Annotated in this window: 105 protein-coding genes (2 of these 105 running past the window's edge); 51 read left to right on the forward strand and 54 right to left on the reverse strand. The window is 45.2% G+C overall.

The window, feature by feature from the left end:
* From dcuC to OH458_RS11150, 4 genes are all read right to left on the reverse strand, one after another.
* Positions 1-92, reverse strand: partial view of an anaerobic C4-dicarboxylate transporter DcuC gene (gene dcuC / locus OH458_RS11135; RefSeq protein ID WP_039624568.1) — the 5' portion only. Its footprint begins 1,276 nt before the window's first position; only the first 92 of its 1,368 coding nucleotides appear in the window; the start codon lies at positions 90-92; its stop codon lies off the left edge, out of view.
* A 222-nt stretch (positions 93-314) separates the two neighbouring features.
* The gene (locus OH458_RS11140) at positions 315-1,109 is read right to left on the reverse strand and encodes an EAL domain-containing protein (RefSeq protein ID WP_269978390.1); all 795 of its coding nucleotides are present in this window, start codon (positions 1,107-1,109) and stop codon (positions 315-317) included.
* Positions 1,110-1,276: 167 nt separating this feature from the next.
* Positions 1,277-2,065 carry a lipase family protein gene (locus OH458_RS11145; protein WP_269978391.1) on the reverse strand — a complete coding sequence of 263 codons (789 nt, stop codon included), beginning with the start codon at positions 2,063-2,065 and terminating at the stop codon, positions 1,277-1,279.
* Positions 2,066-2,131: 66 nt separating this feature from the next.
* Entirely contained in the window at positions 2,132-2,767 is a 636-nt protein-coding gene (locus tag OH458_RS11150) for a hypothetical protein (RefSeq protein WP_038136811.1), read from the reverse strand.
* A gap of 103 nt (positions 2,768-2,870) precedes the next feature.
* On the opposite strand from OH458_RS11150, the gene OH458_RS11155 reads away from it, so the two are divergent.
* The 3 genes from OH458_RS11155 (at position 2,871) to OH458_RS11165 (ending at position 4,387) form a co-directional block, all read left to right on the forward strand.
* Positions 2,871-3,119 carry a DUF2164 domain-containing protein gene (locus OH458_RS11155; RefSeq protein ID WP_269978392.1) on the forward strand — a complete coding sequence of 83 codons (249 nt, stop codon included), beginning with the start codon at positions 2,871-2,873 and terminating at the stop codon, positions 3,117-3,119.
* A 162-nt stretch (positions 3,120-3,281) separates the two neighbouring features.
* Positions 3,282-3,821 (forward strand): cytochrome b, encoded by a 540-nt coding sequence (locus OH458_RS11160; RefSeq protein WP_269978393.1) that lies wholly within the window; start codon positions 3,282-3,284, stop codon positions 3,819-3,821.
* Positions 3,818-4,387 (forward strand): YceI family protein, encoded by a 570-nt coding sequence (locus OH458_RS11165; RefSeq protein WP_005473202.1) that lies wholly within the window; start codon positions 3,818-3,820, stop codon positions 4,385-4,387. The genes OH458_RS11160 and OH458_RS11165 overlap by 4 nt, the downstream gene beginning before the upstream one ends.
* A gap of 120 nt (positions 4,388-4,507) precedes the next feature.
* Here OH458_RS11165 and focA read toward each other — a convergent pair whose 3' ends face one another.
* Positions 4,508-5,959, reverse strand: coding sequence for a formate transporter FocA (gene focA / locus OH458_RS11170; protein WP_038136822.1), 1,452 nt, complete (start codon positions 5,957-5,959; stop codon positions 4,508-4,510).
* A gap of 241 nt (positions 5,960-6,200) precedes the next feature.
* Between focA and OH458_RS11175 the strand changes: the two genes are divergently transcribed.
* The gene (locus OH458_RS11175) at positions 6,201-7,106 is read left to right on the forward strand and encodes a LysR substrate-binding domain-containing protein (protein WP_005473250.1); all 906 of its coding nucleotides are present in this window, start codon (positions 6,201-6,203) and stop codon (positions 7,104-7,106) included.
* A gap of 172 nt (positions 7,107-7,278) precedes the next feature.
* Entirely contained in the window at positions 7,279-7,764 is a 486-nt protein-coding gene (locus OH458_RS11180) for a DUF1097 domain-containing protein (RefSeq protein WP_005473221.1), read from the forward strand.
* 99 nt (positions 7,765-7,863) lie between these two features.
* Here OH458_RS11180 and OH458_RS11185 read toward each other — a convergent pair whose 3' ends face one another.
* The gene (locus OH458_RS11185) at positions 7,864-9,492 is read right to left on the reverse strand and encodes an ATP-dependent endonuclease (protein ID WP_269978394.1); all 1,629 of its coding nucleotides are present in this window, start codon (positions 9,490-9,492) and stop codon (positions 7,864-7,866) included.
* A gap of 231 nt (positions 9,493-9,723) precedes the next feature.
* Between OH458_RS11185 and OH458_RS11190 the strand changes: the two genes are divergently transcribed.
* The 4 genes from OH458_RS11190 (at position 9,724) to OH458_RS11205 (ending at position 14,248) form a co-directional block, all read left to right on the forward strand.
* Positions 9,724-11,475: a bifunctional metallophosphatase/5'-nucleotidase gene (locus OH458_RS11190; protein ID WP_269978395.1), complete on the forward strand. Its 1,752-nt coding sequence runs from the start codon at positions 9,724-9,726 to the stop codon at positions 11,473-11,475.
* 445 nt (positions 11,476-11,920) lie between these two features.
* The gene (locus OH458_RS11195; protein WP_269978396.1) at positions 11,921-12,877 is read left to right on the forward strand and encodes a TerC/Alx family metal homeostasis membrane protein; all 957 of its coding nucleotides are present in this window, start codon (positions 11,921-11,923) and stop codon (positions 12,875-12,877) included.
* Between the two features lie 290 nt (positions 12,878-13,167).
* Complete coding sequence (locus OH458_RS11200) at positions 13,168-13,356, forward strand: hypothetical protein (RefSeq protein WP_005473141.1); 189 nt, start codon at positions 13,168-13,170, stop codon at positions 13,354-13,356.
* Between the two features lie 193 nt (positions 13,357-13,549).
* Positions 13,550-14,248, forward strand: a complete 699-nt coding sequence (locus OH458_RS11205) for a DUF1223 domain-containing protein (protein WP_269978397.1) — start codon at positions 13,550-13,552, stop codon at positions 14,246-14,248.
* Between the two features lie 37 nt (positions 14,249-14,285).
* Here OH458_RS11205 and OH458_RS11210 read toward each other — a convergent pair whose 3' ends face one another.
* Positions 14,286-14,711, reverse strand: a complete 426-nt coding sequence (locus OH458_RS11210; protein ID WP_039474015.1) for a DUF3010 family protein — start codon at positions 14,709-14,711, stop codon at positions 14,286-14,288.
* 154 nt (positions 14,712-14,865) lie between these two features.
* Between OH458_RS11210 and OH458_RS11215 the strand changes: the two genes are divergently transcribed.
* Positions 14,866-15,648 (forward strand): class II glutamine amidotransferase, encoded by a 783-nt coding sequence (locus OH458_RS11215; protein ID WP_269978398.1) that lies wholly within the window; start codon positions 14,866-14,868, stop codon positions 15,646-15,648.
* Between the two features lie 27 nt (positions 15,649-15,675).
* Here OH458_RS11215 and OH458_RS11220 read toward each other — a convergent pair whose 3' ends face one another.
* Positions 15,676-17,769 carry a hypothetical protein gene (locus OH458_RS11220; RefSeq protein WP_269978399.1) on the reverse strand — a complete coding sequence of 698 codons (2,094 nt, stop codon included), beginning with the start codon at positions 17,767-17,769 and terminating at the stop codon, positions 15,676-15,678.
* 309 nt (positions 17,770-18,078) lie between these two features.
* Here OH458_RS11220 and OH458_RS11225 point away from each other — a divergent pair, with 309 nt between their 5' ends.
* Positions 18,079-19,044: a questin oxidase family protein gene (locus tag OH458_RS11225; protein ID WP_269978400.1), complete on the forward strand. Its 966-nt coding sequence runs from the start codon at positions 18,079-18,081 to the stop codon at positions 19,042-19,044.
* A 131-nt stretch (positions 19,045-19,175) separates the two neighbouring features.
* Here OH458_RS11225 and OH458_RS11230 read toward each other — a convergent pair whose 3' ends face one another.
* Entirely contained in the window at positions 19,176-19,733 is a 558-nt protein-coding gene (locus tag OH458_RS11230; RefSeq protein WP_038136847.1) for a PhnA domain-containing protein, read from the reverse strand.
* Positions 19,734-19,996: 263 nt separating this feature from the next.
* On the opposite strand from OH458_RS11230, the gene OH458_RS11235 reads away from it, so the two are divergent.
* Positions 19,997-21,076, forward strand: coding sequence for a site-2 protease family protein (locus tag OH458_RS11235; protein ID WP_269978401.1), 1,080 nt, complete (start codon positions 19,997-19,999; stop codon positions 21,074-21,076).
* 27 nt (positions 21,077-21,103) lie between these two features.
* On the opposite strand, the gene OH458_RS11240 is transcribed toward OH458_RS11235, so the two are convergent.
* The gene (locus OH458_RS11240) at positions 21,104-21,895 is read right to left on the reverse strand and encodes a M48 family metallopeptidase (protein WP_269978402.1); all 792 of its coding nucleotides are present in this window, start codon (positions 21,893-21,895) and stop codon (positions 21,104-21,106) included.
* Between the two features lie 82 nt (positions 21,896-21,977).
* On the opposite strand from OH458_RS11240, the gene OH458_RS11245 reads away from it, so the two are divergent.
* From OH458_RS11245 to OH458_RS11260, 4 genes are all read left to right on the forward strand, one after another.
* Positions 21,978-22,442, forward strand: a complete 465-nt coding sequence (locus tag OH458_RS11245; protein WP_038190482.1) for a hotdog fold thioesterase — start codon at positions 21,978-21,980, stop codon at positions 22,440-22,442.
* Positions 22,432-22,665: a DUF3389 domain-containing protein gene (locus OH458_RS11250; RefSeq protein WP_038136860.1), complete on the forward strand. Its 234-nt coding sequence runs from the start codon at positions 22,432-22,434 to the stop codon at positions 22,663-22,665. Before OH458_RS11245 ends, OH458_RS11250 begins: the two co-directional genes overlap by 11 nt.
* 76 nt (positions 22,666-22,741) lie before the next feature.
* On the forward strand, positions 22,742-24,463 hold the full coding sequence (locus tag OH458_RS11255) for an SgrR family transcriptional regulator (protein WP_269978403.1): 1,722 nt from the start codon (positions 22,742-22,744) through the stop codon (positions 24,461-24,463).
* The gene (locus OH458_RS11260; protein WP_269978404.1) at positions 24,450-24,701 is read left to right on the forward strand and encodes a hypothetical protein; all 252 of its coding nucleotides are present in this window, start codon (positions 24,450-24,452) and stop codon (positions 24,699-24,701) included. Before OH458_RS11255 ends, OH458_RS11260 begins: the two co-directional genes overlap by 14 nt.
* A gap of 420 nt (positions 24,702-25,121) precedes the next feature.
* Here OH458_RS11260 and OH458_RS11265 read toward each other — a convergent pair whose 3' ends face one another.
* Positions 25,122-27,305, reverse strand: coding sequence for a TonB-dependent hemoglobin/transferrin/lactoferrin family receptor (locus OH458_RS11265; RefSeq protein ID WP_269978405.1), 2,184 nt, complete (start codon positions 27,303-27,305; stop codon positions 25,122-25,124).
* A gap of 260 nt (positions 27,306-27,565) precedes the next feature.
* On the opposite strand from OH458_RS11265, the gene OH458_RS11270 reads away from it, so the two are divergent.
* Positions 27,566-28,462 (forward strand): LysR family transcriptional regulator, encoded by an 897-nt coding sequence (locus OH458_RS11270; RefSeq protein WP_038136871.1) that lies wholly within the window; start codon positions 27,566-27,568, stop codon positions 28,460-28,462.
* 32 nt (positions 28,463-28,494) lie between these two features.
* Here the strand turns inward: OH458_RS11270 and OH458_RS11275 are convergent, their stop codons facing one another.
* Entirely contained in the window at positions 28,495-31,176 is a 2,682-nt protein-coding gene (locus tag OH458_RS11275; protein ID WP_269978406.1) for a bifunctional acetate--CoA ligase family protein/GNAT family N-acetyltransferase, read from the reverse strand.
* 217 nt (positions 31,177-31,393) lie between these two features.
* Here OH458_RS11275 and OH458_RS11280 point away from each other — a divergent pair, with 217 nt between their 5' ends.
* Positions 31,394-31,951 (forward strand): SPOR domain-containing protein, encoded by a 558-nt coding sequence (locus OH458_RS11280; RefSeq protein ID WP_005473290.1) that lies wholly within the window; start codon positions 31,394-31,396, stop codon positions 31,949-31,951.
* 161 nt (positions 31,952-32,112) lie between these two features.
* Positions 32,113-33,105, forward strand: a complete 993-nt coding sequence (locus tag OH458_RS11285; RefSeq protein WP_269978407.1) for a D-alanine--D-alanine ligase — start codon at positions 32,113-32,115, stop codon at positions 33,103-33,105.
* On the opposite strand, the gene OH458_RS11290 is transcribed toward OH458_RS11285, so the two are convergent.
* Complete coding sequence (locus tag OH458_RS11290) at positions 33,102-34,061, reverse strand: tyrosine-type recombinase/integrase (protein WP_269978408.1); 960 nt, start codon at positions 34,059-34,061, stop codon at positions 33,102-33,104. The two genes, OH458_RS11285 and OH458_RS11290, sit on opposite strands and share 4 nt — an antisense overlap.
* A 98-nt stretch (positions 34,062-34,159) precedes the next feature.
* Here OH458_RS11290 and OH458_RS11295 point away from each other — a divergent pair, with 98 nt between their 5' ends.
* Together OH458_RS11295 and yciH are read left to right on the forward strand one after the other, a co-directional pair.
* Positions 34,160-34,540 (forward strand): DUF3319 domain-containing protein, encoded by a 381-nt coding sequence (locus tag OH458_RS11295; RefSeq protein ID WP_038136881.1) that lies wholly within the window; start codon positions 34,160-34,162, stop codon positions 34,538-34,540.
* 6 nt (positions 34,541-34,546) lie between these two features.
* Positions 34,547-34,858 (forward strand): stress response translation initiation inhibitor YciH, encoded by a 312-nt coding sequence (gene yciH / locus OH458_RS11300; protein WP_269978409.1) that lies wholly within the window; start codon positions 34,547-34,549, stop codon positions 34,856-34,858.
* A 137-nt stretch (positions 34,859-34,995) separates the two neighbouring features.
* On the opposite strand, the gene OH458_RS11305 is transcribed toward yciH, so the two are convergent.
* Positions 34,996-35,076 (reverse strand): DUF3693 domain-containing protein, encoded by an 81-nt coding sequence (locus tag OH458_RS11305; RefSeq protein WP_269978496.1) that lies wholly within the window; start codon positions 35,074-35,076, stop codon positions 34,996-34,998.
* Positions 35,077-35,205: 129 nt separating this feature from the next.
* Here OH458_RS11305 and OH458_RS11310 point away from each other — a divergent pair, with 129 nt between their 5' ends.
* Positions 35,206-35,889: a hypothetical protein gene (locus OH458_RS11310; protein WP_269978410.1), complete on the forward strand. Its 684-nt coding sequence runs from the start codon at positions 35,206-35,208 to the stop codon at positions 35,887-35,889.
* A 1,058-nt stretch (positions 35,890-36,947) separates the two neighbouring features.
* On the opposite strand, the gene OH458_RS11315 is transcribed toward OH458_RS11310, so the two are convergent.
* From OH458_RS11315 to OH458_RS11355, 9 genes are all read right to left on the reverse strand, one after another.
* The gene (locus tag OH458_RS11315; protein ID WP_005473247.1) at positions 36,948-37,100 is read right to left on the reverse strand and encodes a YoaH family protein; all 153 of its coding nucleotides are present in this window, start codon (positions 37,098-37,100) and stop codon (positions 36,948-36,950) included.
* Positions 37,101-37,163: 63 nt separating this feature from the next.
* Complete coding sequence (locus OH458_RS11320; protein WP_269978411.1) at positions 37,164-38,375, reverse strand: conjugal transfer protein TraF; 1,212 nt, start codon at positions 38,373-38,375, stop codon at positions 37,164-37,166.
* Positions 38,376-38,435: 60 nt separating this feature from the next.
* The gene (locus OH458_RS11325; protein WP_269978412.1) at positions 38,436-39,311 is read right to left on the reverse strand and encodes a DUF2861 family protein; all 876 of its coding nucleotides are present in this window, start codon (positions 39,309-39,311) and stop codon (positions 38,436-38,438) included.
* On the reverse strand, positions 39,311-39,970 hold the full coding sequence (gene vxrB, locus OH458_RS11330) for a response regulator transcription factor VxrB (protein ID WP_269978413.1): 660 nt from the start codon (positions 39,968-39,970) through the stop codon (positions 39,311-39,313). The genes OH458_RS11325 and vxrB overlap by 1 nt, the downstream gene beginning before the upstream one ends.
* Positions 39,945-41,396: a sensor histidine kinase VxrA gene (gene vxrA, locus OH458_RS11335; protein ID WP_443088516.1), complete on the reverse strand. Its 1,452-nt coding sequence runs from the start codon at positions 41,394-41,396 to the stop codon at positions 39,945-39,947. The genes vxrB and vxrA overlap by 26 nt, the downstream gene beginning before the upstream one ends.
* A 151-nt stretch (positions 41,397-41,547) precedes the next feature.
* Positions 41,548-42,942 (reverse strand): Re/Si-specific NAD(P)(+) transhydrogenase subunit beta, encoded by a 1,395-nt coding sequence (gene pntB, locus OH458_RS11340; protein ID WP_269978415.1) that lies wholly within the window; start codon positions 42,940-42,942, stop codon positions 41,548-41,550.
* Positions 42,943-42,955: 13 nt separating this feature from the next.
* On the reverse strand, positions 42,956-44,506 hold the full coding sequence (pntA, locus tag OH458_RS11345; protein WP_269978416.1) for a Re/Si-specific NAD(P)(+) transhydrogenase subunit alpha: 1,551 nt from the start codon (positions 44,504-44,506) through the stop codon (positions 42,956-42,958).
* A 298-nt stretch (positions 44,507-44,804) separates the two neighbouring features.
* The gene (locus OH458_RS11350; RefSeq protein WP_269978417.1) at positions 44,805-45,083 is read right to left on the reverse strand and encodes an HlyU family transcriptional regulator; all 279 of its coding nucleotides are present in this window, start codon (positions 45,081-45,083) and stop codon (positions 44,805-44,807) included.
* Positions 45,084-45,098: 15 nt separating this feature from the next.
* Entirely contained in the window at positions 45,099-45,467 is a 369-nt protein-coding gene (locus OH458_RS11355; RefSeq protein WP_038136909.1) for a late competence development ComFB family protein, read from the reverse strand.
* A gap of 212 nt (positions 45,468-45,679) precedes the next feature.
* Here OH458_RS11355 and OH458_RS11360 point away from each other — a divergent pair, with 212 nt between their 5' ends.
* A complete protein-coding gene (locus OH458_RS11360) occupies positions 45,680-46,915 on the forward strand; it encodes a GGDEF domain-containing protein (RefSeq protein WP_269978418.1) in 1,236 nt (411 codons plus the stop codon).
* Between the two features lie 18 nt (positions 46,916-46,933).
* Here the strand turns inward: OH458_RS11360 and OH458_RS11365 are convergent, their stop codons facing one another.
* Together OH458_RS11365 and OH458_RS11370 are read right to left on the reverse strand one after the other, a co-directional pair.
* Positions 46,934-47,923, reverse strand: coding sequence for a Solitary outer membrane autotransporter beta-barrel domain (locus OH458_RS11365; protein WP_269978419.1), 990 nt, complete (start codon positions 47,921-47,923; stop codon positions 46,934-46,936).
* A 76-nt stretch (positions 47,924-47,999) separates the two neighbouring features.
* Complete coding sequence (locus tag OH458_RS11370) at positions 48,000-48,932, reverse strand: GGDEF domain-containing response regulator (protein WP_269978420.1); 933 nt, start codon at positions 48,930-48,932, stop codon at positions 48,000-48,002.
* Positions 48,933-49,098: 166 nt separating this feature from the next.
* Between OH458_RS11370 and OH458_RS11375 the strand changes: the two genes are divergently transcribed.
* On the forward strand, positions 49,099-49,536 hold the full coding sequence (locus OH458_RS11375; protein ID WP_269978421.1) for a DUF3069 domain-containing protein: 438 nt from the start codon (positions 49,099-49,101) through the stop codon (positions 49,534-49,536).
* A 30-nt stretch (positions 49,537-49,566) separates the two neighbouring features.
* On the opposite strand, the gene modC is transcribed toward OH458_RS11375, so the two are convergent.
* From modC to OH458_RS11395, 4 genes are read right to left on the reverse strand one after another with little or no spacing between them, the layout of a single operon-like run.
* On the reverse strand, positions 49,567-50,664 hold the full coding sequence (modC, locus tag OH458_RS11380) for a molybdenum ABC transporter ATP-binding protein ModC (protein ID WP_269978422.1): 1,098 nt from the start codon (positions 50,662-50,664) through the stop codon (positions 49,567-49,569).
* A gap of 1 nt (position 50,665) precedes the next feature.
* The gene (modB, locus tag OH458_RS11385) at positions 50,666-51,355 is read right to left on the reverse strand and encodes a molybdate ABC transporter permease subunit (RefSeq protein ID WP_269978423.1); all 690 of its coding nucleotides are present in this window, start codon (positions 51,353-51,355) and stop codon (positions 50,666-50,668) included.
* A gap of 9 nt (positions 51,356-51,364) precedes the next feature.
* Positions 51,365-52,111, reverse strand: coding sequence for a molybdate ABC transporter substrate-binding protein (modA, locus tag OH458_RS11390; RefSeq protein WP_269978424.1), 747 nt, complete (start codon positions 52,109-52,111; stop codon positions 51,365-51,367).
* Between the two features lie 4 nt (positions 52,112-52,115).
* On the reverse strand, positions 52,116-53,579 hold the full coding sequence (locus OH458_RS11395) for a cobyric acid synthase (RefSeq protein WP_269978425.1): 1,464 nt from the start codon (positions 53,577-53,579) through the stop codon (positions 52,116-52,118).
* A 163-nt stretch (positions 53,580-53,742) separates the two neighbouring features.
* Here OH458_RS11395 and OH458_RS11400 point away from each other — a divergent pair, with 163 nt between their 5' ends.
* On the forward strand, positions 53,743-54,108 hold the full coding sequence (locus OH458_RS11400) for a YgiW/YdeI family stress tolerance OB fold protein (protein ID WP_443088517.1): 366 nt from the start codon (positions 53,743-53,745) through the stop codon (positions 54,106-54,108).
* Between the two features lie 94 nt (positions 54,109-54,202).
* The gene (locus OH458_RS11405; RefSeq protein WP_005471192.1) at positions 54,203-54,721 is read left to right on the forward strand and encodes a hypothetical protein; all 519 of its coding nucleotides are present in this window, start codon (positions 54,203-54,205) and stop codon (positions 54,719-54,721) included.
* A gap of 43 nt (positions 54,722-54,764) precedes the next feature.
* On the opposite strand, the gene cra is transcribed toward OH458_RS11405, so the two are convergent.
* Positions 54,765-55,745: a catabolite repressor/activator gene (gene cra, locus OH458_RS11410; protein WP_269978427.1), complete on the reverse strand. Its 981-nt coding sequence runs from the start codon at positions 55,743-55,745 to the stop codon at positions 54,765-54,767.
* Positions 55,746-56,044: 299 nt separating this feature from the next.
* On the opposite strand from cra, the gene fruB reads away from it, so the two are divergent.
* From fruB to glgC, 5 genes are all read left to right on the forward strand, one after another.
* A complete protein-coding gene (fruB, locus tag OH458_RS11415) occupies positions 56,045-57,178 on the forward strand; it encodes a fused PTS fructose transporter subunit IIA/HPr protein (protein WP_269978428.1) in 1,134 nt (377 codons plus the stop codon).
* Positions 57,179-57,189: 11 nt separating this feature from the next.
* The gene (pfkB, locus tag OH458_RS11420; protein ID WP_269978429.1) at positions 57,190-58,164 is read left to right on the forward strand and encodes a 1-phosphofructokinase; all 975 of its coding nucleotides are present in this window, start codon (positions 57,190-57,192) and stop codon (positions 58,162-58,164) included.
* A 19-nt stretch (positions 58,165-58,183) separates the two neighbouring features.
* The gene (fruA, locus tag OH458_RS11425) at positions 58,184-59,917 is read left to right on the forward strand and encodes a PTS fructose transporter subunit IIBC (protein WP_269978430.1); all 1,734 of its coding nucleotides are present in this window, start codon (positions 58,184-58,186) and stop codon (positions 59,915-59,917) included.
* A 217-nt stretch (positions 59,918-60,134) separates the two neighbouring features.
* On the forward strand, positions 60,135-62,036 hold the full coding sequence (locus OH458_RS11430) for a sensor domain-containing diguanylate cyclase (RefSeq protein WP_269978431.1): 1,902 nt from the start codon (positions 60,135-60,137) through the stop codon (positions 62,034-62,036).
* Positions 62,037-62,176: 140 nt separating this feature from the next.
* Positions 62,177-63,403: a glucose-1-phosphate adenylyltransferase gene (glgC, locus tag OH458_RS11435; RefSeq protein ID WP_269978432.1), complete on the forward strand. Its 1,227-nt coding sequence runs from the start codon at positions 62,177-62,179 to the stop codon at positions 63,401-63,403.
* A 59-nt stretch (positions 63,404-63,462) separates the two neighbouring features.
* Here the strand turns inward: glgC and OH458_RS11440 are convergent, their stop codons facing one another.
* Together OH458_RS11440 and OH458_RS11445 are read right to left on the reverse strand one after the other, a co-directional pair.
* Positions 63,463-66,621, reverse strand: a complete 3,159-nt coding sequence (locus tag OH458_RS11440) for a chitinase C-terminal domain-containing protein (RefSeq protein WP_269978433.1) — start codon at positions 66,619-66,621, stop codon at positions 63,463-63,465.
* A 402-nt stretch (positions 66,622-67,023) separates the two neighbouring features.
* The gene (locus OH458_RS11445; protein WP_269978434.1) at positions 67,024-67,911 is read right to left on the reverse strand and encodes an AraC family transcriptional regulator; all 888 of its coding nucleotides are present in this window, start codon (positions 67,909-67,911) and stop codon (positions 67,024-67,026) included.
* A 152-nt stretch (positions 67,912-68,063) separates the two neighbouring features.
* Between OH458_RS11445 and OH458_RS11450 the strand changes: the two genes are divergently transcribed.
* Together OH458_RS11450 and OH458_RS11455 are read left to right on the forward strand one after the other, a co-directional pair.
* Positions 68,064-69,212 carry an iron-containing alcohol dehydrogenase gene (locus tag OH458_RS11450; protein WP_269978435.1) on the forward strand — a complete coding sequence of 383 codons (1,149 nt, stop codon included), beginning with the start codon at positions 68,064-68,066 and terminating at the stop codon, positions 69,210-69,212.
* A gap of 65 nt (positions 69,213-69,277) precedes the next feature.
* Positions 69,278-69,910, forward strand: a complete 633-nt coding sequence (locus OH458_RS11455) for a lysoplasmalogenase (RefSeq protein WP_269978436.1) — start codon at positions 69,278-69,280, stop codon at positions 69,908-69,910.
* Positions 69,911-69,913: 3 nt separating this feature from the next.
* On the opposite strand, the gene OH458_RS11460 is transcribed toward OH458_RS11455, so the two are convergent.
* Entirely contained in the window at positions 69,914-70,435 is a 522-nt protein-coding gene (locus OH458_RS11460) for a GNAT family N-acetyltransferase (protein WP_269978437.1), read from the reverse strand.
* Between the two features lie 9 nt (positions 70,436-70,444).
* A complete protein-coding gene (gene torS, locus OH458_RS11465; RefSeq protein ID WP_269978438.1) occupies positions 70,445-73,318 on the reverse strand; it encodes a TMAO reductase system sensor histidine kinase/response regulator TorS in 2,874 nt (957 codons plus the stop codon).
* A gap of 80 nt (positions 73,319-73,398) precedes the next feature.
* On the opposite strand from torS, the gene torT reads away from it, so the two are divergent.
* Both torT and OH458_RS11475 read left to right on the forward strand, forming a co-directional pair.
* Positions 73,399-74,409 carry a TMAO reductase system periplasmic protein TorT gene (torT, locus tag OH458_RS11470; RefSeq protein ID WP_269978439.1) on the forward strand — a complete coding sequence of 337 codons (1,011 nt, stop codon included), beginning with the start codon at positions 73,399-73,401 and terminating at the stop codon, positions 74,407-74,409.
* A 9-nt stretch (positions 74,410-74,418) separates the two neighbouring features.
* Positions 74,419-74,874 carry a methylglyoxal synthase gene (locus OH458_RS11475; RefSeq protein WP_005471369.1) on the forward strand — a complete coding sequence of 152 codons (456 nt, stop codon included), beginning with the start codon at positions 74,419-74,421 and terminating at the stop codon, positions 74,872-74,874.
* 37 nt (positions 74,875-74,911) lie between these two features.
* On the opposite strand, the gene OH458_RS11480 is transcribed toward OH458_RS11475, so the two are convergent.
* A complete protein-coding gene (locus OH458_RS11480; RefSeq protein WP_269978440.1) occupies positions 74,912-75,817 on the reverse strand; it encodes a DMT family transporter in 906 nt (301 codons plus the stop codon).
* 89 nt (positions 75,818-75,906) lie between these two features.
* Here OH458_RS11480 and OH458_RS11485 point away from each other — a divergent pair, with 89 nt between their 5' ends.
* On the forward strand, positions 75,907-77,343 hold the full coding sequence (locus OH458_RS11485) for an aminotransferase-like domain-containing protein (protein ID WP_269978441.1): 1,437 nt from the start codon (positions 75,907-75,909) through the stop codon (positions 77,341-77,343).
* A 463-nt stretch (positions 77,344-77,806) separates the two neighbouring features.
* On the opposite strand, the gene OH458_RS11490 is transcribed toward OH458_RS11485, so the two are convergent.
* From OH458_RS11490 to OH458_RS11500, 3 genes are all read right to left on the reverse strand, one after another.
* Positions 77,807-78,454 (reverse strand): HAD-IA family hydrolase, encoded by a 648-nt coding sequence (locus OH458_RS11490; RefSeq protein WP_269978442.1) that lies wholly within the window; start codon positions 78,452-78,454, stop codon positions 77,807-77,809.
* A gap of 144 nt (positions 78,455-78,598) precedes the next feature.
* A complete protein-coding gene (locus tag OH458_RS11495; protein ID WP_269978443.1) occupies positions 78,599-80,374 on the reverse strand; it encodes an HD domain-containing phosphohydrolase in 1,776 nt (591 codons plus the stop codon).
* Between the two features lie 71 nt (positions 80,375-80,445).
* A complete protein-coding gene (locus OH458_RS11500; RefSeq protein WP_269978444.1) occupies positions 80,446-80,958 on the reverse strand; it encodes a flavodoxin in 513 nt (170 codons plus the stop codon).
* A gap of 171 nt (positions 80,959-81,129) precedes the next feature.
* Between OH458_RS11500 and OH458_RS11505 the strand changes: the two genes are divergently transcribed.
* Positions 81,130-81,600: a CreA family protein gene (locus OH458_RS11505; RefSeq protein ID WP_005471353.1), complete on the forward strand. Its 471-nt coding sequence runs from the start codon at positions 81,130-81,132 to the stop codon at positions 81,598-81,600.
* 111 nt (positions 81,601-81,711) lie between these two features.
* Positions 81,712-83,016, forward strand: coding sequence for an inosine/guanosine kinase (locus tag OH458_RS11510; RefSeq protein WP_038217252.1), 1,305 nt, complete (start codon positions 81,712-81,714; stop codon positions 83,014-83,016).
* A gap of 39 nt (positions 83,017-83,055) precedes the next feature.
* On the opposite strand, the gene OH458_RS11515 is transcribed toward OH458_RS11510, so the two are convergent.
* A complete protein-coding gene (locus OH458_RS11515; RefSeq protein WP_269978445.1) occupies positions 83,056-83,664 on the reverse strand; it encodes a beta-phosphoglucomutase family hydrolase in 609 nt (202 codons plus the stop codon).
* Between the two features lie 143 nt (positions 83,665-83,807).
* Here OH458_RS11515 and OH458_RS11520 point away from each other — a divergent pair, with 143 nt between their 5' ends.
* Positions 83,808-85,568: a methyl-accepting chemotaxis protein gene (locus tag OH458_RS11520; protein ID WP_269978446.1), complete on the forward strand. Its 1,761-nt coding sequence runs from the start codon at positions 83,808-83,810 to the stop codon at positions 85,566-85,568.
* 55 nt (positions 85,569-85,623) lie between these two features.
* Here OH458_RS11520 and OH458_RS11525 read toward each other — a convergent pair whose 3' ends face one another.
* From OH458_RS11525 to OH458_RS11535, 3 genes are all read right to left on the reverse strand, one after another.
* Positions 85,624-88,776, reverse strand: a complete 3,153-nt coding sequence (locus OH458_RS11525) for an efflux RND transporter permease subunit (protein ID WP_269978447.1) — start codon at positions 88,774-88,776, stop codon at positions 85,624-85,626.
* A gap of 10 nt (positions 88,777-88,786) precedes the next feature.
* Entirely contained in the window at positions 88,787-89,899 is a 1,113-nt protein-coding gene (locus OH458_RS11530) for an efflux RND transporter periplasmic adaptor subunit (RefSeq protein WP_269978448.1), read from the reverse strand.
* Positions 89,900-89,998: 99 nt separating this feature from the next.
* Positions 89,999-90,559: a GNAT family N-acetyltransferase gene (locus OH458_RS11535; protein WP_269978449.1), complete on the reverse strand. Its 561-nt coding sequence runs from the start codon at positions 90,557-90,559 to the stop codon at positions 89,999-90,001.
* 511 nt (positions 90,560-91,070) lie between these two features.
* Between OH458_RS11535 and OH458_RS11540 the strand changes: the two genes are divergently transcribed.
* Positions 91,071-92,198, forward strand: a complete 1,128-nt coding sequence (locus tag OH458_RS11540; RefSeq protein WP_269978450.1) for a fatty acid desaturase — start codon at positions 91,071-91,073, stop codon at positions 92,196-92,198.
* A 45-nt stretch (positions 92,199-92,243) separates the two neighbouring features.
* Here OH458_RS11540 and OH458_RS11545 read toward each other — a convergent pair whose 3' ends face one another.
* The 5 genes from OH458_RS11545 to OH458_RS11565 all read right to left on the reverse strand — a co-directional run bounded on the left by OH458_RS11545 (position 92,244) and on the right by OH458_RS11565 (position 95,308).
* Positions 92,244-92,657, reverse strand: a complete 414-nt coding sequence (locus OH458_RS11545; protein ID WP_269978451.1) for a GFA family protein — start codon at positions 92,655-92,657, stop codon at positions 92,244-92,246.
* Between the two features lie 11 nt (positions 92,658-92,668).
* On the reverse strand, positions 92,669-93,208 hold the full coding sequence (locus OH458_RS11550) for a GNAT family N-acetyltransferase (protein WP_269978452.1): 540 nt from the start codon (positions 93,206-93,208) through the stop codon (positions 92,669-92,671).
* Between the two features lie 17 nt (positions 93,209-93,225).
* The gene (locus tag OH458_RS11555) at positions 93,226-94,485 is read right to left on the reverse strand and encodes a DEAD/DEAH box helicase (RefSeq protein ID WP_269978453.1); all 1,260 of its coding nucleotides are present in this window, start codon (positions 94,483-94,485) and stop codon (positions 93,226-93,228) included.
* A gap of 35 nt (positions 94,486-94,520) precedes the next feature.
* The gene (locus OH458_RS11560) at positions 94,521-95,093 is read right to left on the reverse strand and encodes an acyl carrier protein phosphodiesterase (RefSeq protein WP_269978454.1); all 573 of its coding nucleotides are present in this window, start codon (positions 95,091-95,093) and stop codon (positions 94,521-94,523) included.
* Between the two features lie 92 nt (positions 95,094-95,185).
* On the reverse strand, positions 95,186-95,308 hold the full coding sequence (locus tag OH458_RS11565; RefSeq protein WP_005471320.1) for a hypothetical protein: 123 nt from the start codon (positions 95,306-95,308) through the stop codon (positions 95,186-95,188).
* 343 nt (positions 95,309-95,651) lie between these two features.
* Between OH458_RS11565 and OH458_RS11570 the strand changes: the two genes are divergently transcribed.
* The 3 genes from OH458_RS11570 (at position 95,652) to OH458_RS11580 (ending at position 99,114) form a co-directional block, all read left to right on the forward strand.
* On the forward strand, positions 95,652-96,854 hold the full coding sequence (locus OH458_RS11570) for an aromatic amino acid transport family protein (protein ID WP_269978455.1): 1,203 nt from the start codon (positions 95,652-95,654) through the stop codon (positions 96,852-96,854).
* Between the two features lie 253 nt (positions 96,855-97,107).
* Positions 97,108-98,238: a peptide-methionine (R)-S-oxide reductase MsrB gene (gene msrB / locus OH458_RS11575; RefSeq protein ID WP_443088510.1), complete on the forward strand. Its 1,131-nt coding sequence runs from the start codon at positions 97,108-97,110 to the stop codon at positions 98,236-98,238.
* A 138-nt stretch (positions 98,239-98,376) separates the two neighbouring features.
* Positions 98,377-99,114, forward strand: coding sequence for a MipA/OmpV family protein (locus tag OH458_RS11580; RefSeq protein ID WP_269978456.1), 738 nt, complete (start codon positions 98,377-98,379; stop codon positions 99,112-99,114).
* A gap of 39 nt (positions 99,115-99,153) precedes the next feature.
* Here the strand turns inward: OH458_RS11580 and dbpA are convergent, their stop codons facing one another.
* Together dbpA and folE are read right to left on the reverse strand one after the other, a co-directional pair.
* Entirely contained in the window at positions 99,154-100,530 is a 1,377-nt protein-coding gene (gene dbpA / locus OH458_RS11585) for an ATP-dependent RNA helicase DbpA (protein WP_038137010.1), read from the reverse strand.
* Positions 100,531-100,641: 111 nt separating this feature from the next.
* Entirely contained in the window at positions 100,642-101,295 is a 654-nt protein-coding gene (gene folE / locus OH458_RS11590; protein ID WP_038137013.1) for a GTP cyclohydrolase I FolE, read from the reverse strand.
* A gap of 163 nt (positions 101,296-101,458) precedes the next feature.
* Between folE and moeA the strand changes: the two genes are divergently transcribed.
* Genes moeA through OH458_RS11610 form a run of 4 tightly spaced genes read left to right on the forward strand, consistent with a single transcriptional unit; the run spans position 101,459 to position 104,639 of the window.
* Entirely contained in the window at positions 101,459-102,694 is a 1,236-nt protein-coding gene (gene moeA, locus OH458_RS11595; protein ID WP_269978457.1) for a molybdopterin molybdotransferase MoeA, read from the forward strand.
* 9 nt (positions 102,695-102,703) lie between these two features.
* On the forward strand, positions 102,704-103,453 hold the full coding sequence (gene moeB / locus OH458_RS11600) for a molybdopterin-synthase adenylyltransferase MoeB (protein WP_269978458.1): 750 nt from the start codon (positions 102,704-102,706) through the stop codon (positions 103,451-103,453).
* A gap of 36 nt (positions 103,454-103,489) precedes the next feature.
* Positions 103,490-103,792 (forward strand): hypothetical protein, encoded by a 303-nt coding sequence (locus tag OH458_RS11605; RefSeq protein WP_269978459.1) that lies wholly within the window; start codon positions 103,490-103,492, stop codon positions 103,790-103,792.
* A 19-nt stretch (positions 103,793-103,811) separates the two neighbouring features.
* On the forward strand, positions 103,812-104,639 hold the full coding sequence (locus OH458_RS11610) for a sulfurtransferase (RefSeq protein ID WP_269978460.1): 828 nt from the start codon (positions 103,812-103,814) through the stop codon (positions 104,637-104,639).
* Positions 104,640-104,676: 37 nt separating this feature from the next.
* Here the strand turns inward: OH458_RS11610 and OH458_RS11615 are convergent, their stop codons facing one another.
* Complete coding sequence (locus OH458_RS11615; RefSeq protein WP_269978461.1) at positions 104,677-105,969, reverse strand: glycoside hydrolase family 18 protein; 1,293 nt, start codon at positions 105,967-105,969, stop codon at positions 104,677-104,679.
* A 139-nt stretch (positions 105,970-106,108) separates the two neighbouring features.
* Positions 106,109-107,089, reverse strand: a complete 981-nt coding sequence (locus tag OH458_RS11620) for a sugar-binding transcriptional regulator (protein WP_038187140.1) — start codon at positions 107,087-107,089, stop codon at positions 106,109-106,111.
* A gap of 437 nt (positions 107,090-107,526) precedes the next feature.
* Between OH458_RS11620 and tal the strand changes: the two genes are divergently transcribed.
* The 4 genes from tal to OH458_RS11640 all read left to right on the forward strand — a co-directional run bounded on the left by tal (position 107,527) and on the right by OH458_RS11640 (position 112,253).
* A complete protein-coding gene (gene tal, locus OH458_RS11625) occupies positions 107,527-108,477 on the forward strand; it encodes a transaldolase (protein WP_269978462.1) in 951 nt (316 codons plus the stop codon).
* Between the two features lie 82 nt (positions 108,478-108,559).
* Positions 108,560-110,551: a transketolase gene (tkt, locus tag OH458_RS11630; RefSeq protein WP_269978463.1), complete on the forward strand. Its 1,992-nt coding sequence runs from the start codon at positions 108,560-108,562 to the stop codon at positions 110,549-110,551.
* A 160-nt stretch (positions 110,552-110,711) separates the two neighbouring features.
* Entirely contained in the window at positions 110,712-111,218 is a 507-nt protein-coding gene (locus OH458_RS11635; RefSeq protein ID WP_269978464.1) for a magnesium transporter, read from the forward strand.
* Positions 111,219-111,221: 3 nt separating this feature from the next.
* Positions 111,222-112,253 (forward strand): HlyD family secretion protein, encoded by a 1,032-nt coding sequence (locus OH458_RS11640; RefSeq protein WP_269978465.1) that lies wholly within the window; start codon positions 111,222-111,224, stop codon positions 112,251-112,253.
* A 33-nt stretch (positions 112,254-112,286) separates the two neighbouring features.
* Here OH458_RS11640 and OH458_RS11645 read toward each other — a convergent pair whose 3' ends face one another.
* The 3 genes from OH458_RS11645 to OH458_RS11655 form a co-directional block, all read right to left on the reverse strand.
* Positions 112,287-113,108, reverse strand: a complete 822-nt coding sequence (locus OH458_RS11645) for a LysR family transcriptional regulator (protein WP_269978466.1) — start codon at positions 113,106-113,108, stop codon at positions 112,287-112,289.
* A gap of 67 nt (positions 113,109-113,175) precedes the next feature.
* Positions 113,176-114,729 (reverse strand): methyl-accepting chemotaxis protein, encoded by a 1,554-nt coding sequence (locus OH458_RS11650; RefSeq protein WP_443088511.1) that lies wholly within the window; start codon positions 114,727-114,729, stop codon positions 113,176-113,178.
* A 178-nt stretch (positions 114,730-114,907) separates the two neighbouring features.
* Positions 114,908-115,343, reverse strand: the end of a protein-coding gene (locus tag OH458_RS11655; RefSeq protein WP_443088512.1) for a substrate-binding domain-containing protein. It continues 650 nt past the right edge of the window; the window shows 436 of its 1,086 coding nt (coding positions 651-1,086); its start codon lies beyond the right edge, outside the window; it ends in the stop codon at positions 114,908-114,910.

Raw genomic sequence — 115,343 nt, forward strand, 5'->3', positions numbered from 1 at the left:
GCAGTTAGAAGTACACCTGCAGGCTTGTAGCCTTTAACGATAAAGTAACCGACAGCCACTGTAACCGCTAAGCCAATGAGAAGCTCCAGCATAGTAATCACCCTAGTATTGTTGGATTTGTATAAAACTGTTTCAAACTGTGAACAGCAATGTACAAAAATTCGCTAATCAGTACGAGTGCAACTTCTAGTGCTCATGATCTAGAACAATAAATTAATAAAAGTAAAAATAGTGGACATAATAACTGTATTGTTATTGTTTGTTAGATGTTACTAAAACGCTGCTTTGCTGTCTGAAATCGATGGAAGAGAGCGTTAATTAGAAGGTACAACAATCTTGGCGGGTAACATGACTGGCATCGCTAGGTGAAAGCCTTGGTAAAGGTCAATGTTAAGTGCGCGCATCGCGTTTAATTGCTGCGCAGTTTCGATACCTTCAATCACGGTTTGGGCACCAATACGTTTCGCAAGGTGTAAGGCACTGAGTAGTGGGGCGTGATCACCAGAACAATACTGTAGGAGCAGTGATCGATCCATTTTTAATATGTGCGGTTTTACTTGAAGCACACGCGCTTCGGTAGACGCATTCACGCCAAAATCATCAATGGCGACATTGAACCCATTTTGGTTGAGCTTTTCCATCGCCGTTTCCAAATAGCGCAGATTTTCACAATCGAGTTCGATGAGCTCCATAACGATTTGAGAGTTTTTAAGCCCTAGGTGTTGAATTCGGCTCGCGAGCAAACCGTTTTTAAGATCTTCTGTCGCTAGCCTCTCTCCGGCAATAGGCAATACATTGAGAAATAGCTGCTTATGGCGGAAATCGGACTGAGCAAAGTTGCGAAGATGGATAACGCGGCTTAGGCGTTCAACATTGATCTTGTCTTCGTCGCAAAAGGTATCAGAGCAAAAGAAGTGGTCAGGTCGGATAGGGTTGCCGTTGGCATCTTTGATTCGGACTAAAGCTTCAACGCCGACTATGTACTCATTGATGTCAAAAATCGGCTGATAAACACTCGAGAGAGTGAGCCCGTTATAGTTTGCGATAAACTGGTGCTCGGCGGTCGTTTCTAAGCAGTGTTGGAATTGACTTTTGCTTGTGAGAATCATTAAACAGCAGACCTCGGTCCCTTATCGTATGACATAATGCGTGTCGCTCGACATAATATTGACAATGTCGTAAATTTGTCAATTCTTTCTTCAGTTTCTTGCCTTATCTACAGCGCTCCTCGCACTGGAAACAGTGTTCAAGACATTAAATAGTCAAACGACCACGGCTAGCGTTCATCGAAGAAATCTTTGTTGCGAATGTACTTTGACATTAGATGATAAGAAAACGGTCTTACTACCCAAGATGCAACAGAACGACCTAAACGAATCAGCGTCGGTGTGTTCTCATAAATCTTACCATTGTAGAGCCACAATTGTTTACCCACATGCAGGTATACGCCTGGTAGAGGTGGAAGGAATGTCACGATATCGAGATCACAACAAATTCGATACGTCTTGTGGCTCAATGAGTACTGCTTTTTCATCATGAAGCCGCCAAATGCTGGCTGACCAAAGGTGACCACACGCTTGACCGATTTCGCACGCTGTTTTTCGAGCGCATCAGCCAAAATACAGGCGATCGCCCCCCCGGAAGAATGCCCAGTAAAGGTAACGCGCTTTCCGTTTTCTAATAGAGGCTGCAAAATGTTGGACAGTGCTTGGTAAACATTTAGCGGATGGGGAGAGTGGCCATGTTTAGCGATACTCGGTTGGGTAATTTGTTGCAGGTAGCCAGAATGAACGGGATAGTTAAGCTTCAAACAGTGGGCCTTGCGTTGCCACAAATGCAGATTGAGTAACCAATCTTTCGGGTTGTGGGAGCCTTTAATGACGACGATCACTTCATCATGATCGTTTTTCCATAAAACGCGCATCATGGGTTGGCCGAATCGATTGTAGACAATACGCTGACCTTTTGGTGCAAAGCCGTAGCGCGTGTGTTTTAGCACCCGTGAATAGGCTAGGTTGCAGAGTACGGCGTATTTTTCGTATTGGTATCGCTTGAGTTTCTTCACATGGCGTTTGAGTGGTCAGCGCATAGCAAACAGTATGCGAGTATTACGTGACGCATTTGTGACAGACTAACTGAGTTGGATGACAGAAAACAGTTGGATGTACTTCCTAACGAGTTGTTGATCGTTTGAGCGTTTAAGCGGGTGTGTAAACTTTACGTAGTAGGGGCTGAGGGCAAATTGTTGTTCTAACGTTCGTGACAACTGTGATTCGCTCTCAAATAGACTGATACCTTGGGTCTTGTATTCGTCTATCTCATCGGGTAGTTGTCCTGTCCACCAATGGAGTAGCTCTCGGCTCGGTTTGCTTCGAGTTATCCAATGATCGGTCAACAGCAATAGAAGATCATTCGGCTGAACGGCATAGCCATACTCAGCTTGCCACTGCGCAATGGTTTTAAACTGTTTGTTTCTACATGAGTTTCCAGCACTGACCAAATGGGAGGTAAGAATCCAAACGGTGCCGACTTCCGAAGTGACCCGATAATGGTGTGGATAGTCAGTGGAGGCAGCGGTTTCGAGGGACTGGTAATCGTAACTGTGGCCGAACTCTTTTAATGTTCTAGACAGGCGGCGCGCAAAAGCTAAGCCCAAATGATGTTCACTCATTCCGCGATTATGAATGGTTGGATAGTGTTTTTCACACAGTTTCATGCAATCTGCTTGAAACTCATTAACGCTCTGAATCAACACATCCAATAACAAGGCAACACTCTCCCTAGGTCCCAGTTTTCGCGCTTACAGTAACATGGCGTTGATAAACTCAGTTACACTTATTGTCCAAAATATTGCATAGAGTTAGGGGTTTATGTCTAAGATTGAATTTACGTCACAACAAAAACAAGCGATGGCTAAAGACCTTCAGGACTATCTCGAACAAGAGCTTGATGTCGAAATTGGGCAGTTTGATGCCGATTTTTTGCTGGATTTTATCTCTGATAAGTTTGGTGCCACCTTTTACAACCAAGGTATAAAAGATGCACAGGCGATTATGGAGAGAAAGATGCTGGATATTGCTGATGAGCTTTATGAGATAGAACAGATAAGCCAATATTGAGGTGCCTTTTCTATCACGCAATTCGTTCCATCAAATTTTTCGAACGAGATCATCAAGGGTAAGAGATTTCCCCAGTGTAAATAATGGTAAATAATCTGTTACACACAAGGGGATATAACTATTCTCATGTGATAAAGAGATTCATTTAACTTGGAAACTGTAATGAAGTCAGAAGTCAAAAACTATAATGTGGTTGCTCGTGCTGTACACTGGTCATCCGCTCTGGTCGTGATTGGTATGTTTGCTGTTGGGCTGTGGATGGTTGATTTGTCCTACTACAGCGAATGGTATCGGACAGCACCACACTGGCATAAATCGATTGGCATTTTACTCGCCGCGTTGACTCTATTCCGTTTGGTTTGGAAGCATGTTACGCCGTCACCAAAGGTAGAAGGCAGTGCGATTGAAAAGGCGGGAGCGAAGATTGTTCACTTCGCAATGTACGCAACTCTACTATTGTTGTTTGTTTCCGGTTACTTAATCTCAACAGAGGATGGTCGCGGTATTGATGTGTTTACATGGTTTACTGTGCCTGGTGCGGGAGCGTTGTTTGAAAACCAAGCAGACACCGCAGGCCTTATCCACTTTTACGCAGCATGGGCTCTGATACTAATGGCTGCTGCCCACGCCCTTGCTGCATTGAAACACCACTTTATTAACAAAGACAACACGCTACGCAAAATGATAGGAGCTTCAAAATGAAAAAAACGTTATTTGCTACAGGACTGGCTATGGTGATGGCACTGCCGTTTGGTGCAAGCGCAGCGGACTACGTTATTGATACAAAGGGCGCACACGCGTCAGTAAACTTCAAAGTGAGTCACCTTGGTTATAGTTTCATCAAAGGTCGTTTTAATAAATTTGATGGCGAATTCTCTTATGACCCAGCGAATGTTGCGGCATCGAAGGTGACGGTAAACGTTGACACTCGCAGTTTGGATTCAAACCATGCAGAGCGTGACAAGCACATTCGCAGTTCAGATTTCATTGATGCATCGAAGTTTTCAACCGCTACGTTTAAGAGCACGAGCGTGGTAGACAAAGGCGACGGTAACTTAGAAGTAACAGGTGATCTGAGCCTGCACGGTGTAACTAAGCCAATTACCATCGATGCGGAGTTTATCGGTGCAGGTCAAGACCCATGGGGTGGTCAACGTGCAGGTTTCTACGGCACAACGCGTCTAGAGTTGGCTGATTTCAACATCGCAGTGATGGGTACTTCAAGCTACGTTGATATGGAACTGCATGTAGAAGGTATTCAGAAGTAATTCCACTTACCTCCAAAAAACAAAGAAAGCCCTCAACCTAAGTGGTTGAGGGCTTTTTTGGTCAAGCGACTTATTTCCCGACCAAATTTCCTAGCGTTTTTGACGTTGTTTTTCTATTCGTTATGCACTTTCGAGTTCGCGTTCTGTGTCGACCAACGTTACACGGTCACCGTAAACATTGCGTAGTGAAGAGAGTACGTTTTCACGGGTGACTACACCAACAAACTGACCATTCTCAATTACAGGGAGCACATGTGGTTTGCTTACTTTCATGCTCTTTGCGCGCTCTTCAAGAGATAGCGTGGTGAATTGTGTTGCGATGCCCATGCTGGTGGTTGGGTAAAGCTGCTCTTTATCGATACACAGGTATTCAGCGACATCGACCAGTTTGTCTTTCGCATCAATTGCCACCACATCACGCGACATCAGATCGACAACCTTTTGTCCTTGAGTAGGAATGTAGTCTTGGCACCACAAGTCAACCATCACATCATGCGCTGAGAAGAAACCAACCAAGCGTCCTTCGATATCAACAACCGGCGCGCTGATCAAATGGTTATCTAATAATGTGTCGATTGCAGCAGGTGTGGTCATTTCTGCGCCCAAAGTAATTGGCGCAGGGTTCATGATATCTTTTACAAGGATAGTTGTGTTCATAGTGGTTTCCTTAACTGACGTAATGTTAGTGGTTTTAGTAATTGAAGCGACTTGCGCTGCTTTTAGTTGTGGTCGGCGGTAGATACACCAGTTGGCAAGCCCAACCAGAACAGCACCACCAACGATGTTGCCAAGTGTCACGGGAATAAGGTTCGCTGTGACAAATTGATAGATATTTAAGTCCGCATATTGAGCGGGGGTTGCGCCGATTTGAGTCCAAAATGCCTCGGGCGCAAAATTTTGAATCACGATACCTAGCGGGACCATAAACATGTTTGCGACGCAGTGTTCAAAGCCACTGGAGACAAACATAGCGACGGGCATAATGGTCATTGCTGCCTTGGTCATCGCGTTTGCGCTACTGAAAGTGAGCCATATAGCCAAGCAGACCAGCAAGTTACACAGTACGCCTAATGCAAAGGCTTGGACGGTCGTGTGGTGCAGTTTATGCTGCGCGATATTAAGTGCATTCAATCCCCACTGACCGTGGTCCATCTGGTACAAACCTGCAGCCGATACAATGGTCAGCAGCAACATGGCACCAATAAAGTTACCAACGTAGACCTTGCCCCACACACTCAGCATCTTGGTAAAGCTGATCTGTTTATTCGCCCATGAAATGCTCGATAGCACAGAACTCGTAAACAGTTCACCGCCGCAAATCACGATGAGGATCAAACCCATACTAAATGCCAGTCCGCCTGCTAAGCGGCTTAGGCCCCAGCCCGTCTCGGTGCTACCCGTTGTCACGGTTATATAGAAAAGAAAGGCGAGTCCTATAAACGCTCCTGCCATGACAGCAAGGCTTAACGTCATGCCACTACTTTTCTTTGCTTTGCTTAACGCAAACTTCTCGGCTTCCGCCATCATCTCGATGGGTGAGAAGTATTGGTGGTTAGTTTGAGCTTGTGTCATTGCCGCTCCCCGGTAAAAAACATACATACCTCCTGATGTTCACAAGGCTTTATCGCCGTTGCCAATTCAGATTACGGTTGGAGTAGCTAGAGGTAAAATTGATAATTTTTAAAATCCTCATCAAAAATATTGATATGGATTGGAGAGGGCGTAAAATGAAACCCAATGCGTATTTGTTAGTGTTTTCAAATACGTGCTGAAGCTAGGTAAAACAGATGATAAGAACAGGGATAGGAGTCCTATGCGTTACTCATTAAAACAACTTGCTGTCTTTGATGCCGTTGCAGACACGGGGAGTGTGAGCTTAGCGGCTGACAAACTCTCGCTGACGCAATCGGCGACAAGCATGTCGTTATCGCAACTCGAGAAAATGTTGGGCAGACCGCTGTTCGAACGCCAAGGAAAACAGATGGCGCTGACTCACTGGGGAATGTGGTTACGTCCGAAGGCAAAGCGCCTTCTCCAAGATGCGCAGCAAATAGAAATGGGCTTTTATGAACAGCATTTGCTCAGTGGTCACCTCAAACTTGGTGCCAGCCAAACGCCCGCCGAACACTTAGTGCCAGATCTTATCAGTATTATTGATAACTCGTTTCCTGAGATGAGAATTTCCTTAAAGGTCAAAAGTACCGACAGCGTGATTCAAGGGGTTATCGACTACAAATATGACCTAGGCATTATAGAAGGGCGCTGTGATGACAACCGACTGCATCAAGAAGTGTGGTGTCGAGACCACTTAACTGTTGTGGCGGCGGCTCATCACCCCTTCGCGCTGCAAGAAAAGGTCAGTTTGGCACAGTTAGAGCAAGCCAAATGGGTACTTCGAGAGCACGGAAGTGGCACTCGCATGATTTTTGATAGCTCCATTCACCATTTGATTGAAGATTTGGATGTCTGGCGTGAATACGAACATGTACCTGTACTGCGCAGCATGGTCGAGCATGGTCAATATCTTACCTGCTTACCTTATCTAGACGTTGAAAGGCACATCGACAGCGGTCAACTGGTCGCGCTGAACGTGCCTGAACTCAATATGGAGCGTACGCTTTCGTTCGTCTGGCGTGCAGACATGGTTGAAAACCCGTTGGTTGAATGTATTAAGCGCGAAGGGTTAAGGATGATGAAGGGGAAACCCAGCGTTTTATAATAAATTTGGTATTACCGATATCTGTTGAAATATCGATTGCATCACGTAATTTATGATAAATATGATATTTGTTACCTAAATATTGTGATCTGGGTATTACTCATTACTATCAATTCTTCTTAATATGCGTACTTGTACTTTTGATGTGTCTGAGCACACGTAACGAGGCGTTATGAGCACACTAGTCGCGATTGCATTAACAACGGGTATTCTTTCTGGCTTATGGGGATGGCTTGCCATTTCACTTGGACTTCTTTCTTGGGCCGGATTTTTAGGGTGTACCAGTTATTTTGCTTCACCTACCAGTGGGTTTAAGGGGTTAATACAAAGTTTACTAACCAACATGACAGGTGTATTTTGGGCAATGGTTATTATCCATGCTTCACAATATGCGTCGTTGGAAATTTTGGGTTACGTCATCACTGCTGTTGTCGCATTTCTAATGTGCATGCAGGCGACGCAAAGCTTACTTACCTACATTCCTGGTACGTTCATTGGCTGTTGTGCAACCTTCGCCGCTTCAGGTGACTGGAAATTGGTTATCCCTTCGCTCATTTTGGGTGGCATTTTCGGTTATTTGATGAAAGCGAGTGGTTTATGGCTACATCAAAAGGCTCACCAAACGCAATCAAGTGCTGAGCTTGCGCCTAGAGCTTAATTGTGTGATCAAATTCTGCCTGATGGATTTGGTCAACCCCCGATTGATTTGTATCTGATTCGATACGCGGCATTGATGTTAATCATCAATGCCGCTTTTTTATGTGTTGCCATTGGCCATGGTGACCACACGTTTCAACGTCCAGCGAAGCAGTAGTGGAATGCACTCATTACCTAACTCTTCACAGTGGCTCACTATCGCCAGTGCTAAGTCAGGTTTTGCGTATTTTTTCAGTACCTTGGTGACCACTTTTTTGGCGGGAATAGGGTGATCCGCAGGAATATGTACCATCTGTTTGAAGAAGGTCTCAAATCCATTGTTGTAGAGAAAATGTTCAATATCTCTATCAGGCAGTTCTGTCAGACGATGACGCTCTTGATCATTACCTAGCAGAGCTCGAACCGCTGTGGAGTATTTTTTCCCTGCAGCATCACCATCGGTGACAACATGCCAGTCGATACCGAAAGCCTTGGCTACTTTAAGCAATGACTTCAATCCCGATTGGGCAAACTCGATAATCTGAACTCCTTCCGCGGCAAGGTTATAACCGCACTGATTGGCAAGCTCGTTAAACAGCCAAACTTCTGTTTCTCCTTCTACTAACAGCCAACAACGCGCGAATAAGGCGCCAGAGCGATGGAAACGGATATGAAAGCCAATTCGACGAAGCTCATCTCGACTTAACCCGTGATCCGGCAGTGACGTGGTGATCGTCTTGTCTGATTGGCGAACAAGTCGACGTATAGAGTTAAGCGGCACTTGACCAAGAAGATCGCCACTGTTTGTGGTGAGAATTTTCTGCATTGGCAGCAGTTGAAGCAATCCCCATGCGCGAGCGAGGTGGGTAGGATGAAGGCGACCTTCAGGATCTTCAATGATCAACAGTGGTCGCGCACATCGGCGCAACTGATTTGGTCCTTTCGCTTGCAGGTAGGCATTGAGCAAGCCCATAAAAAGTAGCCGAGTTTGTTTGTCGTTTTCTTCAACCACTTGCGATAAACGCTTATTGCTCGTTGTACTGTTGAAGAAGATCCCATCTCGCTGCTTACGAAGGTTTTTTCTGGTGTTCGATTTGAACGAGAAGTAATGGTCGACCAAAATACCCATCGAGTTGAGGCTACTTTTCATTTCGCCTTTATTCACGTGGCCAGGTATCGCCATCAGACGTCGGCAAGTATTGTTGATGCGCTTTTCGATACGAACATTGTTGTCGCCATTTGAGCCAATAGGGCGTTCAAAACGTCGAGAATCTTTAAGGCGAATAACTGGGTGAAGCGTCATCAGCTCTTGCGCAAGTTTTTCCGAATGGTGCAACTGCTTTGGGTTGCCTTGTTCGTCAAGAAACGCATAGCGCGTATTGATCTCGTAGCCGTCACGACTTGCACTCAACCGATAAATGATTCGATTTTTCCCTTGATCGTCTTTGATCCAAACGGGCTTTAACTTTCTATAACGACCTGAGTTCATCTCATGTTTATCGGTGGACACCAAACTCAACACAATTTGTAAGTGTTGGCTTTGAGGATGAGCAATTGAATAGTCGACGTGGAAATCGGTCATCTCAAATTGATAGGGAATGCCCTCAGAAGGCAGGGCGACGGACAGGGCATCTAACAGGGACGATTTACCCCAAGTATTTTCGCCGATTAATGTGGTGAGTTCATCAAAGGCGATGGAGAGCCTTTTGATTCCACGAAAGCCAGAAATTTCAATTCGTTCTAGCTGCATATAGTGACTCCGTATGAGCTATTTCTCATTAAGCATAATAGAAAAATGCCGAATAAGCAGAAGGTTAGCTCACACTCTTGGATTAATGACCAGTAATTCATAAGGTTAGCGCCTTGATGAAGTTCATAATAATTGATGTATCAGAAGTGGTGTTTTCAATAAAAATGTGAAAGTTAATGAATTTGTCACATGGGATGCGTTAGGATGTAGCTGAAAAGAGAGAATGAAAATATGACAGATAAAAACAATAAGCCGGCGAGAATCAAGCTGGCACACATCAACGATACGCACTCCTATTTTGAACCAACTTCATTACAGCTTAACCTGCATGTCGAAGGCCAAGAACTCGAGCCCTACGTCAGTGCGGGTGGGTTTGCTCGCATTGCAACGAGGAAGCAACAGCTCGAGCAACTCGCGAAAGAGAATGATCAGCAGTTTATCCTTCTTCATGCGGGCGATTGCTTCCAAGGTACGCTCTATTTTTCTTTGTTTAAAGGCGAAGCTAACGCAACCATGTTAAACGCGCTGAACATCGATGCGATGGCGTTAGGCAACCATGAGCTGGATATGGGAAACCTTCCCGTTGCCCAGTTTGCCCAACAAATCACTTTTCCTTTGTTGGCCGGTAATTGGGATTTGTCCAACGAGGATTCAGCGAAGAAACTTAGACTCAGCGAGAACGCCAAGGTGTTTTCGTATGATCCAAGTGTTCAAGCAGCAAGGTGGATCGTCAAGTATGCACAAGAAGAACCTATTGCGATCTTTTCACTTGCGCTAGATAAAATGGCAGACATCTCAAACCCAGACGCCGACACACCTTTCGTTAGTGCTCGAAAAACGGCTATTGAGACGGTCGCTCAAATACAAAAGTCGGGGATCAATAAAATTATCCTACTTAGCCATATGGGTTACGAAGCGGATTTGGATATGGCGAATACCGTTGATGGAATTAGCCTCATCGTTGGTGGTCATAGCCACCGATTACAAGGGGATTTTTCTGGACTCGGTTTGAAAAAAGATGACCCATACGGCATTGAGATTAACGGAACACGTGTTGTACAAGCTGGTTATCACGCATTAAGTATGGGCCACTGTGACATCGAGTTTGACGAGAGTGGTCACGTGACTCATTTCAGCGGTAAGAATGAACTGCTGCTTGGTCGAAGACTCTTTATTGACGCGAGTATGAGCGAAGCTCGTGACGATGATTGTTACGCGATCGCACGACGCTACGTTGATCAGCACCCAAATGTGCACGTTTGTAAGAAAGACCCACATACGCAGGAGATATTGTTGCAGCGGTACACCACGCAAGTTCGAAAACTGCAAAGTGACTATATCGCGTGCGCCAAACATGCGCTTCGTCATGTACGCGTACCTGATGACACCGGAGCGAGTGAGCTAGCACCACTGGTAGCGGAATCTTTTGCCTACACCATGAATGAAATGGGCTATGACGTGGAGTTTGCCATTCATAACGCGGGCGGAGTGCGTACATCGCTTAATCCTGGTGATATTTCTGTGGCAGACATCGCGGGTAAACTGTTGCCCTTTGCCGTACCCATTGGCGTTTACGAGCTCAAAGGGAAAGACATTGCCGCCACTTTAGAAGGGGCGATCAACAATGCATTGAATAATGGTGTAGAAGGAACGGGTGATGGCTCATACCCCTACACATTTAACTTGAGTTATGACTACGACTCTTTGGCGCCTATTGGCCAGCGCATCCACAATTTGGCGATTTATTCGGCGACAAATGGATGGCAAGCGGTTGAAAAACAACGCTATTACCGAGGCACGTCGTCGGCGTATACCATGAAAGGGAAAGAAGGTTACGAGGCCATTCAAAACATGAAAGGCGAGGGAACAGTCACGGATCGTTCTATGGCGGATTGTTTTATTGCTTTACTAACTGAACATCCCGAAACGATAAATCGCACAAAGTCTGCTACCAAGCACAACGCATGGCATAAAGGTTGCTAATGATTTACTGATTGTTGATTGTTCAACAGCCAGGGGGAAATCATGTGGAAAGACTGGATTGACGTAGCGGTCGTTATCAGTTGGGTTGGTGTTTGGTCTGCTTTGGTCTATTTCATCCCAATGTCAGGCGTTTAGAGCCAAAACCCCAGTATAAAAAGGAGCAAATAATATTTGCTCCTTTTTTGATTTTTTTACTAGACGAGGCGCTCAAGCAGGAATACAATCCGCGCTGTTTGGGGAGTAGTCGCCTCTGGTTTACTTATCGTCATCTCGTTAGGAAATCTCCTATCCGGTAAGTATAAATGGTGTTGAAATATCTGTTTCAATTCACCATTTCGACGAGACCAACGTAATCAAATATTCTACGCCATTGAATCGGTGTAGGTTGTTTTGTTTGCGGTGGGTTCGTCTATTACTTCTCGATCCCTCCGCCTTTGGAGGTAACATGACCCCTTCTACATACATAGGCTTCGCACTATTAACTCTGACCATGGTTGCATTAGATATTTGGCAAACCCGTGGCGGGAAGGTGACGATCAAAAAAGCCGCCGTTTGGAGTATTTTCTGGTTTTTACTCGCATTCTTGTTCGCTGCGAGCATTTATTTTTTCTGGGACTTTTATGCACCAGACAGTGCTTACAGCGCTGAAAAAGCGACCGTTTCATTTCTAACGGGTTATTTGCTTGAGAAATCTCTGAGCGTCGATAACTTATTCGTTTTTGCGATTATCTTCCATCAATACCTGGTGCCTGAGCACTTGCGTCCAAGAGCTTTGCTGTGGGGCGTAATCGGCGCTTTGATTTTACGTGCCATCATGATCGCTGTGGGCGCTCAGTTACTCGCGCAATACCATTGGTTATTGTATGTATTTGCGCTGTTCTTAATCTGGACGGGTATACAACTCGCTCGCGATAAAGGCGAGGAAGAAGTCAATCCGCTGCCAGAAAAGCTAATCCGCAAGTTCGCTTCTGTGACTGATGATTTTCGAGGCAACGCGTTAACTGTTGTTGAAGGCGGTAAACGTTGGTTGACGCCTATGGCCATTGTAATTGGTGTGATCGCGTTTATGGACGTCATGTTCGCGCTAGACTCAATACCAGCGATTTTTGCGGTAACACGAGAGCCGTTCCTTGTGCTGGCCGCTAACGTGTTTGCGTTGCTCGGCTTGCGTTCACTGTACTTTGTATTGCAGGGGATGATGGATAAGTTTATTTATTTAAAACCTGCGCTTTCATTCATCATGGTGTTTATTGGTATCAAGATGATGCTTGTCGGTTCGGCTTGGGAAATTCCAACCCCTGTATCGTTATTAGTGCTTCTGGTGACCATGACCATAGCAGTGATTGCATCCGTGATGAAGAAACGAAAACAGCAGGTACTATCCGAACTAACTATCAGATAATTAATCTAATTGTCTGGCAAACAAATTCGCCAATTTTAACCAGTGAAAGTGTAAAAGTTTTGTGAACAGAAAATGTGCACATCTACGCTAATGAAATATTAAGTCGAAAAAGTTGGGTATCTATGCGCAAAATTGCTGGTTTTGCGCATAGTTTTAAAAGTCAATTGTTATGGTGTTGTTTTATTAGAAAAACTTATCTGAAATTCGAAAGTTTTTCATTTTTTGGAGCGTAAATTATTGCTTATTATTAGCCCATCGAAACGAATTAAACGATTTATAGAGAGGCAATCATGGCACAAGCAATGCAGATCGGCACAATTAACGCTCCTATCTCTATGGATAAAAAAACCTACGCGGTTTCTTTCAAAGGATTGATTGCACACCTATTAGATATTCTATTCACAGATAATACTCCTCGCGCGTACTACGCGAACGATTTATCTGGCCACATCCAAAAAGATATTGGCTTGAATCGTTAATCTAACAGGCTCTAAAAAACGTAAGCGCTGGCAGTGATGTCAGCGCTTTTTTTGTGCCTTGTGAAATGGACACCCTGCATTAACGGTCTTTTTGAATATAGAGCAAACACTGCGCTTAGAAACATCCAGCTTGTTACAGGTTTGGTCACCTGTGGGCAGTTGAGAATGTTGAATGTGAACAATGGAGCCGATTATGCACTCGTTACTTGCCATCTCGATAGCGTCCAGTTTGTCAGCGGGGCAAATTTGGAGCCACGAAGGACAACCCGCTCAAGTGGTCGAGCTATTTACGTCTGAGGGGTGTTCCAGTTGTCCACCCGCCGATCGTTATCTATCAAAGCTAGAAAATAGTGAAGGGCTTTGGACATCAATTATTCCCATCGCGTATCACGTCGACTATTGGGACCATCTAGGTTGGAAAGATAAGTTCGCAAAACCAGAGTACTCTCAGTTGCAACGTCTTTACTATGCGTACGACTTAGTAGGAAGTGTTTATACACCGGGTTTCGTGGTTGATGGTCGAGAGTGGCGTGGATTTTTCAACTGGGTGAATCGTGAATTACCTGTTGTGACGCCACGCGATTCACAACGATTAAAACTGATTCGCAAAGGCAATACGTTCTCTCTACAGTTTGACAAATCAGGCAGCTTTGATGCCACGCTGGTATTTTTGGCCAACAACCAGTACACGCAGGTTCAACGTGGTGAGAATCGAGGGCGTAAATTGGAGCATGACTTTATTGCGGTTAAGAGAATGCAGCAGCGGTCAACGGATGGTAAATGGGAGTTTGAGGCTCAATTGCCGTTGGAAACGATTGATGCAGTGGCTGCATGGGTGAGTGAACCGGGGCGGTTTGAGCGCATTCAAACGGTAGCGGGCAAAATAGAATAATCAGCTCAAAGAGCCCATTTCTGGGCTCTTGCTCTGATTACTTGCGCATTGCGCACGCATAGGCAGTGGTGAAGGCTTGCTCTTGGTATTGTTTAAGTCCGGTATCTTTAAACGCAATTGCAAGGGGATTTCTCTTCAAGCTTTCCTTGATAGCCGTTGTTGAAACAAGCTCAACATGCAATCCTTCAATCAGTTGAATGACGGCTTCTAGTTTAAAACCAACGCTGCCACCTGCAAACTTACCCTTAGTTTGACGTTGGCGGATCATCACTTTATCCACTTGGTAGTCTTGCATCAGTTTCGCGAACGAAAACTGAAATTTCTTCAACTCTTCACCAGAATTCGCATCACCAATCGTCAGTTTTGCCACTCGGCAATCTGGCAAGTGAACAACACCTGATGTGTTTTCTAGTAGACAAATAACGGCATCGTTGCCTTTTAGCTCTACGCCACAAATTTTCATATAAGTACCTCGGTTGGTTCCGATTGAGTATAACAGCCTGAAGCGATGCGAGTTATCCAATATTGCCCATTCGTGCATTAAATAATCGTCTCTTGCGTAAATCTTGTGTGAGTGGTTTATTAATAACCATATACTCAATTTATGGAGTCTGATTATGTGTCGATGGCTAGCGTATCAAGGTCCGGCTATCTATTTGGATGAACTGGTTTATGAACCTGAGCACTCGCTTGTTCACCAAAGTTTGGAAGCGAGAAAAGCAGTGACGCGGGTCAATGCGGATGGTTTTGGTTTGGGTTGGTACACAGAGCGAGAAACACCAGGACAGTTTCATGAAGTGCTGCCAGCGTGGGGTGATGAGAACTTGCGATCGTTGACACACCATATTCGCTCTCATCGGTTTATGGCACATGTGCGATCCTCAACTGGAACGCAGGTATCGCGATCGAATTGCCATCCGTTTATCATCGATAATTGGATGTTTTTACACAATGGCCAAATCGGCGACTTTGAAAGGGTGAAGTTTGAGTTAGAACGGATGCTTCCGGAGTCGCTCTATCTTCTTCGACGTGGGACAACCGACAGTGAGCTCCTCTTTTTACTGGCGTTAGCCAATGGATTAAAAAACGATCCTGTACATGCACTCAAGCGCACCATTGATATTGTCCAGCAATGTTTAAACAATAGGTCTATTGAATCACCTTTCAAAGCCTCGATTTGTGTCTCTGATGGAAAGGCGTTTTGGGTGGTTCGTTACAGTACAGATGGTGAGCCGCCAACCATCTTCATTCGCAGTGATGATGAAAGCGTCGTGTTAGCGTCAGAGCCGTTAGAGAGCGGTAAAATATGGAACAGGATCGAGCCTCAGACGATCAGTAAAATTCAGGACTGTGAGCGTACGGTTTGGAAGTTAACCGATATCACAAATCAACCCGCCTAAAGACTAAGCGGGTTGATAGATGTTTTGTTAGTTTGCTTGCCAGCGCTCGACCATATATTCGGCTAAATCTTTGGAACGAAGCAGCAGGTTTTCACGAGCGATTGTCAGCGTTGAGGTCATTTCTATTACGAGTGCGTCATCGGCACTTGCCATTACACCGAACTGAATCATGTCTTCGCCGCGTAATGATTCGATTGAACGTTTGTCTTCTGGAAGCTCAATATAGACGGATGTAAACGATCGGGAATCATCAACAAAGGGTCTAATGTGCCAACTTGCTGTGAATGGTTCGGCATTGGGCGCAGTGATTTCAACTTCGGTAGCATTTCTGAAGTTAAGGCTAACCATGGTCGGCTTAGGACCCGAGTTGGCATCACTGTTAATGTCTCTAACCCAGTACCACTGTTTGCCGGCGAACCAACCCCGTTCGAGCGTGATATTTCGGTTTGGTGTGTCACGTAGCCAGATGCTTGGGTAATTGTCTTGGTTTAGCCCAATAAAGAACTGATTACTGCGCCTAAAGTTAAAGTCGTAAGTCCCTTTGTGAGATAGGCGCATATCGTTAAACAATGTGCTGTAATTGAAGTCACACACCCAGTTTGATGAGTAGTCTGCTTCGCAAAGAACATTGTCGTCCCTAAATTGATAAGCCGTAATTACATCATCAGACTCCAACGAGTTTGTCATCGGGAAATAGGCGAATTCGCTACCTTTGACAGTGTCAGCCAGCGTGTAATGACCTTGAAGAAAACGGTCGTTTCGAGTCCGCCAGAAGTCAAAAAGGGTATGGGCTAGATTGGTATCTTTGAGCACCAGCGCATAATTTCCATTGAATGACAGGTCACGAGCGAGCCAATGTTGAGCCGCGTCTTCCATGATGCCCAACCGGATAGTTGGCGCTTTAGAGCCTGCTGGGGGATCGATACGTATCACATCGGGCACGTCAGGTACTGACTCAATCGTCCAAGTCGCCGTAACATCGGGTGTCGCATCAGTAAAGTCGACGCTGACTTGATTTCCTTCTTTCGCAAAACTTAACGTGACGAGCTCTAGGTCTCCTTGGTCGGCGCTGTTGATAGAAGGGCGCAATAACGTAAGGGTTTGCGATCGCAATAGATCGTCTGAGATCACTAAATCGTATCCTGAAGAGAGATCTTTATGCGTCCACACTTGGTAAGTTTTGCTTGAGGACTCATAGCTAACAGAGAGGTGATGAGATACGTAAATGAACTGATAGGTGCGCGCTGAACTTGAATCGGTTGCATTTAACACCAGTTGATTATTTTCTGTGGTATAGGCTCTTTGGGCGGAACCTACGAAGCTGCCTGCCACATGAGTACCGTCGAAGTTTGCTCTTGTCGACTCACCATCTTTGCTCAGTGGCGTGACTTGAAACTCACCGTTGTTTTCTAAGTAGTCGGACAGGTTGGCTACCATTTGATTGTCACTAGAGACGCTGCCATCAGGAGCTTGGTGCAGTAATCGTTTATTGAGTTCATGAATGTCGAGTTGATTGGCGAGTTCATCTGCTTTGTCTTTGTAAGCCATCATGGTTGCTTGCAGATCCGCTGGTGTGGCATCACTTAGGGCTGGAGGAAAATCACGGGTGATTGACCGAGCGATGAGATGTGATATTGCTGCGTCAATGCTTGTTGAACGGTTAGCTACAAAATTACCCGTTAACACGTCTGCGGGTAAGTTGAGATCCGCGGCGATTTGCTCCAATGTTTTACCTGAGAGGTGAGCTATGGAGGTGAAGGGGTTAATAGTATTAATTTTTGCTGGAGCAATCATTTGGTATGACTTGCTCGCTAGGGCTATTTGGTCTGAATCTTTGGTTTCGCCAGCAATAATATTGGCGATGAGGGGATAATTCGCATTAGCGGCCGCGACTTCGATTCGACCCATTGAATCCGTTGTGCCCTCGATAAACTCGTTGGGAGCGCATCGATTATCAAGATTTCGATCGACACATACGGTCGCATTTTCCAAATATCCGTCGACAACTTGTACGGTTCTCGATGTCGGAGGCGCTTGGGGCGTATCCGAACCTGAACTGCCGCCACCACAAGCCATCAATTGCGCGGCTGATAGACATACCAACGTTGTTTTCTTAATCATGCATTATCCCTAGCTCTAATTTTATAAACTATCCATTAACGGTTGAATAACATACAGAATTTAGCTGTTACACGATAGTGATGTGTATCATGGTTTAACGTAGAATAATTCTCATTTACGTGACAAGGATGGAAATTTGCTAAAAGAGCGTTGGCTTGAAGAGTGTAAAATAGAGCTAAAAGTCAAATTTGACCTATGAAACAATTATTGTGATTCCAATCGCGAAATTAACCCCATTGTGATGACCTCAACTTAAGGTGAGGTTTTAGCCTGAATTCCACTTTACAACTCACCATAAGGGAATAACCGATGTTGGCTGAAATCTTAACCAGAGCGCAACGCTACACAATTGAAACTAACCAAAATGGCAACACGAACCATTTACCTATGGCGCTGGTGGCATTGAATAAAATGGGAGCGAATCATGATCAGCTAGAGGCATATTACGCTAAATACGCCCATTTGCTGGTTTCGAGAGAGATACCACGCACAACTGCCTACTTTGAATGGGAAGCTCACTTAGGGGATAAGAGTGCCTTTGAACACTATCTCAATTACTTTCTTCGCCAAGTGGAACGTCAAGGCATTGCGGGCACCTTACGCACCTACCTTGATCGACTGATGCCAGGTTGCGGAGCATCAGCGTTTCACGCGGTGATCCGCTTGAGCTACGGCGTTCAAGTCCAAAATAATACTGAGGTTGCGTTTGGATTGGCAGATCTGGCAAGCAGTTATTTGCCTGTTAGCGAGCCGCTGCCATGTACACAAAATCTGAGAGAGGTGCTCGAGAGCGCATTGTCTACGTATGAGGGCGTAAATGTTCAAGGAGGGTTGATTTCAGCCCGTATGTTGTCCGTGGTAGAGAATCCACGCTTTGAAAGTGTCAATTACGCGCCACGATCACTGGATATTGCGCAAATCAGTGAGCTGGTGGCAGAACTTTATCTAAAGAGTCGCGACTTTACTGTGTTGCATGCAGTGACAAGCTGCCATGCAATGCGCTATCTCAGTGATTATTTTGTCCAACCAGAGCGCTCTCTGCGTTATTACTGGGCTGCATTGATTGCAGCGGTACTTTCTGTAGAGGATTTACGTTTTGGCTCTTTACCTACGATAAAGCTAAAACCGTTATCTGACATGAGTTTCAATGCTGTATTAAACAGCGAAGATAGCCACGTTATTAAGCTCGCGTGGAGCTGTTTGGATGAGTTTCGACATTATCAATCTGAACATCATTTCAAGATTCTAACCATGCTGATGGAGGAGTATTGCTGATGAACAACCTGCCGCAAAGGGTGTTAATGCGCTAAGTCAGTCACTTCAAAGTGAGTTTTAGCCAAAAAATGGAACGATAAAGAAAAAGCGCTCAGATGAGCGCTTTTTCAATGTGCTTCGGGGCAGATGTGTTATTTCTTGCGGCAGTACTCTGCGATAACATACATTGACTGGCCACCATTTGCTTTACCCGATACCAGTTTTGGATCATCACCGATGCTGATGCCGCGAATAACGGTACCTTGTTTGATGACTTGGTTTGTGCCTTTCACCGGAAGATCTTTGATCACTGTTACGTCGTCACCTTTTTTCAGTTCAACGCCGTTGCAATCCAACGGTTTGTCATCCGCCGACATGCCTTGCATCGCCCAGTTCATTTGTTCTTCTTCCATGTACATCATGTCGAGTGCATCTTGCGCCCAGCTTTCAGTATTAAGACGAGTCAATTGACGCCACGCCGTAACTTGAACAGCAGGGACTTGGCTCCACATACTGTCATTTAGACAACGCCAGTGGTTGATGTCTTTTGGATCATCAATCTCACCTAGACACTTGTCACACACCATGATGCCGTAATCTACTGTCACATGGCTGTGTGGCGGTACCGCGTATGCCGTTAGTGGCGCGTCAGCAGCACAAAGTTCACATTTAGATTGGCAGCGTTCTAGCATAGTAGCTTCAGAAGACATAGTAGACTCACATTGTTTGGGTGTTGATAAGGGCGGCTATTATGCACGTTATCCGCAGAAAATAAAGGGGCATCCGGTAAAGCAAAGGTTTTAATTATGGAAACTGACAGAACTCTTACGTTTGTAATGAGAAATGAAACATGTGGAATTATTTCAATAACCTATGTTGAGTGACAATGTCACAACTTGAGTCATTTCTTTACCTTGTTAGTCGTTCTAGGCATAATCCGCTTTGTTGTTATAGCAATTTAATAGGTTAGGCGTTGGAACTACTTTCTATCGATTTTCTTGGAAAGCCGCTTCGGCTGGAAGGCTCAATGGCAGGCTGGCAGCAGCTGTTTTGGGATAATCAGGTCGTGTCACAGTTAAATGCAGATTCAGAACGAGATGAGAGCATTCACCAGTTCACCTTGTTAAGCGGGGAACAAGAGTTTACGTGCAAATTGGAAGTGGATTTGCAGTGGCAGCCTTTTGTCTTGTCATATAAGGCGACAATGAACGACCAGATGGTTGCCGAAGGTCGAAGAGATACCAAAGATATCGAGCGACAGGTTCCATTTAATCCACCCAAACCCGAACGACGGTTCAGTCTAATAGGCTTGCTCTCATTGGGCATGAAAGCACTCAAAAGTGCTAAGCTCATCAAAGTTGTCCTCGCGTCGGCAAGTCTTGCCGCTTATTCATGGCTGTTCTCGTTTCAATTTGCTCTCGCATTGATCGCATGTTTGGTGTTTCATGAGTATGGCCATGTGCGGGCGATGAAGTATTTCGGAATGAAAACCCGAGGCATCTATCTTGTTCCTTTTTTAGGAGGATTAGCGCTTAGCGACGAGAAGATAAACACCCGTTGGCAAGACGTGGTCATTTCAATTATGGGTCCAATGTTTGGCTTTATTCTTTCGTTGATATTGATGGTTGCTTACTGGATCACAGGGGAGATGTTCTTTGCGGGGTTAGCGGTGTTTAACGCCTTTTTGAACCTATTCAATTTACTGCCGATCTTGCCGTTAGATGGCGGCCACGTACTCAAAAGCATCAGTTTCTCGATGAACAGCTTGGCGGGTATTGTGCTGTGTACATTGGCTGCTCTCGGTGGTGTCGTACTCAGCTACAGCCTGGGACTGACTCTTTTCGGCTTCTTGCTGATTATGGGGACACTTGAAATCGTCTTGGAGTGGCGTGGTCGACATCACAGTCATCTGTTACCGCTCGATCGCTACGGCCAGTTAGTATCCGCAATTTGGTATTTGGCGCTGGTGGCCGGGCTAATTGGAATCATTTGGTATTTCGCCGGCACGGGCGATCAGTTGCTGCAATTGCCACTGTTGATACTTGGAACGTAATGGAAAGGGAGCATGGTGCTCCCTTTATTATTTCTCACAGTTTGGCCGAGTAGTATCCGTTGTTGGTAAACGTGCGATTGTCGACTTTAAATCTTGAATTCGTGTTTTGTGTGATGGGTGAGTAGAAAGTAGTTCAGGTGGTTGATTGCCTCCAGACGCGGCCGCCATGTTTTGCCACAAACTGACACTCTGGTTAGGATCAAAACCCGCGTTCGCCATCAACTCTAAACCTACAATGTCAGCTTCTGATTCTTGGCTTCTGCCATACGGGAGCAACACGCCATATTGCACGCCTAACCCAAGTGCTGCCATAGTAACGTTTCGGTACTGGGCATAATCTGAGGACCCTAAGGCAACATTGGTGATCTGCAATCCGGCGCTCGCCAATTGTGATTGAGATAAGCGTTCATTACTGTGATCAGCCAAAACGTGGGCAATCTCATGTCCGATCACAGTCGCCAGTTGATCTTGGTTTTTGGCAACATTTAATAGCCCTGTATAGACACCAATTTTACCTCCCGGCAGCGCGAACGCGTTGACTTGGTCGCTATCAAATACCACGACCTCCCAATCACTAAAACTGGCTTGCTTCGGGACATGTTGAGTGACGCTTCTGGCAACACATTGCACGTAAGCATTGACGCGAGCATCTTTGCTAATCGGCTGTTGCTGCTTCATTTGTTCAAATGACTGTGCGCCAAGTGAGCTCATGTCGGAATCGGAAAAGAGCAGCACTTGGTTTCTTCCTGTTGGAGATGCAGTACATGCCGTTAAGGTAACAGCAATGAGAATAGATGAAAGCTTATTGAGAGTGGGCATTGGATTCTCCACTTAGCGACTGTATTCAGCAAATAATAACATTAGGTTACAATCGCATGCACAGAAATAAATGGAAATAAGCATGAGCACTATCTGGAAACGCAAAATCGATCTAGAACGTTTAAACGCGACGTCAAAAAATACCTTGATAGATCACTTAAATATTATTTATAGCGCAGTGGGTGATGACTACATTGAAGCGACCATGCCAGTTTGTCATTTTACCCACCAGCCTTTGGGCATGCTCCACGGCGGCGCGTCAGTGGTGTTGGCAGAAACGCTTGGCTCAGTAGCCGCCAACTTCTGCGTTGAGGAAGACGCCTATTGCGTTGGGCTTGATATCAACGCAAACCACGTACGGTCGATGCGCACAGGTCAGGTGATTGGTCGTGCGACACCCATTCATCTTGGAGTTTCGACTCAAGTATGGCAAATCAATATCACTGATGAGAGAGAGCGCTTAGTGTGTACCAGCCGATTGACCATTGCCGTCAAAAAAAAGAAAAACGACAAGCAAACCATTAAGGCGAATCAGAATGGTCATTGATTTTAAAAGCGGAAAAGTGATTGTCACACCGCACGAGCTAGTGGTGAAACTTGTGGGTGAGCACATGGTGACACTTCAGGCGCAAACCGATGCCCTGCAACTAATTGGTCGCGGTGCAAATGTCATCGCCGCGAATGGCAGTGAAACGAAATGGTCGATAAAACTGGATGATGAGCAGCAGCTTAGAGCGATCGCGAATGAAATCGGCATTGAGATTCAATAGCGCTGCATAAACGCTTGATTCTTTCCACTAAATAGGGAAACTTAGTGACAAAGAAAAACAAGTGAGTTTCCCCTTTATGAGTAGCCCTCGACTTCGCGTCCAGTTTGAAACCCTATTTGAACACTACAATGGTCAAGATTGTGGTGTTCAACTCGATGAAATCACAGATGTTCTGTTCTGCACCCGCCGCAATGCACGTATTGTATTGAATAAAATGGAAGAGCAGGGCTGGATCGAGTGGCACCCCGCGCCTGGACGAGGAAAGCTCTCTCAGCTTATTTTTAAGCGCAGTCGTGCAGACGTTAGCGAAAACCTAGCCAGACGCTATCTTGAAGAGGGCAAGATTGGCCAAGCGCTCCAAGTATTAGACCAAGATACCGCCAAATTGGCTCAAGTTGTCGAAAGCTATCTGGGTGTTCAACATCAAGAAGGTCAGCAAGTTGTTCGCTTACCCTATTACCGTCAACTGTCGATGCTTAACCCTCGCAAGCCGATTCGCCGTTCTGAGCAACATATCATCAGGCAGGTGTTTAGTGGCTTAACTCGACTTGATGAAAACGATCAGCTTCAACCAGACTTAGCGCACACCTGGGAAAGGCTGAGCGAAACGCACTGGCGCTTTTACTTGCGACCAAGTGTCCGTTTCCACAATGGTGATTTACTCACCACGGAGGCGGTGCTCGAATCTCTCTGTTCGTTACAAGACAAACAGCTTTTTTCTCATTTACGCCAAATCGATTCGCCAAGCCGCTACGTTATAGACATACATACAAGCCGAGCTGATTATCATCTGCCATTGTTGCTTTCTGAAGCCTGCGCAAAAATTCTGTTACAGGGTAGCGAGCAAAGTGACGATTATGACGTTTTCCCAATCGGGACTGGCCCCTACAAGATTACGCAAAACGATGAAAAGCGTTTAGTACTGCAAGCCTTTGATGGCTATTTTGGCTTTCGACCGCTACTCGATAGTATTGAAGTTTGGGTGATCGATGATGTTCACTCATCGATGGTATTTCCCAGTCTTAGTGGCCCCATTAAGCCCGAAACCGGCACGTTCTCTGAAGAAGTCGAACTTGATCCCGGTTGTACCTACTTGCTTCTGAATCGAAAAACAGGCTTGGCGAAATCGAGTGAGTGGGCGAACTACTTTAGCCAAAGGCTAGGGGCGTTAAACCTTTATCAACAGTTGCCTCAGGAGAAAATCGTCGAGCTGGGTGTGCTTCCCGCTCACGGTTTAAAGCCTGGTTGGTATCACCATACACGACAAGGTAATTACACCTCTCCTCCGTCTTACCACACAGTAAAAATTGCTTACCATGGTGAACATCCCATGTTCCCCACGCTAGTTAAATGTATAGAGACGATACTCAAGCAAGATAACTTGGATGTTGAGTTGGTCAAATACAGTGTTTTTGCACCAGATATTGATGATATTGATATTTGGGTGAAGCCAATGGGTATCGCAAACAATCGAGATGATGCACTAGCGGGTTGGCTGCTGAATTATAGCGATATTTCTCTTTTTAGCCGCAGTGATGATTTTGAATATTGGACTAAAGTCGTAGAAGAGTGGCAAGCCAAAGAAAATGCTGCTTTCCCCGCCAGAGAGCTAGGAAAATCCTTAGTCGAAAAAATGCAGATTATCCCAATGTTTCACTGTTGGTTGGGCGTGAGCAAAGATCAATGTGGCTCACTGCAAAATGCAAAATGCAACGCCTTGGGTTGGTTTGACTTTAGCCAAGTTTGGATAAAACCTGAATCACTGAGCGAGGACGAGATGGGTAATGGCGAAACCTAATAAAAAACAACCGTCTAAAACAGTCTGTATCTATTGCTCCAAATGCAAAACTCAGCTGTTTAAATATCGCAAAGGGGGCAAGGGCGCTCTGGTTAAGTGTTTCAAAGAGCGCATTGTCGAAGATTACACGCAGCGGCCATGCATTTGCCCTTCATGTGGTATCGAATTTGCGCGCGATACACTCGTCCGAGGAACGCCTGCATTTAAGATGATTGGCGGTAAAGTCACTATGAAATAGCAGAATAAAAGAATTAAATATTTAACAACTTATCAACCATAAAGGGTGGTGATTAGTGTTGAAAACGAGTCATTGGGCGTCGTTTTAGAGGTGAGTCGATAAAAAACGTAAAAATCTCGTTAAAGTGTATCATTGTTTTTCAAACCTGTTAGAATATCCGCAGTTTCGATTCGGTTTTTCCAACAATTTAACAGGGGTCCACAATGGAGCTAGCTCTAATCATCACTTTCATCGTCGCATCAGCTGTAATGGTCAAGAAAGAGATGACAAGCTCAAAATAAGCCTTCATTCGTTACCTTTTTAATTCCTTTTTACGAATGAATAGTAAAAGCTCTCAGTTTTGAGGGCTTTTTTGTTTTTAGACGCTAAGAGACGAAAAAAGCCAGCATAAGCTGGCTTTTTCTATGGGTTTCATGCGGTTTAGAATTGGTAATCTACACTTATACCCCAGTTTCTACCTGGTTGTGAGCGTCTTTGAATGTTATCACTCTCTTTTTGAGCTTGAAGATCGCTGTACTCGTAGTATTTGATATCAAACGCGTTAAACAGACCTGCTCTCAATGTTAGATCGTTGATTGGTGAATAGTACGCTGTAACATCAAATACGCTGTAGCCCGGAGCATCGATGTTGTCTTCACTTGACCACTCTGTCTTACGCGCAACCATTTTTAGCGTCGCTAAACCACCAAAATTATACGTTTCATTGTCGTAACCTAAACCAACGACAGACGTGAGTGGGGCAACAGAATCTAATGACTCACCCGTGCGTTTATCCTCGCCTTCGGCATAGGCAATGTTGAACAATGAGTACATGCCTGTCGGCGCATCAAACATCTTATCGAGTAAGATTTCATTGCTAAACTCGACGCCTTTGATTTCGACTTTATCCAAGTTGGTCAGCGTAAAATGCTCATAGCCAGGACGCTTTTCTGGTAGATCTTCATGCGCAATAAAGTCTTTGTATTTGTTGAAGAATCCAACAAGCTCAAACTTCGCTAAGTCGTTTTGACCACGTAATCCTAGCTCGTAGGAAGTGCTTTTTTCAGCTTCCAACGATGAGTTTGGCGTAAAGTCTGCGCCGCTTGAGTACTCATAGTAAAGCTGCTTAACAGTAGGTGCTTTGAAGCCTTGGCTCATTTGCGCGAAGGTGCTGAGTTTATCGTTGAAATGGAACACGGCGCCCAGTTTACCCGTTAGGGCGTTGTTGCTGTTTTCTTCGTGTTCAGTATCAAAACCTTCATCGGTTGACGGGTCTGCTTTGTAGGCGTCATAACGCAGGCCAAGGTTTGCAACTAGACGGTCTTCCAGAAGGAAAATGTTATCTTGAGCAAAGACACCCCATTGCGTCATTTTTGCATCAGGAATCGTTGTTGTACCTGGTTTAGATGTGCCATTTCCGTGGAACACATCGCGGTTATCCAAACTGAAGTGGGTATTGGCAACGTTCATGCCATAAGTCAATTCATGCTCTGAAGAGCTTAAGTTTAGGATTTTGCCAAACTGCGCATCGAACTGTACGGTTTTATCAAGGGCGTTTCGCACTCGAGTTCGCCCACCGTTATAGCCAATAAAGCCCATATGGTCGATAACATCTGCATAGTTTTCGTTGATCGTTTCTGTAGTTTGATAGTTGAGATCAAGACGAAGGGAATCGAAAACAGGAGTTACTTTGGTTAGTTCGTAGTTCACTCCATAGCGTGTACGAAGCGACTCATCATTAGTTTCCGCGTTATCGTAGGTAATGATAGGAGTAGGACCAGCACCCATGTTTCTTGTCATGGTGTAGTTTTCGCTTTTTGAATCCTCGTGGTAGTTTTGTTCATTTCGCTCAAAGACAAAACCAACCTTGTGTTCATCGTTGATGGTGTAAAAAACTTTACCCAAAACATTGTTCATGTCTTTATCGGCTGGGTTTGCAATTCCACGCATTCCACCTTCGATGTCTTCGCCATCACCATAGGTTTGGGTTTCATTTCCTTGCGCATAGGTGCCGATTAGGATCGCCTCGATGTCATCCTTGCGCAGTGCGTAGGTCAGTGTGTTCTTGAATTGGCTGTCTTTTGAAGAGTAGCTCGACTTGATGCCAAAGCGCGATTCGTTCTCGTCTGTGATCAGAAAATCATCAGGGTTCTTTGTATTGACTACAACAACACCGCCTAACGCGTTTGACCCGTATAGGGTAGACGATGCACCCTTATTGATCTCAATAGACTGAAGTGTATCGACTTCAATCGCGTTAGGGTAGATGGCTTGAGTGGCGCCACCACCTGGGTTAAATGGGGTGACTTGCTGTACGCCATCAACGACTACTTTAATGCGATCGCCACCCATACCACGGATGGTAAACCCAGAAATACCAAAGCGTCCTTCCGTTGTCACGGTGATACCCGGTGTTTTATCGAGTGCTTGCTTTAAGTCTGTCGATAGAGACTTGTTAATATCTTCAGCAGAGACGGTTTCAATTGAACTCGATACGTCTGTTTTGTTTTGTTCAGTCTTAGTCGCAGAAACTACAACTTCATCGAATACTGAGTATTCTTCAGCGTGCACAGATGCTGTGAGAGCGACAATAATTGACGCAGACAGTAAAGATCGCTTATACATTTCGTTATTACCTTTAAATCCTTGATTTACGGTTGGCGTTGAACGGCGTGAATTTTATTGGATCTAAATGATAATTACTATCGTTCTCATTGTTGTTGGTTGGGTCGTAATTTATACAAGTTTACTTGTCTCAAAGATAATTTTATTAAATTACAATAAGATAGGTAAAGGGTAGCTAAGTTTAACTAGAAATAACAATCTATCGTTAATGTGATTTTTATCACATTTGTTCGGGTGTTTTAATGAAGGAATTATAAATTGTGCAAAGTCCAATCACGTTAGAAGCGCTTCATATTCTTGATGCTATCGATAGGCGAGGTAGCTTCGCAGCCGCGGCCAATGAGCTTGATAGAGCACCTTCCTCGTTGAGCTATCAAATTCAGAAGTTAGAACAAGATCTAGATATCATGATCTTCGACCGCTCTGGGCACAAAGCGAATTTTACCGAAGCGGGCCAACTTATTTTAGAAACAGGTAGAACGATACTGGCCGCAACACAAAAGTTGGTGAATGATGCAAGTGTTTTAGCTAATGGCTGGGAGCTTGATATTACTTTGGCGTTTGACGGTATTATCCCGATTGAGAACTTTTTCTCGATGGTTGATTCACTTAGTCAGGTAAGCTCAACGCGAGTAAAGCTACAAGAAGAGATCTTAGCTGGTTGTTGGGAATCGCTCGCTGATGGTCGTGCGGATTTATTGATTTGTCCAAAACTCGAAACGCTACCACACGACGTTAAGGCGGAGGTGATTGGGGCGATGGAGATGATCTGGGTCGCCGCCCCTGATCACTACGTGCATAAACGAGCCGGCGCATTTGATGATAAAGCACGGGAAAAGTACCGTGTGATTGCCATTGCAGACACCGCACGTGAACAGCCGCCTATCAGTATCAACGTGATTCAGAAACAGCCTCGTTTAACGGTCACCAATTTTGCAGCCAAAGTCTCAGCTCTGCAAAACGGTTTAGGAATAGGGACGTTACCGAAACAGAGAGCACTGGCGTTAATTGAACAAGGCAAGCTTAAACAAATAGAAGGGACAGACGCTCAGCCTATTGAAATTATTCTTGCTTGGAAGCGCAATAAGATCGGTGAGGCTAAATCTTGGTGTATTCAGTACCTGAAGAAGACGTTTAAATCCAACGCGGTTATCTAGTGGAAAGGGAGTTAAATACTCCCTTTTCTATGTCAGTTGAGAGGCAGCACCATATCGGCGGTTCCATCTTCAAACTGAATGTCGAGCTTAAAGCCCACTTTCTGCGCGAGCATCAACATGCCTCGGTTGGTTGGCATCGTCATACCCGAAATTTGCTTTGTACCTTTGTGTCGGCAGTAATCGATGATCTTTTGCATCAATATTTTCCCTAGTCCGACACCTTTCAAATCTGAGCGAATCAATATCGCGAATTCTGCGTCTGTGTTATCTGGGTTGATCAAAGCACGAGAAACGCCAATGATTTGCAACTCAGTATCGGTTTGTCGTACTGCAACAAAAGCCATTTCGCGGTCGTAATCGATTTGAGTAAAGTTGGCTAATGCTTCGTGATTGAACTCTCCAACATCGGTAAAAAAGCGTTTGTATAAATCTTCTTTCGAAACTCGGCTGATGAAGGTGGCATGATCAGGCTCATCTTCAGGGAGAATAGGGCGAAGAAGTACTTCTTCTCCTGTTTTCAGCGGGACAATTTCCTCATACTCAACTGGATAAGGTCGAATGGCCAAGCGTTGCTGAGAATCGCCGTCATATTGCTTCAGGATCAAGTCTGCATCGAGAATGGTAAATGTACTGCCATTTGCAAGCACTGGATGAATATCCAGCTCATGAACTTGAGGGCAGTCGACCACCATCTGCGATATGCGAACCAAGAGTTCAGATAGACCTTGTATGTTCATCGGTTCAGGTAATTTTTGCGGGCGGATCTTACCATTTTTGATTGCTCTAACGATCAGATAGCGTGCTAGTGTCATGTTGAGCGGCGGCAATGCTGAGGCCGCGTCGATGGACTCATCCCATTCTGAGCCGCCTTGTCCGATCAATATGACAGGTCCAAAAGTATCGTCGGTTTTGACCTTAATTCTTATTTCTTCGCCGCCTGCCAGCTTAGCCATCCCCTGAACCAAAAGGCCATGAATGTGAGCAGACGGGTAGGAGAGCTTTGCTCGATCGAGTATTGCTTCAGCCGCAGTGCCGACTTCAACACTGTTTCGTAAATTGAGCATTACGCCTTGTATGTCGGACTTGTGCGCGATATCAGGAGAGCGAAGTTTTACCGCAACTGGGTAACCAATCTGTTCGGCAACATGCACTGCTTCACTCGTGTCCGATGCGATCCAAGTGGGCAATACATTAAAGTTAAAATGCTTCAAAAATGGACCAATTTGATGGGTATCAATAGATACTGTTTTTTTATCCAGTAGCTTCTCTTCGATCCATTTTTTCGCTTCATTGAGTTCTGAAATGTGCACTGGCTCCGCCGTTGTTGGCGTTTCCATTAGTTGCTTTTGGTTTCGTCTGTATTCAACGAGGTGCATAAATGCAACGACTGCACTCTCAGGAGTCCGATAGGTCGGAAAACCGGCTTGAGTAAAAATATGTCGCGCGGGCTTGGCAGTTAATTCGCCTGACCAGTTAGTTAAGATGTTGAAACGTTTGTGGCGTGGGTGTTTTTTTACTGCATCAACAATCGCTCGAGCTGTCTGCTCTGAGTGTGCAACCGCCGAAGGACTGTGCATAATCAAGATGGCGTCTGCGCAGTCGGCATCCATCACAGCGTTCAGAGTTTGGATGTAGCGGTTGTGGTCGGCATCTCCAACCATATCGACTGGATTGCTATGGCTCCAACTTGGTGGCAGAAAAGCACTCAGGGACTCTATCGTTTGCGAAGAGAGCTCGGCGAGTTTACCACCGCGCTCGAGTAAGGTGTCTACCGCCATGATCGCCGGTCCACCACCATTGGTGATAATTGCAAGCCGCTCACCCCTTAACGGTACTGAGTGGGTGAGGGTTTCAACCGCAGCAAAGAGTTCATGAGAGTTGTTAACGCGTAGCATCCCAGTTCTGCGAATGGCGGAGTCGTAAATGATATCGAGCGTATCGCCACCGCCAGTATGGGCCTTTGCTGCTTTTCGCCCCGCGGCTGTACGACCACCTTTTAGGACCAAGATTCTTTTGTTGCGCGACGCTGCTCGAGCAGCAGACATAAACCGTCTTGCATCTTTAATTGTGTCGATATACAGCAAGATCGCTTCGGTTTGCGAGTCCCGGCTTAAATAATCAAGCAAATCGGCAAAGTCCACATCTAATGCATTGCCCAAAGAAACAAACGCCGAAAAGCCAATGTCTTTATCATTCGCCCAATCCAAAATAGTGGTGCACATAGCCGCAGATTGCGAAATGAAGGCAATCTTTCCTTTTTGTGCTGTAACGGGTGAAAAGGAAGCGTTGAAGTTTATCCAAGGAAGTACAAGCCCAAGGCTGTTTGGACCAAGCATTCGCATATTTGCTGCTTTGGCAATCTCTAAACATGTACTTTGGATACTGCTACCTTCTTCGTCTGCTAAATGCATATCGGCCGACAGGACAATCACACTTTTGACTTGCTTTTCCGCAAGCTGACGAAAAATAGCGATATTTCGAGAAGCGTTGGTGCAGACGATAGCGACATCTGGCACGACAGGCAACTCATCAATAGAGCGATAAGCTAACACGCCACAGACAGAAGAGTAGCGCGGAGTAACTGGCATTATTGCCCCTTCGAATCCACCTTGGAGAAGGTTTTTCAAAATGATGTTTCCTGCTCGCATTGGTTTGCTGGACGCACCAATTACGGCGACAGATTTAGGCTTGAGTAGGTGAGTTAACTGGCTCATAGAAGGGCTCCAACCAAGACGATAGACAAATCGTAACCAAGCTGAAGAGGTTTTGCGCAACTGATTTGACGTTGTTTTAATCAGATCACTGTGGCTCTGATTGAGATTGTGCCTTGCGTCACAGAGTATTGTTATATAATTAAAATGCTGGGTTGATTCTAAGTCACTCTAACGGCATGATTTACAGTAATTTCTATATAAGGCATTTGAAAATTCCATGAAAAAAATTGCGATTGTTGGTTTATCCGTACTATTGAGTGCATGTGTCTCGAGCGATTACGTTACAGATGTGAGTTCAGAAAGTTACCGTGAAGACTACAAAACAGCGAAGGTTGAAAAGCCCGTTGTGTCTCAGCAGGAAATGACCGAAGGGGTGACTGAGAAGAACGTAGAACCAAACGTGGTGAAAATGGCACCAGTTGTAGAACAGCCTAAATCAAAGCCAGCGGTAGCAATTACTCCTCCAAGTGCCAAACAGAAAGCAATGAACTCACGCTATGGTTTCACCATTCAGGTTGTTGCCGTTGGATCGCAAACCAAAGTTGATCAATTTGCGCGTAAACTTCCGCGCGGTGAACAGCCAATTTGGGAAAACTACAAAATGGTCAATGGCACCAAGTGGTACACCGTTCTATACGGCGATTACGCAACGCGTATGGACGCTAAAGAAGCCATAGCGAGCTTGCCTGAGGAGTTTCAAAATCTTAAACCGTTCGTGAAAAGTATCGATGCGATCAAGAATTCTGAATACCCAACATTGAACAAGTTAAACTAATCAAATAATCGAAAGGGGCGTCTAGCCCCTTTTTGATGCCTAATTTTTGGTCACTCATTTGCCTGACAGGTTATGGGGGCGTTTATTCCCGTGTAACTTAAGTCGATTTTCATTATCATAGAGAGACCAATACCTCTGTTGTATCACGGAAAGATCTATTAATGACTCATACGACAATTCTTCTTTTATGTGGCGGCGGCTCTTCGGAGCACGAAGTCTCAATCCTATCGGCTAACTTCATTCAATCTCAACTTCAGAAAACCCCAGAGTTCAATGTAGTTCGTGTCGAAATGAAACCAGATGGCTGGTACACAGATGGTGGTGCATTGGCATACCTCGATACAAACGCCGGCACGCTCAACACTGATGAGAGTACAATCAAGTTGGATTTTGTTGTTCCTTGTATCCACGGTTATCCGGGCGAAACTGGAGACATACAATCAATGCTTGAGCTTTCTGGTATTCCATACTTAGGATGTGGACCGGAAGCGAGTACAAACAGTTTTAACAAGATCACATCGAAGCTTTGGTACGATGCCTTGGGTATTCCGAATACACCGTATTTGTTCCTTTCAAATAACGATGATATTGCTTACGCGCAAACTAAAGAAGCCTTGGCGAAATGGGGAACCATCTTTGTTAAAGCAGCAAGACAAGGATCATCAGTTGGTTGCTACAAAGTTAATGACGAAAGTCAGTTAAAGCAGTCACTTAACGACGCATTTGGTTATTCAGATCAAGTCTTGGTAGAGAAAGCCGTTAAGCCACGCGAGTTAGAAGTCGCGGCCTATGAATATCAAGGTCAGTTTTACGTTTCAAAGCCAGGCGAGATCAAAGCACCAGAAGACGCGTTTTATAGCTATGAAGAGAAGTACAGCGCATCAAGTCATTCAACCACCGATGTTGAAGCTGAAAATCTCACCGAACAACAGCTAGAAACGATCCGAGTGAACTCGCTGAAAGTTTTCACCCAGATGCGACTTCGTCATCTTTCACGCATTGATTTTTTCTTGACTCCAGAAGGGGAGATCTACCTGAATGAAGTAAACACGTTCCCAGGTATGACTCCAATTTCTATGTTCCCTAAAATGCTAGAGCACAATGGACATAGCTTTAGTGAGTTCTTGGCCGATTGCGTTAAAAGCTCGCTTTAAGAAATTGGCTTAAACGTTTTAAACACCATTCTTTCAGCGTCCGCGAGAGACCTATTACCGAGATAATGATAGGGCATCGCGGCGCTCATCCATCGGCCAACGCGCTGAATATCTTTTACTTTCATTCCTTCTTTAGCCAACTGTTTGGCGGCGCCAACACGTAGTGATTGACCTGAGAACTGAACACTCAATCCCAGTAACTCACTTGCTCCCCGAACGATACGATAAATAGACGAGTCATTTAGCTTGTCTGCGCCAATGTTGCCGTGTTTATCGATAGAAGAAAAAAGCCAACGAGAAGATGAGCTACGAATAGAAAGCCATCTTCTTAGCAGTTCACTGCCTAACTCTTCCAGCTGGTAACGATTCTCTTTGATAATAACTGATAGATTCCCAGCGCTCGTTTCTACAACTTGGTCAACAGTCATATCACGTAGCTCACCGCGTTTTGCCAAACAGTGGAACATAACAAAATATAACGCTAAATTGCGGATGTCTCTTGGGTGATCTGAATGTGATAAGCGTTCTGATAATTCGTGTAGATGCTGCTCTTCAAAAGCTTGAGTGGGTTTGGCGTCTCCGTGTTTGTCGAGCCGAAGCTTAGATACTGCCACTTTTACTGCAGTCGTTGCTGAAGGGTCACGTAGACGAAGAATCCGATGAAATAAACCAATCGTGATAACGTAACGTTTTATAGTCGCATATTTTCGCTGCTTGGACTCGCGCTCTATAAACAAGCGTAATGCTGTAGCAGATGCCGGTAAAGCAGTGACATGCTTCAATTGACAGAACTGAACAAACAGATTCCAATCTTTCGTCATGGCAAGAAGAGAATTACGCGCGTACTTACGGTCGGTTAGGTAATCAACTAGCTCGATATCAACAGGGTTTATAAATTGGTCAATCAATTGTTTTTTTTCGGTTTCACAATCGATAAGGCGTATATTTTTTTTCAAGATAGAGCACTATAACCAAGAAGATTGAGATAAATATACTTGATAATGAAAGATATACAATTATTATTAAACTAACTAATTACAACAAAATGATGATTATGGCTGCTGCAACATATCGAGGGTTTACCCTGAAAACGGCTGGAAGCTCGACAGAGATCTGGCAAGTTCAGATTAAAAAACACGTGCTGTCTGGAAGTATGGCAGCGGTAAAAAAAAGCATTGATTGGTTTTGTGATACCGCAACGATAATTGATCCAAAAGAGTTCAGCTCCCTCGCTTCGAGTAAAGGGCAATCCGAAGGGAAAGCGACCCAAGAGAATTTCAACGGATACACTCTCAAGAACGATACAGGTGAAGTGAATGGTTGGTATTGCTTCTTTAATGGACGCCTGATTAAAGGTGGCAAACTTGCTATTCAGAAGCATATAGAGGCATACTTGTTGGCTAAGCAAAAAGCGGAACAACAACAGAAGAAGTAATTGTTTATGACACTTGTATATTCGACAGACGTAGGTCGTATAAAGCCTGAAGAAGAAAAAGTACAACGACCAAAAGGTGATGGCATTGTCCGCATTCAACGTCAAACTAAAGGACGTAAAGGAAAAGGTGTTTGTATCATCACCGGGTTAGACCTTGACGATGCGCCTTTAAAGCTAATGGCTGCAGAGCTTAAGAAAGTATGTGGCTGTGGCGGCTCTGTCAAAGATGGCGCAATCGAAATTCAGGGCGACGCTCGAGACAAGATCAAAGCTCATCTCGAGAAAAAAGGCTTAACGGTAAAACTAGCCGGAGGCTAACTAATAGAAGTTTGTTAATCTCTGATTACCAAACTGATTATTAGGTATTTTATGGTAAATCTGCTTATGTTCAATTGGATACTATAAGCGACGATATTGTAGGGCACCACGGTGCTCTATTTATTAATAAATACAATTTAACATAAGATAGATAATGCGCACTTTGCTATAGCTTCGTTAGGGCTACCAATCCACATAGCTAATCCACCGCAAGCCATTGATATTCGCCGTAAACTGCGCGACTCGACTTCTTACTATAGCCGACAAGTATATTGTGCATTGATAACACCATTATTATTCAAGTCTTTTTACTTGTTTAAAGATTTTATAAGATTGTGTAATGCTTGATGTTCAGCCGTGCTCAACCGAATCAGGAAGCTATTTTCCATATGAATTATAATGACCTACCTCACTGTATGATCAACAAGGGCCAATATGGCGACGTTTGGATGCCAACCAAACGACATTATGTGCTCAAGCTCGTTGGCCTAGCATTATTGATTTTAAGCTTGAGTATAATCGCCCAGATTGTCTCCGATAATGCGCCGTCACTCTTTGCTATGATATTTTCAGGCTGCCTTATATTGAGTGGCGTTTTTCTCGTCAATATAGAGAGCTACTTTGTATTTTCAGCAACTAACAATCATTTGATGAGGGTCACTCGTATTTTCGGGAGAAGCGTGGTCAAAAGATTTTTCAAAGATTGCTCCAACCTCAAATGTGATCTGAGTAAAATTGAAACTCAAAACGTTTACCAAATCAAAATGATTAAACACAAGTGGCATTTCGATTCTTTGGATGAAGCGTTGAGTTTGTGTTCATATTTATCGTTGAAACACAATGTACGCGTTATGGAAACTATATCGAAGCCTCCCTCAGAAACGATGTTTTGTGAGGATACGTTAAGACGTAAACTCAGCGGTCAGCACAAGAATCCTAGGTTTGTAGAGATTTGGGATAAGATTTCATTTGCTAAACTCACTATTCCTTTCTTTGTATTTACATTGGTAGCTGGAGTGATGAAACTATGATTTTGAGAGAAGAATCAAAAGATCTTTACATTTACCGGCAGACGGGATTAGCAAGAGCAATGACTACATCACTTGGCCTATTTATATTGATTATTGGCTTGATGAATGTCTATTATTCTGACGGTTCGAGAGCGCTCCCCATTTGGGTCACTGGTTTCTTATGCTGGCTAGGTTGGCTCGGAACCTTTGGTCGCTACGTTTGTGAGTTTGACTCGAAATTGCAGGAAGTTAGGCTGAAAGCCTCTTGTTTATACTCGGTTTTTTTTCGCCGCTACAAGCTAAATAATGTCAAGTATTTCCGCTTAACCCATAGAAAAACTTTTTCCCGTCAATACACAGTATATATGGTGCTCAATGACGAAACGTACATTGCTGTATGTACTAGTAGGTCTCAAGGACATGCCGTAGAAATGTGTAACGCTATATCCGATTTTCTGGGTAAACCAGTGCAGATAGACTTACTTTAATTTTCACGTTATCCAGTTCCCGCTAGGTATCATAGCTGATACAGGCTCCTTGATTGTAAACATATCCCATTCCTTTGCTTCTTTTGTTACGCAACTTAACCCATCGTCCCTTCTTTTGGTACTTACAGTGTCACGTTTTTGTTCACCGATAAATCTTAAATAATTAACTGCAAAATAATGCTAAACAGGCTGCATCAGGAAATGTTGCCCATTAGTCTAGTTCATAGTGATACCAATTACATTGTAACCCCACAGAATAATGCACTCCACAGAAGTGAGTACTTGCTGCCAGGTAGTTAAAAGTTGTAATTAAATTACATCTTAAATTTTTACCATTGGGCCTATAGAGAATAATTCTGATGTAAGCTGTTGATTTAAAATATAAAAATCTCAAGCAAAGTTAAATGTGGAGATTGCGCAAAGATGATTGCGACTGCGCGTTTAGCGTGCATAGATATTCATTTGGTGGTTATGTCATCGCAAAGAGAGAGCGAGCAAGACTTGACGTTTGGTTATAGTGCGGTAGTTGGATGAGAATGAAGGCTAGTTGATGAGTACCCTGCCCTGATGACCGGGTACTATTTGATGAGGTTATGAGTTCTGTTTTTTCGCTTGTTCGCGGATTTGTTCTGCAACAACTTTGATTGCTTGAGCGGTGCTCATTCCTTCTGACATTAGCTTTTGAATCTTTTCAACAGCTTCTTGTTGTTCGGCGTGGCTGAGAGGAGGTAAATCATCAAACATAAAAAAGGCTCCTAGTTTATTAGGAGCCGACTATATTATGTTTCTGCGGTTTACACCAGATGTCTAGTAGCTTGTCAGGAAGTTGATGTATGCACCCATTGAGTTTTCGTTAGTGTAGCTTGCGCCAATGTCTAACTGAAAAAGATTAAGTGGTGATAAGCCAATACCAGCTGTAATCGTATCATCAAGATTTTCGTATGCGAGATTACGTTTCCACCCTGCTCTTAATTTTAGCTGACGTAAAATATCGATCTCGCCGCCAACACGGAGCATTTGAGTGTTATCGTCGAAATTTGTATAGCGCTCTTCTTCGTTTAAGTCGTAATCTACCGTTAGGGTTGCGTAATCAGCAACAATGCCTGCACCTACGGTAAATAGTGGGCGAATTTGGTAAGAGTAAGAAACAGGTGCGAAGGTTCTAGTTTGAGTCCCATCTATGCTTGATGTAATCGTTCTGCCAGCTATGGTGTCCGTTTCTATATCGCGCTTCATAAGATTAGACGCAGTTATACCAACGCGAATGGGGCCTCTAAACCAGACAAAGCCTGCGTCCATATTGAACATAGTTTCACCAGTGCCGTTTTCACGAACTTTAGTTATGTCGTAGTCATCAAGGTTGGCGGTATACACGTAGGTATAGATTCGTTGAAGTTTAGGAGATACACCAAAAGCGATATGCTGACCAAGGAATGTTTGATATTTAGCGAGTGAGATTCCGACTTCGGTGACACCAACGCTAACCGCATTGACTGCGCTAAGCTCTGCGTTGATTGCATCGTTGATGCCCGCCTGTGGAATTGCAGATGCTGCACCATTCCATATATCGGTTTGAGCAAAAGACTCTGCGTATGCCTTACCAAAAACATTTGCTGCAATAAAGCGATTGGGGATGGCAAATGCTACTACACCACCAATTTCTAATTTGGCTATATCGCCGGTTAAGGCATCAAGTGTCGGGCCTACTTGATCAATGTTTGTGGTATCACCACCGGCTATTTCTCCAATTAAACCAGCAGCTTTGTCGAGATCCGACACCATATTGTGCTCATCGCTGTAAGATAAACCAAAGCTTGGAGTAATCATCCCAATATCGTCGTTGCGTCGATAGATAGCGGTAAGCGCTGGATTATAGAAAGGCGCAGTTAAAAAGTTCGCGGACACGACACCTACTCCACCCATCGCATCGCCTCGGGCTTCAATTGCGTAGTTGGCAGACCATGCTGTGGTGCTTGCAAGCGCCAAAGATAATGGCAGCAGTTTTATTGTATTTTTCATATCGATATATACAGTTATTGTCCCTTAAGGCTATATCGACATATTGTGGGATATCTTTAATTATTCATCTAGTGAAACATCATATGTTTTACTGATTATTTGGGATTGTTCTACAATTATGGGTCCTTGCCAGCGAGCGTGATTCATTGAGACGGCTAAAACATACCTTCCCGGTTCAATCACATTCTGATTGAGTTCATTTGGGTAGTCAGACTCATAGCTTTGGCTCCACACGCGATTGTACTTGCCATCAATGAAATCATAGAGCGATGCTTCAAGCTTAGGCAACGGACAATGTGGGTTTAAGAGTGCATTTTTCTCTACTTTCCACTGGTCTTTTGATTGCCAGCGCACTGATACTTTTGCTTTTGGATCACCTAATACTAACCATGAGCTCCAAGAGCTTTGATCTGCCGCAGTGACATCGACACGGTATAACCCCATCTGCATCCGGCTATTTAAGTTATAGCGTTTTACATATTTTGTGACGTTGTCACTCAAAGCTACCGTATTCAAGGAGCTATCTGTAGAAAGGTTGCGAGTAACCCACTTGCTAAGCGTGATATCTTTGATCGTTTTGTCAGCTTCGACTTCAATGATTGCGCGATAGGCATCGCGACCAGGGCTTTGGATGTCCGATCTTATCACTACGACACTATTAAGCCAGTTGGGGAACGGTTTAGTGTCTAGGCTCTTCCCGCAGTCAACTTCAAGAGATTGCAAAAACAGAGCGTTTAGGTGCGGGGCGATAGATTGGTTTTTATCGAGCTGCCAAACCTCTACTAACGATGAAAACATCGCAGGTAAGTCACCGTTTAACAAGTGTTTGTGCGCTTGAGTGAGAGGCGTATTACTTTCAAACCACGGGACGTCGTCTTTGGCAAATGTCGGTGCACTCAATAGGAGCGCACCGATAATTGGATAAACTTTTTTCATCAAGCTTTCATTTTGTAGCCAACACCACGCAATGTTTCAATTTCAAGGCCTGGTAGTTTTTGGCGAAGTTGTAATACATGGGTATCGACGGTGCGAGTGGTTGGGAAATGGTTATAACCCCAAACATGATCCAATAGTTCGTCACGCGTAAACACACGACCAAGGTTGCTTGCCAAGAACAGCAACAAATCAAATTCTGTACGCGTGAGCGTAATCGATTCTTCTTTATAGATGACTTCTCGCGTCGCTTTATCAATGACCAAGTGCTCCGTTTTGACTTTGGAATCATCTTGGCTTTCATTTTCAGGGCTGCGTAGTTGAGCACGAATTCGAGCAAATAACTCCGCTTCAGCGAAAGGTTTCGTCAAGTAATCGTTAGCCCCTGCATCTAAACCTGTCACTTTATCTTTCACTGTAACCAGCGCAGTTAGCAAAATAACGGGAACTTCTTTGATGTTTTTCCATTCAGGTAAATGCTGAACAGAGTCGCCATCGGGCAGTTGTCTGTCAAGAATAACGAGATCAGCTTTATCCCAGTATTGCGCTACGTCGGCAATAGTTTCGGAGTGAAAGCACTCGTATCCCGCTTGTTCTAGGCTTACTAACAAGCCATCTGCTAAGTTTTTGTCGTCTTCAACGAGAAGCAGTGTCTGTTTCACAAGGTATCTCCAAAATAAACGTTGTTGGTGGACCTATCAGGGTCATTTTGCCCCCCATTCTATCCACCATAGATTCAACGATAGTTAAACCTAGACCAAGACCACTTTTGCTCACGAAAGGCTTACGTAAGTGACGCCAATCTTTCTTACTAAGTTGGCCTTGATCTATAACTTTTACCATGAGCGTTTTTTCACCAGTGAGCACCTCTAGAGTCACTGGAGCCACGCCATACTTCACCGCATTACGTATCAAGTTATCGATACATGTGCCTAGCCAATATACATTGAGCTTGGCGGCAACGTCCTGATTGATGGTGAACTCGACGTTGCCATTAAATTCTTCTTCTACTTTGTACTCTAACCACTCTTGGACAGATGGTACCCAATCTGTTGCGAGTGGTTTGTTATCTGACTGCAAATAGTCTTTACTCGCCTCTGCGAGCTGCCTTAGTCGTCGAGAATCTTCACACAATCTGCGAAACTCATCGTAAAGTGATTCAGGAAGCTTCTCAAACTCACGCCTAAATCCTTCAACGGTCAAAGATAAACTGGCAATCGGAGTTCGGAGTTCATGCGTCAAGATTTGAAGTATCAACATTCGGCTCTTCATTTCCTGTCGTTTCGTGTTCCACCGATACACTGACCAACCGAGGACCAATAAAATGTTTGCGATCACTAGGGCGACCATGCTGATGCGCAAAATGTCGGAATGATCCTCAACGCTCCAACATAGATTACCGCGTTGCACAAAACAGCTTGTGGATGAGCTTCTCAGATCGAAAGATAGCCCTGCACTATTAATGTGCTGCTTCCAAATTTTTTCTGGGAATACTAAATAGCTATCGTTTTGACGCAACCAAAGCTCATTTTGTTCCAAAAACATGCTGGCACCAGCGATTAATGAGAGCATCGTCTCTTCATTCATGCTTTGTAAGCGGCCGAGTAAAGAGTTGACTGGTGCTGCTGGCCGCTCTTTGATATGCATGTATTGCTGCAATACTTCCTGTTTGTCAGGATGAACTGCGACATAGCGACTTGCATAAGTTCCACCACCTGGGTGGATAAGCGTACTTCTGGCGAACCATTTGGCGCTTAGTGTATTGCCTTTACACATCGCTCTGGTGAACACCAATGGCTCTGTGATCAAAGGGCTTAAAGGCAGCTTGCCGGTACATTTTTTGGCAAGCGCGTACAGTCGTTGAATATCACGTAAAGGGTATACAGAAGTCTGCGGAAGCATCGATTCTGGAGTCAGCAATCGAGTGGGATAATCAGATTGAAGGTTGCGAATATCATAAGACTCGATTGCCTGTGACTCGTCAAATAGGTCAACGAACTTATCAATCCGTTCTGGCAATGAATCCGCATAGACGGCACTCGCGCTAAAGCCAACGAAGAGTAAGGCGGTTTTTAGTACAGTCTTAATCAATGCAAAAGTTCGCTAAATCAGTAGTTTAGGTAAAGAGTAGAACATTATGACAAAATTATAAATCCGAATTGTGATATCTGTGTCAATAATGTTAGCGCCAAAATGAAAGAAGCCAGCAATGGCTGGCTTCTTTTACTAAACGCACATGTTACAGAGCTTTCGAAATCGCGTCCACACTATCTTTCGCATCACCAAATAGCATTTGAGTGTTTTCTTTAAAGAACAGTGGGTTTTGAACACCTGCATAGCCTGTATTCATTGAACGTTTGAATACGATGACATTCTGAGCGTTCCAAACTTCAAGCACTGGCATACCAGCGATTGGGCTATTTGGATCTTCAAGTGCCGCTGGGTTAACCGTATCATTCGCACCAATAACAAGAACGGTATCAGTGTCGCTAAAGTCATCATTGATTTCATCCATTTCCAGAACGATGTCATAAGGCACTTTGGCTTCAGCTAGAAGTACGTTCATGTGTCCTGGCAGACGACCGGCTACAGGGTGAATACCAAAACGAACTTCAACACCTTGAGCTCTCAGTTTTTCAGTAATTTCGTGTACTGGGTACTGAGCCTGTGCAACGGCCATACCATATCCAGGAGTAATGATTACTGACTTTGAGTTCTTAAGCATTTCGGCAACCTCTTCCGCTGATGTTTCGCGGTGCTCGCCCTGCTCTACATCCTCAGAAATGACGACTTCTTGACCGAAGCCTCCAGCAATCACGCTTACAAACGAACGGTTCATCGCTTTACACATAATGTACGATAGGATCGCACCTGACGAACCAACCAAAGCACCTGTCACAATCAGAAGATCGTTTGCTAGCATAAAGCCGGCTGCTGCTGCTGCCCAACCAGAATAAGAGTTCAGCATTGAGACTACCACTGGCATGTCAGCACCACCGATAGATGCCACCAAATGGTAACCAAACGCAAAAGCAATCAACGTCATCACGAGTAGAGCGAACATGCTGCCATCGGCTTTAACGAAGTAGATCATTAGCAAAGTCGAGATAACAATCGCTGCCAAGTTCAGCTTGTGTTTGTGCGGTAGATTGAGTGGAGACGATGAAATAACGCCACGAAGCTTACCAAACGCGACCACTGAACCTGTGAAGGTCACAGCACCGATGAACACACCTAGGAACACTTCTACCATGTGAATGACATGCGCGGCATGTGCTTCTTGTGCGTTGATCGCTTCCATTACAGGCGGTTCGATGTAGCTGTTGTAGCCAACCAGAACCGCTGCCATACCAACAAAGCTGTGAAGAATTGCCACCAATTCTGGCATTTCTGTCATTTCTACTTTTTTAGCGTAGTGGATACCAATGCCACCACCGATCACCATAGCAACGATAATCCAAGCCAAACCTTGCGAGTCTGGACCAAAGATCGTTGCGATCAATGCGATCGTCATACCTGCGATGCCGTAATAGTTACCCGCTTTCGCAGATTCCTGCTTCGACAGACCAGCAAGGCTCAAAATAAAGAATAATGCAGCAACAATATAAGCTGCTTGTACTAATCCTGCAGACATTCCTTGTTACTCCTTAGTCTTTACGGAACATTTCAAGCATACGCTTGGTCACGGTGAAGCCGCCGAATATGTTGATACTTGCGATCAACACAGCGATAAACGCCAAGAACGACACTGCTCCATTTCCTTGTCCGATTTGCAGCAAAGCACCGACAACGATAATACCTGAGATCGCGTTGGTTACTGACATCAAAGGTGTATGCAGTGCGTGTGTAACGTTCCAAACCACGTAATAACCAACAACACATGCCAATACGAATACCGTGAAGTGGGACAAGAACGCAGCAGGAGCAACAGAAGCGATCCATGCAAAAGCACCAAGACCGACAGCTAAACCAGCGATTTTCTTAACTGGTGAAGTGGGTTCTTCGACTTTTGGCTCGGGCTTAGTTGCTGGCTGAGACGCTTTTTGCTCTGGTTGAGCTGAAACCTGAATAGGTGGCGCAGGCCAAGTGATTTCGCCTTCTTTGACTACTGTCACACCACGTAAAACGACGTCTTCGAAATTGATATCGATATTGCCATCTTTTTCTTTGCACAGTAGCTTGAGAAGGTTGACTAAGTTCGTTGAGTACAGTTGTGATGACTGCGTCGGTAATCGACCGACCATGTCTGTATAACCCACGACTTTAACACCGTTTGCTGTTGTGATGACCTGGTCTGCAACCGTGTATTCACAGTTGCCGCCATTGGCCGCAGCTAAGTCGACAATCACACTGCCCGCTTTCATGCTATCAACCATCTCTTTGGTGATAAGTTTCGGAGCAGGTCTGCCTGGGATCAGGGCCGTAGTAACAATAATGTCGACGTCTTTCGCTTGCGCTGCATAAAGTTCTGCGGCTTTTTTGTTGAACTCGTCTGACATTTCTTTGGCGTAGCCATCGCCGGCACCTGAATCTTCTTTGAAATCGACTTCAAGGAACTCAGCACCCATCGACTGGACTTGCTCTTTTACCTCTGGTCGAACGTCAAATGCTCGAACAATTGCACCTAAGCTTCCCGCCGCACCAATTGCCGCTAAGCCAGCAACACCAGCGCCCGCAACAAGTACTTTTGCTGGTGGTACTTTACCTGCAGCAGTGATTTGACCTGTAAAGAAGCGACCAAATTCATGCGCTGCTTCGACAACTGCGCGATAACCCGCAATATTCGCCATAGAAGAGAGTGCATCAAGAGATTGCGCTCTTGAGATACGTGGCACTGCATCCATCGCCAGCACATTGATGTTTTTGCTTGATAGCTTTTCCATTAACTCAGGGTTTTGAGCTGGCCAGATAAAGCTAACTAACGTTGCACCTTCTTTAAGCAGAGCGATTTCATCATTTTGCTCATCAGACAGTGGTGCATTTACTTTTAAGATCAGGTCTGATTGCCAAACTTGCTCTTTACTGACGATAGTCGCGCCCGCACTTTCAAATGCAGCGTCGTCAAAACTCGCCAGTTCCCCCGCTCTAGATTCGATAGCTACATCGAACCCCAATTTTAATAACTGCTCAACCGACTTTGGCGAAGCAGCCACTCGCGTTTCTCCCGCGAGTATTTCTCTTGGCACACCAATTTGCATTAGCTATTCCTTGACTATTCGCAACGATATTGTTTTCTTTTTATCCAACCCATTTATACACGCGAAACAACTTGCACCCTATGGACAAATTCTCATTACATATAACCGTTGGTAATGAACCATCATGCTTTTAGATTCTTTTTTTACAACCCCTTATGGCAGTGCACAGAGGTCGAACCAGTTGCATGAAATGGGCGTTAAAACAATAGATTAAATTAACTCACAAAACAAAAAGAGCCATCAGCATAACGGCTAATGGCTCTTAAATTTATGATGTTTGTCAACTTGGAATGCTAAATCAATGAAAAATACTGTCGCCCATTTGGTCAATAAACATCTGCGCTTTCTTGAGCATAAACTCATCGGCATCAGATTGGCTTGGTAATACATCCGAACGGATAAAGCGATGTGTTTTGACCTCACCATCAATATCCTTGGTAATTCGACCGGCTATGCGAAACTGGCCGTTTTCTGATATCGCCTCTTGGTAGATAAGAAACCCTTTATACTCGATCGGCTCTACTTGTGCGGGTTGATCAGGTTGCTTTCCGCCGAATAAGCGCGAGAATAGTCCCACAGATGTCTCCTTGTTTTACTTGTTTTCTTTGCTAAGGATGGGCTTTTCGAACCACTCTAATTCGATGTCGTCATCGAAGTTTGGTTTGCTGAAGATAACTGGCACGTCATCATCACGATTTTTCCTTCTGTCGTCAATGACCATGGTTTTGGCTGCGATAACGGCATTGAGAGCATACTCTTTCAATGTTACCAGCCTTTCTTCAGGCAATGCTGATAGAAAATCAATGTCGTGCCTTATGTAGACGGGTCTGAGCTGACTCAATGCTAAACACGCGAGATCCGCCAGTTGTTCATGACTAAAGTGCTCACTGTATTCGGGTTGTGCAAGGACTTGACCGACTAAGGTCTCCATATAATTGTGAACATCCACACTAATTTGCATAAACCGTAACTCCTATTAACGTCCTGTTAGTGATTGAGTGTTTTATGTGTGAGCCAAACTTAGTACATTGTTTACTAGTAGATTTTGGTCATTATTCACGCATACAGACAATTTTCATCTATTAGTTTAGTAAAAAGCTTGGAAATTCATCAAATCAAAGTATTCTAAGCGAGTATATTAACCTTTAAATTAGTAGTCTTAGGCTCAACTTAATGTCATTTTCTATCGTCAGTAGTCATTGGTTTCGTTTACTGTTTCCATTGATGTTACTGGCGTTTATCTACTTTGGACTAGATTCTGCAATCGGTTTTACTCAATCTAACTTGGGTATACTGAGTAATCTGCCTTACGTGTTATTTCTTTGTTGTTTTGCCCTATCACACGCGTTTAAGCAGAGTCGAATTGCTATGTGTTCTGTTGCGATGATCGGCGCCTATTGGTTTATCCAAAATCGACTGCAATCGCCTCTTTCCTCAGGCACAACCATCTTAGAGCTTTCGTTACTTGCATTTATACTCCCCGTTGCACTCGCGTTAGTATTCAGCCATAAAAATAACGTACTCTTTTCCAAATCATTTTTGGTTTATCTCGTTACTCTTGCCTTGCTCGTTGGCTGGTGTTACCTGACTCTAGACCATTTCTCGAAAGGCGGGTTCGATAATATCAACAATACCTTCCTTTTTGTCGTGTCGAATGTCTCAAAAATTCCTTTTATATTAGTCGTTTACTCTTTGGCTATTGTATTGACATTCGCAATATGTGTTGCCAGTTTAAATCGAATTATTGACGCGGTTATCTACTCCTCAGCTCTGCTCGCGTCGGTAACTTTTGTCTATTTTCATGTCCCATATATTTCGAGCATGATGTTTTCATTGTCGGGCGTGATATTACTGATATACCTGCTTTCTGCCAGTTATGAACTCGCGTTCAAAGATTTGCTCACAGACATTCCGGGGCGATTGGCCTTAGAAACTGATCTGAAATATCTAGGCAGAAAATACACCATTGCCATGATTGACATTGATCACTTTAAAGCGTTTAACGATACCTACGGTCATGATACGGGAGACGATGTGCTTCGCTTGGTCGCAAGCAAAATGAAACATGTGGGCGGAGGCGCTCGGATTTATCGTTACGGTGGTGAAGAGTTTACCGTGTTGTTTAAGGGAAAATGGGCGGACCAAGCACGGGATCATCTAGAAATCTTACGCGCCAGTATCGAATCCTATGAAATGGTCTTGAGAGATCAAGATACTCGACCTAAAGACCATAAAGCGGGACAAAAGAAGCGTAAGGGCTCTAAAAATGGCGATGTCGTCACAATCACTATTAGTATCGGTGTTTGCGATAGCCGAGAAACTTCAGAGGTTAAAGCCGTTATGAAGTGTGCCGACGAGGCGCTATATCGAGCGAAAAAATCAGGACGCAATCAAGTGTGTTTGAATTAACAGCAATGAGTGAACGATTCAGTCAACCTGATTGAAGAAAAAGACGATGCTTCCCCCTCTAAGCGCACTGCCATAGTTGAGGTTGAGCCCTATCCCAACATTATCAATAAGCTCAGTGTGGAAAGGTGGTGTCATTAACCACCCCAAAGACGCTTCATAATAGTATGGCGTTGCCAATGGTTTACTTGTGTCTCCGCCTATTTCTATTCTTCTTAAGCTCGCATAGACAGATTGAACACTCTCACCGAGTTGACTGACGTTGTAATACACATCTGCACCATTTGCCATGTACCACCCTTCAGGGTGTCCGACGACACCGTGGTTTGCTTCGCCCCAACCATAGCCATAGAAATAGTGAAATGTTGAAGAAAAGTTCCAACTGCCCCATTCGGTAGTTTTGTGATACTTCGCTTTCACATGTGGCTCGTAGCTCACGGCCCATGCGCTAGTGTTAAATAGCACGCCATCTAACTGAGGTTTAACGAACTCCTCTGATAGGTTGCTCCGATAATCATGAATATTACGGAAGTACTGCAGGTGTAAGCCAAACCCTGGAGTGAGCGTCCAATGATCATTCAGCTTGTATTGATAGCGGTAGGCGACGAATCCGCCAACAACATATTCATCATTCACATCTTTAATGTCTACAGAAGGAACCTCGAAATCCTGCTCAGAACGTATTGCAGATAGGCGTGTAAAGAGCAGATGTTTGCCTGTTTCATTATCACTTGCGAGATCAAAAGTGTAAGGGAGCGTAGTCGCGGCAATCTGTTGGCGAAGCTGAACGGATTCTTCTGAGCCTATGTCCTCGTTTTGCATGTTAAACCAATCGTTTGGGTCGAAGTCATGTATACCGAGTGTAAACACGTCACTATCGGTAAGAACGATGGACGTTGCAAAGGCTTGTTCCAGATAGTTTCGAAACGCGTCGACCTGTTTGGCATTGGCGGACATAACAGGTATGAGGGAGCAGACTAAGGCAGTGTATGTTAAGCGCTGAGATTTCATGGTAAGTTGCGCAACGAAAATAAAAATTTTGAGCTAAATTAACCATCTTCATTGCATTGCGCAAGCGAGAAAACCGTTAATTAGCCAATTTAAAACAATTTCGACCTGCTTGTTTGGCTTTGTATAACGCAGTGTCAACCTTTTGATACAAAGACTCGACGTTTTCTTTGCCTGAGGGCTGCAGGTGAAGTAGGCCTTGTGACACTGTCACGAGTGGTGCGGCGTCGCTAAAGTCATGGATTATATTCAATGCTTTGAGTTTGTTTTGTATTCGCTCTGCGTCTTTACATAATTTATCTTTGTCGGTGTGACTGAGCAAGATCACAAACTCTTCCCCACCATAACGGCCAACAACCTCACCACTGCGTACAAACAGTTCAGACAAGGCATTGGCAATCGAAACTAAGCACTTATCACCTTGGATATGACCGTAGTTGTCGTTGTAAAGTTTGAAATTGTCGACATCGAGTAAAACAATCCCGAGTGGAAGTGAGTGCCTTCCGTGAATGGCGATCATCTCTTCAAGTTTTTCATCAATAAAGCGGCGATTCTTGACCTTGGTTAGCCCATCTTCTTGCGCAAGCTTGGCAAGCTCTTCATTGGCTTTAGCAAGAGCGACAGACTTTTGCTTTAGCTCACGCCTCATGAACGCGATGCGCTGCATGGCATTGAGCTTTGAGTTCAGCACAACTTTGTCTACGGGTTTAATGAGATAATCATCCCCACCCGCCTCTATCGCTTTGGCGATCATTGTTGGCTCATCATGACTACTCAAAAAGATAATCGGCACCCAATCTGGATGGCGCTGTCGGATTTTTTCCGATAGTTCAAAACCGTTCATGTTAGGCATGGAAACATCAAGCAGCACAAGCTCCGGTTCGAAGCTGGGGTATATCTCAAGAGCCTGGGTTCCAGAGCTTGCCATCTCGACTGTGTGACCGAGTTGCTTTAATCGAATGGCTAATTGCATTCTTTCCATTTGAACGTCGTCAACGAGAAGAATTTTCATTGACGATCCAGAGGCTTGGATCATTCTATCAGTCACTATCCATATTTCGCGTAGGGAATACCCAAATCATACGTCACCTCATTGAATTGAGCCAACTATGGTTGACATTTATCGACAGTTTTTTACGATAGCGCCGTCACATACACACTTTTAAGAGAAAATTATAATGTCTGACGTTAATCAAACAGAGCAACAAACTGTCGATCTTGCCACGGTTTCTGCAGAACTTCGCCAAGTAATTGAATTTGATGAAGTACCAGAAGCTATGCACTACATGGTAACGTCAATCCACGAAGTATCGGAAGATGCGGTAAGAGAAGCATGGAATGAGCTTCCAAAGAGTGCACAAAACGTTCTTGATAATTTTGAGCAGTTTCACGCACTGATTTCTGTGAGTCAGGCGTTCGCAGGTCTAAATGTCATGGAAGAATTCCCAACTCTGAACCTACCGGAAGGGATGACTGAAGAACAAAAAGAAGAATACCGTGCTCAGTTGCTTGATCAAGTTCTACACAACTGCGTTAAAGATATGGTTAAGCAAATTAAAAAAGCGCGTCTCGACCCTATTTTGAAGCGTGACTTCACGGATGTATTCGCTAAGTAATACGAAAAACGCCGCTCAATGCGGCGTTTTTTATGCGACAACAACGTCTTTTTGAGTGACGCTCACCCCTTTGATTTGCACATAGACGGGCATTCCTGGCTTCAATCCCAAGTCATCCCTTGCCCATGCAGTGATTGTTGCCACCAATCGGCACTCCGGCGCTAATTTAACGCTCACCGACACACTTTGCTTGTCACCGTGCTGCAAAGTCTCTATCGATTCAATCGTTGCGCTAATAATGTTCCTGATTGAAGTCCTGGTAGGTTTTTCTAACACTAAGGACACATCGTTTGATCTTACTTGCAGTCGCACGCTGTCACCGACATGACCATCAATTTTTTGTACCCAAAGACTGACTTCAGGGGCAAGTTGAACGCTTGAGAGCGCATAGTCATGATTGTGCTCAGCAATGACTGCCTGAAACAGCGAACTTTGCTCTGAAAAAGACTGCCACGGTGTCATTGCCTGCGACGCCCAAACCTGCTCTAACGTGCCGCTCGCTGCCACTTTACCTTGGTCAATGACCACCATATTCTCTGCAAGCCTCAGGACCTCATTTAGGCTATGAGATACATACAATATTGGTACATCGACCGTGTTAGAAAGTTGCTCTAGAAACGGCAACACCTCGCGCTTTCGTGGAAGATCTAAGGAAGCCAATGGTTCATCCATCAATAATAAATCGGGTTTAGAGAGTAACGCTCTGCCGATAGCTACCCGCTGCCTCTCTCCCCCAGAAAGCTGATTGGGTAAACGGTCAAGTAACGGCGTTAACGCAAGCAACGATACGACCGATTGAAAATAGTCATCGTCTGGGGCTTTACAGCCGTATTTCAGATTACCTTTAACACTAAAATGCGGAAACAGCCTGGCCTCTTGAAAAACATAACCGATATTGCGTCGGTGAGTGAGAACGTTCAACTTTTGAATTGAATCGTAAAGCACCTTGCCATTGATGGAGATATGACCGCTGTCGGGCTGAGTCAGTCCAGCAACAACATTGATCAGCGATGTTTTTCCGGCTCCCGAGCGACCGAAAACAGCAGTGATCCCCTTTGCCGGCAACCTAAGATCGATGTCAAAGTGTTGTTCGCCCAGCGTTTGTTTATATTGAATTAAGATCGTCATACTAACGTCCACCTAAACGCTTAGAGCTAAAGCGCGTCAAGGCCTCTGAAGCAATCATTGATGCCAACGCAATCACGATAGAAATGACACACAAACGCATCGCTTCCATTTCTGATCCCGGCGTTTCAATGAAACTGTACATCGCAAGAGGGATTGTTTGTGTTTCTCCAGGAATATTGGAGACAAAGCTTATGGTCGCACCAAACTCCCCTAGGCTTCTCGCAAAGGAAAGCATTGTACCAGTGATTATGCCCGGCACTGTTAATGGCAATGTAATGGTAAAAAACACCTTTAATGGAGACGCGCCAAGCGTTGCTGCTGCTTGTTCAAGTTTAGTATCAACATTTTCCAGACTAAGACGTACTGAACGCACCATTAGTGGCAATGAAACAACGAGACAAGCAACGACCGCGCCTTTCCAACTGAATGAGAACGAGACACCAAACGCGTTGTAGAGCCACTGACCCAATACCCCTTGACGCCCCAAAGTGATTAACAGCAAGTACCCAATAACAACCGGAGGTAGAACAAGGGGAAGATGGATAAAGCTATCGAGTAGGCTTTTACCAACAAACTGTTTTTTGGCCAGAACCCAAGCGAAAAAGATACCGATAGGGATTAACCAAAGCACAGAGTACATGGCAACTTTTAAGCTGAGCATCAACGCTTCAAGTTCGTAATCAGATAGCACGCGTTGCTCCTATTGAAATCCATGTTTTTGCAAAATGGCTTTGGCGTCTTCGCTTTTTAAGTAACGAAGAAACTCTGTGGATTGGGGCGTGCTACGCAACTCTATTGCAGGGTAGCTAATCGGGCTATGTAACGATGGGTCAAGGGTTGCGATTAATGTTACACCGTCACTAGAGAGAGCATCGGTATGATAGACGATGCCAAGTAGCGCCTCTTGCCTTTCAACGAGCGTCAGCGCGATACGAACATTGCTTGTTGGAGCTAGGTGCCCTTTTAGGAACTCCCATTGACCTAAGTTTTCTAATGCCTGTTTTGCATAGATGCCTGCCGGGACAGCATTGGTTTGACCAATAGCAAGGCGACTATTCCCGAGTGCGTTTCGCCAAGATTGCGTATCGCTAAGCTCTAAGTAAGTGGACGAGCCCTTTGGAGTAATGACCACCAGACGATTGCTAGCAATGCTTGTGACGGCGTCACTGTTTAGACTGTTGGTTTTTACGACGTAGTCCATCCACTTGTCGTTTGCGGAGATAAATACGTCACCAGGTGCTCCATTGACCAACTGACGGGCGAGCGACGAGCTGCCTCCAAAAATTAAGGTCACGTCTATTTCATTATTATTTTCAAATTTTTCGGCGATTTGTGTCAGTGCACTGGTCATGGACGATGCCGCATAGATTCTTAGCTTATCCGCTGCGTTTGCGCTGATACTGAAAATCGCCAATATGGCCATAGTGATAGTCGGTATAAAGTTCATGCCATTAAAAGCCCATTGTTGGCCATAGAGAATTTAAGTCGAGGTGCTTTTCAACCGCATCTGCAATTCGATTGATGGCGTTCTCTTGGTTTTGTTTGTGATCGACGGTTTTTACTTCTCCGATACCCATCCAGTTGGTGATGAGTGGAATCACTTCTGGTTGGTCAAACAACCCATGGAGATACGACCCAAACACTTGATTGCATTCGCTGATCGCACCGTCTGATACACCATTTGTGAACGTGACGGGAGAATGCGTGTTCGAAGTTGTTACTCCGGCATGAATTTCGTATCCGGAAACAGGAACTGTCGCGCCATTTAACGTCAGTGTGCCCTGCATGTTGGTTAGTGTTTTGTTTTTTGCTAATTCAGTTGAGACAGGTAAGTACCCGAGTCCAGCCGATGTGCCTGGCTCACTTTCGATACCGTGAGGATCACTGATACTCTCACCTAGCATTTGATAGCCGCCACAGATACCAACCACCTTACCGCCATAGCGAAGGTGACGTTCTATATCCTTATCCCAACCTTGTTGACGTAAAAATTCCAAATCAGCACGCACCGCTTTTGAGCCGGGTAAAATGATCAGATCGCAATTGCTAAGTGAATGACCTGGACCAACAAAGTTGACGTTAACATCCGGATGACTGCGGAGTACATCAAAATCAGTATGATTGCTAATACGAGGCAGCACTGGAATTGCAACATTGAGTTTTGCGTGTTCACCTTTCACTTGTTCAGGGTTGATGGCATCTTCCGCCTCAAGATCAAACCCTTGCAGATAAGGTAAAACGCCGAGTACAGGCTTACCTGTTTTATCTTCCAACCACTTTAATCCCGGCTCTAAAAGAGAGAGATCACCACGAAAGCGATTAATAACAAATCCGATAACGCGTTTTTGCTCCGATTCTGATAACAGCGCCAACGTTCCGTAAAGATGAGCAAATACCCCGCCTTTATCAATATCAGCGATAATGATCACAGGGGTGTCGACACACTCTGCAAATCCCATGTTTGCGATATCATTTTCTCGGAGGTTCACTTCAGCTGGGCTACCCGCACCTTCAATAACTACGGTTTCAAAGTGAGATTGCAATCGTTCAAAAGACTCAAGCACATAGGGAAGCGCGAACTGCTTGTAGCTTTGATAACCTATGGCATTCATATCTGCGACAGCTTTCCCTTGAATGATGACTTGAGCGCCAGTATCGGTACATGGTTTTAATAATACAGGGTTCATATCAACATGAGGTGAGATGCCTGCAGCAATGGCTTGAACATACTGAGCTCGCCCTATTTCGCCGCCGTCTGCCGTAACAGCACTGTTTAAGGCCATGTTCTGAGGCTTGAATGGGGCGACCTTTACTCCACGTCGTGCCAGTACGCGGCATAAAGCTGCCACTAGTACACTTTTACCAGCATCGGAGGTTGTGCCCTGCACCATAAGTGCTCTGTTGGTCGACTGCATAATGTTGTTGATGATAATTATCTGATTTAAACCGTGATAATAGCGGTTTTAGAACCCAATACTCAATAATGAATCGAATATGAATGCTGAACTCAGCATCAGTTCAACCGAGTTTGTGCTTAATAACGCTATGCACCAACCATATCGAGGATTAAGCATGAAAATTCAATCACCCCTAATTGCACTTGCCGCTGTTGCCTTCATTGCTCCAAGCATGGCATTTGCTCATGGCGACAAAGATCAAACGTCTATCAATTACTCAGGACCTGTAGAGACAGTTTCTTTGGATACCCTATTGGGCCAGAAATCATTCCGAGATAAAGAAGTTGTGGTCGAAGGTTTTCTTATTCGTCAGGTAAGTAAAGATGAGTTTGTGTTCAGTGATGGTCAGTCAGAGATGACGATCGAGCTCGATGAAGACGTTCGGTTGAATGAATCAATCAATGAAACGACAAAGGTACGTTTATTTGGTGAATACGAAGGTGGTAAACACCCAGAAATTGAAGTAGAACACATTCAAATTTTGTAAAAGTGTTTCATTATCCGACAATTACGTTAGTATTTGGCGTGTATATTGCTTGCCAATTGCAGAGTCAAAAAATTGATGTAAGTCGGAGACTGCTTTGAAAAAGTTTATCATCGCGAGCGCTATTGCATGTGCTGGCCTAACCGGAGTGGCACAAGCCAATAACTTTAATTACACCTACGGAGAGTTACGTACGTCAATTGGACCAGAGAGCACTGGTCTGGAAGTCAGTACGTTTCTTACTGAGAACTCTCACTTAATCGCTCGCGTTGATTCACAGTTTGAGGGCGATTACGACGTCGCAGGCGGCGTTGGCTTTAATGGTCCTATCTCTCAGTTTGCTGATATTTACGGTCAACTCTTGATTCACTATGTCGATTTTCCTGATGATTCAAGTCGAGATAACCGCTCACAAACAGAAATGAATATCGGTACGCGAATCTGGTTAACCGATCAAATTGAAGCGACTGCGAGACTGGGTCGTAACGGCAGCGCTTCAGTTTTTCACGCGGGGGTTCGCTTCCATTCTACGGAACAGCTTTCACTATCAGCGGAAACTCGCAACAACGGCTTGTACGGACCTCAAGTGACCATGTCGGTCCGCTTCCAACTATAAGCACTCAATTTTGAATGCACCCAGCCTCGGCTGGGTTTTACTATTATCCTCTGACAACAATCTTTCTCGGTATCAACTCAATTCCTGATTGGTAGCGTTTTGATGCCGCATTCACGGCCAATGCCATTGCGCTGTCCGCGATTAACTCAAACTGTTGCGGCAACGAGTTGATTTTCACAGGTAGGAAATCAAGCAGCCGGTTGTCACCAAATGTGGCAATTTTTAGTTTTCCAACCAGCTCTGGGCATTCTAATAGGACATCAAGTACGCCTTCTAAAAGCGTGTATGACGTTGTAATCAACGCATCTGGCAGATCATCATTAGCTATCCATTGTTCAAGGACGCGTTTACCGCTGTCACGATTGAAGTGCTCTCCATAGCCAACCGTAGTGCTAATACCCTGTTGTTTTGCTGCCGATAAAAATCCCAGTTCGCGCTCTCGCGATACGTTTAGCTCAGGTAGAGCACCTATTAAACCCACTTGTGTTACACCGTCACTAAGAACGGACTGAGTGAGTTCAAAGGACGCACCAAAATCTTCACTGATCACACAAGAAAAGTGTTCGTCATCTAATGGGCGGTCAAGCGCTATCACTGGTGTGCCTTTGTTCTGAAGTTCAAGGTAGAACTCACTCGCTTCTGGAATAACACTCGCCACAAACAACGCATCCACTTTGCGGCTTACCAGCGCTTGGACAACATTTTTTTCCGTCGCCGCGTCATCGTCCGAACAGCCAATAAGAATTTGGTAGCCTGCCGATCGAGAATTTTGTTCGAGCAGCTTGGCAAGGCGGGCGTAACTGGTGTTTTCAAGGTCTGGGATGATCAAGCCAAAAGAACGGCTGTGCCCCGCTCTGAGTGTCGATGCTGCAAGATCAGGACGGTAGTTATGCTCATTTACGACATCCATTACTTTGCGCTGTGTTTTTTCGCTAATGCGATATTTTTGTGCCTTCCCGTTAATAACGTAACTTGCCGTGGTCTTGGAAACGCCTGCTAATTTGGCGACTTCATCCAGTGTCATATACTCAACCTTGTTCTGTGCGCGGGATCATAATAATACATCAAAGATCCAGAGTTAGGTTGAAGTATATGCTGAACCGATTCAGTATAAAAGCTGAAAGGATTCAGCAGAATTAGAAAATTGATGAACATCACTGTTTGTTATGAATTGCTTCCCTCGAGTATTGCTCGAATAACTAATTCTCCTGAATTCTTTTAAATTTAGATTTTTGCTGAATCGATTCAGTTGATATCAGCACTATGTATAACCGGTGCTTGTTGACTCAAACAAGTTAGCCAATGTAAAGCTGGAGAAGCCCCATGCTTAAGCTGGATACAAACAACATTTCATTAGCGCAACACGCATCCAACAAATTGGATGCTATTAGAAACATCGCTCAAAGCCTCACTTCGTCGGGTTTGGTTGAGCAAGGTTATGTTGATGGGATGCTGGCACGAGAAGAGCAAAACTCAACCTTTCTAGGCAATGGTATTGCGATTCCCCACGGAACAACGACGACGCGGGATATGGTCAAAACGACCGGAGTCGCCGTTCACCACTTTCCCCAAGGTGTCGACTGGGGAGATGGAAATACAGTTTTCGTTGCGATTGGTATTGCAGCAAAGTCAGATGAACACTTAGGTATTTTAAAGCAACTGACTAAAGTTTTGGGCGCAGATGGTGTTGAGCAGCGCTTGCGTGACGCTAAAAATCAACAAGAAATTATCGCCCTGCTTAACGGAGATGTACAACTTAGCGCCGATTTTGATGCCTCACTTATCCAACTAAACTTCCCTGCAAGCGATATGGTGCAAATGAGCGCTGTCGCGGGTGGTTTGATTAAAAATACCGGAAGCGCAGGTCCTGAATTTGTCGCTGATCTGGTCACAAAATCCCCAACCCACCTTGGTAAAGGTTTATGGCTAGTCGGCAGCAACAAGCACGTTTCTCGAACTGCTGTTTCGATGGTCTCCACCGCAAATGCTTGCCAATATGAAGGTCAAGACGTTCGTGCATTGATTGCTTTTGCGGCTTGCAATAACGCACATCAACCCATTCTGAATACGTTAAGCGGTCTCGTGTTCAATAATGAACAACAGACGCTACTTAATGCAACTACCGAGCAGATCCTAGCCCTATTGACTGGGGAAGATAGTCTGCCTAAACCTGAGAGCAGCGGCCATAGCGCGGTGTTCAAAATTAAGAATGCGCATGGTTTGCATGCTCGCCCAGGCGCCATGCTGGTTGCTGAAGCGAAAAAGTTTGAGTCCAACATTCGCGTTTCTAACCTTGATGGTGACAGCAAAGAGGTGAACGCCAAGAGTCTCATGAAGGTCATCGCCCTTGGCGTTAAGCATGGTCATCAGTTGCAATTTTCTGCAGAAGGCCCAGATGCGTCACTCGCCCTAGAGTCGATTGGCAAAGCCATTGCTTCTGGCCTTGGTGAAGGTTAAGGGGCAGCAAAATGACCGAATTGAAAACAAACAAAGTCGTGACGATAACGCTCAACCCTGCCCTTGATCTTACGGGTTCTTTGGACACGCTTAACATAGGTGCAGTGAGTCTTGTTGATAAGAGCAGTTTTCATGCTGCAGGCAAAGGCGTGAACGTTGCCAAAGTCCTTTGTGATTTAGGCGCTGAGGTTACAGTGACCGGATTTTTAGGCAAAGAAAACCCTGAACTGTTCCACCAACTGTTTGCCAACCTCAATGTGTGTGATGAGTTCATTGAGGTTGAAGGCGCAACGCGTATCAACGTTAAGCTGGTTGAATCAAGCGGACGAGTCAGTGACATCAATTTCCCTGGTGTTGCAGTAACCGTTGAAGAAATCTCCCAGTTCGAAGCCACCCTATTTCGCTTAGCAAAAACACACGACTATTTCGTGCTTGCAGGTAGCTTACCTCGCGGCGTATCAGAGGAGCAATGCGCGAGTTGGATTGAACAATTGCGAAATCAAGGCAAAAAAGTCTTATTCGATAGCAGTAAGTCGGCATTGCGTGCCGGAATCAACTCGGCACCGTGGCTGATTAAGCCAAACGACGAAGAGTTAAGTGAGCTGACTCAAACCCACCTAACCTCGCCAAGCGAATGCCAAGCCGCGGCGGAAAGCCTAAGCAATAAGGGCATTGAAAACATTGTGGTTTCCATGGGCGCTAAAGGCGTGATGTGGCTCAACCAAGGCGATTGGCTACATGCAGAGCCACCACTTATGCGTGTCGTCAGTACTGTGGGTGCGGGAGATACATTAGTCGCAGGTCTTTGTTGGGGCCACATGCAAAAGATGCCAAAAACGGAATTACTACGCTTCGCTACTGCCCTGTCAGCTATGGCTGTCAGTCAAGTTGGCGTTGGATTAACCAGTCAAGCAGAACTGGAAAACCTCAAGCAACGCACCCAGGTAGCGGAGCTTCACCCTATTACACGCTTAGACAAAAACTAAGGAACAGAAGGTTATTGTTATGAACATTGCAATTATTACGGCTTGCCCTAGCGGGGTTGCCAATAGCATCCTAGCTGCTGGCCTACTTGAACAAGCTGCACAACAGCTAGGATGGACCGCAAACATCGAGTGTCAATCCAGTGTTATAGAGCCAACTTTACTAACCGCAGAACAGATAGAACATGCTGATGCGGTCATCATTGCGGCAAGCACTCCTGTAAACACAGAACGCTTTGTTGGTAAAAAAGTGTATCAGGGAGATATTGCGAGTGTTGCTAAGAATCCAGCAGATTTTCTTCAATCAGCGGCCCAACAAGCTCGTACGCTCGAATACGCGACTAAAGTGACAAACCCAGTGGCCAGTGAAAGCAGCGTGAAAAAGATTGTTGCTATTACTGCTTGCCCAACAGGTGTAGCTCACACCTTTATGGCGGCCGAAGCTTTAGAAGAGGAAGGTAAACGTCGTGGACACCAAATTAAGGTTGAAACACGTGGTTCCGTAGGCGCAAAAAACCAGCTGACAGATCAAGAGATCGCAGAAGCGGATTTAGTCATCATTGCTGCCGATATTGAAGTGCCATTGGATCGCTTCAATGGCAAGCCGATGTACCGCACCAAAACGGGGCCAGCACTTAAGAAGACAGCAGAAGAAATGGACAAAGCTTTTGAACTTGCCACTGTTTATCAGAACTCTGGCAATTCCAATGCTACCCCTAGTGATGAAAAGAAAGGCGCCTACAAACATCTAATGACTGGTGTTTCACACATGCTACCAGTGGTTGTTGCTGGCGGTTTGATCATCGCTCTCTCCTTTGTTTTCGGTATTGAAGCGTTTAAAGAAGAAGGCACACTGGCTGCTGCACTGATGACTATCGGTGGTGGCTCTGCATTTGCGTTGATGATTCCTGTCCTAGCAGGCTTTATCGCGTTCTCTATCGCAGACCGCCCTGGCCTAGCGCCTGGTCTAGTGGGAGGCATGCTTGCTAGCTCTACCGGTGCGGGCTTCCTTGGTGGTATCGCCGCCGGTTTTATCGCGGGTTATGCTGCGAAGTTTCTTGCCGATAAAGTGTCGTTGCCACAATCTATGGAAGCACTTAAACCCATTTTGATCATTCCGTTTGTCGCGACTTTGTTTACTGGCTTAGTCATGATCTACATAGTTGGTGGTCCGGTGTCAGGCATTATGAATGGCTTAACTGACTTCTTAAACAACATGGGGTCAGACAGCGCCGTTCTACTTGGCATTATCCTTGGCGCAATGATGTGTTTTGACTTAGGTGGTCCAGTGAACAAAGCGGCCTACGCATTTGGTGTTGGTTTGCTGGCTTCTCAAACATACGCGCCTATGGCAGCAATTATGGCAGCGGGTATGGTCCCGGCGCTTGGTATGGGGCTTGCTACCTTTATCGCCAAAAATAAATTTGAGCAGAGTGAACGAGAAGCGGGCAAAGCGTCATTTGTACTTGGCTTGTGTTTCATCTCTGAAGGTGCCATCCCATTTGCTGCAAAAGACCCAATGCGAGTTATTCCAGCATGTATGGCAGGCGGAGCCCTAACTGGTGCCCTATCAATGCTGTTTGGTGCGAAGCTAATGGCACCACACGGCGGTCTATTTGTTCTCTTGATTCCAAACGCAATTACACCTGTGTTGATGTATTTGGTCGCGATTGCTGCGGGTACTGCAGTAACTGGCTTTGGTTATGCGTTCTTAAAGTCTCGTGAACAAACGAAACAGGTTCAAGCTCAGGCGTAACCCCCAACGAACATGCTCCTGAACATTACAAGCACCTCAATCGAGGTGCTTTTTTCGTTTGTTTGGTTGGGGTTGCGTGTACGTTTTGCTTACTCACGCTATACTCCCTCTAAGCTGGCAGGCAGTGTGTCCTATTATGCACGGATGCTCACAGTAATTGATTGATGAATCGTATATTATTCATTCCTTATACAACTTTCGGACTATATAATCGGCAATGTTATCTTCTCGCTATAAGTTAGTACTTCAGTTTTTCGTTACTTTTTGCGCACTTGCCATCGTCCCCTCGCTCTATTTCTACAGCGAAAGTCAAAAAATCCATGATACCGCAGCAGTCGCCGTTGAGCAGAGTAATCGAAATAAACTCGAATACTCGAAAGCTGAGTTGCAAGTGACTTTAACCAAGATAAATACGTCTTTGCGTTCACTTGCTTCAAATGGTCTATTCAATCAAGCGATCGTTTCACCAACGGAGTCTAACCTCAATGCTCTTAAAGAGTTTTGGCTGTTAGTCACTCAAACTCAGGGCGTATATGCGCAACTACGTTTCCTCGACACCCAAGGCCAAGAGCTGATAAGGATAAACAGCAGTGAGCGAGTGTCTGAAATCGTTAATGAAGAGCATCTCCAATACAAAGGCGATCGCGATTACTTTCATTATGCTCAAACGCTGCGTCCCGGTGAGCTGGGCGTTTATGGCATCGATTTACAGCAGGAGCATGGCGAATACGTAATGCCTCTGAAACCCGCATATCGGATCATCATTCCTGTCGCGCTGAATGGCGCCGTTCAGGGGTATTTCATTGCCAATTTGGATTTGCCGCGCATTTATAAAGCACTGTCCTACAAAAGAAACAGTGCCAACTTACCAAGCATTCTTGATCAAGATGGTTTCTATTTACTGACCAACACTGGCGACCCTATCTTTGGTAACGTGATTAAAGAGCATCGAGAATCGAATCTGGCCAACCAATACCCTACTATCTGGTCCAAAATAAAAACCACGAATTCTGGCACTGATAGAGAGGGCGATACTTGGATTTCATACTCAAAAACGGAACTCTCTCATGGCAACACCGTAAACAAGGTGATCTTTGTTATTCGTTCGGATGCCAATGCCATGTCAGATATCTCCAGAAATGCGGAGATCAACTTAGCAATTCAAGCAACTTTCCTTTTTGTCATTATTTTCTTGATAACCCTTGGTTTCGTCACTTGGAATTACAACCATGAGAAAAACAGCATGGCGAGTAAAATTGCCCGAGCTGCAATGAATGGTATGTCGGCGATGGTCATAACCGACCACAACAACCGCATTATCCAAGTTAATGAAGAATTTACCCGAGTCAGTGGTTATGAACTAGAAGACGTTATCGGCAAACAGCCCTCGACATTTGCTTCAGGCAAACACAATCAAGAATTTTATATGGAGATGTGGAAAGAGCTTGAGCTCCATGGAATCTGGGAAGGTGAAGTGGTCAATAAGCGTCGTGATGGTTCAAAAATCACGGAAATTTTACGCATTCAAACGGTCAAAGATAAACACAATGTGATTCAGTTTTACGTGGCGTCATTTATTGATATTACCCACCGTAAAGAACTGGAAAACCGATTAAGAGAACTCAGTGAGCGAGACCCGCTGACGGGGCTGTGGAATCGTCGTAAGTTTGATGCTGAGATGTCATCGCTGTCATTAAAAACTAAACGTTATCCAAACAGCGAAACGGCGACACTGGCTCTGCTCGATATTGACCACTTTAAACGCATCAACGACACATACGGGCATGACAAAGGCGATGTGACCATCAAAGAAGTTGCGCGTATCTTAACTAACCATCTGCGAGAGACAGATGTCGTTGCTCGAATCGGCGGTGAAGAATTTGCGATTATCATGCCTCATACTCCACTCAATGAAGCAGAAATCGTGATTAACCGCGTTCGAACTGCGATTCACATTGAAACATCTCTCAACATCACAATCAGCGGCGGTATTACAGAAATTGGTCCGACGGCAGGCAACAGTTACAAACGAGCCGATATTGCTCTCTACGAATCTAAAACGCTTGGGCGCAATCAAGTTAACATTTTGTCAGTGGTCGAGTCCGACTCCATTGCTTAATTTTGGTGCACATCAGAATAATGCCTGCACCAATTTAACTCAGCCTTGTCGTTGCTTTAGTACTTATCTCATTTAAATCATCAGCTTAAAATTTGGCGTGTTTCTTGTACTCATATCCATATGGATCACTTTGCACCGTTATGGAGAACAGAATGCAAGACACGCTCACAATTATCTTAGCCGGTGGAATGGGCTCAAGACTTAGCCCTCTCACCGATCATCGTGCGAAACCTGCGGTACCGTTTGGCGGTAAGTATCGAATCATCGACTTTACATTAACCAATTGTCTGCACTCTGGGCTTCGTCAGATACTTGTCCTCACCCAGTACAAATCGCATTCACTACAAAAACACCTCCGTGACGGTTGGTCTATTTTCAATCCTGAGTTAGGGGAATTTGTCACTGTCGTCCCTCCGCAAATGCGTGGTGGCGGCAAATGGTATGAAGGAACAGCTGACGCCATCTATCACAATTTATGGCTGTTAGAGCGCAGCGACGCCAAGCATGTGATTGTGTTATCGGGCGACCATATTTATCGCATGGATTATGCAGAGATGCTCAAAGATCACATTGTCAACGAAGCAAAACTGACTATTGCGTGTATGGATGTGCCCAGAGAAGAAGCGTCTGCGTTTGGCGTTCTGTCGTGTGATTCAAACCATCAAGTCGACTCATTTATTGAAAAGCCCATTGATCCGCCTTCGATGCCGACCAACGACAGTCGTAGCCTAGTTTCGATGGGCATCTATATTTTTGAGCGCGAGACGCTGCAAGAAGCGCTATTAGAAGATGCTCAGAATGAAGCCTCATCACACGACTTTGGTAAAGACATCATTCCAACACTTATCGATAAACAGTGCGTTTACGGTTATAACTTCTGCCAAGACAGAGGGCGTGTTGCAAAAGACTGTTATTGGCGCGATGTGGGAACAATCGACTCTTTTTATCAAGCGAATATGGATCTATTAGAGCCGATTCCACCGATGAACCTTTATCAATCGAATTGGGGCATTCGCACTTATGAACCTCAATTTCCACCAGCTCGCACTGTCTCTTCGGCTACGGGAAATGAAGGGATTTTCATCAATTCAATGATCGCGAACGGCGTTGTTAACTCCGGCGGCTCGGTACAACATAGCGTTATCTCCTCCAATGTGAAGATCCACGATAGTGCGACCATTGTAGACAGCATTTTGTTTGATGATGTGGAGGTCGGTGAAGGATGTAAACTCGTCAACTGCATCATCGATAAACACGTAAAGATTCCGCCCAATACTGAAATTGGACTCAATCAAGTCGAGGACGCGAAGCGTTTTCATGTTTCTGAATCTGGCGTAGTTGTTGTGCCAGAAAGCTATCAATTCTAGGACAACGAAAACGAAAAAAGCCTTGGTTTACGCCAAGGCTTTCGTTTGATTAATGTTGGTTATTGTGGACACGGAACCTCGTCCCAAAACCAATTTGATTGAGTTGGAGACTCCCAGCTTCCTGGGCTGTTTTTGGCTACAAAGCACTTACCGTTATAGCTGTAGGTTTCGCCGTTAACCGCTTTGGTTGTACCTGGTTCCCATGCTGTCACTGTGCCCGAGCCAGTGTTGCCGCCAGTATCACCCCCAGTATCGCCACCTGTGTTACCGCCGCTCCCTGAGCCTAAGTCAGCTAGTGGAAGATCTGGTTGCTCGAACTTAAAGGCGTAATCTACACCGTTAATATTGACGGTATAGTTTGCAGGACCTGAAATTGGTAAGTAGTAAACCATATCGAGCTCATAAGTGCCGCCCGCAGGTAGCTCTTTCCACGAAGGTAAGCTAAACGCGACTCTGTGCATTGTTCCATCAAGGCCACCAATATTGTTTGCGCGTGTATGACCTGATGCAATAACCGTTAAGCCACCGCCAGACTGATCTTTAGCATTGTCTGGTGCAGATACTGGAATATCAAACTGGAATTCAGTACCACCAGGAATCGCTTGCCCTGTGTTGTTAGTAAACGTCACTTTCGGGTTAATCGGATAGTTTTGATCTCCGACTTTAAAGCCACCAACTGATACTGAAATATCAACTGCTTCGGTCGGAACTGCGCCCGTCGCAATCTTGTTACCATATGGAGTCGCTGACTTAAACTTGTCGTAGATGGCCTTTGTCATGGTGTTACCCATATGGTATTCACCATTACCGGTCGTACAAGCCTGTTCTGTAACATCGACTGACGTGCGTTGCCCGTTAGCATCTAACACGTAACAGTTATAGTCACCTGCCAGCTCCCAGAACATGATGCCGCCGATTTCTTTGTCAATGACATAGTCTGCTTTTACGTTAACTGATGCTTCGTCTTCCGTAGAGAGGAACACAGACTTCTCAGCATTCCAAAGCCAAGGAGCGACAGCAACACTGTCGTAGTTACGTACATATGTGCCAACTAAGCGATCGCTAGGATCATTGACCGGATCCAGTTTGTAAGCATCTGTGTATGTACCCCAAATGCCATGCTCTAGGTTTTTCGCATGCCACATTGGACCTGAACCTGCCCCCATTTCATTTCCTTTAGGGTCAGTGTCGTGCCACATGTTATCGATACCAATTGCGCCGTTGCCACAGTTGTTCTTCTCTCCTTCACCTGTACCTTCAGGACATTGAGATTGATTCGGTAGCGCTGCTCTGCCCCACAAACCGTTGGTTCCGCCAGTTACACCTTGCCAGCCACGAGTATAATATGGGACACCAATGTTGATACGCCCAGCAGGCATAGAGCCTCTAAAGTAGTGGTAAGCCCAGTCAGTGTTTAGATAACCTATACCTCCGTATGCAGCAGTATTGTATACATTCCACTGCGCCAACTCAGAGTCTTCCCCTGTATCGAACAACGCGGCGTTGTGGCCTACGTGATCATTCCACGCACCGTGCAGGTCATAAGACATGATGTTGACGTAATCCAAGTATTTGGTTACATCAAACGTTTCCATTCCGCGTAGAAGGTAACCAGAAGAAGGTGCAGCGATTGTTAGCATGTAGTGAACGCCGTCTTGAGCCGATGCAGCATCCAACTTCTCACGAAGTACTTTCATCAGTTCCTGATAAGATGCCCACAAATATGGACGACGAGGTTCCATAAATGCTTTGTCGTAAGGGTTGCCCGCGCCAGCCATTGAAGTTGGGTATTCGTAGTCAATATCCAAACCGTCAAACTTGTAAGTACGCATCATTTCGACTGCAGACGCTGCAAACTTTTCAATCCCTGCATGGTTGATCGAGCCATCAGCGTTGGTTGTCATGGTGTAGAATCCGCCATCAGCTACGCGGTTACCATCTGCACCAAAGTGCCCACCTGTTTCAGCCCATCCCCCGATTGAAATGAGTGTCTTAACGCCATAGCGCTCTTTGTAAGTCGCAAGTGCACCGAAGTGGCCTTTAAAGCCTAATGTTGGGTCAATATCTACCCCTGCCCACTCTTTGCCCGTTGCGGCGTTGTTCGGATCGTTCACATCACCTAAGTTAACTTTGCCATCTGGCCCAATACCAACGAAGGCGTAGTTAATATGAGTCAACTGCTCCCAAGGAATATCTTTAACTAGGTAGGCCGCTTGAGGGTCATCGCCCGCACGCCAGCTCGTGAAGTAACCAATTACCCGGCGAGGGTGATCAGCGCCCATTTGCTCGCGTCCTTCTTCATCGTAGATCGTACAGTAAGGGACGTTAACGCCTTCAGTTTGATACAAGCCGTCGGGACGACAATTTGCAGCCGTAGGTAAACCAGTTACTTTGAGGGCAACAGCGGTCGAGTTTGTTGATTTGCCAAGGTTATCCGTCGCTTTTGCATAAACGGATAGAGTACCCGCAGCCGTTGTCGCGTAGTCTAGCGTATAAGGCGGTGTTACCGTTGTGCCAACTAATTGACCTGCAACGTAGAAATCTACTTTATCCACTGAGCCATCGCTATCTGCTGCGTTCGCTGTCAGAGTGACCACACTACCAACTTCTACGCTAGCGGATGAAAGTGTCACATCAACGGTTGGGGAAAGGTTACCAGGCTGCGAAGCATCTACAGTAATTGCTGTTGTGCTTACAACGCTTGCTTCACCTTGATCATCAAAAGCGGTAGCGCTTACGCTATGGTTGCCTGCCGTTGCCGTCCAATCAACGGTGTATGGTGCACCAGTTGCATTACCTACGACAACGCCATCGACTTGAAACTCAACACGAGCAACAGAACCATCACTATCACTTGCAGATGCAGCCAGTGCGATCACGGCGCCTTCTGAAATGGAGTCTGTCGCTAATGGTGCAGTAAGTGAAACAACAGGAGGTTCATTGACAACTACACCGCCGTCACAACTTCCTAATGATTTCCAGAAACCCCAAGGTCCTGCGGTTTCAGAAGGGTTATTGCCTTGTGTCCAATAGTTCGCTTGGTACGCTTCGTTTACGTGTTGTACTTGGTCGCCGCCATTATAAACTGAAGTGCTATCCCAGTTGGGTAGCGCACTACAATCCACCGCCGCATAGCTATTGAACGCAATCAGGCAAGACGCGCTTAACGTGCTCAATGTGAACACACGTCTACTCGCATTTCCTTTTGACAGGTGCATAAAGTTGTATCCTTAAGTTATTGTTTCAACGTATTAAATTCTCTGCATATCGAGCAGAAACTTAAAACTCTTTCCAAAATAACCATAGATAACACTGCGAAAATCACACCTAGAAAAAGGTTATATTCCCAATTGTCTCGCAAATGGATGTACATTTATTGCAACGATTTGTTACTTATTTTGCATCAACAACCAAATTCTGATTTATTTTATAAACAAAAAAATAAGCCTCTGAACTGGCTCGCAAAGAGGCTTATTTATCGAGGAGAGTGACTAGATCTCCTATAGGGGGATGTAGTAATTATCAATGAGATCTGTTAATCCTTTTGATTTACTGCAAGCTATTATGAATAATTCTTATTCATATAAAAACAGTAATTATGTAAAGACATTTTTCCCCTTTTAACTTGCGAGTTTTAAACCTTTTGGTGTTTGGTTAAAGTGGCGTTTGTACTCACGTGAAAATTGGGAACTGCTGTTGTAACCCACTAGCCTTGCCGCATCATTGACCTTTTTTCCCTCTAGCTGAATCAACTCTTTTGCTTTGTTTAAGCGTACTTTTTTAATGTACTGAATGGGTGTCTCGAGCGTGACCTCCCTAAAAGCATGATGGAAAGCTGAGGTGCTCATGTTTGCCACTTCTGCCAACGACTGCACAGTTAAGTTTTCCGCGTATTCCTCGTGGACTTTTTCTAACGCCCTCGCCACTCTGGCATAGTGACCGTCGTAGCCTGCCAAGTTGAACAGCACATGCCCTTCTGCACTTTGCAACGCCCGATAAACTAACTCTTCTTTGAGGCAGTCACCGAGTATTTTCGATTCATACGGATCGCAAAGTGCGCTCATGACGCGAATACAAGTGTCGAGCATACCTTTTTCCATCGACACGGACTTCAAACCCAAGTTATCGGTTTGTTGAGATTGCGAAGGTCTAAATCCCAGTTTCTCTAACCGTGCAACTTGACGGTGCAGCATCTGCAAATCGATGTCGATGGAAAGTCCGAGAAGTGGCTCTCCATCTTTCGCTAGTGCTTCACACTCTAATGGCATGGGGACGCCGACAACCAGATAATCTTCAGGACCATAAGCAACGGGCTGATTACCAATGTAGATATTCTTGTGCCCTTGCCCTAGCACGATTACGCCAGACTGATAGACAAATGGCTGACGTGCGTTGCCTTTACTACTACGATAGAACCACACGCCTCCAATGTCAGTGTGATGTATCCCCTCAAGATTGTTCAAATCGTGAAGGTCAACGTAAGTTTGCATCAACGTCGCTAATTTCATTATTCCGCCCTCGTGTAGAACGCCAAGGTAACAGATTTATAGAAATAGGCAATAAATCTAGAGAATTTCACCTATTGCAATGCCGACTTTCACACTAATATGCATAGACAGTCAAAACAAATAAAGATAACTCCTAGACAAGAGGCACTGATATGCAATTTTCTTATGCGAATCCAACACAGATCTTTTTTGGTCAAGGTCAAATCTCTTCAATTACCCAATCTCTTCCAAATGACGCCAAAGTTTTAGTGATTTATGGCGGTGGTTCGATCAAACGCAATGGCGTTTACGACCAAGTGACGAAAACACTTGCTGACTACGAATGGTATGAGTTCTCGGGCGTGGAACCTAACCCGACGAAAGAAACGCTAGATAAAGCGGTCGCAATCGTAAAAGAAAAGAGTATTGATTTCATTCTTGCAGTCGGTGGTGGTTCCGTTATTGATGGCTCTAAATACGTTGCGGCAGCGTCTCACTATGATGGTGACGGCTGGGATATCTTAACTGGCCAATATCAAGTATCGAGTGCAGTTCCATTGGGCGCTATCCTGACGTTGCCAGCGACAGGTTCTGAGTCGAATATGGGCGCTGTCATCACCAAGGCGGAAACACACACAAAACTTGCTTTCCTGTCACCGTTTGTACAGCCAAAGTTTGCGGTGTTGGATCCGGATGTGATGAAAACGCTGCCAGAAAAACAGCTCTTAAACGGCATTGTCGACGCGTGGGTCCACGTTTGTGAGCAATACCTGACAAGTCAACATGGCGCGATGGTTCAAGATGGCTACGCAGAAACATTATTGAAAACGCTCAAGTCACTCGGCGATTCATTTGATCAGCGTGACAATGACCAATGGCGTGCAAATCTAATGTGGTCGGCGAACCAAGCGCTAAACGGCCTGATTGGTTCTGGTGTACCTCAAGATTGGGCGACACACATGATCGGCCACGAAATGACAGCGCTGTGGGGCGTTGACCATGCGCGTTCATTGGCGATTGTTCAACCTTCTCTACTGAGGCATCAAATTGAAGCAAAACGCGCCAAACTAGAGCAAATGGGAATCAATGTCTTTGGTTTGCAGCACAGCGAAGATCTTGCCGAGAAAACCATTGACGCAATTGAGCAGTTCTACGCATCAATGAACGTGGATACGCAGTTTAGTGATTATGAGTCGACCAAAGCTCAAGCCGTTGACGCTGTTGTTACTCAATTATCTGAACATGGCATGACCAAACTTGGCGAGCATCAGCAGATTGGCCTAGAAGAAAGTCGACAAATCTTAGAGCAAGCTATTGCTTAGAGCGGTCACTCCACTTACCCTAAAAGCAGCATCAATATGCTGCTTTTCTTTTTTGAGTTGGTCTTATGTGGTTTGTGATTGTCAGTTTATGTGTGATACATATTTGGAGTATTGAGCACAAAAATCGTTGGCTATTTTACGTTTCAAAGGCAATACCCGTTGTTTTAATGTCAGCGCTAGCCTATCAAAGCAGTGATTCCTACTCAGATTACTCATTTCTTATTGCCTTAGGTCTGCTCGTTAGCGCAATTGGCGATTTATTCCTAATGCACCCTAAAGACAAGTTTTTGCCCGGCCTAATTAGCTTTTTTGTCGCGCACCTTGTGTATGGCTACGCGTTTTTTAGCCAAGCAGATGAGCATTTCACACATTGGGTGCCAGCGATACTGTTTAGCCTTGGTTTAATTATCTACCTGCTGTTATTACCAACTCTTGATAAGATGCGAGCGCCGGTCGCTGTCTATTCGGTTGCCATTCTTTTGATGGCTTGGGGCGCCATTGAAGTGTGGATTGATGTGCGTAACCCGTTTGCAGGATACGCCGCGATGGGCGCACTAGTCTTTATCACCTCGGATGTGGTGCTGGCGGTTGATAGATTTCGAAGCAGCTCGGCGTTTTCTCGTCACGTAATCATGGTGACCTACTATACGGCTCAGATATTACTCACGCTGTCAGCTCTGGCAGAAAGCTATCGATAATCCCTACACCTCATAGCGATAAATAAGATCATCGTATTTAATGCCGCCGATGGTATAGGCATTTGGCTCCCGTTCTTTAAGTTGAAAGCCTACTTTCTCAAGTACTTTGCAAGAAGCAATATTGCCATCTGTCACGATCGCATTGAAGGTTTCTATTGGGAAATGCTGTTTCGCGTATTTCACTAAAGCCAATAAAGATTCCGTACCCATTCCTTTCCCATGAAACTCAGGCAGAAGCAGGTATCCAACTTCAACGCATTCAGTTTTGGTTTCAGAGTGACATAGCCCAGTTACCCCAACAGTATTACCCGATGCTTTGTCTTTAATCACCAAACAAAGCCAATGCTGGCTACCCCAACGCCATAATGGGAGTCGGCTGTTAAAACGCGCGCGGATTTCCTCTTTTGACGGCTTATCAAATGCGTACTTAATCACCTCTTCATCTTGGTGTAAGCGCTCAAACAAACTCCAATCTGACTCCTGAATTGAGCGCATTATAAGATTAGAGGATTCAATGAGTAGCATGAGGTTTCCTTAGTTAATTAGCGATTCTAACGCCTGTCGCGATTGCTGCGTGAGCTCTTCCAAGCGGATGCGATTCTCAAGATAGCAATTTAGTGGTTGATTGTCTTTCTCTATAGATTGGCAAATCTCAAACAATGCAATGAGTCCTAAACTGCCCGCAGATCCCTTCAGCTTATGAGCCAATTGTTTTACCTGATACTCATCGTCAAGGTCGGCTGCTGTGCGAATAGCTTGTAAAATCTCATCGCTACCAACGGCAAAAAGGTCGACAATCTCTGCCATCTTGGTTTCACCCAAAACCGCTAAATCTGACTCAAACACCTTACGTTCAATGATGGTTGTGCTTGTCACGTTTTTCTCCTTGTCTTTTTTGTCTTGGGGAAGAATTAACGACTTACCCTCAAGGCAATTCTGGATCAGTGCACACAACTCATCTTTATCGAGAGGTTTTGGCAAATAACCATCAAACCCCGCAGCAAGATAGCTTTCTACTTCCTCATTGAATACGTGTGCTGACACTGCAACCATTGGCGTCGATGTATCGTCAAGTACTCGCAACTCATTCATCAACTCGACACCGTTGCAATCAGGCAAATTAATATCGAGCAAGACAATATCGTACGGTTGCTGCTCGAAACACTGTTTCGCCGATTTCCCATCAATTGCTGTTTCAACTTCATGACCAAGGCTTGCCAAGAAGCCTTCCGCCACCAGGCAGTTCACGGGATTATCTTCAACGAGCAGCACTTTAGCGATAAGGTCGCAATGAGTCGTTGCATCAATGGCTTCGACTTCGTTGCCCACTTCCAAAGGGATACTAAACCAAAAACGGCTGCCTTTCCCCAAATCAGAATCGACTTGCAACTCTCCACCCATCGCTTCGACTATCTTTTTGCTGATGGCCAAACCAAGCCCAGTGCCCCCTTTTGAGGACAAACCACCCGAAGCTTGCGTAAACGCATCAAACAAGGTCTTTTGCTCGTGAGGGGAAATACCAATCCCTGAATCTGAAACTTCAAACAAAACGTGTCCTGCACGCTCAGGATCATTGGCGACGTATATATCGACATGACCCGAATCTGTGAACTTAATGGCGTTGCCGACCAAATTATTGAGTACCTGACTGATGCGAGTCACATCCCCTTTCCAAAACGTCGTGACGTCAGATTCGATCAATGCGCTCAGTTCGAGTTGTTTTTCTGCTGCTCGCCCACTGAGCAGTTGTTCAACGTCTTCCACCATCGCTTTGAGGTTAAAGTCCTTGGTTCGAATTTCTAAATGTCCCGCTTCGATTTTCGAGTAGTCGAGAACATCATTCAAAATGGCTAACAAAGTGGAACCGCTACGGTTGATGACGTCGACATAACGGCTTTGCTGGCTGTTTAGCCCTTCGTCTTTAAGTAGCCGTGCCGTGCCAAGTACCCCATTCATCGGAGTCCGAATTTCGTGACTCATGGTCGCAAGAAACGCCGATTTTGCTCTGCTTGCTTGTTCTGCCTGAAGTCGTGCTTGAGCGTGATTGAGCACCTCTTCATTGAGTCGTGCATTAGCTTTTTGCAACTGATGGGTACGCTCTGTGACCAGTTCTTCGAGGTGCTCTTTGTGCTCTTCTAACTCGCGCTTGGCTTTTACTTCACTCTCGGCAACGACTTTCAGCGCTTGAGCGGTGTTTCTAGCGGTAATGATCGCTTGCCCCATATGAGCGAGCTCGTCGTTGCCCTTTACCGTAACATCGACTTTGAGTTGCCCTTGTGCGATAGAAGAGAGGGCCGATGAGTATTCCGCTAAACGTTTGACTACCTGAACATACACCACTCTCCAGACGATCAGCACCACAATCAGCATGCCCAACACAGTAATAATGGTCAGTGTAAGTTGTGCATAGTCGAGAGTGGTTTTTAATTCATCGACGGCTCTTGTGGTCGCGACGTTGGATTCATCAACTAAACGGCTTACCGTCGCGTTAAGCTCAGAAAACTGGTTTAAAGTATCTTGCATGAGCTGTTGAGCGGCTTTTTCGTTGCTGTTGCGCTGCTGAAGTACATCAAACACAACTTCACGCTGATCTAATTTGCTCAGTAGATCCGACATTTGAATAGAACGAGTCGGGTCCTCTACCGCTCTGACACGTCGTTTCATGATCTGTAAGTTATTGGTAAATTCTTCTCGGATCGTGTGAATACGCGCTAAATCAGAAATGGTGCGAACTTCTTCAATATGATTCAGCATCTTAAACGCCAACAGATGAAGCTCATGCAGGCGTTCCGCTAAATCCAAGTCGACTTCAACTAGAGTATCTAGCGCTTGATACGCAGTATCGATTTGTTGCTGCTCTAATAGGTCATAGATGTGAGTAACGTTGGCGACTGCGATAGTTGACGTATTCGCGACTTGAGTACGAGTCAGTTGTTCGAGTTCTGATGCAAGTTGGCGAAGCTCTTCCGTTCGGACGAGCAGATCGTCTGCAATAAACAGACGCTTTTCCACCACAATGCCGAGTTGCGCGAGTGTATCAATAACATGTTGAACGTCGCTTTCGAGTTTGGTGAGTAATTTGGAATCAAAAGAGTCAGACCCGAGCTGTTTGATGTGGCTTAATAGCGTTTCCAGTTGCGAAAACAGCTCTTTTCCCGATGCTTGCCTTTGCTGCTCTGTCTTTGCATTGGCTAGCACTTGCACTGAAGAGATAATCCGTGAGCTCAACTCCGAAACTTGCCGAGCTTCAAGCATTGAAGGAATGGCAGTATTGACGACGTTACGTTCTGTTTTCGCGACTGAGCTAAAGCCAAACACGCCGATCAACGCTGATATCAGAACCAGCAATGCCATAGCCAAAAACGCAAACAGCAGCTTACGTCCGATACTGGCCTTTGCTAATAACATCGAGATACTTCACTTTTTAAGTCTGATAGAATGCGCTATATTCTGCAGTGTTTAACCTCCATTTTCCAATGAAATGCACTATGTCTTTGATCTCCTCCGTGACTAAGCTCCTTTTACCAACCGGCCTGTTGATCAGCGGTTTATTTAGCGTTGGCGCTCAAGCGGAAGATCAGCTAAAAATCTGCGCAATCTACCCTCACCTTAAAGATTCTTATTGGTTGTCTGTTAATTACGGGATGGTCGATGAATCACGAATCAACAATGTCGATTTGCGTGTCCTTGAAGCTGGCGGATACTTGAACTTGGAGAAGCAAAAAGAACATTTGCAGCTGTGCGTACGCTGGGATGCGGATGCCATTATTTTAGGAACGGTTGCGCCGGACCTATACTATGACTCTTTGCGCCAATACACTGGCTCAATTCCGGTTTTTGCTACCGTAAACCAGTTAGTACTCGACGATTTTAATCGTACTGTGCTAAAAGGTGAGGTCGGTGTTGATTGGTATTGGATGGGGTTTTACACGGGCGAATACCTCAGTCAAAAGCACCCGAAGGGCTCAGGAGAAACAAACATCGTTTTACTTCCCGGACCTAAATCTAGCGGTGGGACCAAGCCAGTCATCAGAGGTTTTCACTCAGCGATTAAGGACAGCGACTTGCAGATCGTGGATACGCTATGGGCAGATAACGACAAAGAGTTACAGCGTAACCTAGTGCAGCAAGCGATCGAGCACGAAAACCTGGACTATATTGTTGGCAGTGCGGTAGCGATCGAGGCTGCCATCAGTGAACTTCGTAGCGTAAACAAATCGGATCAAATTGGTTTGGTCTCGACTTATTTAAGTCATGGTGTTTACCGTGGTTTGCTGCGATCACGCGTCGAGTTCGCTCCAACCGATAAAATGGTCGAGCAAGGACGCCTTTCCGTCCGTCAGGCGATTGCTTATCTCAATGGCGAACCATACAAGCACAACGAAGCGCCAATCATTGAAGCATTAACACCAAACAAACTTAATCGCCAGGTGATTGCACAGTCGCTGTCACCTTCTGAATATCGCCCTACATTTTATGTCTATAACGAGAACAATTAGGAAGTCTGAATGGAAAAGACAATTCGTACCATCCCTGCACACAAACATGTCGCTCTGGTTGCCCATGATAACTGCAAGCCAGAACTATTGCGCTGGGTTAACGAAAACAAAGAAAAGTTACAACGCCACTTTTTGTACGCGACCGGCACGACTGGATCTATGTTAAGCAAGGAAACGGGCTTAGCTATTAAATCGATGATTAGCGGCCCTATGGGGGGCGACCAACAACTCGGTGCGTTAATCTCCGAAGGGAAAATCGACGTGTTGATTTTCTTCTGGGATCCACTAAACGCCGTTCCTCATGATCCAGATGTTAAAGCCCTACTTCGCATCGCCAGTGTGTGGAACATCCCCGTTGCGACAAACAGAGCTTCGGCGAAGTTCTTGTTTTCCTCTGAGCTGATGGAAAAAGAAGTCGATATCGAAGTGCCAGATTACGAAGCCTATCTAGCGAAACGCACCTAGTACCAAACGCCTGCTCACAGCAGGCGTTTTTCTTTCGCTATTTGGAGCCGCACTCTCTTAGAACTGGCTGTTCGGTAGGTTTATGACCGCGCTGAGTAACCAAATAGACGGCGAATGCTGCAAGTACAAATCCAAGTATCCCCATCGCATCCAACGACTCGCCAAACATCAACCAAGCTTGAATGGCGGTCACTGGTGGCACTAAATAGAAAACAGATGCCACACTCGACGCCGCGCCATGTTTTACCATATATAAGAGCAGCAACACGGCGGCACAAGACAAGACTATAACTAGCCATCCGAGTGTCAGCACAAATTCAACTTCCCATTGAACCGTCATGGTTTCGAACATCAGGGCATAAGGCAAAAATAGAAGCAACGCGGCAAAGTACTGAACCAACGCACTCCCCACCATATCAAGGTCATGACAGTACCGTTTCTGATATAGCGTTCCCAGTGTAATACCAATTAAAGCAAATACACTTACCCCAACCGCCAGAACTTTATCTGTATCAGATTGCCACTCCATTTTGCCGAGTAAGACCAGTGCAATTCCAAGAAATCCGAGCGCCAATCCAAACCACTGAGCTTTTGAAAAGTGTTGATTGGCAAAGCTAACTAACAATACAGCCGTCACGATAGGTTGTGTACCCACGAGCAAAGAACACAAACCTGAAGGCATTCCGAGCCCTATAGCCACATAACTTCCTCCTAGGTAGAAGCCGTGGATCAGTAAACCAACAACAAAAGCATGCCAAAAACCTGCCCCTGTCGGCACGCGACGGCGGAGAAAAATAACAATCAAGGTAAATAGCGCCACATTGGCGATCATTCTTATCGTAAGTAGCGTCGCCGGTTCTGCATATTGCAGCCCAAACCGAGCGCCAACAAATCCAGAAGCCCACAACACAACGAATACAAAGGGAACCATCCTGATAAACATAAACTCACACTAACATTGTTTTTTATTGACTGAAGTTGCTAATGTAATGGGTACACATTCTTTTAGTAGTGACAGTTTGGTTGAGTTTTATGGGTACAGATTTATACAAAGTGAAGCAAAGCAAATATCAGAGCGTTATTGACTATCTGCGAAATGCCATAGAATCAGGCGTATTCCAAAGTGGAGACAAGCTTCCTTCTATCAGGCTACTTAGTGAACGACTGTCTGTGAGCAAAAACACTGTGATACGTGCCTATCAAGAGCTCGAAGCGATTGGCGTTCTTGAGGCTGTCTCTAAGTCGGGCTACCGAGTGCTCGCAACAATAGAAGAGAAGATAGAAACGGTCGCGCCGTCTGAGGTCGATTTGTTGGGTGTATGCAAAGAAATTCTATCGTATCCTGATTACAAGGAGCTCTTGCCAACAGGCTCCGCTCACCCCTGTATTGATGCGCCCGCTATTCGGTCTCTATATGCTGAAATTGGCAGACAGAGTCGTCAACAAGCAAACATTCTCAGCCATTATCAGCTTCCTCCCGGTGAACCATTGCTCGTAAAACAACTCGCCAAGTTAACTCAGGAACTAGGTACACCCGCGCCAATTAGCGAGTTGCTAGTCACCCATGGTGCACAACAAGCGATCAGTTTAGCGTTACGAGCAACGACTCAACCCGGAGATATCATCGCCGTTGAATCTCCTTGCTACTTCGGCACTTTATTGCTCCTTGAGTCTCTGGGCTTGCAAGCGGTTGAGATTCCGAGTTGCCCACGTGATGGCATTAAAATTAACGCATTGAAAGAGGCCATTTCCCGTTGGGACATTCGAGCCATTATTGTGACACCCAATTTTGCTAATCCCACCGGCGCCTTAATGCCTCTCAATGCGCGACGCGACATACTTACGACCCCTTCTACGATTCCAATCATTGAAGATGACGTGTTTGGCAGTTTGAGCTACCAACCTCCGCTGCCCAGCATTCGCTCATTAGACACAGAGCAACGTGTCATCTACGTGAATTCATTGTCCAAAAACCTGGATTCGCGACTGAGAATTGGTTGGATGCTCGCTGGTCAGTATCGACAAACGATCGAAAAACTCCTGCTTTGCGACAACATGGGGAGCTTAAATTTGATGCAGTCCGCCGTCGGAACGTTTCTAAGTTCGGGAAAGTACAAGGCGCACCTTACAAGGATGACCCGTCTTTATCAGAGCAATGTTAAGCAGTTTTTGAATCAGTTCCATCAAAGTGCGAGTCAATATCCAAAACTGAATGGTCGTTATCGAGTCGTTCCTGTTTCTGGCTCATTTCTCTTATGGATTCAGCTTCCTGAGCAAACTGATTGCTTTGCTTTATATCGAGAATGCAAAGCCAATAAAGTGAGTATTTTGCCTGGCTCAGTATTTGGTACTTCGGGGCAATACCAGTACTACTTTCGTATTAGTGTTGCCAACCTTAGTTTATATCGAAACTGGAAAGAGGGTGTTGAATTGTTGGTCAAGTTAGTAGAACAGCACGTTGAAGCTTAATAATGAAATTGCTATTGATTCGATTTATAGGATTTTACCGTTTAATAGTGAATTGCTTCCCATTATTTGGACAAACCACTACCCGTCAGAAATACCAAACGGTACGTTAGACTAAAATAGAATAGCTAGTAAGTTTTAAGACTAGTAGTTTAGATAACCATAATAGAAAGAATAACTAGCAACCTTAGTTCGCTCTTTTGCTGCAGGAGTAACTCACAATGACCAAACCTAATAATGAAGAGACGCTTTGCTGCCCGCTTTGCGGCAGTGATGAATATTTACTATCTAATACGAACAAATTTCTCTGTGCTGAATGTGGATCTTTTTTCGAAGACGTCGATAAAATAATCGTTCATCAACCTCATGTTCAGCTGTTGATCCATCAACGGTTAAATCGACTCGCCACCCATCACGCTTATCACTAATTTTTGTTTAAAGGCCACGTAAATTGTGGCCTTTAATCTTAAACACACTGTTCTAACTCTTTTAAATGGCGAATCTTTTCAATGTTAAGTTCATGAGTGCGTTCATTGATACCAATTAAATGGACCGTTTTAACGCCCGCTCTAACTCCTGCTTCTAGGCCTTTTGGCGTATCATCAACATACATACACTCTTCAAGTCGAAAACCCATGTTCATCGCGCTGTACATCACCAAATCAGGCTCGGGTTTCCAACTGTTAGTATCAAACGCTGAGAATATTTTGCCCTTAAATTGAGGCAACAACCCCGTCAGCTCAAGTGCTCGTTCGATTTTGACTCTTGGTCCATTTGAGGCAACACAATACTCTATCCCTCTGGTATCGAAGTAGTCGAGCACGTCAAACACACCTTCCATTGGTTGTAACTGCGCATCAAATAGTCCATCTAAGTAATCTCTATAGACGGGCTCGAGCTTATCAATAGACACTTTTACATCCAGACGTTGTTTCGTCATTGATAAAATGTCGGCCAGCTTTCCCCCTTCAAAGTGACTGATGGCATCCTCCATCGATAGCTTTGCGCCAAAATGGTTGAACGCTTGGCACAACGCTTCACAGCACAAACGCTCACTATCGACAAGCGTGCCGTCACAATCGAAAATTACACATTTAATTTGAGGTTTTGTCATTATTATTACCTTCTTAATTCGCCATGAGAAATAATAAGCGAGAAGAGGTAAGTTCGCATGATTGGCTTAACAGAATCTGAATAAGCGCTCCATTGAATATAAAAATTCAATGGTGAGTCACTGTTTGGGGATAATTGAACAGAGTTACACCGCGATAGATAATTGCTCTTTTACGGCGTCTGGATAGCAATGTCGTATCGCAGTAAATTCTGCATAGTGCTCAATTAGAAGAGACGCCAACTCTGGGTCAAACTCTTTACCGGCCTGATGAATAAAGTGCGCTTTGACTTCGTCGTTTGTCCAAGCGCGTTTGTAACAGCGCACGCTCAGAAGGGCATCGAAGACGTCGGCAATGGCTGTGATTCGTGCAAAAATATGAATTTGTTGGTCAGATAGGCCATTGGGATAACCAGTACCATCCCACTTTTCATGATGCTGATATGCGATGATTGCCGCCATCTTAAACATCTCCCCTTTGGAGCTGCTAAGTAAGCTGTAACCAGCATGAGTATGCGTTTTCATTACTTCCCATTCGTCAGCAGTCAATTTTCCCGGTTTATCGAGAATCGCCTCAGGGATGGAGATCTTACCGACGTCATGCATCGGACTGACAACTTCAAGCATTTCAATTTCGCGATGAGTCAACCCAGCAAGCTTTCCCAAGTGTGCGGATAGCTTTGCAACTCGCTTTACGTGGTTTCCTGTCTCTCCGGAGCGCGTTTCTATAGCCTCTCCAAGAACATGTATCATTTCTTTCTGCACTTGCATGGTTTTCTTTTGCAACTCAACGATCTTACGACTCTTTAAATTGAGCTCTCTCTTTTGATTGATCGTTCGAGATTGGTTAATGATGACCGCGAGTAAACAGAAGAACGAGACTAATGAATACCCTATCGTTTCGATGTTATCTCTAACATAGCTTTTTGGCGGGTTTAGTAGTATCACGTCATCTGGTAGGAGTTCTTGATCAAGGTTATGTTTTGTGAGTGCTTCATATTCGACCACCGCCCGAGATCCGGAATGTGCGATATCAAGGCCCGACATATCAATCGATAGAGAGCGAGCCAACTCTACAGCCATTTGCTCACCGATATCCTCTGGTCGGTTGACCACGCCTCCAACCACACCGTGATTGATGTAGAACTCCCAGAAAACAAAAATTGGTGCGGCACTTTTTTCCGCGAGTGTATGCGCAATTTGTTCGTAACTGTAGTAGTGACCTTTGTCGACCTCTGTATTGTAGTGTGAAAGTATCACCGCATCTGTGTTACCCAATGTCGTCAACCATTGCGCCGTATTTTCGAGGCTTTTCCCCTCCACAATCGTAAACGGAATATCAGCTAGACGACTGGTCTCGAGCTCTTGCTCAAACGCTGTTTTGATTAAGCTCGCCGTGTGACTCGAGTCAGTCAACAAATAAAGGTTTTTCCAGTTTTGATTTAACGAGTCGAGGAAGTTTAACGTTCCTTGAATGTCATCGCGTTCATAGAGGATCTTTGCCTTGTCGGTTACATGATCGAGAGAAGCAGAGAAATCGTTGACGCCACCGGCAATGATAGGAAGGCCGGCAAATGGATTGGGTGACCAGCGACTAACAAGTCTCTGAGCATTGTCGTCGGTAAGGAGAACCGCATCAAAATGGTAGTTATCGTATTTAATCGCAAAGTACTGCTTAAATGCATCGAGATAAGTTTGAGAAGTAATGCGCTTGGTGTCTAAGTACTCTATTGAGAGTTTAACGGGTTCTGGATACTGATTCGTAATCCGCTCAATACCTTGTTGGAACTGAGTTGTCCATTGGTATGAGGGCTCATAAGAGTGGATGATGAGTACATGTTTAGGTTGCCAATGCTCAACGTGAGCAAAAGCGGAAGGAGTGCAGACCGCAATGAGTAAATAGACAAACCGACGCAACAGCAAGGTGAAAGATTCTTATAACGATGGAGATGCCACAGACTAACATATTGAATGCACATCGCATTTAGCAATCATTAGATTTCTAGATAGACGTCACTATATTCACTCGAGTTAACATTCAACTTGTTGACCAACAATAAAGAAAACGCGTGCTTATTCGCCAAAGTTTGGTTTTGTGTTAACACGACGTCTGACACCAGGAACTGATTATCCACTTGGGTCAGGATTGCCGCTCCAACTGGCTCCCCTTCTTTAAAAGCGACGTACAAAGTACAGGGATCAGAATAGATGATTTGAGTAAGAAACTCGACAATCAGTTCTTGCTCGCTTTGTTGCTCCCAACGTTTAGATTGCAACAACGCAAACATGACTGTTAGGCGATGAAAATCGACAAGAAATAGGTCATCGCTAGTCAAACCAATATCAGCACTCACTGCGGTATCTAATGGGACGACTGACGATTGAGCGGCTGTAGACAAGTATAACGAACGACCTGCTAAACTCTCTTTGGTTGGATATTGGACATCTATCTGTTCTGACAACCAATTATTTTTCGTTTTAGCGATTTCTATGCCGGATACTTTCATTTGAATAACTTGTGTCGATATTTTGCGTCAGCTTATCGATAAGCACACGTGTAAACAAGTGTTTTCTTGGCTATTCGGTATCACATCGAAAGCTGATATGCTAAGAGCATAGGCGGCACATGATAGAGTCGTCACTCAGAAAGCAACCCTTTGTTTAGGATGAACTTCGTTATGATAAAAAAGATTACAGTGGCTTCAATTCTTGCTCTTTCCCTTTCAGCTTGTGATAGCGGTGAAGTTGGTGATGTTAGTCTTGGCCTTTTTACAATGAAAGATATCAAACTCAATCACATGCAAGATCCCATTGTAACGGGTGTGACCTGTCACGTTGCGTCGATTGAAGCGGACTTCAGCCTAGCTGACCCAAGTGACAGCTCTATCTCCTGCCGTCAAACCGGTGAAATTACGCCAGAGATGATCGCTCAGATCGACAAATCGGATTCAGGGGAAGTTGTCTTCAAAAAATCAAAAAGTATCTTCTTCAAAAGCATGAAGATTCGCCGAATTTTAGACGTCGAAAATCAGACGATTATGTACCTTTCTTATTCTACAAAAGAAACCTCTGGTAGCTTCAAACATAGCTTGTCTACGGTTCCACTTTGGGGAACAAAAGCGTTCGGTACATTCACTGCTGATAAATAGAACAATCAAGTGCCAAACTCTGAAGTTTGGCACTCTTCTATGTAATAAAAGTGAAAGCAATCCTTAACCTTTGTGATATGATGCGGCAAAATTTCCAACTCATACCTCAAAATGAAATTTCCTGGTCAGCGCAAATCAAAGCACTACTTTCCTACACACGCTCGTGATCCATTAATAAATCAGATGAAGCAAACCCCTAAGCTTTATCGCCCGATTATTGTTGGTGTGGGTCAAACCATCGTTGATATCGAAGCTCGTGTAGACGATGAGTTCTTAGCGAAATATGACTTGAGTAAAGGGCACTCTCTCGTTTTGGAAGAGAGTAAAGCTGATGCACTCTATGACGAACTGGTTGAGCGTGGCTTAATCACTCATCAATACCCTGGTGACACCATAGGTAACACCCTACACAACTACTCTGTACTAGCAGATAGCAAATCAGTGTTGTTAGGCGTTATGTCACGCAATATCGAAGTCGGTTCGTTTGCTTATCGTTACTTGTGCCGTACTTCTTCTCGCATGAACTTAAACCACCTACAAATGGTAGAAGGTTCGATTGGCCGTTGTTACACGCTGATTTCAGACGACGGTGAGCGTACGTTTGCCATCAACGAAGGAGAAATGAACAACCTACGCCCTGAAAGCATTCCTGATGATGTGTTTGACAAAGCATCTGCGCTTGTTGTCTCGTCTTACCTTATGCGCGGTAAGCCTGAAGACCCAATGCCAAAAGCCGTTGCGCGTGCAATTGAAATCGCTAAAGGCAAGAATGTGCCTGTGGTTCTAACACTGGGTACAAAATGGGTCATTGAGGGTAACGCTAAATGGTGGCAAGAGTACATCAAAGAGAACATTTCCATCGTTGCGATGAACGAAGAGGAAGGTGAAGCTCTTACTGGTGAGTCCGACCCACTATTAGCCGCTGACAAAGCGTTAGATTGGGTTGACTTGGTGCTCTGCACAGCAGGTCCTTCAGGCCTTTATATGGCGGGTTACACGGAAGACAGCGTTAAGCGCGACACAGAACTCCCTTTGTTACCAGGTAACATACCTGAATTTAACAAGTATGAGTTTAGTCGAGCAATGCGCAAAGCCGACTGCCAAACACCATTGAAAGTTTATTCTCATATCGGTCCTTATTTGGGCGGCCCACTTGAAATTAAAAACACAAATGGTGCGGGTGACGCGGCGCTTTCTGCACTTCTGCATGATATGGCGGCAAACAGCCATCACTTGATGAATGTCCCTAATTCATCTAAACACGATCAGCCGTACTTAACCTACTCTTCTCTTTCACAGATTTGTAAGTACGCAAACCGTGTTAGCTACGAAGTTCTCACACAGCACTCTCCTCGACTAGGGCGCGCATTGCCTGAACGTGAAGATAGCTTAGAAGAAGCGTATTGGGATCGTTAATCATATTAAAGCCGCGTTATGCGGCTTTTTTGATCGTACTTACTTTGAATTGGGACACGGATAGAAAACCAGTTGATCACCTTCAACCATAATGCAGTCCATCCCTCCTGAATGCGCAGCGCGCTTGCCAAGCTCAGTATCCTCAAAGACGACACATGCGTTTGCGCTAACACCAAGTTGTCTCGCTGCCTCGAGAAATGTATCAGGGTTTGGTTTGTGATTTGCAACATCGGTAGCGGTGACGACAGCATCGAACTTGGGCAGTAACTCGGTTTGTTTCAGCAGTGCAAGTGCACTTTTGCGTTGGCTTCCCGTACCGACCGCAAGTTTTTTCTTTCCGTGAAAGTGTTCTAGTACTTCCTTGGTACAAGCGATCACCTCTCCTTTATTTTCAATTTCTGAAAAACAGCGCATTTTAAATTTCGAGACTTCATTTGGTTCGAGAGAAAGATGATGCTCTTTATTGATTTCTATCGCAATTTTATAACTCGGCATTCCGCCTAAACTATGTAACCACGCTTTGGTAAATGGGAAATTAAAGTAATCTGATGTTTGTTGCCACGCTTCTAGGTGGGCGGGCATGGTATCGATTAACGTTCCATCCATGTCGAAAATTAATCCTTCATACTTTTGTATTAGATTTATCATCTTGTATTCAATCCTTGAGCTAATCTATAACGATAAATAGATTAACACTTTTGCAATAAGTTAAATTGATATAATTGTAATTACAGACTACCATCAGCTTAAATACTCATAATGTTATAACTTTGACTTATTTAGGTAATCTCATGAATATCAAGAATAAACTATATTCATTGGGTGCAGTAGCCGTTTTAGGAGTGGTTTCCGTTCTTTTGTCCACTTCTCACTTTGCCCAAACGACTGAACAACTCAACCAAGCAAACTTATTAGTCGCTAAGTTGGAAATACGCCTGCTAAATTTACGACGCAATGAAAAAGACTTCTTGCTCAGAAAAGACATGAAGTACTTAGACAAGTTTAATGACAACATGGACAAATTTTTGGATACGCAGTCGCAGCTAGCCAAAATTCTTACCGAGCATGATCTCCCCTCTAGTGCACAACTCCGTACAGACATCATTGATTATCAAAACGGTTTTACCTCATTGGTTAATGCATACAATCAGCACGGATTGAACCCAGAAGATAAATTGCTGGGTCGATACAATGCTGAGCTTGAAAGTGTTCGACCTAAATTAAACAGTGACCAACTGGTGAACCTTTTCGAATTTAACAACAATGTTCAAGCTGGTTCATTAGATACATCTCTTATCCCTAGTGATGGCACTGCACTGTTGGCTGCAGCGAAAGCACTGATAGCGCAAAAGATCACAATCGGTCTTAAATACAATGTTGGCCTTCTTGGGAACACTCGCGCACTTTCGCACACAGTTGAAGAACAGTTTAAATCTTTCTCTCAGGCACTGACCTCACAAGCGCAAGAGACTCAGGATCGTTTGGGGAATTTCAAGATGATGGTAACTGGCTTTGTTATCATTCTGATTTTATTAATTATTTGGCAAATCTCACGTTCTATTAATACGCAAGTTGCGAGCTTACTCTCCATCATTCAAGAAATTGCGCGCTCAAACAATGTCTCTTTGAGAGCCAATTTAGGTGGTAACAACGAGTTGGTTGCGATATCCAACTACTTCAACCGCTTGTTAGATAAACTTGAGCAGCTAATTGCTGGCACTCAGAGCAAGTCTGCTGAGCTGTCACAAAGCACTTCTAATATGCATGACGAACTGCAAAATGTTATCGAACAGTTCAACGTCCAAGCGGACCACACCACTACGATGGCAACCTCTGTACAAGAAATGGTGTCCACAATCAACGAAATCTCAGAGAGTACTGCAATCGCGGTAGAGGGCGTGCAACAGGCGGCAGTTAATGCTGAAAACGGTCGTAAAGTGGTGAAAACGACGGTTAAGAATATCGATCAATTATCGTCAATTTTGGGTAATAGTCAGCAATCTATTGGCTCATTGAACAATCACGTGGATAAGATTGGTGATGCCGTGAACATTATCCAAGAAATCGCGGAGCAAACTAACTTATTGGCACTTAACGCCGCTATCGAGGCCGCACGTGCGGGTGAACAAGGTCGTGGCTTCGCCGTCGTTGCGGACGAAGTTCGCGCATTGGCAAGCCGTACACACCAATCTACGGAAGAAATCACTAAAGTGGTGACGGACATTCAATCTCAGATGTCTCAAGTGGTGACGGATATTGATCAGTGTAATGAACAAGGGCAAGCGACACTCAAAGCGTCAGACTCTCTCGATCTTAGCCTGACTCAGATTATCGATGATATGACTAACATCCAAGCAAATTCAGAGCGCATCGCTTCTGCCATCGAGGAACAAGGTATTGTGATGAATCAAGTCAGTGAGTCGATCACTGAACTTAATGTTATCTCTGATGGCAACATGCGCTCCGCTCAGCAATGTCTGACTGAAGTCGATCGCGTATCGGCACAAGCCACTGAAATGGATCATGCAGTGGCGGAGTTTAAAACCTCATAACTGATTCGCAACGTGTAAAAAAGCCCGCTTAATTGCGGGCTTTTCGTTTTAGTTACTACTCATCATCCAATGGAACCATTTTGGTATTACCACCGTGTATCTTCTCTCGCTGGCGCTGAACAACAGCGTAAAAACCAGGTATCAAGAAGGTACCCGCCAACAATACGCAGAGTAGACCACCAATCAATGAGATACCCAACGAGTTCTGGCTCACGTGCCCTGCACCTGAGGCAAAAATCAGCGGGAAAATACCTAAGATGAATGACCAGGATGTCATATTCACCGCTCGGAAACGAAGCTTACCACCGTGTACCGCGGCTTCATCGATTGGCACATCTTTCTCTTCTCGCTCAACTTTGGCGAATTCTACAATCAGAATTGCATTCTTTGCGGCGAGCGCAATCAACAACACTAAGCCAATTTGCGCATATAAGTTGAGCGGCGTTCCCGTCAAATTAAGTGCTAAGAACGATCCCAACGTAGCAATAGGCACCACCAAGATTATCGCCAATGGAATACTCCAACTCTCATATTGAGCAACCATGAACAGATAAATAAATATCAGTGCAAGTGCGAACGCAAAGATCGCTTGGTTTCCAGCAAGCACTTCTTGATAGGCCAATCCAGTCCACTCATATTGATAGCCATGAGGGAGAACTTCTGCTGCTACTCGCTCCATTGCAGCAATGGCATCACCACTTGAATAACCCGGTGCTGGTTGACCTTGGATAATGGCACTGCGGTACATGTTGTAACGCCAAGCGACATCTGGTTCAAAGATTTGCTCATAACTCACCAAGGTACTAAGCGGCACCATCACGCCTTGTGATGTTCGAACGTGGAAGCGCTCTAAATCATCCATGCTGCTACGATGTTCACTATCGGCTTGCATCGTGACGCGGAAGTTTTTACCAAACATCGTAAAATCATTCACATAGAGCGAACCTAAGTTACCCTGTAGCGTTTGGAAGATACTTGAAAGTGGCACTCCCAATTGCTGCGCTTTCTCTCGGTCAATGTCGACATAGTAATGGGGAACATTGGCACGGAAGGTACTAAACGTATAGGCGATTTCCGGTTGCTTATTTGCCGCTTCAATCACCTGCCCCATCACCATTGCAAGATCGGTTCGACTGCGACCTAAGGTATCTTCAAGAACAAATTCGAAACCAGAGGCTGCCCCCATACCAGGTACCGCAGGAGGTCCCATAGCAAATACAACCGCCTGTGGCAATTCCATCGCAGCACGGCCATTGATGCGTTGTGCTATCGCAGTCGACGAATGATCGCCTTCCAACGCATTGCGCGTATCCCAGTCTTCCAATTTGATAAAGAGAGACGCACCGTTTGACGCAGCAGCGCCTGTCATAAAGGCAAAACCATTTGCTACAGTGACACCATCGACACCGGGCTCCTGTTCAACCATATCGACTAACTGCTCGGTGACTTCTTGCGTTCTCGACAAAGACGCCGCATCTGGGAGTTGGACGTTAACTAGCAGGATTCCTTTGTCTTCTTGAGGGACAAACGCCGTTGATGTCGTTTTCGCGAAGAAGGTCACCGCCGCAATTGCGACAAGGAAAAACGCCCCAAGCAACATGGCTTTTTTTACCAAGAAACCCGCTACCTGACCGTAACGGTGAGTGATTTTTTCTAACCCTTGATTGAATACAGCGAACCAACGCGAGGTGTTTCCACCCCCTTGTTTCAGTACCAATGAGCACAAAGCCGGAGACAAGGTTAGCGCGTTAATTGATGAAATAACCACAGAAATACAGATCGTCAAAGCGAACTGACGGTACATAATCCCTGTAATACCCGGCAACATCGCCACTGGCAAGAACACCGCAAGCAGCACCAAGGTCGAAGTAATGATCGGCCCCGTCACCTCTTTCATTGCAATCAACGTCGCTTTACGTGGACTGATACTTGGGTCTTTTGCCATGGTAGTATCGACATTCTCAATCACGAGGATCGCATCATCGACGACAATACCGATCGCCAAGATCAAACCAAACAAGGTCACCGTATTGATGGTGAAACCAGTCGCTTGCATCACAGCAAACGTACCAATTAGTGACACAGGGATTGCAACAACTGGAATCAAAGTTGCTCGAGCACTGCCTAAGAACAAGTACGTCACCGCAATAACCAGCAAAATCGCTTCAATAAGTGTTTTAACAACGCCTTTGATTGATTCAGCAACGAATAGCGTTGTGTCATAGCTTGCTTCGTATTCCATCCCTTCAGGGAAGTTAACACTCAGTTTATCAAGCATTTCCACAACAGCTTGGCCGCTTTCCAGTGCGTTAGCATCAGATTGAAGCGATAACGTTACAATTGACGCATCTTGACCACGATACTTGCCGCTGCCGTCGTAAAACTTTTTACCTAGCTCTACACGGGCCACATCTTTGAGGTATACCGTTGAGCCGTCGCTATTTGCTCGCAAGACGACGTTTTCGAACTCGCCCACGCTTTCAAGACGCCCTTTCGTCACCAAGTTAAACTGGACTTCTTGAACATCATTGTAAGGTGCGGCACCAACGCGACCAGCAGCAACTTGCACGTTCTGTTCAGCGAGCGCTGCATGTATGTCTGACGTAGTCAGTTTTAGGTTCGCCATCTTCTCAGGATCTAGCCAAACACGCATGGCGTATTCGCCGCCGCCGATGACGCTTACTTCACTGATGCCCTTCACTCGAGCAAGCTGATCTTTTACATTCAAGTTTATGTAGTTAATCAAGAATTGATCGTCGTATTTTCCTTCTGGTGAATAGAAGTTAAGCACCATTAGCAGGTCAGGAGATCGCTTCTTAACCGTTACACCGACCATCCTCACTTCTTGAGGAAGCTTCGACTCGATCTGAGAAACGCGGTTTTGAACGTTGACTTGCGCCATATCAGGATCGGTCCCAACATCAAACGTGACGTTGAGGTTATAAGAACCATCGTTGGCACTTTTCGAAGACATGTAAATCATGTCCTCAACACCATTGACCGATGTTTCTATTGGATCTGCGATAGCTTGCTCTACAACCTCTGCACTGGCACCCGTGTAGTATGCCGTGACGCTCACTGACGGAGGGCTTATTTTAGGGTATTCAGCAACAGGAAGGATCGCCAACGCGATCGCTCCAGCTAAAGTTAGTATGATGGAAATAACCAGCGCAAACTTTGGACGCTGGATAAAGAATCGACTTAACATTTAAGCTCCTTTATTCTGCGTCTGTTCGCACAGGAACACCGTTACGTACACGTTGAAGGCCTTGGGTAATCACCTTATCCGTGTCGGCAATTCCACTACGGATAATGATTCCTCCTTCAACTTGATGGCCAAGTTCGATATTGCGGCGTTCCGCAACGTTCCCCTCTGTTACTACCATTACAAAGTTACCTTCGAGATCGGTTTGCACTGCGCGGCGCGGAATCACCAACGCATCTCTCGCCTGCTTTTCTTTGAGTTCAACACGAACATGTTGACCGGGTAATAATCGCAGCTCTGGATTAGACACCACTGCACGCATTGAAATAGTGCCTGTATCTAAGTCGATTCGATTGCCTAAGTAGTCAAGTTGGCCTGCATGTGGGAAGTATTCCCCATTTTCCAACACCACTTTAACTTCAACGGAGTCGGCTTCGTTGGCAGAACGACTAGTCACCTTGTCCATCCCCATTTGCAAACGCTCTCGTTCACTGATGCTAAAACTTGTATGGATTGGATCAAGACTCACTAATGTGGTTAAGATGCCCGACTGTGGTGACAACAGATCGCCCGTGCTGACTTTACTTTGTGCAATCCGACCAGAAAATGGAGCACGAATTTCGGTGTACGACAGATTCACCTCTGCAAGATGAAGCTGAGCTTTAGCCGCTTCAACCTGGGCTGTTGCGCCTAATAAGGTGGCGTTAAGGTTATCGAATTCTGATTGCGAAATACTGCCCTTAGGGAGTAAGTTTTTGCCGCGCTGAAAGTCCAGTTCTGCTTTTTTAAGTGCCGCATTGGCTTGTGCAAGAGTCGCTTTTGCAGTCGCGACCTGAGCTTGGAAAGAGGAAGGTTCAATCGAATAGAGCAATTGGCCCTGCTCTACCATTTGGCCTTCATCAAAATGACGTTGTTTCAAATAGCCAGTGACCTGAGCAGTAATGTTGGTGTCTTCAACCGCTTCTACGCGGCCAATGTAGGATTTGCTCGCTTGATGCTCAATAGTTTTCACTTGTTCTGCAACAACAAGTGGCGCTGGCGCTTGATTGTTCCCTTGGTTTTGTTCACCACATCCTGATAGTAAAATTGCACTGGTTAGTGCTGACAATAGCAGTGTTTTTTTCATGAATAGACCGTTAGGTAATATTTAAAGAGGCTTGGCCAAATTACCTAACGGGCTACTATGTTGTGTCCGAAGAATATCAGAGGAAGGAAGTTAAGTGTTTCAATTTGTTACTAAACTGGATTTGGCGTGAGCCATGATGTTTTCCAGCATAATCTCGGGGGATTTCCAGCAATAGACAAGTTCAGTCACTTGATTACCGCAAGGGGCGTTCCAGAGTCTTTCTTGCGCATTTTTTCCGCCAATATAGTCATAAAACTCTATAGCCTGGAGGTTATCTTTCATCACTTCCAAGTAAACGCCATTATCCGGGAAATACTGATGAATCCACTTCGCCATTTCTTCAATCAGGATAGAACCTAGTCCTTTCCCTCGATAGGCATCATCAATATGCAAAGCATCAATAATGGTGCCTTTTTCAAAATCATGATTGCCAAAAGCGCAAATGAATCCGCACAGCAGTCCCCCCTCTTCAATTAAAATCACGTGTTGATTAAAGGGAGGGTTGATAAGGCGAGTTTGCCAAACGGCTAAGCGTTCTTCTAATACGTCGTTTTCTAGATACTCTTTACCAAGAATACCTTGGTAAAACTGCTTCCAGCTTTGTGCGTGCAGCGTAGCGATACGTTCGTAATCGCTATATTCAGCTACTTTTAATTCCATTTGTAGTCCTTATTACGTCCTGTTAAGGATTGTATACCTCTTCATACTATTAAACATTTAACAAAAAGCCAATAACTCTGGAACAAAAGCGTGTTGCAGCCGTCGCAACGCGCTCGACTTTTAACGATGATTTAGGGTCTGTTGAGCTTTCGAGCTGATTTTTGCAGCAGTTTGTGGGAAATTTCTACAAGGCAGAGGCTTTGAAGTGTAGCTAGCCTACATGAAAAGCCGATAACGCAGTAGAAATGAACCACAAACGCTGCCCGAAGGGTTCGGCTACGCGCCCCGGACTAAAATCGTTTTATGCTTTGTTAAGGGGTATTTACTTAGAGTGACTAGGCTACACCCCCTTGCCGCGCCTAAAACGATTTTGACTAGGCGTCCCCATCCGAACAAAATTTAACCGCGAAAGGTTAACAGACCCTAGTCACTTTTTGATTTTCTTTCATTTGACTTACACGTGTACGCTGATATTCTAGCGTACAATTGTTAGCTGAAAGGAAATCTATCCATGTCCACCGAGCGTAAACCGCCACTGATATGGCTCAATATCGCTATTTTTCTCTTATCATTTCTCGTCGCTCTCGTCGTCGTTCCTTGGTATGGTTTTACGACAGGATATGGCGTTGAGCACTTGATCTGGTTTATCGTCGCATTTTCATTCTGTAACTTGTCGATCACGGCGGGTTACCATCGTCTCTGGTCACACAGAACTTATGAAGCACACGGACTGCTGCGATTTATTTTTGCTATTGGTGGGGCGTTTGCTCTCCAAAATAGCGCGCTTCACTGGAGTTCAGACCATCGAATCCACCACAAACATGTAGATCACAACGACAAAGACCCCTATTCGGCTAAACGCGGCTTTTGGTTTTCACACATTGGCTGGATGTTGCGTGAGTACAACGCAAATACCTATTCCGATTACAGCAATTGCCGCGACTTACAGAAAGATAAAATCGTGATGTGGCAGCACAAGTACTACATTCCACTCGCGATCTTAACCAACGTTGGAATCCCACTTGCTTTAGGCATTGTTTATGGTAATGTCCTTGGTATGCTGCTGATTGTGGGTGTTCTTCGATTGGTTCTTAGCCACCATTCCACTTTCTTTATTAATTCACTGGCTCATATTTGGGGCAGCCAACCCTACACAGACAAAAATACCGCTCGTGATAATGGCGTGTTAGCATTCTTTACCTTTGGCGAGGGATACCACAACTATCACCACATCTTCGAGAACGATTACCGAAATGGCATTTATTGGTGGCAGTATGACCCAACGAAATGGCTAATTAAGAGTTGTTCATGGCTAGGTTTGACTCGTAAATTACGAGTGACGCCCAAGCTCAAAATTGAAAAAGCGCGCGCTAAGATGTGTCGTGAAATTGCACAAAGAAAAATCGAAAACCTACCCAATGCTTCACAGCTTAAAGAGGCGTTGAATCGAGAGTTTGAACAACTGATCACTAAAATGAGTGATTACTATGAGATCAAGAAACAGGTTCTTGAAGCGCAAAAGAGTAGTCTTTCTGAAAAGTACGAATGCTCATTACTTAACCTGCGCTATCAACATCTTAAGCAAGAGCTCAGCTCACAACGTAAACGCTGGGAAATGCAGTTAGCCCAATACGCATAACACCAAACATTAAAATGGGGAGCCAATTGCTCCCCATTTTGTTTTTTAAGGTTGCTTATCAAAGCACACCGTCCCTTCACCTAAGGTAAGCCAGGCTTGCTTTTCACTCACCCAGACATGTGCTTGAGGAGCAAACTCCTTGGAGACTTCACTGCCCACAGGTTTTAGTTTGAGTTTTACTGTTTCTGGTGCATCTGGGTTGTAGTGGTAGATGCGATTACCACATTGAGGACAAAATTTCGCATAATTCTTGTTACCACTTTCGGCTAAGCGCTCCCATTGTGACACCTCACCACGGAACTCTACGTCTTCGGTATTGCACACAGCCGTAACGCTATAAGGGCTGGTTGAGAGCTTTTGGCATTCTTGGCAATGGCAGGCAAAGACCTTCATTGGAGCGCGTTTAAGTGTGTAACTGACTTGACCACACTGACATGCTGCTGAGACTGGAAATTCCATTGAGTGCTTCCTTATCGTTTATTTATTAGACAAGTAAACTCTATACAATTTATCGGCTTGTTATGCAATTGCGCGTATTTTTCCACAATACGGACTTTGACAAACCCATTGGTAGTAAGAACTTTTCGTGACGCTATGTTGTTTTCATCGGCATAAGCAAATAACCGCTTGATCCCTTTACTGCTCAGTTCAGTTATTCCCTTGCTCAGCGCGGTCGTCGCAACTCCTTTGGAAACCGATTGTAGGCCAACACGGTAGCCAACATGAGCGGTGCCTTTTTTTAAATCAACGTTGGTAAAATTGAGGCGCCCGATGATCTGCCCGCTATTATCTTTTATCAGCAATGGGAGCAAACGGTTACACTTGAACTCAAGTAAGAACTCTTGAATATGCTGAGTAACCCCCTCTAACGAGTAAAAGTCTTGCTCTCTCGGGGGGATAAACTGCTCGAACCAAGTTTGGTTTTCGATCTCAAACGCAAGCAGTTGCTCTGCATCACTTAAGTTAAGCAATGTGAGTTTGATGTCCGCTAACTCTCTTTTACTGGTCATAGCCATTGCCTTGATGATTAGCGTTTCTTGCCTCGATTCGCGTGAATTTTCAATTTTGCCTTCATTTTACGCTTGTCAGACGATCGGCTCTTTCTACGCGGTGAACGTTCTGGCTCGACTTCTTCTACTAAACTTGGTTCAAAACCTTGTAGCCATTCTTGCGGTAAACGCGTGTCCAAAAGACGTTCAACTGCTTCAAGTAGGTAGTGTTCGTCGCGGCTCATAAAGGAGACCGCGAAGCCCTCTTTGCCAGCTCGCCCAGTGCGGCCGATACGATGAACATAGTCTTCTGCTTTATACGGCATATCGAAGTTAACCACTTGCTCTAGCTCTTGTATATCAAGACCTCGAGCGGCGACGTCAGTTGCGATCAAAGCTCTAATTTTGCCTGCCTTGAAATCATCGAGCGCTTTTTGACGCGCACCTTGGCTTTTGTCGCCATTGATTGATGCCGCTTTAATGCCATCCAGTTTTAGTTCTTTAACCAACGCATCACTGCCTTGCTTGGTTTTGGTAAAGACCAAGACTTGCTGCCAGTTTCGAGAGCCGATCAAATACGCAAGAAGCTCCGCTTTACGTTTTTTGTCAACGGGATACACCATCTGTTTTACGGTTTCAGCGGTGCTGTTTGATGCAGAGACTTGTACCTCAACCGGTTCAGATTGAAGTTTGTAAGCGATGCTCTTTATTCGCTTATCAAACGTCGCGGAAAAGAACAGTGTCTGTCTAACTGCATTAAAACGCTTAAGAATACGTTGGATGTCAGGCATGAATCCCATATCTAACATTCGATCCGCTTCGTCGAGCACCAAAAACTCTGACTTAAGTAGGCTCACGTTTTTACAAAACATATGGTCGATTAAACGTCCCGGCGTGGCGATCAGAATGTCGCAACCTTGTTCCAAATTACGAGTTTGAACATTCATACTGGTACCACCGTAAGCAGTCACAATTTTGAGTTCGGTTGCTTGTGCGTATTGAACAAGATTGTCGAATACCTGCTGAGCAAGCTCGCGAGTTGGAACCAGCACCAAGGCGCGAACGTCATTGCTTTGGGGATCGCGTTTTGCCTCAGACTCGATTAATTTTTGGATGATCGGTAAACCAAATGCCGCCGTTTTTCCCGTCCCCGTTTGAGCGCCGGCTAAAACGTCTTTCCCCTCCAATACGTGAGGAATGGCTTGCGTTTGGACCTCTGTGGGTTGCTCAAAGCCGAGTGAAGATAATGTGGAAAGTATGGTTGGACATAGCCCAAGTGATTCAAATTGCGTCGACATGCGTGTTACCTATAAATGCAAGGTCGACGATTCTATCAGAATCTCTTGCTAGCAGTTAGTACATCGGGATACAGGCGGGCAAATAGTTGGCTTAACTGCTGATAATTCTGTTCCAAAAAGGGAGTACATTCTGTCAATTGTCCCATACGTGGCGAACGACGTGACATTCTTTCTAATGCGTAGTCAATATTATCTAGGCTCTGATAAGACTCTAACCAACGCCCTTCCCACATCAAACCGTTAATTCGTTCAAATCGTTCAGGTAAGTTGGTTTTCGTAGCGTTAACTTGGCGTTCGGCATGAGTACAAAATAGCTCAAGAGATAGGTGGTGAAAAGCGTCCCAATCACGTGCAAGACAATGGTCCCAAAACATGTCGAGTGCAATGCCAGAGAATCTGCGCGGGCCTTGGGGAAACAACCCTTTTGCTTGTTTGACTAGGGGGTGACTGTCGGTATACCCATCTACGAAACGATGCAGGCGAACACCTTGTACAATGGACGGTTGATATTTCCCTTGCGGATCACCTTTAACAAAATCACCCAGCAAGTTCCCTAACAGACTGGACTGACAATAATCCGCAATGTGTAAATGGGCAAGATAGTTCACATGATTCCCAGATTGTTATCGCTTGGCTTATAAAAGCACAAAGCCAGCGCGATTGCACTGGCTCATTCTGGTAACTAGGCACGTGCCTAGGCTTATTTATTGAAGATTTCTTCTGCTAATGCTTCGATTGACTGTTCGTAGTCTGAAAGCTCAAAGCCAATTTCCATTGCATCTAGCAGTTCTAGGCATTCTTCATTTTGTGTTTGGTCACTCATTCTGACCTCCTTTGATAAACAACTTTATAGACCTGCTTACAAGTCTCACCTTGAATATGTGGTCTATTGTTCCTTTTTAAACCTCTTATATGACAGTTTCGTGAAAGTGCAAAGTAATTTTTTATCACGCTTTGACTGCAATCCCATGAAACCGTTTGCAATCAAGCACCACAAGCTGCTGTATATATAAGCTTACACCCATAGCAATAAATCTGTACATTTTACTTGAAAGTGTTCTTTTATTTTTACACAATGCACAAATCTAAGGATTTATGGCTAGTTTTAGTTTATTCATTAGCCATAAAAGCTAAATACACAACTAATAATGTAAAGAATTGTATACATGACTAAATCAAAGGTTTTCGGTAGTACTTTGATCATCGCAGGCACCACCATTGGCGCAGGCATGCTCGCCCTTCCTCTTGCTTCGGCAGGCATCGGTTTCACCACATCACTCGCTATCATGCTAGGTCTATGGGCATTGATGGCGTATACCGCACTACTGATGGTTGAGGTCCACCAGCATGCTGAACAAGATGCGACTTTACATACGTTAGCAAACCAGTTTCTCGGCAAAAAAGGAAAGTGGGTAGCAAGCTTTGCTATGATGTTCCTGTTTTACGCCCTTTGTGCTGCTTACATCGCTGGAGGTGGTTCACAGTTTGGTGAGCGTATTCAGGCGTTTGTGGGGCTAGAGGTTTCATCAACGACTTCTACACTCCTCTTTACCTTAATCGTTGCAAGTGTTGTCACGATTGGCACAGCAACCGTTGACAAGGTAAATCGCGTTTTGTTCTTGGTAAAAGTGGTGGCGATGGCACTCGTGCTGACGTTTTTGGCGCCAAACGTTACTGAGTCTTACCTGTTAAGTATGCCTGTCGAGCAAGGCATTGTGATCGCTGCAATCCCTGTCATTTTTACTTCGTTTGGCTTTCACGGCAGTATTCCTGCTATCGTAAACTACTTAGACGGACACACTCCATCGCTTCGTAAAGCCATTGTCATTGGCTCTGCCATTCCTCTCATCATTTATGTGTTTTGGCAAGTGGTTACACTTGGAGTCGTAAACCAACAAACGCTACTTGAGAATCAAGGCTTAAGCGCATTGATCGGAACTCTCTCTCAAACCGTTCATCAATCTAATCTCAGCCAAACTATCGGGATCTTCGCAGATCTTGCGCTGCTGACCTCTTTTCTTGGCGTGAGCTTGGGTTTGTTTGAGTTTTTAGGGGACACCTTGAAGAAGAAGACAAATGGCGGCTCTCGCGTGATGACGGGGTTAATCACCTTCCTGCCACCCATGGGATTTGCGCTGTTTTACCCACAAGGATTCATTATGGCACTTGGCTATGCAGCGATTGCCTTGGTTGTATTAGCCATTTTCTTACCAATTTTGATGGTGCGAAAAGCTCGTGTTGATGCGCCTAAACATCTTTACCAAGTTAAAGGTGGCAATGCGGGGCTTGTCGCGACGAGCGCGGTCGGCGTCGTTATCGTGTTTGCTCAGGTGCTGATCACTGTTGGTTTACTACCGTCTCTCGGTTAATCACAGTCAAATCTTGGAGAGCCCTCATAGACTGAGGGCTCTCTACTTTATATCTCCTAACTTCATTCCATCAGCGCCCTAAGTGATTGTCGATAAGGGTGCGAAGTAATCTTGACTTTGTCAGTCTTCATTCAGCTATTCATTTCCTTCAGTGATCGCGTTGTTCTTAGACGACTACAAAACAAAAAGTGAAATTTTTTCCAAGATAACTCGTTCTTATCTAGCGATAACAAAAACAATCGATGAGGTTGATATGAAAGTGAAGTTGAAATTTGCCCTTCCATCCGTTGCCTTGCTGGCACTTATGGCATCATTTTGGGGCAGCGCTAAGGATGGCTCGGGGCAACCGTTAAAAGGCTACGAGGTCGCTACGCTTGCGGGAGGCTGCTTTTGGTGTACTGAGTCGGATTTAGAAAAACTCCCAGGCGTTTTAGACGTTGTATCCGGGTACTCTGGTGGTGAGTTGGAAAACCCAACATACAAACAAGTATCATCGGGTAAAACGGGTCATATCGAGGTCATTGAAGTGAAGTATGACCCAAAAGCCGTCAGCTATGAGCAAGTCCTTGACCAGTTTTTTCGACACATCGATCCGACCGACGATCAAGGTTCGTTTGTGGATCGAGGTCGACATTATCGACCAGCTGTCTTCTATCACAATGATGTTCAAAAACAAATTGCTCAGCGCTTTATCACCGAGATAGATGAACTCGGTATCTTTAAAAAACCTCTTAAAACAGAACTGATTGAGTTTGAGAAGTTTTGGCCAGCAGAAGAGTATCACCAAGACTACTACAAGCGTAATAAAATCCGTTACAACTACTATCGCTACGCATCCGGTCGTGACCAATATTTGGATGGTATCTTTGGTGAATCTCGTAAAGATGATCCAAAAACGTTACGCCAATTAATCGATGAGAGAAAAGCCGCTTCAAGCATTAAGCCGTACGCAAAACCTTCGGACGACGAGATCAAGTCCAAGTTGTCTGAACTGCAATACTACGTCACTCAAGAGGAAGGCACCGAAAGAGCGTTTCGTAACGAATATTGGGATAATAAGCGAGACGGTATCTACGTCGATATTGTCTCCGGCGAGCCCTTATTTAGCTCCACTGATAAATACAAATCGGGGACAGGTTGGCCGAGCTTTACGAAACCGATCAACGCAGGTTACATTGTCACTAAAACCGACTATCACCTAGTCTATCCAAGAACGGAAGTTCGCAGCCGATTTGCGGATTCCCACTTAGGTCATGTCTTTAAAGACGGACCTGCGCCAACAGGGCTGCGTTACTGCATGAACTCTGCTGCAATGCGTTTTATCGCTAAAGAAGATCTCGAGAAAGAAGGCTACGCTGAGTACCTTTACTTATTCGACAGTTAATCCATCCAAACGTCGATGATTTGGCCAACTCTCGAGTTGGCCTTTTTGTTTTTATGCGTGTCCAGAAGAATTTTTAGCTTCGATGCAATTAATTTTGTTATTGACCGTTCTGATATTTGTAGATTAAAGGAGAAATCTATGACTATCACAAAACCGGGCTTACTGCTCGCCTCAACCGCTTTTTGGCTAAGCTTTACTACCCACGCGCAAGAGCAATATTACGATTTCGGCTTTATCGGCGGCAGCGTCAATTATGGTCAAACTGTGTTTTCTGACAAAGACGAAGCTGGCATCTTTGCCGAACCCAATGTCTTTTACAATGGCCAGTATGGGTTTATTGATGGCAGTTTAATCAATGTATCTGTTCTGCCTTATTTTGGCCTCAGTGGAAACTGGCGCTTTGCACAAGTCTCGGATGATTACGATGATATTCCATCAGGTATCGACAATCGAGATGGCAATGGTGAGCTTGGTTTTACTGTCGGTACCGTTGGGGCACGCTTGACATACTTACACGATGTCACGAGCGAACATAATGGTTACGAGGTGCAACTACATTTAGGTCGAACTTTGGATTTGCCCTTCAACGACATCACGTTTACGCCTTACATTGAGGTCGATTATCGAGACAAAAAGCTTTCTCGCCACCTCTACTCGATTTCCGCCGATGAATCTCGCTTGTCAGGGTTAGACGAGTATAACTCAGGCAGCAGTTGGGTTTATCAAGCTGGGCTTATCAGTATTTATAATCTGTCTGAAAACTGGTTGGGGTTAGCCAAGTTAGAACTTGAACATCATGATAGCGACTCACCCTTAATTCAACGCGATCTCGGTTGGTCTGCCAGTCTTGGTGTCACTTACAAGTTCACCTATTAAAAAAGGAGCCAAACGGCTCCTTTTTATCATGTCACTCGATTACTTCATGATACGCGCTTTAAAATTGCGCCCTTTCATTTTTCCAGTTTGTAGCTGCTTTAACGCTGGTTTTACGATGTCGTGCTCCACCGCAACGTAAGAAACCATTGGCAAAATGTTGATCTTGCCAATCTTTTTACCATCGAGGCCAGCTTGTTTGGTTAAAGCGCCGAGGATGTCACCCGCACGCACTTTCTGTTTTTTCCCACCCAGAATTTGGATCGTTTGCATCTTAGGGTAAAACGGGCGCTCGATTGGTTTCTCAGGCAATTCTGATGGTGAAACTGCGATATCCATGTACTCATCAATACGAGCAACGCGGTACTCTTCTTTTTCACTGTAGAAGCTAAATGCTACCCCTTTCGAACCAGCACGACCTGTACGACCAATACGGTGCACGTGAACTTCTGGATCTCTTGAGAGCTCGAAGTTAAACACCGCATCCAAGTTGTCGACATCTAAGCCTCGAGCAGCGACATCTGTTGCCACGAGAATCGAGATACTTTTATTGGCAAACATGGTCAATGCCTGTTCGCGCTCACGCTGTTCCATATCACCATGCAACTCAACCACACTGAAACCGCGGTGGCTCAGTTCATCGGTCACGTTTTGGACCTCTTTTTTGGTGTTACAGAACACAACCGAAGATTCAGGTTTATGCGTTAGGAGTAGCGCTTCGAGGGCATCATCGCGCTCCTCTGTGCTATTTAGCTTGAAGAATCGTTGCTCGATGGTGCTTTTCTGGTGCGTGGATTCCACTTTAACCATTTCAGGCGCGACCATCACTTTTGCCGACAACGACTCGATGTTGTCCGGGAATGTCGCACTAAACAGCAGAGTTTGACGCTTACTAGGCGCAGCTTCAATAATGGTATCAATCGCTTCTTCAAAGCCCATATCCAGCATTCTATCGGCTTCATCTAACACCAGCGTGTTAAGCTCTTTGAGGCTGATACGCCCTTTTGACATATGATCAAGAATACGACCTGGCGTACCCACTAAGATATGCGCGCCATGCTCCAAAGAGCCAATCTGTGGCCCCATTGGCATACCACCACAAAGGGTAAGTACTTTAATGTTATGAATACCGCGCGCTAGGGTACGGATCTCTTTCGCCACTTGGTCGGCAAGCTCTCGTGTTGGACACAAGACCAAAGTTTGCACTCTAAAGCGGCTCACGTTTAGGTTGCTCAACAAACCCAGCGAGAATGTCGCGGTTTTACCCGAGCCGGTTTTACCCTGCCCGATGACATCTTTCCCCGCGAGAACCAAAGGCAATGCTTGTTGCTGAATGGGTGTCATCTCGGTGTAGCCTAAACTATCCAAAGTTTCAGTCAGTTCTGGTCTTAAGTTGAGCGTTTTAAATGAAGTTGTCACAAATTTACCTTGTTTATTACGCGTAATTTACAGTGTGAATAACGCGATTTAAAAAGTAAAAACCGCCTCATAATGGAAGCGGTTTTTGGAAATCAGTTTACCGAATCTTGCCTAGCGAATGCCGTGTAAAAACTCATGGCGTGTGGCTGGATTCGATTTAAAAATACCACCTAAAGCCGTCGTGGTTGTCTCGCTGGTTGCATCCATCACTCCACGAGACTTCACGCAGTAATGCGTTGCATCGATCGTAACAGCAACATCATCAGACTCGAGCAAGGTTTGCAGCGCGACCAAAATTTGCTGAGTCATTCGCTCTTGCACTTGTGGGCGTTGAGCGAAGAAGCGGACAATACGATTAATCTTAGATAAGCCGATAATCTTGCCACGCGGAATGTACGCGACGGCGGCACGTCCATCAATCGTAACTAAATGGTGCTCACACGTACTCGTGACCGTAATGTCTTTTACACGCACCATTTCACTGACGTTCATTTTGTTTTCAATGACGGTGATTTTCGGGAAATTGGAATAATCTAAACCAGAGAAGATTTCATCAACGTACATCTTGGCGATACGGCGTGGCGTTTCTTCTAAACTGTCATCCGTAAGGTCAAGCTCAAGCAAAGAGAGAATCTCGTGCATGTGATGCTCAATTTTCTGTTTCTTCTCTTCACGAGTGAACTGATTAGGCACCATCGGTGTCTCTAATCCTCGGCTTTCTAGCGCATCTTTTACCAACTTCGCGGATTCGCTAAGACCAGACATTCCAACTCCTCTTATTTACCCCTTTAGGATGGCAGACAAGGATACTCGGATTTTTGAATAATTACACCCATATTTTACTGGGGGTCATTATTGCCACGGTCTATTATGTGGTAAAGTGCTTGCCAATAAACACTCTAATAAAATAGATAATTAGGATTTCGATATGGGCTGTTGTGACGCTCCTGGCTTGATGCCACTTGAAGATGCGATGGAACAAATGCTATCGCCAATCAAACCAATCCAAACTACCCTACAGTTACCGCTTGCCGAGGCTATCGGCTACGTTTTAGCAGAAGACATTCTTTCGCCGATATTTGTTCCTCCTTTCGATAATTCAGCAATGGACGGCTACGCCATTCGTATTGCCGATTTACAAGCCAACAACGTTATGCCTGTTGCTGGCAAATCCTTTGCGGGACAGCCTTTTGAAGGTGACTGGCCAAACGGCCACTGCGTTCGCATAATGACAGGCGCGAAAATCCCAGATGGCTGTGACGCGGTCATCATGCAAGAAAATACCGAAGTAACCGATTCAGGTGTCCAGTTCAATCAAACCGATGTGAAACCGCAAAACAATATTCGCCCTACCGGTGACGATATTAGGCAAGGTGACGTCGTTTTGCCGGCAGGCTCTCGCCTAACCTCACGCGACATTCCGATGATCGCGACGCTGGGTATTAGCCATGTGACCGTCGTTAGGAAACCTCGCGTTGCGTTTTTCTCAACGGGCGACGAACTTAAGCCTCTTGGCGAACCTTTGGCTGAAGGTCAAATCTACGACAGCAACCGTTATGGCATTAAGCCACTCATCGAGAATTTTGGTTGTGAACCTATCGACTTAGGCATCATTCCCGATTGCCCTGAGAAACTAAAAGCGACCTTTGAGCAAGCGCAGTCACTGGCTGACGTTGTCGTGACCTCTGGCGGTGTTAGTGTCGGGGAAGCTGACTACACCAAAGACATTCTCGAAGAGCTTGGCCAAATCGGCTTTTGGAAACTGGCCATTAAACCTGGTAAACCTTTCGCCTTTGGCAAACTGTCTACCGCTTGGTTCTGCGGCTTACCGGGCAACCCTGTCTCCGCGGTGTTAACCATGTACGTTCTTGTTCAACCGATGCTTGCAAAACTTGCCGGACATACTGAATGGAAAGCACCGGAATCGATCCCTGCAATTACCAAAAGTGCGTTCAAGAAAGTACCTGGCCGCACAGATTATCAGCGCGGTATTTATCGCATTGAAAATGGTCAGTTTGTGGTTGAAACCACAGGCAACCAAAGTTCAGGCGCCTTCCGCTCTATGAGCTTAGCCAATTGCTTTGTCGTATTGGAGCGCGAGCGTGGTCGTGTCGAAGCGGGCGAAACCGTGAACATTCAACTGTTTAACTCAACCTTATACTAGGAGCATCCATTGGAGATTTTATCTGACCAAGAGATGCTGCGATACAACCGTCAGATCATACTCAAGCAGTTTGATTTTGAAGGGCAAGAGGCGCTCAAACAAAGCTCTGTGTTGGTTTTAGGCGCTGGCGGATTAGGCTGTGCGTCAAGCCAATATCTTGCAACCGCTGGCGTTGGCAAATTGACCCTAGTGGATGATGACGTGGTAGAGCTGTCTAATTTACAGCGCCAAGTACTTCACCATGACTCAGACATTGGTAGAAAAAAGGTTGAATCCGCGGCCGACGCACTAAAGGAGCTCAACCCGCACCTCAACGTTGCGACGGTGGATAAGCGACTGAGCGACACGGAACTGAAAACGCTGATCGAGCAACACACCTTGGTGCTCGATGCCTCAGACAATGTCGACACACGCAACCAACTCAACCGACTTTGCTACGCGGCTAAAGTGCCACTTGTTTCTGGGGCAGCCATTCGAATGGAAGGTCAAATCAGCGTCTTTACTTATCAAGATGCGGAGCAGCCGTGTTATGAATGTCTCAGTGCGTTGTTTGGTGATGGCGCGTTAAGCTGTGTTGAAGCCGGAGTCATGGCGCCGGTTGTTGGCATTGTTGGCGCGGTGCAAGCAATGGAAGCCATCAAGGTCATCGCAAACTACGGCACCCCTAAACAAGGGAAGATACTTATGCTTGATGCGATGACCATGTCTTGGCGTGAGATGAAGTTGATGAAAATGCCAACTTGTTCAGTATGTAACTAAACGCGGTTTCGCTAACGATAAGGCGGTAATGTATTGATGAATAACCCTAAAATCTATCTTGTCGCCTTATTGTTTTGTTCGCTGGTGCTTGTTATCACGCTCTGGCTAAAGCCCCAATTTAATAGCGAAACCATTCAAGCAACTGTCATTTCACAAACTCTCACCCAATCGTTAGATGGGCATCGGCGTTACCTCAACGTGGAAACGGAAGATGCTCAAAATCTACTTGTCCAATCTGACGCAAAAATCGACTGCCCCGAAGGTTCGGCTGTTACGCTGAAACAACAAACGAGCCTCTTTTCCAACGTCGTTTCCTATGCCGTTTTAAAGTGCAAGTAATAGCAGAAAAGGAATCTCTATGTCACCACTCGTCACACCTCAATGGGTTGTTCAGCAACTCGACAATCCTAACTTGGTGCTTCTTGATGCCAGCATCAATTTTCAGATCCCCGGAGAAGTCGAAAAAGACACCGAGAACCTCATTCCAAACACGCTGAGGTTTGATTATGACAAAGAGTTTTGCGACATCGACTGCGATCTTCCCCACATGATGCCATCTCAAGAACGATTTATTGGTTTAGCTCAAGAACTCGGTCTAAACAACGAATCAGTGATTGTGGTGTATGACAATAGCGGAACGTTCGCATCGCCTCGAGCATGGTGGATGCTCAAAGCTATGGGGCATGAGCATGTTTACGTCCTTGATGGCGGCCTAACAGAGTGGAAGAAACGAGGATTCGACATCGTACAGCAGTACGACCAGGCGCATAAACTCGGTAACTTCACAGGAACACTTAACCCGAATTACTTTGTCGATTCGACTTACGTTCTTAACCAAATTGATAACCCTGCATCCCTTACGGTCGACGCACGTTCAAGGCAGCGCTTCAACAAAGAAGTGCCCGAACCTCGTGCTGGCGTTCGCAGTGGACATATTCCAAATTCAGTGTGCCAACCTTTTGCCGAACTGATGGACGGACACAAGCTAAAACCAGTTAACGAGTTGCGAGAAATACTCTCTTTATCATTGAGCGACGATAAAGAAGCCACCATATTCAGCTGTGGTTCGGGCGTGACGGCTGCAATTGTGTTACTGGCGGCGCACTTGTGCGGTTATGAAAATTTATCCGTTTATGACGGTTCTTGGACTGAATGGGGACAAAGAGAAGAGTTGCCAATCGAATAAAAGAATAAGCCCCAGCATTTCGCTGGGGCTTGTGTTTCTACTGAATTTCTTTGTTCATCACTTCGACCAAGGTACCACTTGGGTCTCCAGACAGCTCCCAAGTAAATATACCGCCTAGCTTAGACTCTTTCGCCCACTTCGCTTTGGCCTTGATAGAACGCTGGTCTTCAAATGAAATAAACACTTTCTTTTCTGGATTCCACAGATACGGCGCTTGCGCTTGCTCATCGTATTTGTATTGGTAGCCCTGCTTCGCACTATAGTTGTTCACCAGATCCCAAAACATAAAGTAGCCGTTTTCTCCAGTGCCGAACTGCGCACCGCTATCTGAAACAAGTTCTCCGTTTGGCAACTCACCGTTGTACGCTTGAGTGCCTTGCCAGCCTCTACCATAGAAAGCCGCGCCAATAACCAGTTTCTCACTCGGTATGCCCTGCTCAATCATTTGATTGATGAAGACATCGGCGCCCATTCCCCACCAACTGCGTTCAGTGGCGTGAAGATTGGTCGTGTGGCCAGTTTGCTGCCCCCAACCACCTAGGAAGTCGTAAGTCATGGCAAACATATTGGTCAAATACGGGCTCGCGGTTTTCCAATCAATTTGTTGCGCTTTAGTGCCAACGCCCACAGCGGTTGAGAGCTCATATTCGCGCTTGGTTTTGCTCGCGAGTTTGTCTAAGTCACCACGCAAAGCTTTGACAAGATGGTTAAACGCCTCTCTTTCACTGGCTTTTTGCTCGTCAGATAACTTCGTTGCCGGATTCCACGGTGAGGTTGTAAGACCACCGCCGCCAGGGTATTCCCAATCCAAGTCTATTCCGTCAAAAAAGTCATACTTTGCAATAAGCTCAACCGCAGTTTTTGAAAAGTGTTCAATCGCTTTCGGATCTTTTGCCATGGCATGGAACGGTTCTGACATTGTCCAACCACCGAATGATGGCAAAATTACCAGATCTGGATGAGTTTGTTTTAACTGCGCGAGCTGGGCGAAGTGGCCCTTGTAGTCAACCTCTACCGACACCGCACCAAAGTCTTCTTTTAAAGCGGCCTGCTGATCGACAACAATCGCAGTAAATGGCGCTTTACCTTTACAGTGTTCTTCGACTTGTTTTTGAATCGCTTCACTCGCGCCAGTGTGAGGACCACACATACTCAGAAATGCGTAAATGATATGGGTAAGGTTATCTGCGGGGATATCTTTGACTTGGTAAGGATTATCGGGGTTACTGTATTGCCAATCAGCAAAGTAGCCCGCGACAACTTTATCTTGTGCGTGAACCGATAAGCTCATCACGCTTGCCAAGGCGGCAGCAGCGATTGTCTTTTTCATTGTATTCTCCTTGTTAATCTGATTACCAATTAATCAAGGAAGATTTATTTTTGCGTCTGAACAAAATAGGGATGCGAGTGATTTAATGTCTTTAGCATCCCTATTTCACAAGTTGCAGAGCAATGTATTGAATTACACTCTACTTCATCTGTTCATCAAGGTTGAGCACCGTCAATGCGTTGCTTACACTCGTGGCAATGACATCAATCACGCCCGTTCTAAGTGCGCCAAGCAGCGCGAGCGGTTTACTGTTTTCCGCCGCGATGGCGATCACTTCAGAGATCGGTCGAAATTCATCAATACTCAATCCGATTACGCGGTCGCTCATCACTGTTCTTGCAGACTGGCCGTGAATATCGAAAAAATCATAACCGGCAAAATCACCAACAACACCTTGTTGCATCCGTGACTGAACGACCTCATCAGCGGTAAACCAGCCTAAGTCAACCATATAGCTGTTTTCGCTCATATCGCCAATACCGACGAGCGCCACGTCAGCCTTTCGCGCAAGGTCGAGAGTCTGCTTTACTGTCGCATTTTGCATGAATGCCATTTTTTGCTCGCGATTTTCAGCGTAAGCCGGTGCATAAAGCGTCTCTGATGACCCTCCATAGCTTTTGGCAAATTGGCGACAAATGTGGTCTGCGTTGAACATACCGCCTCTTGGGTGAATCCCCCCAATCCCGCAAACAAACTTAACATCGCGTTGCGGAATAACCCCAACATGATGCGCCACCGCTGACACATTTCTTCCTTGTCCAACGGTGACTACCGCCCCATTCTGTATTGAGCTCGCCATGTATTTCGAAACCAAGCCAGCCACTTGCTGGCGCTGTTGATCTTCGACAGGTTGGTCTAAAGCAATCAGCGCCCGCCTCACGCCAAAGCGTTCAATAAGTCGTTGTTCAATCTTGGCGCTAAATACTGGGTGATATTTTACGGTGATTTCCACAATGCCTTCATCGCGTGCTTGCTTAAGCATCCGGCCCACTTTGGCTCGGGAAACTGAGAACTTTTTCGATATTTCCTCTTGCGTCGCCCCATCTTGATAGTAGGCAACGGAGATTTCCGTTAGTAGGTCTGTGTTGTCGTCAGTCAACTCGTTGGCAGATTTACTCATAGGTTCGATTCCAAAGCGCAATTTTTACATGACATATGCTCAGTGCTGTAGCATATGTCATAAGCAATCAAAACACCAACATTTGCTCATCTGCGTGACATATTCTCAGCTCACAAAATGGGCATGTCATTTCTCGGAGAAGCCCTGGAAATAAAGGGCAAACGTTTATCACGATTTTGCGCAACAACGAATGCAAAAAATAGTTGATGGATGTCACTTTAACCCTGTTTAGATGATTGACTTTCTGCGTGGTTAAGATAATTATGAACCCATCATTTACTCAAGCACAGAGCAAATGTTCACAACAATTGTTCTGACGCGAAAAAGTTTAAAGTTAACTGGTGGTTTTTGTTCAATACTATTGGTTAACTCGCTTGCAAATGCACTCTCCATATATAGCCATCTATATATGAGACCCATGAAATAGGATGATCGGAATGAGCAACAAATTAGAGCAACTTCGTAAACTAACGACTGTAGTAGCAGACACTGGTGAAATTGACGCAATCAAAAAGTACCAACCAGAAGATGCAACAACTAACCCTTCTCTGATTCTAAAAGCAGCTCAAATCGCAGAGTATGCACCTCTAATCGATGCTTCAATCGAATACGCTAAAGCTCAAAGCTCTGATAAAGCGCAACAAGTACAAGACACTTGTGACATGCTAGCGGTAAACATCGGTAAAGAAATCCTAAAAACTATCCCAGGCCGTATCTCTACTGAAGTAGACGCTCGTCTGTCTTACGATATGGAAGGCAGCGTAGCGAAAGCTCGCCAACTAGTTAAAATGTACAACGATGCGGGCATCACTAACGATCGCATCCTGATCAAACTGGCTTCTACTTGGGAAGGTATCCGCGCAGCAGAAATCCTAGAGAAAGAAGGCATCAACTGTAACCTTACTCTACTCTTCTCTTTCGCTCAGGCTCGTGCTTGTGCTGAAGCTGGCGTATTCCTAATCTCACCATTCGTTGGTCGTATCATGGACTGGTACAAGGCGAAAGAAGGCCGTGACTTCGAAGCTCAAGAAGATCCAGGTGTTCTATCTGTAACTAAGATCTACAACTACTACAAAGAGTACGGCTACAGCACTGTCGTTATGGGCGCAAGCTTCCGTAACATCGGCGAAATCCTAGAGCTAGCTGGTTGTGACCGTCTAACTATCGCGCCTGCACTTCTTGCTGAGCTAGAAGCTGCTGAAGGTGAAGTCGTAGAGAAGCTAGTAGACTCTAAAGGCGCGGCAGAGCGTCCAGCACCAATGACTCACGCTGAGTTCCTATGGGATCACAACCAAGACCCAATGGCGGTTGAGAAGCTTGCAGAAGGTATCCGCAACTTCGCAGTTGACCAAGGCAAACTTGAAGCAATGATTGAAGCAAAACTTTAATCAACAGAATTTAAAAAGGGGAACGTTTGCGTTCCCCTCTTAACATCCTTTCTAAGAAACAATCTAATAATCGGTATTTATTATGGATCGCAAACATCTAGCAAATGCAATTCGTGCTCTAAGCATGGACGGTGTTCAACAAGCTAACTCTGGTCACCCTGGTGCACCTATGGGTATGGCTGACATCGCTGAAGTTCTTTGGCGCTCTCACCTAAACCACAACCCTTCAAACCCAGAGTGGGCTGACCGCGACCGTTTCGTGCTTTCAAACGGCCACGGCTCTATGCTGATTTACTCTCTGCTTCACCTAGCAGGCTACGAGCTATCAATCGACGATCTGAAAAACTTCCGTCAACTGCACTCTAAGACTCCTGGTCACCCAGAGTACGGTTACGCACCTGGTATCGAGACAACAACTGGTCCACTAGGTCAAGGTATCACTAACGCTGTCGGTATGGCGCTGGCTGAGAAAACTCTAGCAGCACAATTCAACAAGCCTGGTCACGACATCGTTGACCACTTCACTTATGCATTTATGGGTGATGGCTGTCTGATGGAAGGTATCTCTCACGAAGCATGTTCTCTTGCGGGTACGCTAGGTCTTGGCAAGCTAATCGCATTCTGGGATGACAACGGTATCTCTATCGATGGTCACGTTGAAGGCTGGTTCTCTGACGATACACCTAAGCGTTTTGAAGCTTACGGTTGGCATGTAATCCCAGCGGTAGACGGTCACGATCCTGAAGCGATCAACGCGGCTATCGTCGCGGCTAAAGCTGACCCTCGCCCTACTCTAATCTGTACTAAAACTATCATCGGTTTTGGTTCGCCTAACAAGTCTGGTTCACACGACTGTCACGGTGCACCACTAGGCGCAGAAGAAATTGCAGCGACACGTAAAGAACTAGGTTGGGAGCACGGTCCTTTTGAAATTCCGCAAGATGTCTACGCGCAGTGGGACGCGAAAGAAGCAGGCGCAGCTAAGGAAGCAGCGTGGAACGAGAAACTTGCAGCTTATGAAGCAGCATATCCAGAGCTTGCAGCAGAGTTCAAACGCCGCGTAAACGGTGAACTACCAGCGCAATGGGAAGAGAAAGCAAACGCAATCATTAGCGATCTTCAAGCAAATCCTGCAAACATCGCATCACGTAAAGCGTCTCAAAACGCGCTAGAAGCATTCGGTGCTATGCTACCTGAGTTCCTAGGCGGCTCTGCTGACCTAGCGCCTTCAAACCTAACCATGTGGTCTGGCTCTAAGTCTGTTTCTGCTGAAGATGCTTCTGGTAACTACATCCATTACGGTGTACGTGAATTCGGTATGACAGCTATCATGAACGGTATTGCACTACACGGTGGTTTCGTGCCATACGGCGCAACTTTCCTAATGTTCATGGAATACGCGCGTAACGCAATGCGCATGGCTGCTCTGATGAAAGTTCAGAACATCCAAGTGTACACGCATGACTCTATCGGTCTTGGCGAAGATGGCCCAACTCACCAACCAGTTGAGCAAATGGCATCGCTACGTCTAACGCCAAACATGAGCACATGGCGTCCATGTGACCAAGTAGAGTCTGCAGTCGCTTGGAAACTGGCTATCGAGCGTAAAGACGGTCCAACGTCTCTAATCTTCTCTCGTCAAAACCTTGCACAGCAAGAGCGTAGCGAAGAGCAAGTTGCAAACATCGCTCGCGGTGGTTACATCCTGAAAGATTGTGATGGCAAGCCAGAGCTTATCCTTATCGCAACAGGTTCTGAAGTTGAGCTAGCGGTTAACGCTGCTGCTGAACTAACAGCTGAAGGTAAGAAAGTACGCGTAGTTTCAATGCCTGCTACAGACGCATTCGACAAGCAAGACGCAGAATACCGTGAATCTGTACTGCCATCTGACGTAACAGCACGTATCGCTGTTGAAGCTGGCATCGCTGACTTCTGGTACAAGTACGTTGGCTTCGGCGGCAAGATCATCGGTATGACAACGTTCGGTGAATCTGCTCCAGCAGGTGAACTGTTCAAGATGTTCGGTTTCACTACTGAAAACGTAGTGAACACAGCGAAAGAGCTTCTCGCTTAATCGCTTCAAAGCTCATATAGCTTGTAAAGCCCCACTCCACGCGAGTGGGGCTTTTTGTTTCTTGGCACAAAACATAATTTGCGCTCTGGAATTTCGATTATTCCAAAATTACGCCCCTCATCCTTTATTCTCATGACATAGCAATAAATAAGGCGAAACTATGTCATCCACACCTTCTAAGACCCTACGCTCTAATGGAATAGATAATAAACTGACAAGGATAGCCAAAACCGTTTTCTCTTATTCAATCAAGCTCATCGGCGCCATTGCCATTCTTTTGAGTGCCTCTGTACTGTTATCAAAACTGGGCACGATTCATGGTAAAGAGTTGCCAGAGGAGTACTTTTCAAACGGCTACCCCGCGATTCTGACGTTGCTCGATTCAGAAGTGTTTATGGGGTTCATATTTTTTGTCACCGTCGCCATTCTCGTCTACGTGGTTTATTTGATGTGGCAATTGCATGAAGTCGCGGTTCATCGCGCCGCAAAAATGTCGAGTGCGCACACTCAAATCGTATTCGCACTTTCTCTATGTGGCTTGTTTATTGATAAAACATGGTGGGTACTCGCCATTATCATTGCATTCGCTCGTTGGGATGTACTCGCCGCCGAATTGTCGAACATTATCCGCAACGGTCGCCAATCAAACAGAGCAACAGAGGAATAAGTCATGAAAGAGATCATGTTACCGTATGTGTTTATCTGCTGGTTGCTCGTAAAAACTGGCGTCGTTCGTTGGACACTGAAGAACGCTGTCATCATCGTTGGTATAGGTGGCCTAATCGCATTTTCGCTGTTTACCGCTCATCGCTTTTGGTCACCTGCTGATTTGACTGATAGCACCACCGTTAAAGCGCCCCATGCGGTACTCAGCCCGCTGGTTGGCCAAGAGGTAGAACAAGTATTTGTTGAACATAACCAAATGGTTAAAGAGGGCGATCTGATATACACGCTTAGAACTGAAGACACCGCAGCTCAGCTCGATGGATTAAAGGCACAAAAAGACGCTGCGCAGGCTGAGATTCTCGCGCTGACACACCAAGTCAACAATGATAAAAAGCAACTCGACCGTCTGACCAAACTCAACGATTTCGCACAAGAATCACAACGAGACGACTTGAGAACACGTATTGAATCGACTGAGGCAAAGATCGCTGCGGTAAATGCTCAAATCCTGAGTGTCGAAGCGCAAATGGCAACGGCGAATTGGCAGAACGAACGTCGTGAAATTCGAGCGCCTTTTGATGGGCAAGTCTCTATCGCTAACATTGTCGAAGGCACTCGCTTAGGTAACATGCACCTATACAACACCAATAAGAAGTTCGTTGAAATGCGTATTGCCGCCCAAACCTACCGCAATATCGAAGTTGGTCAGTTTGCTGAGTTCTACGTCGATGCCTATCCGGGGGAAATCTTTCGCGGCCGTGTGCACAGCTTGACCGCAGGCACGGGGGAAGCAAGAGTGTCAGTGGTTAATGGTTCACAGCATGTACGTCAACATGTCGGCAACAATGCAGGAAGTCACGGCCGTACGATTGTGATTGAGTTTGAAGAACCTGCTGGCTACAACGTCCCTATTGGTGCGACCGGTTCTGGATGGGTATCGGCGAAAAAACCGCATGAAGCGCTCGGCTTTATGGATATCATTGGTGCCGCAACCGTGCGCTTAAAAGCATACAAGTCCTACTTATCGGCATTGTAGGAAGCGTCAATCTCAATAAGCACCTTTCGGTGCTTATTGGTTTCTCGTCATTTTCCGCGCAGCGACGTGAGTATCAACAATGGGGATGATCAAATCCATCAACCACTGCTGTTTTGGCGCAGACCTTAACGACGCTTTGCATATCAAAGCCATATCTAAATTGAGTGGCGATAAATTCTTGTCATCGTAGTAAGGCTCGTAACGTAGCGTGAAGCAATCGTCCATCAATTGGTTGATTAGATGGACACTGTCCACCACGATACTCGCTTCCAGATTAGGGTCGAGCGCCTTAAAGTGGTCATGATGCTCATTAATGCCAGAAATAATGAATTTGACGTACTCGCCCTCTTGATTACCCTCAAAGATGCCACTTCCTGAGTGGATTTTCTTTTGATAGAAACTTTGCGGCTTATCATTAAGTACGTGTAAACCCAGATCGACCTGATCATCAAGAATTTGTGATTCGCTATGCTCGCTCCACTGACGCAGCTCAATAACAGCGTTGGTTTGAGCGCGTATCGCCTGAATTAAATCCTTGCCTATTTCGACCAAGTAAGGCTCAACAATGTGCAGTGTTACTCTGCTCAACTTACTCGGGTCGAACTCTTCAGGAGTCAATGCAAGATCAAGCTGCTCAAGGGCGTTTTTGATTCTTGGTTCAATCGATAATGCGTAGTCGGTAGGCATAAGCCCTGAAGAGTCCCGAACAAACAGAGGATCATCGAGCTCTTCCCTTAGTTGGGCTAACACCTTAGAAACGTAGGATTGCGAACGGCCAAGCTTTTTTGCCGCACGCTGGGTGGAGCGTGTGTTAAGTAAAGTCACCAACACATGCAAAGCATTAAGATCGTGCATTCGTATTTGCGCTCTTAAAGGTAAAACTCCCTCTAAATTAACCAATTAGAGGGAGCCTGCCAACCGTTTACTTCTCTTCGAAACGCTTCGCGAGCAAATGGAACTCTTGCACTTGAAGGTTGAGCGCTTTTGAATGCTCGTTCACTGAGTAAGTCGCTGCCAAGTTTTGCTCAGCCGTCGCAGCAATGGATTGGATATGTGCGTTCACTTCTGAGGAGAGTTTGCGTTGCGATTGGGCGGCTTGTTCAACGCTGTTCATTAGCTGCCCCATCGATTGCATCATGCTCTCTACCTCTAACAGCTGTTTTGAACTGGTTTGCGCAGCATGCCCACATTCCATTGTCTGCTCTTGGTTGGCAATAATTTCTTGTTGCCAAGCGCCAATGGTACTCAGCATGACGTCAATACTCTCTTTAATTTGTACCGTTGCATTCGAGGTTCTTCCAGAAAGCGCTCGAACTTCATCAGCAACCACCGCAAATCCTCGACCTTGCTCACCCGCGCGAGCCGCTTCAATGGCCGCATTAAGTGCGAGCAAATTGGTTTGCGCCGCGATACCACCAATCTCTTCCATCATATCGCTGACTTTTTGCGCTTGTTCACTAAGCTCATAGGTCGTTGCGGTCGCTTTTTCAGCTTGAACACCTAGGTTTTCCAAATTGTGATGCGTCTGTTCGATGCTGGCTTTTGCTTTTGTACAGTTCTCTAGCGTAATTCCAATGAGTTGGTGCGCTTCGGAGGTACTATTGGATACATCATTGGCCGCCACTTCAACTTCTTCGGTCGCAATCCGAACTTGGCGAATGTTGGTGGTTTGCTGGTCTAATGCTTGTGATACTTCAACCGCCGTGGAGTTGAGGTTTTCAGAGAGTGATTGCAAAGGTTTTACAGAATCAGTCATGCGCCCTAGCACGGTGCGGATGCGCGCAGACATCATTTTTAAGTGGAAATCTGCAACCGAAAAAGGTGTATTCCCCGAATAAACTAAACGACTGACGCTATCAAACTTGTTTTGGAGCTTTTTAAGCTCTCTTGGCGTGTCAATGAGCTCTTGTCTAAACAGCAATGCAAGCACTGAAGCCGGCAGCAACCCAGCTAACCACTGCATTGCGCCTTCTAATTCCAAAGCATTAGAGACTAACGGTGCAAGCAATGAGCCTAGTAGCACCGCGTATCTCACCGAGTCTGAAATTTTTAGTGACCAAGTGCGGCCATTTTTCTCTGCGTTGAGTAAGCCCTGATACGCAGCAGAGGCAATACGAACCCATTCAGGCTTAGGTTTAACGCGCACAGATTGGTATCCGCTGATTGTACCGTTGTCATAAATTGGCGTTACATAGGCATCGACCCAATAATACCCGCCCGACTTGGTACGATTCTTTACAATGCCTCGCCACGCTTTACCTTGCTTTAGGTTTGCCCACATATCAGCGAATGCTGCTTTAGGCATATCGGCATGTCGAACAATATTATGGTTTTGGCCAATGAGTTCGTCGCGATGATATTCAGCAATACGGCAAAAGGCGTCATTACTGTAGGTAATCACGCCTTTTGTGTCGGTAGTAGAAACGAGTTGTTCATCGTCTCTCAATGATGTTTCACGTTCTTGGGCAGCACTCATTTTTCTCAACTTTAGTTGTAATTATTTGTAGCACGGGAATATAAACATTTTTTAATATATGACAAAATATGAATATCACAGTTTAAGCACTTAAACGTGTTAAGTGACTAAAATTTGATTACTCGTGCTAGCTACGCACGTTCCCTTGCGCACATTACAATCAAAAAGTTGAGCGACGCTATTGAGCGCCAGAATAGCGAAATGCTTCACGGGTGAGCATGTTCAACTCTCGCTCAGCCATTTCGTTATGCACCACCGTAATCCGACCCAAATAAATCAGGGGCACTTGGTTTGCTCGACCTTCTAGATGAGCCTTAATCGCTTCTGCTGTCGCGACGCCAAGATCATCGCTCATTCGCATCGGTGTTGCATCTAACTCTCCGGTACGAATCTTTTCGATTTCTTTCGCAGTCCCTCCCCATCCAGTCACATAGATATCATCTAAGCGATTGGCTTCGCGTAGCGCGTCGATCGCGCCCATTGTCATTGCGGTATTTGCATTATGAATCACCGATACTTCAGGGAAGTTGTCAAGGACAAGTCTTACTCCATCGGCTCCTCCGAGTTTCTGGTACTGACCAAAATGCTCGTAGGCGGTGAGCCACTCACCTTTT

The organism is Vibrio sp. MarTm2, assembly GCF_027587055.1.
Taxonomy (GTDB): domain Bacteria; phylum Pseudomonadota; class Gammaproteobacteria; order Enterobacterales; family Vibrionaceae; genus Vibrio; species Vibrio sinaloensis_D.

Bases quoted from the DNA above. Each gene is read 5' to 3' on its own strand.
- OH458_RS11140 (WP_269978390.1), bottom strand. From the start codon at position 1,109: ATGATTCTCACAAGCAAAAGTCAATTCCAACACTGCTTAGAAACGACC.
- OH458_RS11155 (WP_269978392.1), top strand. From the start codon at position 2,871: ATGTCTAAGATTGAATTTACGTCACAACAAAAACAAGCGATGGCTAAA.
- OH458_RS11160 (WP_269978393.1), top strand. From the start codon at position 3,282: ATGAAGTCAGAAGTCAAAAACTATAATGTGGTTGCTCGTGCTGTACAC.
- OH458_RS11165 (WP_005473202.1), top strand. From the start codon at position 3,818: ATGAAAAAAACGTTATTTGCTACAGGACTGGCTATGGTGATGGCACTG.
- focA (WP_038136822.1), bottom strand. From the start codon at position 5,959: ATGACACAAGCTCAAACTAACCACCAATACTTCTCACCCATCGAGATG.
- OH458_RS11175 (WP_005473250.1), top strand. From the start codon at position 6,201: ATGCGTTACTCATTAAAACAACTTGCTGTCTTTGATGCCGTTGCAGAC.
- OH458_RS11180 (WP_005473221.1), top strand. From the start codon at position 7,279: ATGAGCACACTAGTCGCGATTGCATTAACAACGGGTATTCTTTCTGGC.
- OH458_RS11185 (WP_269978394.1), bottom strand. From the start codon at position 9,492: ATGCAGCTAGAACGAATTGAAATTTCTGGCTTTCGTGGAATCAAAAGG.
- OH458_RS11190 (WP_269978395.1), top strand. From the start codon at position 9,724: ATGACAGATAAAAACAATAAGCCGGCGAGAATCAAGCTGGCACACATC.
- OH458_RS11195 (WP_269978396.1), top strand. From the start codon at position 11,921: ATGACCCCTTCTACATACATAGGCTTCGCACTATTAACTCTGACCATG.
- OH458_RS11200 (WP_005473141.1), top strand. From the start codon at position 13,168: ATGGCACAAGCAATGCAGATCGGCACAATTAACGCTCCTATCTCTATG.
- OH458_RS11205 (WP_269978397.1), top strand. From the start codon at position 13,550: ATGCACTCGTTACTTGCCATCTCGATAGCGTCCAGTTTGTCAGCGGGG.
- OH458_RS11210 (WP_039474015.1), bottom strand. From the start codon at position 14,711: ATGAAAATTTGTGGCGTAGAGCTAAAAGGCAACGATGCCGTTATTTGT.
- OH458_RS11215 (WP_269978398.1), top strand. From the start codon at position 14,866: ATGTGTCGATGGCTAGCGTATCAAGGTCCGGCTATCTATTTGGATGAA.
- OH458_RS11220 (WP_269978399.1), bottom strand. From the start codon at position 17,769: ATGATTAAGAAAACAACGTTGGTATGTCTATCAGCCGCGCAATTGATG.
- OH458_RS11225 (WP_269978400.1), top strand. From the start codon at position 18,079: ATGTTGGCTGAAATCTTAACCAGAGCGCAACGCTACACAATTGAAACT.
- OH458_RS11230 (WP_038136847.1), bottom strand. From the start codon at position 19,733: ATGTCTTCTGAAGCTACTATGCTAGAACGCTGCCAATCTAAATGTGAA.
- OH458_RS11240 (WP_269978402.1), bottom strand. From the start codon at position 21,895: ATGCCCACTCTCAATAAGCTTTCATCTATTCTCATTGCTGTTACCTTA.
- OH458_RS11245 (WP_038190482.1), top strand. From the start codon at position 21,978: ATGAGCACTATCTGGAAACGCAAAATCGATCTAGAACGTTTAAACGCG.
- OH458_RS11250 (WP_038136860.1), top strand. From the start codon at position 22,432: ATGGTCATTGATTTTAAAAGCGGAAAAGTGATTGTCACACCGCACGAG.
- OH458_RS11255 (WP_269978403.1), top strand. From the start codon at position 22,742: ATGAGTAGCCCTCGACTTCGCGTCCAGTTTGAAACCCTATTTGAACAC.
- OH458_RS11260 (WP_269978404.1), top strand. From the start codon at position 24,450: ATGGCGAAACCTAATAAAAAACAACCGTCTAAAACAGTCTGTATCTAT.
- OH458_RS11265 (WP_269978405.1), bottom strand. From the start codon at position 27,305: ATGTATAAGCGATCTTTACTGTCTGCGTCAATTATTGTCGCTCTCACA.
- OH458_RS11275 (WP_269978406.1), bottom strand. From the start codon at position 31,176: ATGAGCCAGTTAACTCACCTACTCAAGCCTAAATCTGTCGCCGTAATT.
- OH458_RS11280 (WP_005473290.1), top strand. From the start codon at position 31,394: ATGAAAAAAATTGCGATTGTTGGTTTATCCGTACTATTGAGTGCATGT.
- OH458_RS11285 (WP_269978407.1), top strand. From the start codon at position 32,113: ATGACTCATACGACAATTCTTCTTTTATGTGGCGGCGGCTCTTCGGAG.
- OH458_RS11295 (WP_038136881.1), top strand. From the start codon at position 34,160: ATGGCTGCTGCAACATATCGAGGGTTTACCCTGAAAACGGCTGGAAGC.
- yciH (WP_269978409.1), top strand. From the start codon at position 34,547: ATGACACTTGTATATTCGACAGACGTAGGTCGTATAAAGCCTGAAGAA.
- OH458_RS11305 (WP_269978496.1), bottom strand. From the start codon at position 35,076: ATGGCTTGCGGTGGATTAGCTATGTGGATTGGTAGCCCTAACGAAGCT.
- OH458_RS11310 (WP_269978410.1), top strand. From the start codon at position 35,206: ATGTTCAGCCGTGCTCAACCGAATCAGGAAGCTATTTTCCATATGAAT.
- OH458_RS11315 (WP_005473247.1), bottom strand. From the start codon at position 37,100: ATGTTTGATGATTTACCTCCTCTCAGCCACGCCGAACAACAAGAAGCT.
- OH458_RS11320 (WP_269978411.1), bottom strand. From the start codon at position 38,375: ATGAAAAATACAATAAAACTGCTGCCATTATCTTTGGCGCTTGCAAGC.
- OH458_RS11325 (WP_269978412.1), bottom strand. From the start codon at position 39,311: ATGAAAAAAGTTTATCCAATTATCGGTGCGCTCCTATTGAGTGCACCG.
- pntB (WP_269978415.1), bottom strand. From the start codon at position 42,942: ATGTCTGCAGGATTAGTACAAGCAGCTTATATTGTTGCTGCATTATTC.
- pntA (WP_269978416.1), bottom strand. From the start codon at position 44,506: ATGCAAATTGGTGTGCCAAGAGAAATACTCGCGGGAGAAACGCGAGTG.
- OH458_RS11355 (WP_038136909.1), bottom strand. From the start codon at position 45,467: ATGCAAATTAGTGTGGATGTTCACAATTATATGGAGACCTTAGTCGGT.
- OH458_RS11360 (WP_269978418.1), top strand. From the start codon at position 45,680: ATGTCATTTTCTATCGTCAGTAGTCATTGGTTTCGTTTACTGTTTCCA.
- OH458_RS11365 (WP_269978419.1), bottom strand. From the start codon at position 47,923: ATGAAATCTCAGCGCTTAACATACACTGCCTTAGTCTGCTCCCTCATA.
- OH458_RS11370 (WP_269978420.1), bottom strand. From the start codon at position 48,932: ATGAAAATTCTTCTCGTTGACGACGTTCAAATGGAAAGAATGCAATTA.
- OH458_RS11375 (WP_269978421.1), top strand. From the start codon at position 49,099: ATGTCTGACGTTAATCAAACAGAGCAACAAACTGTCGATCTTGCCACG.
- modC (WP_269978422.1), bottom strand. From the start codon at position 50,664: ATGACGATCTTAATTCAATATAAACAAACGCTGGGCGAACAACACTTT.
- modA (WP_269978424.1), bottom strand. From the start codon at position 52,111: ATGAACTTTATACCGACTATCACTATGGCCATATTGGCGATTTTCAGT.
- OH458_RS11395 (WP_269978425.1), bottom strand. From the start codon at position 53,579: ATGCAGTCGACCAACAGAGCACTTATGGTGCAGGGCACAACCTCCGAT.
- cra (WP_269978427.1), bottom strand. From the start codon at position 55,745: ATGACACTGGATGAAGTCGCCAAATTAGCAGGCGTTTCCAAGACCACG.
- fruB (WP_269978428.1), top strand. From the start codon at position 56,045: ATGCTTAAGCTGGATACAAACAACATTTCATTAGCGCAACACGCATCC.
- pfkB (WP_269978429.1), top strand. From the start codon at position 57,190: ATGACCGAATTGAAAACAAACAAAGTCGTGACGATAACGCTCAACCCT.
- fruA (WP_269978430.1), top strand. From the start codon at position 58,184: ATGAACATTGCAATTATTACGGCTTGCCCTAGCGGGGTTGCCAATAGC.
- OH458_RS11430 (WP_269978431.1), top strand. From the start codon at position 60,135: ATGTTATCTTCTCGCTATAAGTTAGTACTTCAGTTTTTCGTTACTTTT.
- glgC (WP_269978432.1), top strand. From the start codon at position 62,177: ATGGAGAACAGAATGCAAGACACGCTCACAATTATCTTAGCCGGTGGA.
- OH458_RS11440 (WP_269978433.1), bottom strand. From the start codon at position 66,621: ATGCACCTGTCAAAAGGAAATGCGAGTAGACGTGTGTTCACATTGAGC.
- OH458_RS11445 (WP_269978434.1), bottom strand. From the start codon at position 67,911: ATGAAATTAGCGACGTTGATGCAAACTTACGTTGACCTTCACGATTTG.
- OH458_RS11450 (WP_269978435.1), top strand. From the start codon at position 68,064: ATGCAATTTTCTTATGCGAATCCAACACAGATCTTTTTTGGTCAAGGT.
- OH458_RS11455 (WP_269978436.1), top strand. From the start codon at position 69,278: ATGTGGTTTGTGATTGTCAGTTTATGTGTGATACATATTTGGAGTATT.
- OH458_RS11460 (WP_269978437.1), bottom strand. From the start codon at position 70,435: ATGCTACTCATTGAATCCTCTAATCTTATAATGCGCTCAATTCAGGAG.
- torS (WP_269978438.1), bottom strand. From the start codon at position 73,318: ATGTTATTAGCAAAGGCCAGTATCGGACGTAAGCTGCTGTTTGCGTTT.
- torT (WP_269978439.1), top strand. From the start codon at position 73,399: ATGTCTTTGATCTCCTCCGTGACTAAGCTCCTTTTACCAACCGGCCTG.
- OH458_RS11475 (WP_005471369.1), top strand. From the start codon at position 74,419: ATGGAAAAGACAATTCGTACCATCCCTGCACACAAACATGTCGCTCTG.
- OH458_RS11480 (WP_269978440.1), bottom strand. From the start codon at position 75,817: ATGTTTATCAGGATGGTTCCCTTTGTATTCGTTGTGTTGTGGGCTTCT.
- OH458_RS11485 (WP_269978441.1), top strand. From the start codon at position 75,907: ATGGGTACAGATTTATACAAAGTGAAGCAAAGCAAATATCAGAGCGTT.
- OH458_RS11490 (WP_269978442.1), bottom strand. From the start codon at position 78,454: ATGACAAAACCTCAAATTAAATGTGTAATTTTCGATTGTGACGGCACG.
- OH458_RS11500 (WP_269978444.1), bottom strand. From the start codon at position 80,958: ATGAAAGTATCCGGCATAGAAATCGCTAAAACGAAAAATAATTGGTTG.
- OH458_RS11505 (WP_005471353.1), top strand. From the start codon at position 81,130: ATGATAAAAAAGATTACAGTGGCTTCAATTCTTGCTCTTTCCCTTTCA.
- OH458_RS11510 (WP_038217252.1), top strand. From the start codon at position 81,712: ATGAAATTTCCTGGTCAGCGCAAATCAAAGCACTACTTTCCTACACAC.
- OH458_RS11515 (WP_269978445.1), bottom strand. From the start codon at position 83,664: ATGATAAATCTAATACAAAAGTATGAAGGATTAATTTTCGACATGGAT.
- OH458_RS11520 (WP_269978446.1), top strand. From the start codon at position 83,808: ATGAATATCAAGAATAAACTATATTCATTGGGTGCAGTAGCCGTTTTA.
- OH458_RS11525 (WP_269978447.1), bottom strand. From the start codon at position 88,776: ATGTTAAGTCGATTCTTTATCCAGCGTCCAAAGTTTGCGCTGGTTATT.
- OH458_RS11530 (WP_269978448.1), bottom strand. From the start codon at position 89,899: ATGAAAAAAACACTGCTATTGTCAGCACTAACCAGTGCAATTTTACTA.
- OH458_RS11535 (WP_269978449.1), bottom strand. From the start codon at position 90,559: ATGGAATTAAAAGTAGCTGAATATAGCGATTACGAACGTATCGCTACG.
- OH458_RS11540 (WP_269978450.1), top strand. From the start codon at position 91,071: ATGTCCACCGAGCGTAAACCGCCACTGATATGGCTCAATATCGCTATT.
- OH458_RS11545 (WP_269978451.1), bottom strand. From the start codon at position 92,657: ATGGAATTTCCAGTCTCAGCAGCATGTCAGTGTGGTCAAGTCAGTTAC.
- OH458_RS11550 (WP_269978452.1), bottom strand. From the start codon at position 93,208: ATGACCAGTAAAAGAGAGTTAGCGGACATCAAACTCACATTGCTTAAC.
- OH458_RS11555 (WP_269978453.1), bottom strand. From the start codon at position 94,485: ATGTCGACGCAATTTGAATCACTTGGGCTATGTCCAACCATACTTTCC.
- OH458_RS11565 (WP_005471320.1), bottom strand. From the start codon at position 95,308: ATGAGTGACCAAACACAAAATGAAGAATGCCTAGAACTGCTAGATGCA.
- OH458_RS11570 (WP_269978455.1), top strand. From the start codon at position 95,652: ATGACTAAATCAAAGGTTTTCGGTAGTACTTTGATCATCGCAGGCACC.
- msrB (WP_443088510.1), top strand. From the start codon at position 97,108: ATGAAAGTGAAGTTGAAATTTGCCCTTCCATCCGTTGCCTTGCTGGCA.
- OH458_RS11580 (WP_269978456.1), top strand. From the start codon at position 98,377: ATGACTATCACAAAACCGGGCTTACTGCTCGCCTCAACCGCTTTTTGG.
- folE (WP_038137013.1), bottom strand. From the start codon at position 101,295: ATGTCTGGTCTTAGCGAATCCGCGAAGTTGGTAAAAGATGCGCTAGAA.
- moeA (WP_269978457.1), top strand. From the start codon at position 101,459: ATGGGCTGTTGTGACGCTCCTGGCTTGATGCCACTTGAAGATGCGATG.
- OH458_RS11605 (WP_269978459.1), top strand. From the start codon at position 103,490: ATGAATAACCCTAAAATCTATCTTGTCGCCTTATTGTTTTGTTCGCTG.
- OH458_RS11610 (WP_269978460.1), top strand. From the start codon at position 103,812: ATGTCACCACTCGTCACACCTCAATGGGTTGTTCAGCAACTCGACAAT.
- OH458_RS11615 (WP_269978461.1), bottom strand. From the start codon at position 105,969: ATGAAAAAGACAATCGCTGCTGCCGCCTTGGCAAGCGTGATGAGCTTA.
- OH458_RS11620 (WP_038187140.1), bottom strand. From the start codon at position 107,089: ATGAGTAAATCTGCCAACGAGTTGACTGACGACAACACAGACCTACTA.
- tal (WP_269978462.1), top strand. From the start codon at position 107,527: ATGAGCAACAAATTAGAGCAACTTCGTAAACTAACGACTGTAGTAGCA.
- tkt (WP_269978463.1), top strand. From the start codon at position 108,560: ATGGATCGCAAACATCTAGCAAATGCAATTCGTGCTCTAAGCATGGAC.
- OH458_RS11635 (WP_269978464.1), top strand. From the start codon at position 110,712: ATGTCATCCACACCTTCTAAGACCCTACGCTCTAATGGAATAGATAAT.
- OH458_RS11640 (WP_269978465.1), top strand. From the start codon at position 111,222: ATGAAAGAGATCATGTTACCGTATGTGTTTATCTGCTGGTTGCTCGTA.
- OH458_RS11645 (WP_269978466.1), bottom strand. From the start codon at position 113,108: ATGCACGATCTTAATGCTTTGCATGTGTTGGTGACTTTACTTAACACA.
- OH458_RS11650 (WP_443088511.1), bottom strand. From the start codon at position 114,729: ATGAGTGCTGCCCAAGAACGTGAAACATCATTGAGAGACGATGAACAA.